This is a genomic window from Curtobacterium sp. MCLR17_043, assembly GCF_003224215.1.
In the GTDB taxonomy this organism is placed as follows: domain Bacteria; phylum Actinomycetota; class Actinomycetes; order Actinomycetales; family Microbacteriaceae; genus Curtobacterium; species Curtobacterium flaccumfaciens.
Map to the genome: position 1 here is coordinate 1 of NZ_QKLH01000009.1, position 115,343 is coordinate 115,343.

Consider the following 115,343-nt stretch of genomic DNA (forward strand, 5'->3'; position numbering starts at 1 on the left):
ACCAGGTACGCCCGGAACGACCAGGTACCCGAGGTCCGCCGTACGAGGTCGGGCGTACCGAGCGACACCGGGCATACCTGGCGAGACCGGGCGTACCTGGCGAGATCGGGCGTACCTGGTCGGAGCAACACACCAGGAACGCCCGGAACCACCAGGTACCCGAGCTTCACCGTGCGACATCGGGCGTACCTGGCGAGTTCGGGCATACCTGGCGGGAACGGGCATACCGGGTCGGAAGATCACACCAGGTACGCCCGGAACAACCAGGTACCCGAGGTTCACCGTGCGAGATCAGGCATACCTGGCGAGATCAGGCATACCTGGCGGGATCGGGCGTACCCGGTCGGAACGTGCAGCGCTCGAACGGGCCGCAGCGGCAGACCTCAGCCCGCGGCGAGGGCCGCGGCCGCGAAGTCGCGCACGGCGTCACGGGCCGCTGGCGGGTCGAGCACCACGGCACGACCGGGCAACCCGGCGACGAGCCGGACCACGCCGTCGAACCCGTGCGACGCCGCGAGCCGGATGCGCACACGACCGTCACCGTCGGGCGCGTCGGCGGTGTCGGACAGGAAGTCGGCGACCAGGGGCAGCGACGTCGAGTCGAGTTCCACCGTGACGATGACGTCGTCGGCGGCCTGCTGGAACAGCGTGTCCGGGATGACGACCTGATCGATGGTCTTCTCGGCCGCGCGGTCGTCGACCCGGGCCTCGGACATGCGATCGAGCCGGAACGTCCGGAGCGCCTGCCGATCGAGGTCCCACGCGCGCAGGTACCAGTCGGTGTCGATGGACTCGACCCGGAGCGGGTCGACCCGTCGGGTGCCGCCTTGGGTGCGCGGTCCGGCGTACTCGAAGACCAGGCCGCGGCCGTCGGACATCGCCCGGCGGATGGTGGCGAGGGCGACGTCGTGCAGGTCCTGCCCGACGGCGACGGTCGACGCCGCTCCCCCGGCTCCGCGGGAGAGCTTGGCCATGAGCGCGCGGATGGCGTCACGGTCGGCGGCCTCGGGCAGCGCGGACAGGTACTGCAGGCCGGCGATGAGCGCCGACGCCTCACGAGCCGACAGCCGCGGTGAGTCGTCGATCGCCACCAGGTTGGTCAGCACGATCATGTCGTTCTGGTCGAAGTCGTCCCACGCGATGTCGAACAGGTCGCCGTGCTGGTACTGCATCGTCTCGCCGGGCACCCCGGACACCGCGATGAGTTCGACGGCGCGCCGGATGCGGGCCTCCGGTACACCGAAGTGCCGAGCGGCCTCGGCCACCGAGACCCGCTCGCGGTCGATCAGGTACGGCACCAGGGCGAGCAGGAACGCGAGCTTGTCCTGCGCCTGCAGGGGTTGGGCGTCAGCCACGAACGGGGTCCTCTCCGGGGGCTGCGGCACGGTCGTCGTCGGTGTGGTCGCGCACGAGTGCACGGAGGCGCTCCTCGACCCGTGCCCGCAGGTCGTCGGGTTCGAGCACCCGGACCTCGGGTCCGAACGCGGCGAGTTCCTCGGCGAGGATCTGCGGGTCCACGTGGTGCAGCACGAGCGCGCCGTCGGCGTCGGTCTCGGTGTCGCGGCGACGGGTCAGTCGGCGCTCGGCGTCGGAACCCGACGTCACGGCGATGCGCGCGGTGCGCTCGGCCCAGATCCGCTCGAGCTCGGCGAGGGTGCGCTCCCCCGCGCCGACGGGAGCGGTGTGCTGCCCGACCTCGTACTGGGTGACGGGTCCGACGATGCGGGCCAGCAGGTAGTTCTTGTCCGAGTCCGTCGCGAACTCGTGGGCGGCGAGCATCCACCGGCCGCCGTGCTGCACCAGGGCGAGTGGAGCCACTTCGCGCCGACGGGCGTCGTGCTGCCCCGGCGTGATGTAGTCGAAGCGCACGGCTGCACCGCGGTCGAGCGCGGAACGGAGCGGCTCGAAGGAGGCATCCCGGGCGCGGAGCCGCGGGGCGTACGCGTCGACCCCGAGCTGCAGGGCGCCGTCGTCGTCCTCGGCACCGGCCGAGCGGACCTTCAGCAGGCCGCGGCGGGAGTCGGCGGACAGCGCGCCTTCGCGCCAGGCCATGGCGGCCAGGGAGAGCAACGCGGATTCGTCCGGGGTGAAGCGGACGTCGACGGGCAGGTCGTACTCGCCCTTCGGGATCCGGTACCGGAGCGTCTGGTTGTTGCCCGCGGCACCCGGGGTCTCGATGGTCTCGAGGGGGATGCCGAGCTCGCGGACGTCGTCCTTGTCGCGTTCGAACTGGCGCTCGAGCGAGGCGTTGTCGCCACCGGTCGAGAACCGCTGCCGGTACCCCTGCACGTTGGCCAGGATCTCGGCCTTGGTCAGCCCGGACTCCGTCGAGAGCAGCGCGAGCACGAGGCTGAACAGCCGCTCCTCGGCGGGCACACGGGGCACACGGGTCGCTGGCACGAGCCGATCCTACGGCAGCGCGGGTGCACCGGAGTGCACCCGCGCCGCGGTCCGTGGACGGTCGGACCGGGTCAGTTCGAGATCGCCCCGAGGACGTCGATCACGTACGCGTACGCGGTCCCCTGCTGGTTGACGATGGCCAGGACCTGGTCGCCGACGTGGTGCCCGACGATCGCCGTCCGGACGCCCTCGTCGACCTGGCCCTTGGTGAGCGGGATGGCCTGCGCGCCGGAACCGTCGGTCCAGCTGGAGCCGGCGACGGACGGGTCGGCACCCCAGGTGACAGCGGTGTACTTGATGACCGCGGTGTCCTTCGCGGTGAGCTCGCGACCGTCGCCCTTGCGGAGCAGGTGCGTCTCGTTCGACTTCGGGGCGCTCCACGACGGGATCGTGATGCCGGGGGCGCCGGACGGCGCGAGCACCACGGCCGGCATCTTGTCGCCGGCGAGCTGCGGGGTGCCGGTGGCGCGGGCGTCGAACGCGCGCTTGACGTCGATGACGGCGATGACGGCGTCCTCGGTCTTCTTCGACGAGGAGCTGCCAGCGGTGCCGCCGGCGCTGCTCAGGGCGCTCTTCGGCAGGGCCACCGCCAGGCGGTCGCCGACCCGGGCGCACTGCAGCGAGGCGCCGAGGGCCCCGTAGTTGCTCGCCCCGGCGGTGATCGGTGCCGTCTGGCCCGAGTAGCCGCTCGTCTGGGCGACCTGGCCCGTGGAGCCGTCGACCAGGGTGTACTCGACCAGGACGGGGGTGCCGTCGTCGATCGTGCGACCGGAACCCTGCTGCAGCACGGACACCTGGGTGCCCTTGGTGGTCAGGCCCTTCGGCACGTTGACCTTCGGCTCCGAGCCGAACTTGCCGGTGGCGGTCACCGCTTCGGACGCGGCGCCGGGAGCGGCACAGCTCGAGGGCGTGGTGCCGGCACCGTTCGAGGCGCAGGCGGTGAGGGACACCGCGAGACCGATGGTGACCAGGAGTGCGGGGATGGTGCGCACGGACCCTCTTTCCGTTCGATGCAGGACGGGCACGCCGTCAGCCTACCGTTCGTCCTCGACGGCCCCGGACGGAGCCGCAGCGACATCCGACGAAGCCACAGCGCCCTCGGACGGAGCCACAGCACCATCCGCCGCCGACGACGCCTCGGCCGCCGCGACCTTGCGCGCCTGCGCCGCCGACTGCCGGGCGACCTTGCGGAGCTTCTTGTCGCTCGTCGCCCGCTCGCCCACGGCGCCGGGGGTCCAGGCCTCGATGTCCTCGTCCGAGAACTCCGCCTTGCCCGCGCGGCGCTTCAGGTTCGGCAGCACGGTGCCGTCGGCCAGGCGTCGTGCCGTGATGAGGAACCCGGTGTGCCCGACCATGCGGTGGTCCGGGCGGACGGCGAGGCCCTCGACGTGCCAGGTGCGCACCAGGGTCTCGCTCGGCATCGGGTCGGTGAAGCGTCCGGTGTCACGCAGGGCCTCGGCCGTGCGGGACAGCTGCGTGACGGTCGCGACGTAGCAGACGATGAGTCCGCCGGGCACGAGGGCGTCGGCTGCGGCGTCCACGCACTCCCACGGCGCGAGCATGTCGAGCACGACCCGGTCGACGCTCTGCGGCTCGGTTGCGTCGGGGAGCGACTCGACCAGGTCACCGACGGTGACGGACCAGTTGTCCGGGACGGCGCCGAGGAACGTGCCGACGTTGCCCTTCGCGATCGCCGCGAACTCCTCGCGGCGCTCGAACGACTGCAGCTGCCCGGTCGGGCCGATCGCGCGGAGCAGGAACAGCGACAGCGCCCCCGAGCCGACGCCGGCCTCGACCACGCGGGCCCCGGGGAAGACGTCCGCGAAGGCCACGATCTGCGCCGCGTCCTTCGGGTAGACGATCGCGGCACCACGCGGCATCGACATGACGTAGTCGTTGAGCAGCGGACGGAGCGCGAGGTACTCGTCACCGGTGCTCGCCCGGATGACGGAGCCGTCGGGCTGGCCGATGACGTCGTCGTGCCGGAGCACCCCGCGGTGCGTGTGGTACTCACCCGCGGTCTCGAGCGACAGCGTCGTGAGCTTGCCCTTCGGACCGGTCAGCTGCACGCGGTCGCCGGCCCGGAACGGGCCGCGCGGCGGCGTGTGCGGAGCGCCGCCCGCGGTGTGCGGGAGGGCTGCGGTCGGGTCCGTGGTCGGACTGGAGGCGCTGCTCGCGTCCGCGTCGTCGCGTGCGTCGTCGGTGTGGCTCATCGGGTGACCCCTTCGGTGTCCGCAGCGTGCGCCGGGTCCGGCACCGCGCCTCTCCCCACCGGCACGGCCGGCCCGCCGCTGGCGCGTCGGTCCGGAACCGGCGGCGTGGGCCCAACCCGTGCGGCCAGTGCCGGCGTCGTCAACTCGACCAGCCGGTCGACGTCGACGCCCGCCAGGGTGGGCAGGTGCACGTCGCCGCCGGCGATCTCGGACAGCGGGACGATGTGCTCGACGGCGACCGTGACGGCGCCGGAGGCGACGGCCGACGCGACGCCGGTGGCGGAGTCCTCGATCGCGACGCACGCGGTGGGCTCGACGCCGAGCTGCGCGGCGGCGGACAGGTACGCGTCCGGGAACGGCTTCGGGCGGTCGACGTCGTCGCCGGCCACGACGACGCGGAAGCCGCGCTCGCCCAGGGCCTCGGCGGCGACGAGCGCCATCTTGCGACGGGACATCGTGACCAGGGCGGTCGGGATGCCGCGGGCGTGGAGCTCCTCGACGAGCTCGCGGGCACCCGGACGCCAGGGCAGTTCACCGGCGCGCAGGTGCTCCATCACGTAGTCGGTCATCCACTGGATGATCTCCTCGACCTCCATGTCGACGCCCTTGGCGCGCAGGAGCTCACCGGAGCGCTCGAGGCCGGACCCGACCAGGGACAGGCCGTCCTCGTGGGTCCACTCGGCGCCGTAGCGGTTCGTCAGTTCGACCTGGGACCGCTGCCAGATCGGCTCGGTGTCGATGATCGTGCCGTCCATGTCCCACAGCACGGCTGCGGGCGGGACGAGGGCAGGAGGATGCGCGGTCACGGGCGACGAGTCTACCGGGGCCGTTCCGCTGGGCGCGGACGCGCGCGTGCGTCGACACCCCCTGGGCCTACAGTGGATGCCTGAATCGTGTCCGGCCGGGGGCATCGCTCCCGCCCCGCTCCGCTCCGCTCCACCACCAGGAGGTCCGCTCCGTGCCACAGCACTCCCCCTTCAGCGACGGTCGCTTGCTCGTCGTCGCCTTCGAGGGCTGGAACGACGCCGGCGAGGCCGCGAGCGGTCTGGCGCGTCGCATCGTCGAGTCGCTCGGCCTCGACGAGTTGCGTGAGCTCGACGGCGAGCGGTACGTCGACTACCAGTTCAACCGGCCCACCGTCGGCACCGACGACAACGGCGACCGCGGCGTGCAGTGGCCCCGGATCGTGCTGCACGGCCCCGGTGCCGAGGGGCGTCCGGTCATCGGCGCCACCGGCTCCCCCACCGACCGTGACGTCTTCGTGCTCGTCGGCCCGGAACCCTCGCGCACCTGGCGGGGCTTCTGCTCGGAGATCATCGACCTGGCGGACGTCTACTCGATCGACGCCGTCGTCTTCGTCGGTGCGATGCTCGCCGACGTCCCGCACACCCGGCCGATCTCGGTGTTCGTGTCGAGCGAGAACGCCGGTGTCCGCGCCGCCTTCGACGTCGACAAGTCCTCGTACGAGGGCCCGACCGGCATCCTCGGGGTCCTCGCCGACGCGATGGACAAGGCCGGGCTGACCACGCTGTCCCTGTGGGCCTCGGTGCCGCACTACGTGCACAACTCGCCCTCGCCGAAGGCGACGCTGTCGCTGCTCGACAAGATCGAGGAGCTCACGGACGTCACGGTGCCGCGCGGGTCGCTGCTCGACGACGCCACCGAGTGGGAAGAGGGCATCGACGCCCTCGCCGCCGACGACGAGGACATGGCGTCCTACATCGGGCAGCTCGAGCAGGCGCGCGACACGGTCGACTCCCCCGAGGCCTCGGGGGACGCCATCGCGCAGGAGTTCGAGCAGTACCTCCGTCGCCGTGAGCGCAAGGACGGCAAGGACGGCGGCACCGCCGGTGGCGAGGGGCCGTGGCGGCCCCAGCAGTAGCCGTCACCCGCTGACGGACAGGAGGCACGGTGCCGGCTGGCACCGTGCCTCCTGTCCGTGGTGGGCGTCCGGCGAGTGGTCACGAACTGTCGGCTGCGGCCCGCCCGGGCGACAGTTCCTGACCCCTCGGCAGCACGCACCCGACGTGTCGCGACCACTCCGCGGACTGGAGGCCCGTGGCAGGGCCGCCACGGGCCTCCCGTCCGGCGGACGCGAGCGGTCACGACGCCCCGCTCACGTCCGGCGAGTGGTCACGAACTGTCGGCTGCCGACCGCCCCGGCGACGGTTTCCGACCCCTCGGCGGCGCGCACGCGACGTGTCGCGACCACACGGCGGACGGGAGGCACGGGTCGGCCCCGCCACGGGCCTCCCGTCCGGCGGCCGCGAGCGGTCAGGACACGCCGCTCACCTCCGGCGAGTGGTCGCGAACCGTCGGCTGCGGCCCGCCCGGGCGACGGTTTCCGACCCCTCGGCGGCACGCACGCGACCGTGTCGCGGCCCGCGTCAGGCCAGGCGGATGCCGAGCAGCGCGTCGATCAGGTCGAGGAGCTCCGGCGTGCACGCCGTGCCACCGGCGATCGCCGTGTCGACCGCAGCGACGGCACCGGGGGTGTCCAGGTCGTCGGAGACCCGCGCGCGGATGCGTGCCGCGACGTCCGCCGCGTCGTCGGCGTGCCCGGCGGAGGCTCCCGAGGCCCAGGCGTCCCAGCCGGCGAGCCGCGTCTGGGCGCTCGTCAGCTCGGTGTCGAACCACTCCCAGTCGTCGGAGTACTTGTGCGACAGCAGCGCGAGCCGGATGGCACGGGGGTCGGCGCCGTCGTCGAGCAGCCCGCGCACGGTGACGAGGTTGCCGAGCGACTTCGAGATCTTCGTGCCCTGGTAGGCGATCATCCCGGTGTGCACGAACGCGTTCGCGAGGGGCTGGTGCGCGAGGGCAGCAGCGTGCCCGGCGCTCATCTCGTGGTGCGGGAAGACGAGGTCGCTCCCGCCGCCCTGCACGCTGATCGGCAGCCCGAGGCGGTCACCGGCGATGACGCTGCACTCGATGTGCCAGCCGGGGCGACCGGGGCCGATCTCGGTGTCCCAGGCCGGCTCGCCGTCACGCGCCGCGCGCCACAGCAGCGGGTCGAGCGGGTCACGCTTGCCCGGACGATCCGGGTCGCCGCCGCGTTCGGCCGCGAGGGCGAGCATCGTCTCGCGGTCCAGGCCGCTCTCGTCACCGAGGGTCCACGCGTCGGAGGGGCGGTTCACGTCGAAGTACAGGTCGTCGCCCTCGGCGCCGTCGGTCGGGACCTCGTACGCGTAGCCGGACTCCTGCAGGAACGAGACCGCCTCGGCGACGCGCTCGACCTCGTCGGTGACGGCCACGAAGTCGTCCGGCGGCAGGATCCGGAGCGACTCCATGTCGCGACGGAACAGGTCGACCTGGGACGCAGCGAGTTCACGCCAGTCGACGCCGTCGCGGGCGGCACGCTCGAGCAGCGGGTCGTCGACGTCGGTGACGTTCTGCGCGTACTCGACGTCGAGCCCCGCGTCACGCCAGGCGCGGCCGAGGGTGTCGAACGCCAGGTACGTCGCCGCGTGGCCGAGGTGCGTGGCGTCGTACGGCGTGATGCCGCAGACGTACAGCGCGGCACGGTCCTCGTCGCGGGCGGGGTCCACCGGCTTGCCCGTTGCGGTGTCGTGGACGACCGGTCGGGGCGCGGCGCCGGGGACGTCGGGGACGGATGGGGCCTGCCAGGCCCTCACGGCTGGATCACTCCGAGCGACAACAACACGATGAGCACGATACCGAGTGCGATCCGGTAAACGACGAAGGGCATGAAGCTGCGCTTGCTGATGTAGTTCATGAACGCCGCGATCACGACGAACCCGACCACGAAGGCGACGACGGTCGCGATGAGCGTGTCGGCGAGTCCGAACGGCGAGCCGTGGTCGCCGAGGCTCGTCGCGGCCTCGTAGAACCCGGACAGGAACACCGCCGGGATCGCCAGCAGGAACGCGAAGCGCGCGGCCGCGGGTCGGGTGTACCCGAGTGCGAGACCCATCGACACGGTCGCACCGGAACGGGACACTCCGGGCACCAGGGCGAGCATCTGCGCCAGGCCGATGAGCAGACCACCGCGGAACGTCATCTGCTCGATGCGCCGCTCCTTGCGGCCGACACGGTCGAGCACCCCGAGCACGACGCCGAACACGATGAGGACGATCGCGACGATCCAGAGCGACCGGAACGTGGTCTCGATCGAGTCCTTGAGCACGAGCCCGGCGACCCCGATCGGGATCGTGCCGAGGATCACCAGCCAGCCGAGGCGGACGTCGGGGTCGCCCTTCGGTACGTCACGCTTGACCACCGACCGGAACCACCGCCCGATGATCCGGGTGATGTCCTTCCAGAAGTAGATGAGCACCGCGGTCTCGGTGCCGAGCTGCGTCACGGCGGTGAAGGCCGCACCGGGGTCCTTCGCGTCGGGCAGGAAGAGCCCCACGATCCGCAGGTGCGCGCTGGAGGACACCGGCAGGAACTCGGTGAGCCCCTGGACGAAGCCGAGGAAGATCGCCTCGAGGATGTGCATCGCACGGGCCTTTCAGGGGGAGGTCGGTCAGGGCACCGCCACGACGGCGACCATGAACAATATCAGTACGTGGCGAGCAGGTCGCCCAGCACCCGCCGACCGAACGCCAGCGAGTCGAGCGGCACCCGCTCGTCCACGCCGTGGAACATCGCGGGGAAGTCGACACCGGCCGGCAGCTGCAGCGGCACGAACCCGTACCCCGCGATGCCGAGCGTCGAGAGCGCCTTGTTGTCGGTGCCGCCGGACAGCAGGTACGGCAGGACCGGTGCGCCCGGGTCGTGCCGGCCGAGGACGTCGCGGACGGCATCGACCAGCGGGCCGCCGAAGTCCTGCTCGAGGCCGATGTCGCGGAACGACATGACCACCTCGACGTCGGGTCCGGCGAGCTCCCGCACCCGCTCGAGCACGGACTCCTCGTCACCCGGCAGGCAGCGGATGTCCACCAGGGCCTCGGCGGTGTCCGGGATCACGTTGTGCTTGTAGCCGGCGGTCAGCACCGTCGGGTTCGACGTGGTGTGCAGCGCGGCGTGGATGAACCGCGACGCCGAGCCGGTGGCCAGGGCGACCTCGTCCGGGCCCGTGACCGTCGGGTCGACCCCGAGGAACCGCGCCACCTCGGCCACCATCGCGTCCGTCGTGGCCGAGAGCCGGACGGGCCACTCCTCGCTGCCGATCCGGGCGACCGCCGCCGCGAGCTTCGTGACGGCGTTGTCGCGGATCACGTGCGAGCCATGGGCAGCGGTGCCGCGCGCGATCAGCTTCACCCACATGAGCGCCTTCTCGCCGGTCTGCAGCAGGTAGGCGCGACGGTCACCGAGCGTGATCGAGTACCCGCCGACCTCGCTGATCGCCGCCGACGCCCCCGCGAAGACCTCCGGGTGCTGGTCGACCACGTGGTGGGAACCCAGGACTCCCCCGGCCTCTTCGTCGGCGAAGTACGCGATCACCAGGTCACGCTCCGGCGCACCGTGCTGTTCGATGACGTCCGCCAGCGACGTGAGCATCATCGCGTCCATGTTCTTCATGTCGACGGCGCCCCGACCCCACAGCGAACCGTCCTTGACCACACCGCCGAACGGGTCGACCGACCAGTTCGCCGGATCCGCCGGCACCACGTCGAGGTGCCCGTGCACCACGAGCGCCGGCTTGTCACGGTTCCGACCGGGCACCCGCGCCACGACGCTCACCCGGTCCGGCTCGGACTCGAACAACTGCGGCTCGAGACCCAGCGCGCGGAGCTTGTCCTCGACGTAGTGAGCCGCCTCCGTCTCCCCACGGGACTTCCCCTCGCCCCAGTTCGTCGTGTCGATGCGGATGAGGTCGCGGGCGATCGCCGCGGTGGCCTCGAGCTCGGGCACGGACTGCGGCTCGGAGGGCTCCGGGTTCGTCATGGCTCCACGGTATCGGTCGGCACCGACCCCGTCGCCGGGACAGCGCACGCAGGACTCGCCCGGGATGCGCGACCGTGTTCATCGCGCGTTCAGACCCGTGCTAGTGTCTTCTCTCGGCAGGAACGCCGGGTTCAACCCGGGAAACAGACACCAGACACCCTGTCCGGGTGGCGGAATTGGTAGACGCGCTAGCTTGAGGTGCTAGTGCCCGTATTAGGGCGTAGGGGTTCAAGTCCCCTCTCGGACACAGGAAATGCGTGCCCCCTGACCTTTCGGTCGGGGGGCATTTTCTGTTGTGTCTTCCCGGCGAGTGCCGCCATCGCTCCGCTCAGGGCGTCACCGCCTCTGGTGCCACTTCGCTGCGCTCAGGGCAATGCGCGCAGGCGTGTGCGCGCGGCGCCACTCCGTGCGAGGTTGCACACTCCGTGCGCCGGAACAAGGTCGCACCGAGTGGGCAACGCCGCACAGGCGGTGGACCCGGCACCGTGCGCACTGGAGGCGCGGGTCGGGGCCGCCACGTGCCTCCAGGCCGCACGGTGCACAATCCGACACCCCGTGCGCGGTTGCGCGCACCGTGCGGCGCTGCAGGCGCGCACCCAGCACGCAACGCCGCACCAGGTCCCGAAGGCGGCCCGGCGGCACGCGCGCTCAGCGCGAGCGGCGCACCCGCCGCACCACCAGCACGACGACGCCGAGGGCCGCCAGCCAGCCCCAGTTCGCGACCACCGGGTCGAGCACCTGGTGCCGCCAGTCCGACCGACTCGACGCCAGGCGCGACGCAACGGGGTGGTTCCCCCGCTCCGCCGCGACACCGGTCTCGCTGATCACCCGGTCCGGCCGACCCCGGAGCGCATCGGTCACCCGGTGCGTCGCGACGTCCAGGCGGTCCCCCACGACGAGCACCATCCAGTGCGCCAGGCGGCCCTCGCTGAACCGCCGGTAGGCGTACCGCCGGACGATCCCGGCGACGCCGTGCAGGGGCTGCGCGGTGCCGAACACCGGCGTCACGTGGGCGTGCTCGATCGAGCGCTCCCGGCCGTGCGCACCGTCCTGCTGCGGCGGGAGGTCCCAGTGGGCTCCGGTGGCCGAGCCGGCCTCGCGCGAGAGCTTCGGGACGGACGGCCGGTCCGCCGGGTCGAGGTCGCTCCCCCACCCCGGGATGCGGGCACGGAGTTCCTCGGCCGACGGCACCCGTCGGGGTGGATCGGCGATGTACGGGGTGTGGTCGGACATGTCGGGCCTCCTCACGGCACGACGACGGTCTTGATGCAACCGTCGAGCTTGGACGAGAACAGGTGGTAGCCCTCGGCGATGTGCTCGAGGGGGATGCGGTGCGTGATGATGTCGCTCGGCTTGAAGTGCCCGGCCTGGATGTGCTCGAGCAACCGGGGCCACTGGCGCTTCACGTGCGCCTGGTTCGTGTGGATCGTGACGCCCTTGTTCATCGCGTCCCCGAACTTCACCGCGCTCGGGATCGGCCCGTACGCGCCGATCGCCGAGACCGTGCCACCCTTGCGGACGCCGTCGATCGCCCAGTTGAGCGCCGTCGGGGACCCGCCCTGCAGCTTCAGCTTCGAGGCGGTGACCTGCTGGGTGAAGTTGCCGTCCGCCTCGGCTCCGACGGCGTCGATCACGCTGTCCGCACCCAGGAAGTCGGTCTGCTTCTTCATCTCGAGCACGACGTCGTCGACCTCGGCGAAGTTGATCGTCTCGGCGTGCGCGAAGCTCCGGGCCTTCTCGAGCCGGTACTCGAGCTGGTCGACGACGATGACCCGGCCGGCTCCCATGAACCACGCCGACGCCGCGGAGAACAGTCCGACCGGCCCGGCACCGAGCACCACGACGGTGTCGCCCTCGCGGATCGACGCCAGCTGCGCCCCGAAGTACCCGGTGCTCAGTGCGTCGGTCATCATCAGGGCGTCGTCGTCGTCGAGCCAGTCCGGGATCACCTGCGGTCCGACGTCGGCGAACGGCACCCGCACGCGCTCCGCCTGCCCGCCGTCGTACCCGCCGGTGGTGTGCGAGTACCCGTAGATCCCGCCGACCGCGGTCGCGTTCGGGTTCACGTTGTGGCAGTTCGCGAAGAGTCCGCGGGCACAGAACCAGCACGACCCGCAGAAGATGTTGAACGGGACCATCACGCGGTCCCCGACCGACAGGGTCTCGACGGACGAGCCGACCTGCTCGACCACCCCGATGAACTCGTGGCCGAACGTGTGCCCGACGCGGGTGTCGGGCATCATGCCGTGGTACAGGTGCAGGTCCGAGCCGCAGATCGCCGCCCGCTCGACGCGGACCACGGCGTCGTTCGGGTGTTCGATCCGCGGGTCCGGCTTCTCCTCGACGCGGACCCGGTAGGGGCCGCGGTACGTCATGGCGCGCATGGACGCTCCTCTCGTTCGTCGCGTCAACGCTGGCGCGCGCCACGTTGGAACGGACACAGGACCGCAGATGGCGGACAAGCGGTGGGCGTCCGCACCGACGGACGGGAGGCGCGGTGCCAGCTGACACCGCGCCTCCCGTCCGTCACCGGCGTGCGTCGACCGCTCGGCGCAGCCACGCGCGGGCTCCGGCGACGTCATCGAAGACGCCGTCGTCCTGCGCCGCCGCGGACGCCACGAGGAGTTCGCGGAACACCGGCCCCGGGGTGAGTCCCGCGTCGACGAGGTCGCGGCCGGACAGCAGCCGCACGGGTCGACGCGCGACCTGGTCCCGGAGCGCGACGTCGAACCACGACCACGCCGAGGACCGACTCGCCCCCGGACCACGCCCCTGCGAGTCGGCTTCGCACACCCGGGCCCACGACTCCATCGCGGGCAGGAAAGATCCGAGCCGTCGGAACAGCCGCCGAGCAGCGGGAACGGACGGTGGCGCGCCGTTGGACGAGTGCGGGACCATGTGCTCGCGAACGAGCGGGACGACCCGCTCGACGATGTGGCGTGGCGCGCCGAGGCGACCGAGCAGCGCTGCTGCTGCCGCAGCGCCGGACACCTCGTGGCCCAGGCTGCGGATGCGGACCGCACCTGCGTCGTCGGCGAGGACCTGTGTGCCGGAGCCGGCCTTCCCCAGGTCGTGCAGCACGGCGGCGAGCACGATGACGACCCGGTCGTCACCCCGGATCCCGTCCGCGGTACAGGCGCGGGCGGCAGCGTCCCCCGCCGCTCCGAGGTGGACGTGCACGGGACCCTCCGGGTGCCACCGGGGGTCCTGCGGCACGTCTCGGACCGCGGCGAGCTCGGGCAGGTGTCGCTCCCAGCCGCTGTCGTGCAGCGTTCGGAGGGCAGCCGACACGTGGTCGCCGAGTGCCAGCTTGCGGATCTCGGGCCAGACCCGTCCGGTCGCGATCGACTCGAACCGTGCCGCGAGCGACCGTGCCAGACCCAGCGTCGCGGGGTGCACGGCGAAGTCGAACCGGGCGACGAGCTGTACGGCACGCAAGACCCGGAGCGGGTCCTCGCTGCAGCGTTCGAAAGCGTGCCGCAGCACGCCGATGACGGCATCGTCGATCCCACCGACCGCGTCGAGGAACACGTTCGTGCGGGGGTCCCAGGCGACGGCGTTCACCGTGAAGTCCCGACCGAGGGCGGACACCGTGACCGGATCGAGCGCACCGGATTCCGCCGTCACTGCGACGTTGACGCGGGATCCGTCGAGCACCACCTTGAGGACCGGGAACCCCGCACCGGCCTCGACGACGATCGCGCCGGCCGCACGCAACGCTCCGACGACGACATCGGTCCTGGTGCCGTGCACCTCGACGTCGACGTCACCGGTGGTGGTCGGTCGGCGCCCGGCTTCCCGGAGCAGCACGTCGCGGACTGCTCCGCCGACCAGCAAGGGCTGCCCGATCCCGCCCAGGACCTCGAGCACCGTTCGGGCTCCGGCGTCGAGGCCGAAGGCGCGGAGCGGGTCGGCCGGACCGGGGCACCGGTGGACGGTGCTGTCGTGACGCTCGGCGCCGCATCGGAGGCACGATCGGACGGAGGAGGTGGTGGTGGTGGGGCGCACGTGTCGGTCGACTTCCGGGACCTCGTCGCCGTGGGCGCCGAGGGAGTCAGTATGCCGGAGATTGGCAGGTGGGTGCGAAACGCACGTGACGGACGGACGGGAGGCGCGGTGCCAGCTGGCACCGCGCCTCCCGTCCGATCCGTGGGTGCGTCTAGCTCTTCGACGCCTCGACGAAGTTGCGGCCTGATGCCGCGTTCCGTCTCCTAGCTCTTCGACGCCTCGACGAAATTGCGGCCTGATGCCGCGTTCCGTCTCCTAGCTCTTCGACGCCTCGACGAAGTTGCGTCGCGGGTCCGTCTCCTTGATCAGCGAGGTCGCGTCGCGACCCGAAACGGCACCGGTGATCCAGCCGATGATGATGCGGGCCTTCCGGTTCAGGGTCGGCATCGCGTACACGTGGTACGCGCGGTGCGCGAGCCACGCGAGCAGGTTGGTCATCTTGATGCCCTTGATGTTCGCGGCACCCTTGCCGACACCGTACGACGCGACGGTGCCGATGGAGGGGTGGCGGTACTCCTCGAGCGGCTTGCCGGTGATGGTCGCGACGATGTTGTCGGCGGCGACCACGGCCTGACGGACGGCGTTCTGCGCGTTCGGCGGGTAGAACGCCGGCTGCTTGTCGGCGGTCAGGTCGGGCACCTGCGCGACGTCACCCAGGCCCCAGACGCCCTCGACGACCTGGTGGGTGTCCTCGGCCTCGACCTGGAGCTTCGCGTTCGCGGCGAGGTGGCCCTTCGGCCCGCGCGGCAGGTCGGAGGCGTCGAGGAGCGGGTTCGGCTTGACGCCCGCGGTCCAGACGAGCAGGCCGGTGGCGAACTCGTCGCCGTCGGAGAACTTGACGACACCGCCCTCGGCGCTCGGCATGGTGGTCTTCAGGCGGACGTCGATGCCGCGGGCGCGGAGCGACTCGAGCGTCCACTTGGACAGCTCCGGGCCGACCTCGGGCGCGACGCGGTCGAGGGCGTCGATGAGCACCCAGCGGGGCTGCTCACCGGCGAGCGACGGGTAGGTCTTGATGGCGGCCTGCGACACGTCGAAGAGCTCACCGATCGCCTCGACGCCGGTGTAGCCACCGCCGACGAAGACGCTGGTCAGCAGACGGCGACGCTCGTCCTCGTCGCGGGTGGCAGCGGCCTTCGCGATGTTGTCGAGGAGCTTGGCGCGCACGTAGGCGGCCTCTTCGACGCTCTTGAAGCCGACGCCGTACTCCTCGAGCCCGGGGGTCGGGAAGGTGCGGGTGACGGAACCAAGGGCGACGACCAAGTGGTCGTAGCCGAGGGTGCGGTCGTCGCCGCCGGCGGTCGCGATCGAGACGGTCTTGTCCGCCGAGGAGATCGCGGTGACCTTGCCCTGGATCACCCGGGTCTTGCGCAGTGCACGGCGCAGCTCGACGGTGACGTCCTTCGGCGCGATGTGGCCACCGGCGACCTCGGGCAGGAACGGCAGGTACGTGTAGTAGGTGTTCTGGTCCACCAGGGTGATGCGCATGGGCACCGTGGCCGCGTGCTTCTGGAGCTGCTTGACCGTGGTGTAGCCAGCGGAGCCGCCGCCGAGGACGAGGACGTGAGGGATCGAGTCTGCCATTCCTCCGGTCTACCGGACTTTGGCTTGGCGCGTCATGAGTTCCGCGGCCTGTCGCGGAGCCGCCACCACGCGGTCTCGGCCAGTTCGGGCCCCGTGAACACCCCGTGCGGGGTGCGGCGGGACTCGGTGAGCGAGAAGCGGCGCAGTCGGTAGCCCCCGCCGAAGCGGTCGATGATCGCCTCGGGTGACGCCTCGGGGTCGCGCTTGACGTACCAGGTGCGGTCGTCGACCGGCTCGATCACGCCGCGGTCACCGTCGTCCGCCGATGCGGGAGCGCAGGATGTCGATGCGCTTCTGGATCTGCTCGATGCTCGCCTGCGCCACGGCCGGGCCACCGCTGATCCGTCGGAGTTCGGCGTGGATCGATCCGTGCGGTTCGTTCGAGTGGCGGGACCAGATCGACACGAGCCGGGCGAGCTCGGTGCGCTGCTCCTTGATCGTCATGTACATCGGTCGGTCGGGCTCGGGCGGCTTCGGCATGCCGTCCTTGGCCGTGCGGCCCTTGGAACGCTTCGCCTGCGTCGCCTGTCGCGCGCGCAGGAGGTCGCGCACCTGATCGGGTTCGAGGAGCCCGGGGATGCCGATGAAGTCGAGCTCTTCGAGGGAACCGACCTCGCCGCCGGTGCCGAACTCACCGCCGTCGTAGAGGACGCGGTCGAAGGACGCCTGCGAGTCGAGCGCCTCGAACGGCTGGACCTCGAGCAGGCTCTCGGACGCGCGGTCTTCCTTGTTGGCCTCGGCGACCATCGCGTCTTCGGGGTTGTACATGCCGTCGTCGGCGTCCTTCGGGCGGTCGAGGGCGTGGTCGCGCTCGAGCTCGAGGGTGGCGGCGAGGGCCATCAGGCCGGGGACGCTCGGCAGGAAGACGCTCGCGGTCTCACCGCGGCGACGGGCACGCACGAAGCGGCCGATCACCTGGGCGAAGAACAGCGGCGTGCTCGCGCTCGTGGCGTAGACGCCGACGCAGAGCCGTGGGACGTCGACACCTTCGGACACCATGCGGACGGCGACCATCCAGCGCGAGGTGTCGTCGGCGAACGCGCTGATGCGGCTCGACCCGGCGGCTTCGTCGGACAGCACCACGGTGGGACGCTCCCCCGTGATCTGCTGCAGGATCCGGGCGTAGGCGCGCGCTGTGGTGGTGTCGGTGGCGATGACCAGGCCGCCGGCGTCGGGCACACCACGACGGACCTCGGTCAGGCGCTTGTCGGCGGCGGAGAGCACGGCCGGCATCCACTCGCCCTCGGGCGACAGCGCGGTGCGCCAGGCCTGGGCCGTGATGTCCTTCGTGACCTGCTCGCCCAGGGACGCCGACATCTCGTCGCCCATCCGGGTCTTCCAGCGCATCTGTCCGGCGTAGGCCATGAACAGCACCGGGCGGACGACGCCGTCCTTCAGGGCTCGGCCGTAGCCGTAGTTGTAGTCGGAGATCGAGGTGCGGATGCCCTGCTCGTCGGGGGCGTACTGCACGAACGGGATCGGTGCGGTGTCGGACCGGAACGGGGTCCCCGACAGCGAGAGCCGGCGGGTGGCGCCGGAGAACGCTTCTCGGATGCCGTCGCCCCACGTCAGGGCGTCGCCACCGTGGTGCACCTCGTCGAGGACGACCAGGGTGCGGCCGCCCTCGGTGATGCGCTTGTGCACCTCGGGGTTCATGCCGACCTGGGCGTAGGTGATCGCGACGCCCTGGTAGTGCCGGCCGAACATGCCGTCGCCGTTCTTGAACATCGGGTCGATCCGGATGCCCACACGGTCGGCGGAGTCGGCCCACTGGCGCTTCAGGTGCTCGGTCGGGGCCACGACGACGATGCGGTCGACGGTGCCGCGGGCGAGGAGCTCGGTCGCCAGCCGCAGCGCGAAGGTGGTCTTGCCGGCGCCGGGGGTCGCGGCCGTGAGGAAGTCGCGGGGTTCCTTCTCGAAGTACTTCGTGAGCGCTTCGATCTGCCAGGCGCGGAGCTTCGAGGCCGTGCCCCAGGCGGCCCGGTCCGGGAACGCCGGCGACAGGTGCTGGACGGCGGAGTTGCCGGCCGCTTCGGCCAGGGCCGCGGCATCGGCTTCGGCACGGGCTGCGTCACCGTGCGCCTGGGTGCCGTCGTGCGCTTGGGTGCCGTCTTGCGTCGGCGACGATCCGCCTGCGCCGGACTGGTCGTCACCCGACTCCGCCCACAGCGTGGCGGGCTGCTGGTCTTCGTACTCCGCTGCGCTCACTGAACCCGATTCTACCGCCACCGTCAGTCCTGCCGAGCGTGCGGGACGCCGCCGTCAGGGATCCGGCGGACCAGGGATGCCGGTCGCAGCACGCCGGCACCGAAGCGTGCGGCGACGGCGTCGACCGTGGTCTCGGTCTCGCGCCACGGCGCGTCGTCGTCCCACAGGGCGTTGCTCGCGGCCGCAGGCACGAGGTTCTCGCCGCGCACCCCGATCAGCCGGATCTGGTTGCCCGGTCGGTGCAGCACGTCGTACAGCTCGACGGCTTCGCGGTGCAGGCGCTTCGCGACGTCGGTGGGCTCCGCCAGGGTGCGCGACCGGGTCAGGGTGGTGAAGTCGGTGTACCGGACCTTGAGCGCCACGGTCCGGGCCTGCACGTCGGCCTGGCGCAGGCGGACGGCGACCTTGTCGGCCAGGCGCAGGAGTTCACGGGCGACGTCGTCGCGCTCGGTCAGGTCGCGGCCGAACGTGACCTCGTGCCCGATCGACTTCTCGCCGACGCCGGTGTCGACCACGCGTGGATCGCGACCCCACGACAGGTCGTGCAGCCGCTGCCCACCGGCCGGGCCGAGTGCCGACACCAGTGACCCGAGCGGGGTGTTCGCCAGGTCGCCGACCGTGCGGATGCCCCGGCGTTCGAGCGTCTCCTGCGTCTTGCCGCCGACGCCCCAGAGCGCGGACACGGGCTGCGGGTGCAGGAACGCCACGGTGTCCGCGGCGGGAACCACGAGCAGACCGTCCGGCTTCGACCGGCTGGACGCGAGCTTCGCGACGAACTTCGTCGATGCCGCACCGACGGAGCAGTGCAGACCGGTCTCGGCGAGGACCGTGCGGCGGATCGCCTGGCCGATCTGCCACGGGGTGCCGTACAGGCGGAGGGCGCCGGCGACGTCGAGGAACGCCTCGTCGATGCCGAGGCGTTCGACCCGTGGGGTGAACCGGTCGAAGATCGCCATCACCGCGGCGGACTGCGCCCGGTACTTCTCGAAGTGCGGTTCGACGATGACGGCGTTCGGGCAGCGGCGCTTGGCGACGGCCATCGGCATCGCGGAGTTGACCCCGTAGCGACGGGCTTCGTAGGTGGCGGCGGTGACGACGGAGCGGTCGGAGTCGTGCCCGACGATGACCGGCAGCCCCACCAGGTCGGGGCGGTCGAGCAGTTCGACGGAGGCGAAGAAGGCGTCCATGTCGACGTGCAGCACGGTCGCCGAGACGTCGTCCACCGGTGCGTCGGAGACGAGGCGGTTCCGTCCGTCCTGCTTGCTCACACCGAGATGATGCCAGGCACCGCCGACATCGCCGTGCCCGGGCGTGCTCACGGCCGCTCGGTGCGAGGTTCGTCCCGTCGTGCGGGGTTGTTCGCCCGCCGTCGCACCGTGCGGCCTTCGCAACTCGGTGCCGGGTTGGTTGCACGGTGCGGCGCCACAGGGCAGCACCGAGCGACCAAGCTCGCACCGGCCGACGGACTCCGCACCGTGCGCCGCCACGCCAACCTCGCACCAGGCAGCCCCGCGCGCAGCGCTCAGCCGAGCGGGCCGAGCACCGACGCCGCGATCGTCCGCGCCGCGGAGTCCCGCGACGACGGGTGGTACTGCCCCGCCCGGACGTCCCGCGCCAGCCGCGCCAGCTCGTTCGACGACCGGAACGCCGAGCCACCGACGACGCGCATGGCCTCGTCCACGACGTGCTGCGCCGTGTCCACCGCGCGCGCTTTGGTGCCGACGAGCAGCGGGAACCAGCGGGCTCCGAGGTCGTCGAGCTCGTCGACCGACCGCGCCAGCGAGTCGACCTGCAGCGTGATCGCGTCGACCGAACCGCGCAGGTCGGCGATCGCCCGGCGCACGTCGGGGTCCTGCGACCGCGGGGTGCCGTCGGCCGCGGTGCGACCGGCCACGGCGGCCGCCGCGAGCGTGATCGCCCGCTCCGCGATCCCGGCGTACACCGAGGCGATGAGGAGCTCGAACGACGCGAAGATCCCGAACACGAGCGGGTCCTGGTTCGGTCCGACCGGCAGCGACCGGACGATGCGGTCGTCGGGGACGTGCACGCCGTGCAGCTTCGTCGTGCGGCTCTGCGTCGCGCGCATCCCGAGCGTGTCCCAGTCGTCCAGGTGCTCGACGTCGCCGTCCGACCGCAGGACGAACCCGTGCACGAGCCGTGGCTCCGGCCCCGAGGTGTCCTTGCCGAAGACGCTCATGACGTCCCACGCCGGCGCGAGGGACGTGAAGACCTTGGTCCCGGTGAACCGGTAGCCGCCGTCGCCGTCCGGCTCCGCCGTCGTCGACGAGTCGAACAGCACGGCGTCGTTGCCGGGTTCGCTCACCCCGAATGCGAGCAGGTGGTCGTCCGCAGCGTGGTCGGTGACGGCCTGGAGGAACGACTCGCCTCGCGTACGGACGGCGCGGGCCGCCTGCACCCACACCTGGTGCATGCCGAGGCCGAGTGCCGTCGCCGGTGCGGCCTGGGCGAGGGCGCGCTGCACCCGCGCGGTGGCGCGGAGGCCGAGGCCCGCCCCGCCCTGATCGACGGGGACGCCGATCCGCAGGTAGCCGGCGGCGCGGAGCTCGTCGAGGTCCTCTGTGCAGAACGCGTTCGCGGCGTCGTAGCCGGGGGCGCGCTCGGCGATGCGGCTGAGCAGCTCGTCCGGCACCGACCAGCCGACGGCGTCCGTGTTGGCCTTCGTCATGCCACGAGACTAGGGTCCGGGACGTGTCAGATCGTCATCCTTGGACCAGGTACGTCGCGATCGGTGACTCGTTCACCGAGGGCATCGGGGACCCCGACCCCACCGTCCCGGGCGGGAACCGCGGCTGGGCGGACCGCGTCGCCGAGGTGCTCGCACACCAGACCGACGACTTCGCCTACGCGAACCTCGCGATCCGCGGGCGGTTGCTGCAGCAGATCATCGACGAGCAGGCCGAGGCCGCCGTCGCCCTGCACCCGGACCTCGTCACGGTGTCCGCCGGCGGCAACGACATCATCCGCCCCGGCTCGGACCCGGACGAGCTCGCCGAGCGCGTGGACCGGCTCGTCGCCGACCTGCGACGCGACGGAGCCACCGTCGTCCTGTTCACCGGCCCGGACGTCGGGATGACCCCGGTGCTCGGCATGGTCCGTGGCAAGACGGCGATCTACAACGAGAACCTGCACGCCATCGCCCTGAAGCACGGCGCCCTGGTGGCGAACATGTGGGCGCTCCGGGTGCTCCGGGACCCGCGCATGTGGGCTCCGGACCGGCTGCACCACTCCCCGATGGGCCACTCGACGATCGCCGCGGCGGTGCTCGACACCCTCGGCGTGCCGCACGGGCTCGAACCGTTCAACCCGGACCCGCTCGAGGCACGCCCGTGGCGTGAGGCCCGCGCCGAGGACCTCGGGTGGGCCCGGGAGTACCTGGTGCCGTGGGTGGTCCGGCGCATCAAGCACACCTCGTCCGGCGACGGGGTGTCGGCGAAGCGACCCGAGCTGCAGATCGTCACCGAGCACCCCTCCGACACCCCGTAGCCAGACGCCCGTCCGAGTCCGCACGCCTCCTCGACCGCGCCCCACCACGGTCATCGCGCCCCGACTCCACAGGGCGCGATGACGACACGGGGGCGCGAACCGCGTCGTGCGCGCCGCGAGCGGGGTCGTGCGCGCGGTGTGGTCGGCGCAGGTCAGTCCGCCGGGCGACGGAGCGTCATCGGACCGTCGTGCAGCGGCTCGGTCTTCCACTTCGCCCCGACCGTGCCCTCGTCGAGGTCGACGCGCAGGTGCAGCAGGTGCGGGGTCTCCAGGAAGCGGACCGCGACGAGCGCGCTGCCCTCCGGCTCGGTGGCCGCGCTCGCCGCGAGGGCGCCCTCGACGGCCCACCGCCCTTCGCCGAGCGGCACGGACTCCGACCGGCCGTCGTCGGTGATCGTCAGGCGGATCCCGTCCGCACTTCGGGCGAACGTGACGGCATCGAGGATCCCGCGGGGACGCAACCGGAGCTCGACGTCGGCGAGGTGCTCCGGAAGGCGACCACCCTGGACCGGAGGCAGTCCCAGGGAGGTGAGCCGGGCCTCCAGGGCGGATGCCGACGCCGCGTCGGACGCGCGGTCGACGGCGGGCAGCAGGTGTTCCCAGACCGCGTCGAGGACGGCCTGCATGTCGAGGCTCTGACCGGTCATCGCGAGGACGACGTCGTGCTCCGGCAGGACGATGCAGAACTGGCCGTATGCGCCGTCGCCGCGGAAGCCGTGGCGGGCCATCCAGAACTGGAAGCCGTAACCCTGGGACCAGTCGGGGTTGGCCTCGTCCGGGTTGGCGACCTGCGTGCTGGTCGCCTGCTCGACCCAGTCGGCGTCGAGGATCCGCACGCCGTCCCAGACGCCGCCCTGCAGGTACAGCTGGCCGAGCTTGGCGACCGCGTCGGTCGGGGCGTAGCACCCGCTGTAGCCGAGCTCCGCGCCGGTGTCGTCGCGGCGCCAGGCGAGGTCGTCGATGCCGAGCGGGTCGAGCAGGTGCGGGCGGAGCCACGCGACGAGGGACCCGCCGGTCACCCGCCGGACGATCTCGGCGAGGGTGTACGTGCACGGCTGGTTGTAGGCGAAGACCGTGCCGGGCTCCGCGTCCGGCGGGAGCAGCAGGAACCCGCGCACCGTGTTCGTCGGATCGAGGGCCTGGGCGCGGTCGATCGTCTCCTCGCGGTGGCCGCTCGCCATCGCGAGCAGGTGCCGGACGCGGATGCGGCGGCTGCGTTCGTCGGTGACGTCGGCGTCGAGCTCCGGGAAGTACGACAGCACGGTCGCGTCGAGGTCGATCAGGCCCGCCCGCACGGCGATGCCGACCCCGGCGGCGGTGAAGCTCTTGCTCAGCGAGTAGAGCAGGTGCACGCGGTCCGCGGCGTAGGGCTGCCACCAGCCCTCGGCTGCGACCTGGCCGTGCCGCAGCAGCATGATGCTGTGCGGCTCCACGCCGGGCTTGGACTCGAGGGCGTCGAGCAGGGCGGTCACACCACCGGGATCGATGCCGAGGGCGGCGGGGGTGGTCCGGGGGAACGTCGTCATCGTCGTCACCCGACCGACTCTACGGTCGGCGGCCGACGGGCGTCACGCCCCCTGGAACGGGTTCGTCCAGCGCCACCAGACGCCGGGGTCGTCGATCGTGCGTTCGAGCACGAGCGGCACCGTGACCGGGTCGTGGTCGGAGATGCGGAACCGCACCTGCCCGACCCGCTCACCCTTCGTGCCGAAGGTCACCTGCTCGAGCTTCGCCTTCGCGGTGACGGTGGTCTTGCCCCACACGAGCACCTCGGCAGCCTTCGTCGTGACAGCGTCGGCCTCGTCCTGCCACGGGGTCGAGAAGGTGCCGAAGGTCTGCCCCTGGTGCGTGAGCGTCACCACCTGGAAGTTGTCCGCCACGGACCGCAACAACCGCTGCACGTCGACGTCGAGGGAGTCGTGGTCGACACCGCCGAGCATCACGCCGACGACGGTGACGTCCTTGCCACCGCGCTCGTACGTCGCCGCGAACAGCAGACAGGCGCCGGCTTCGTCGAGGGTGCCGGTCTTGATCCCCTCGATGCCGTCGAGCCCCAGGAGCTTGTTCGAGTTCTCGATCTCGCCGACCGTCGGGATCGTGACGTCCTTGGTGCCGACGATGTCCTTCACCACCGGGTTCGCCAGCGCGAGCTGCCCGAGCTCGACCAGGTCCGTGGCGGTCGAGGTGTTGTCCGGGTCGAGGCCGGTCGGCTCGTGGATCGTGGTGTCGTCCAGGCCGTGTTCGTCGAGCCAGTCGTTCGCCGCGTGCTCGTAGGCGGCGATCGACCCGAACGCCCAGATGGCGAGTGCGCCGGCGTAGTTGTTCGCCGACTTCATGAGCATCACCTGGAACGTCTGGTGCTCGGTGAGCTTCAGGCCGGCGGGCATCGGGGCGACCTCGCCGTTCTGCGCCGCGTACTTGGCGTACAGGCCCTCCATCTGCTTCGTGAAGCGGATGGACGGGCCGGACTCCCCCGCGGCCATCGGCTTCTCGTCGAGCACCACGAGCGCCGTGACGACCTTCGTGATGCTCGCGATCGACCGGGGCTTCGTGTCGCCGCTGGTGCGCAGGCTCTCCGGGAAGTCCGTGGCTTCGACCGCCGTCGCGCCGTACCCGGGGAAGCTCAGGGCCGGGACGGTCGTCTTCGGGGCCGAGTACGTCGTGGTGCTGGCGCTCGCCGGGCCGAACGGTACGACGGCCGCGGCCACGAGGTACCCGGCCACCAGGAGCAGGACGGCGACCACCGAGATCGTGACCGGCCTCCGGACGGCGGAGCGGGGGCGGCGGACGACTCGTGACACGGGACCCGAGCGTACCGGTCCGCTCCTAGGCCGAGGCTGCGACGGGCTGGTCGGGCTGGCGTTCCGGAGCGGCAGCCGGGGCCGCTGCGCCGCCGGCGTCGGTCGCGGCGACCGGGTCGGCCGAAGCGGCCGGGTCGGACGAGCCGGCCGAACCGGCCGAGCCCGTCGTCTCGGCCCGGGCGAAGGTCAGGCGGCGGGACAGGTAGGCGAACACCGGCCCGAGCGCGTTCATCAGCACGACCGACACCCAGGCGGCCCAGGCGTTCCCCGGGTCGAACCCGAAGCCGCCGAAGCAGGTCGCGAAGAACGAGGCGAACCCGAGGAACATGCCGGGGACGAGCCCGAACAGCTTCGTGCGACCGGTGTACATCAGGGCGCAGTTCACGACGAGGATGAGCAGCGCCAGGACGGTGTTCTGCGCAGCCTGCCCCTCGCCGAACAGCGTGCCGAACCGCTGGTCGAGCAGGACGATGACCAGGCCGAACGCCGAGCCGATCGGCATCGCGGCCCACAGGCGCGTGGCGTTCCGCAGCGTCGGCTTGCTGCCGAGCAGGAACATCCCCGCCCAGCTGATGAAGATCGCCCAGGTCGGCAGGTGCAGGGCGTTGCCCCCGATGAACGCCGTGGCACCGGCCAGGACGGAGGCGACGATCTCGTGCGGGATCCGTTCACGCATGGCTGAGTTCCTTCGATCGGTTCGTGGTGCGGCTGGTGGTGAGGCGGGTGGTCCGGGTGGTCTCGGCGACGACCCGGCCGCGCTTGACGACGAGGGCGCGGTCCGGCCGGTCGAGCAGGACGCCGTCCGGGTCGGTGGTGGAGAGCACCACGAGGTCGGCGGCGGCACCGGGCCGGATGCCGTGGGTGTCCGCGACGCCGACGACCTCGGCCGCCCCGGTCGTCGCCATGGCGAGCACCCGTCGCAGGTCGTCCGGGCCGGACAGGTGCCCGGTCTGCGCCAGGAGCAGCCCGACGTCGAGCAGGTCGGCGTTGCCGAACGGGGTGAAGGCGTTCCGGACGTTGTTCGACGCGTACGCGCTCGTGACCCCGGCGTCCCAGAGTTCGCGGACCGGCACGACCCCGCGCCGCACGTCGTGGTCGTCGGACCGTCCCCCGAGGTGCAGGTCGGTCGCGGGCAGCGGCACGACGGCGACCCCGGCGGCCGCCAGGCGATCGAACAGCACCCGGCGCTCGCCGCGGGGCAGGCTCGCGACCGAGGTCACGTGCCCGAGCACCACCCGCCCCTGCAGCCCGCGGGCGGTCACGCGGTCGGCGATGTGCCCGGCGAGGGCGTACCGCGGGTCGGAGGTGTCGTCGGCGAAGTCGGCGTGCAGGTCGGCCGGCACCCCGAACTCCTCGGCGAGGTCGAGGACGGTCTCGACGTGCTCGTGGCACGCGGCCAGGGTGTGCTCGTTGTACGTGCAGCCCCCGATGACGTCCGCCCCCGCGGCGAGCGCCTGACGGAGCAGCGCGAGGGTGCCCGGTGCCTTGGCGATGCCCTCCTGGGGGAACGCGACGATCTGCAGGTCGAGGGCGTCCCGGTACTCGTCGCGCAGGTCGAGCAGCACCTCGACCCCGGTGAGCCCGACGATCGGGTCGACGTCGGGGTGTGCGCGGACGAGCGTCGTGCCGTTCGTGATGGCCTGGTCGAGCAGGGTGCGGGCGCGGTCGCGGACGGTGGCGTGGGTGAAGCCGCGCTTGAGCTCCCCCGTGACGGCGATGGCGCCGGCGAGGGTGCCGTCGGGGTTCGGACGTTCCCGGTCGAGCAGGGCCTTGTCGACGTGCAGGTGCGCCTCGATGAGCCCGGGGATGAGCACACGCCCGGCGCAGTCGACCACGCTGGTGGGAGCAGCAACGGTGCCGGTGCCGATGCCCTGCGCCGAGCCGGGACCGGGCAGCGCGTCGGCCACGCTGACGATCACGCCGTCGGCGATGGTGACATCGACGGATCGGCCGTCGGTCAGCCGTGCGTTGGTGAGGACCAGGTCCACGTCGAACCCCTCTTCCGGTCGGTGCGGGTGGGACGTGCTCCACCATTCGCCCGCCGTGTTTCGGGTTCCGACGCCGCGTGTGACGGCCGTGTAAAAGATGGTCGTACCAATGAACCAAGCAGACCAACCGGCCCTACGGTCGAGGGCATGCACCGTGGACGGACCCTGAGCGCGGCGACCGCCGCCCACCTCGGCACGCTCGTGCTCGACGACCTGCAGCCCGGCGACAAGCTGCCGCCGGAACGCACCCTCGCCGAGGACCTCGCCGTGTCCCGCACGACCATCCGCGAGGCGCTGCAGGAACTCGAGCGCCGTCGCCTGGTCTCCCGGACCCCTGGTCGTGGCACCGTCGTGCTGCCGCGACCGGAGGAAGCGTCGGCCCTGCTCGACCACCACCGCGACGACCTGGACCACCGGGCCGAGCACGTCGCCGAGTTCCGGACCGTGGTGGAGCCGCAGGTCGCCGGACTCGCGGCGGCACGGGCGGGCGAGGCCGACCTGCTCACCCTGGAACGCATCCTCGCCGCCACCCACGCGGGGCTCAGCCCGGAGGAGTCGCTCGCCCAGGACGTCGCCTTCCACGTGCAGGTCGCCCGGACCTCGGGGAACCCCCTGCTCGTGTCCCTGTGCGAGCTCAGCAGCGGCTGGGTGCAGGACGTCCGTGCCCGCTCGCACAGCACCAGCGAGGGGCGCCGGTCGTCGTTCGAGTGGCACGAGCGGATCCTCGAGCGGATCCGGGAGCACGACGTCGCGGGCGCGACGCGGGCGATGGCCGACCACCTCGCCGACGTGGCCCACCTGGTCGAACGGAGGACGGAACGATGACCACCGCACACCGCACCACTGCACACGAGACCACCACCCCCGCGGTCCCGACCCTGCAGCCGGGTGCCGGACCCGTCCGCGGTGACCACTCCCTGCCCGTCGACCCGGAGACCGTCCTGTGGGGGCGCCTGCCGAGCGACGGTGACACCCCGGCCCTGACGATCGCCCCCGGGGAGTCGGTCACGATCGACACCGTCAGCCACGAGGGGATCCTCCCCGACCAGGGCAGCGACCCCGTCGGCTGGTTCGGCGACCACGGCGTCGCTCCGGAGCACGTCCTCGCCGACGCCGTCGCGATCGCCCGCTCCGGTCACCGCGACCCCGCGTCGGACGGACCGCACGTGGTGTCCGGGCCGATCGCGGTGCGCGGTGCCCGTCCCGGTGACGTGCTGACGATGACGGTCCTCGAGACCCTGCCCCGCATGCACTACGGCGTCGTGTCGAACCGGCACGGCCGCGGCGCCCTGCACGGTGAGTTCCCGGTCGACGGCACGACGGTGAGCGTCTTCGCCGACGTCGTCGACACCGACCAGGGCCGGCGGGGCCGCATCCCGCTCACCGCCGCCGGAGACCGCTTCGCGCACTTCCCCCTCGCCCCGTTCCTCGGGATCATGGGCGTCGCCACCCCCGGGGAGCGGCTGCACTCGGTCCCGCCCGGTCGCCACGGCGGCAACATCGACGTCAACCTGCTGCAGGCAGGGTCGCAGCTGCACCTGCCGGTGCTCGTCCCCGGCGCGCTCGCCCACGTCGGTGACCCGCACTTCGCCCAGGGCGACGGCGAGGTGGCACTCACCGCGATGGAGGCCTCGCTCCGCGCGACGATCCGCTTCGACCTGACCCCGGCCGCCGAGGCCGCCGCGCGCTTCGGGGACCTGGTCTGGCCCGTCGCCGAGACACAGGAGTTCCTCGTGCCCACCGGCATGGACCCCGACCTCGACGAGGCCGTCCGGCAGTGCGTCCGGCACGCCGTCGCGATCCTCGGCGCGCGCTGGGGCATGGAACGCCACCTGGCGTACGCGTACCTGTCCGCAGCGACCGACTTCAACATCTCGCAGGTGGTGGACCTGGTCACCGGTGTCCACGCCCGCATCCGCAAGGCCGACTTCGAGGAGCCCGCCCGATGACCGCGCCGCACACGTCGACGGCACCCGACGGACTGCTCGAGGCGCTCGACGCCTACGAGGCCGCCCTGCTGGCGAACGACCTCGACGCCCTCGACGCCGCGTTCGTCGACTCCCCCGGCACGATGCGCGGCGACGACCGCGGCCTGCTCGTCGGGCACGACGCGATCAGCGCGTTCCGCGGGGCACGGGGCGGGGTCGCGACCCGGTCGCTGACGCACGTCGAGATCCGCCCCCTGACCGCGGACCGCGCCCTCGTCGTGTCGGTGTCCCGGTTCGCCGCGGGAGGGCAGGGCCTCCAGACCCAGCTCTGGCGCCGCGACGGCGACACCGGCGCCGGCCCCCGCTGGCGCATCGAAGCAGCCCACGTCACCGGCCGCCCCAAGGCCGTCGACACCACCGTCTGGCGGGCCGTCGGCGACCCACTCGTCGCCCCCACCGCCTCCGGACCACTCGACGGCCTGACCGTCGCCGTCAAGGACCTCTACGCCGTCCCCGGCCAGCCGGTCGGCGCCGGCAACCCGACGTACCTGCGCGAGGCCCCCGTCGAGACCGCGCCCGCCGCAGCGGTCGCCGCGCTCCTCGCCGCCGGCGCCTCGATCCGCGGCATCGCACGCACCGACGAGTTCGCCTACAACCTGACGGGGCGGAACGCGCACCACGGCACGCCGCCGAACAGCGCGGCTCCCACCCGACTGCCTGGAGGCTCGTCCAGCGGATCCGCATCGGCCGTCGGCCTCGGGACGGCCGAGATCGGGATCGGCACGGACACCGCGGGATCGGTGCGGGTCCCCGCCTCGTACCAGGGACTCTGGGGCCTCCGGACGACCCACGGCACGGTGTCCCGCGACGGGCTGCTCCCGCTCGCGCCGTCGTTCGACACCGTCGGGTGGCTCACGCGGAGCCCCGGCGTGCTGCTCGCCGCCCTCGACGCCACCGTCCCGCCGCCCGCGACGGCAGGGGCACCCGACGCGACCGTGCTCGTCGTCCCCGAGGAACTCGTCGCACTCGTCGAACCGGCCGTCGCCCGGTCCTTCACCGCCTTCGTCGAGACACTCGACGAACCCGTCGCGACCGTCCGGCTGCGGGACCTCGGCATCCCGGACCCCGCAGCACTGCAGGAGCAGATGCGGCTCGTCCAGGCCGCCGAGGCACTCGCCGCCCACGGCCCCTGGATCGACGCGCACCCCGGCGCACTGAGCCCCGTCGTCGGTGACCGGTTCCGGGCGGCACGCGCGAACGACCCCGACGCGACCGCCGACGCCGTCGCACGCCTCGACGAGGTCCGTACGACGATCCGCCGTGCCCTCGCCGGTCGGACCCTGCTGTTCCCGACCGTGCCCGGACCCGCACCGCTGCTCGACGCGGACACCGCTGCGCTCGAGCGCACCCGGACCGCCACCACGGCGATGACCGCGCTCGCGAGCGTCGGTGGGCTGCCCGCGGTGAGTGCACCGGCGCTGACCGTGGACGGCGCGCCCGTCGGCGTCTGCCTGGTCGGTGAGCCGGCCACCGACCGTGCCCTGGTGATCCGTGCCGGGCGCATGCTGCCGGACCAGGCCGCCCCGGGCCTCCCGACCGTCTCGGTGGTGCGCTAGGAGGCGAGCCGCCGGGCGTGGGTGACCGCCCACAGACCGACGGCGCTCGCCGCGGCCACGTTCAGCGAGTCGACGCCGTGCGCCATCGGGATCCGGACGGTCGTGTCGGCCGAGGCGATCGCGGCCGGCGTCAGCCCCTGCCCCTCGGTGCCCATCACGAGCGCGACCTTCTCGGGCAGGTCCGCCACGAAGGCGTCGAGGTCGATCGACTCGTCGGTCAGCGCCATCGCGGCCAGGTGGAAGCCCTGCGCGCGGAGTTCCTCACCAGCCGCGGGCCAGTCGCCGATGCGTGTCCACGGCACCTGCAGGACCGTGCCCATGCTCACCCGGACGCTCCGGCGGTACAGCGGGTCGGCACACCGCGGGCTGACGAGCACCGCGTCGGCGCCGAGGCCGGCGACGCTGCGGAACACCGCGCCGACGTTCGTGTGGTCGACGATGTCCTCGAGCACGACGACGACCTTCGCGTCCCGCACCACGTCGGCGACACTCGGCAGCTCGGGACGCTGCATCGCGGCGATCGCACCGCGGTGCATCCGGAAGCCGGTGAGCTCCTCGAGCAGGGCGTCGGCGCCGACGAAGACTGGCCCGTCGTGCTCCGCGACCAGGGGCAGGACGCTGTCGAGCCACTTCTCCTGCACCAGGATGCTCCGCGGCACGTGCCCGGCGCGGACCGCGCGCTCGATGACCGTGTTCGACTCGGCGATGTACAGGCCGCCCTCGGGCTCCGAGACCCGGCGGAGTGCCACGTCGGTCAGACGGGCGAAGTCGTCGAGGCGGGGATCGTCGAGGGAGTCGATGCGGACGGGGTGCACGGGGCTCGTTTCGGTGTGGTGCGGAGGCGGCGCGGGGGTTCGGCGGGCCGGGGCCGACGGGCCTGGGCCGGCGCGGGTCCGACGGGCCTGGGCCGGCGCGGGTCCGGGCTGCCGACGGGCTGCTCCGGGCTGCCGCCGGGCGGGTCCGCCGAGGATGCGCTCCGCCTGGGAAGCGACCGGGACGGTCGGGTGTTGAGGGTACCGTGAACAGGGTGCTGGATGATGCTGCGTCGACGACCGGACCGACCACCGGGGCGGCCGCCGGGTCGGTGACCGCGGACGACCTGGACCGCGTCGTCGAGGTGCTCGGCGGCAAGCGGATCGCCGTGCTCTCCGGTGCCGGTCTGAGCACCGACTCCGGCATCCCCGACTACCGCGGTGCCGGACGGGTGGTGCGCAAGCCGATGACGTTCCAGGAGTTCCTGGCCGACCCCGCGAAGCGCCAGCGCTACTGGGCCGGATCGCACCTTGGCTGGCGGAGCTTCGCGGCCGCCGTGCCGAACGACGGACACCGGGCGCTCGCCGCACTCGAGGACGCCGGGATCGTCGCCGGGGTCATCACGCAGAACGTCGACGGCCTGCACCTGCGCGCCGGGTCCCGCCGCGTCGTCGAGATCCACGGCTCGATGGACCGCGCCGTGTGCCTGCGGTGCGGCCAGGTGTTCTCCCGCTCCGACCTCGCCGCCACCATCGACCGGGCGAACCCCTGGATCGACGAACCGGGGTCCGTGCAGCTGCAGCCGGACGGCGACGTCGAGATCACCGACGTCGAACGGTTCGTCGTGCCCGCGTGCACCGTGTGCGGCGGCGACCTGAAGCCCGACGTCGTCTTCTTCGGCGAGTTCGTGCCGGCCGAGAAGTTCCGCGAGGCCGTGTCGATCGTCGCCGACGCCGACGCGCTGCTCGTCGTCGGTTCGTCCCTCACGGTGAACTCGGGCGTGCGGCTGGTCGACCACGCTGCGCGCCGCAAGAACCCCGTGGTCATCGTGAACCGCGGCGAGACCCGCAGCGACCGGCGGGCGGCCGTGAAGCTCGACGCCGGCACCACCGAGACGCTCGTGCACCTGGCGGAGCGGCTCAGCGCGGCGGCGTCGACCGACTAGCGCGGTCGCGGTCGCCTGGGCCGACCTGCTGGTCGCGGCTTGCCTGGACCCGCGCGGGCGCTGCCGCCGGACGGGCCTGCGCGGTCGCGGTTCCCGGACGGGCCTGCCGTTCGCGTCTGCGAAGATCGACGGGTGACGACCCTCCTGTACCTCGTCCGGCACGGCGAGACCGACTGGAACGCGCAACGCCGCATCCAGGGCTCGACCGACATCCCGCTCAACGACACCGGACGACGGCAGGCCGCCGAGGCCGCCGAGCTCCTGAACCGCCGACCGTTCGACGCGGTCGTCGCCTCCCCGCTGTCCCGTGCGGCCGAGACGGGCACGATCATCGCCGACCGCCTGGGCCTCGACGCACCGACGACGTACCCGGGCCTGGCCGAGCGCTCCTACGGCGAAGCCGAGGGGCTGACCGACGACGAGGTGTCGGCACGGTACCCGCACGACGACATCCCCGGTCGCGAGTCCCGCTCCGCGCTGCTCGCCCGCGTCACCGAGACGCTCGGTGAGATCGCGGTCCGGTTCGATGCCGGCGTCGTCGTGGTCGCGACCCACGGCGCGGTGATCCGCAGTGTCGTGAACGCCGCAGCCCCCGGCACCGCCGACCGCCGCAACACCCCGATCCGCAACGGGTCCATCCACTCGTTCCGGTGGGACCCCGAGCGCTTCCACGCCGAACTCGTCCGGTTCGACGACCCGATCGACGACGTGTCCGACGCCACCGGAGGGTCCGCGTTCGAGTACCAGAACCCCTTGGAGCGCCGGGGCTGACCGGGGACTAGGCTCCGACGCACCCGCACACCGGGGTGAGGGGAGAGCCACATGTCCGACGACGGAACCAACCGACACGGTCAGCGTGCCCTCGACCAGCAGGACGACGACCTCGACCGGGTGTTCGGTCCCGAGACGGCGAGCGTCCCCACCCGCACCCGGGCCCGCACGTGGTTCATCATCGGCGGCAGCACCCTCGCGGTGGTCGCGGTCATCGCCGTGGTGCTCGGGTCGATCATCGGGAGCGTCCAGAACGGCATCGGCGGGGTCTTCCCACGGCCGGACGTGGCGCTCGACCGGTTCGACACGCGCGTGCGTGCGCTGCCCGGCGTCACCGACGTGCGGCACCATGCCCCGTCGAAGACGGCGTTCGCGAGCTACGACGCCATCGCCTCGGTCCGGGCGGACCCGGCGCTCGACCTCGCTGCCCGGCGTGACCTGGTCGCCGCCATCAGCCGCGCAGCCGACGAGTCCGGTGGCAACGGTGTCCGCGTCGTCGTGGTCGCCGACCTCGGCAACCTGGAGATCGGCGTCACCGGTGCCGGCGAGGTCGCGGCGAAGCGCCTGGCACTGGCGAACACGCTCGACCACATCGGCGGTGTGACGGAGGTCCGTTGCTCGTGGGAGCGCGGCGGGGACCCGTCCGACGCCGCACGCGACCAGTCGATCGTCGTGCGGACCCCGGGTCGGGGCGCCGCGGTGCCGCCGATCGTGTCGCGGGTCACCGAGGAGACACAGAAGGTGTTCCCCGGGGCGGACGTGCAGGTCATCGCGCCGGAGTGAGGGCGCTGTGGTCGCGGAGTCGTCGCGCGTCCGACGTGGAACGACACGGTCGACGTCGTACGACATCGACATCGACATCGACGTTCCGCATCGCCACGAACCGCAAGCGCCCGCGCCCCGCGCCTGCACCCGCCCTCAGCCCCGCCGGTCCCCCACCGCCCGCTCGACGGCCCGGACGACCTGCTCCGCCGAGTCCTGCCACCGGAACCGACCGGCACGCTCGATCGACTGCCGCGAGGCCTCGTCCCACCGTTCCTCGACCCGCCGGACGGCCGCGGCAAGGGCGGACGGCGACGCCGGGTCGAAGTACTCCGCAGCCGAGCCGCCGATCTCCCGGAAGATCGGGATGTCGCTGACGACGACCGGGGTCCCGACGCCCATCGCCTCGACGAGCGGGATGCCGAACCCCTCGTCGTACGACGCGGTCGCCAGCGCGGTGGCCGAACGGAGCACGGACAGGTACTCCTCGTCCGTGGCGCCGTCGTGGAACACGATCGTCCCCGTGGGAGCCAGCGCCTCGAGCCGTGCACGGTCGGCGTCGGACACCCGCGACATGCAGTGCAGCGTCCAGTCCGCCCCCAGGAGCGGCAGCGCCGCCGCCAGGGTCTCGACGTTCTTGTACGGCATGAACGAGCCCATGTAGACGAGCGAGCGTCCACGTGGCGCTCCGGCCACCCGCGGTGTCGCCGGGTCGGCCGCGTTGTAGGCGACCGTCACGGGTCGCTTCGTCAGCCGGTGCTCGGCGATCAGCCCGGCGGTCGTCTCGGACACCGTCACCACCCCGTCGGCGCCGTTCAGCAGGAACCGCTGCGGCGCCCAGGACAGGTGGAACGCCCGCCAGCCGAGCCGCAGCGGCCACGAGAACTCCCGCGGGGGCGTGCGGTTGCGGTAGTAGATCAGGTCGTGCAGCGTCAGGACGAGCGCGTACCGTCGACCCCGCGACCCCATCGTCTGCATGGGCGAGAACACCGCGTCGAGCCCGAGCCGGTTGACGCGCCGGGCGACGAGCGGCTCCCCCGCGTCCGTCGGCACGGGCAGCAGCTCCCACGGCAGGTCGGTCGGCAGCGACTCGAGCTGGCGCTCGTCGCTGACGAGCAGCACGTAGTCGTGCCGGTCCGGCAGGTGCGCGACGACCCCGGCGGTGAACCGGCTGATGCCGTCGTGCCGACCGATCCGCACGTACCGGCAGTCGATGCCGATGCGCAGGCGGGTCACGACGCGTCCGCCGTCCGGGAGGCCCGCCCCGCCGCCGACGGTCGGCTGTCCGTGGCTGCCGCGCCGCGTCCAGTGCGTCCCTGGCGTCCGGCACGTCGGGTCGTGTCCGCCATCCGGCGGAGCACCGCCGCCGCGGCCGGAGCCGGCGTCTCGTAGTGCACCAGGTGGCCGACCCCCGGGATCACGACGAGCTCGGCGTCACGCAGCCGCTCGGCGAGTGCGCGCTGTTCGGGGACGGCGGTGATGTCGTCGTGCTCGGCCGCGACGAGCAGCACGGGCACGTGGATGCGGTCGGCGTACTCGGAGACGTCGTGGGTGACCGAGGTGCGGAACGCCTCGAGCACGCTCGTGCGGTTCGCGAAGGCCGAGAAGTACCGGTCGTGCTGGTCGTGCACCCATCGGCGGACGGCGGGGTCGTGCGACTTCAGCATCGCGATGCTCATCGCCCGGACGATCGCGCCGTTCCGCAGGATCCCGAGCCCGATCGGCTTCGGCAGGACCGCGCCGGCGCGGTAGTACCCGATCGCGATCGCGGTCCCGACGGCACGCGGTCCCTGCAGTGCCGGGGCCGCGATGGGGTTGACGAGGACGAGCAGCCGGGTGTCGAGCCCGGCGGCGACGGTGGCCGACACCACGATCGACCCGAACGAGTGCCCGAGCACGACCGTGTCGCGGCCGAGCCCGAGCGCGGCGTGGAACCCCGTCAGCCAGGCCACGTAGGCGTCGATGTCCGACACCGGCAGCGGGTCGGACACGCCGAAGCCGGGCAGGTCCGGCACGATCACACGGACACCTTCGAGGTGCGCGGCGATGGTCTCGAGCCCGTGGTGGTCCCCGCGGAACCCGTGCACAGCGAGCACGGTGCGATCCGAGTCCTCGGGCCCGTAGACCCAGTAGTGCGTGGTCCGGCCGTCGACCTGGACGGCCCGGTGCACGACCGGGGTGGCGGCCATCAACGACTGGTACGGGGAGAGCACGGGCGGTTGCATCCGCGCCAGTCTAGGGAGCGAACCGCACGAAACCCCGGACACCCGCAGCATCTCGCGCCTATCGTGTCCGGGGCGGGCCGTCGACCGGTCCGTCGATGACGACGAGGAGCACGGTGACCTTCACAGCCCCGATCCAGCTGCCCGGCCTGACGCTCGACCCGCAGTGGTACAAGCGCTCGGTCTTCTACGAGTGCATGATCCGGTCGTTCGTCGACTCCAACGGAGACGGCATCGGCGACATCCAGGGCGTGATCGGCAAGCTCGACTACCTGCAGTGGCTCGGCGTGGACGCCCTGTGGCTGCCGCCGTTCTTCCAGTCGCCGATGCGCGACGGCGGGTACGACATCGCCGACTATCGGGCGATCCTGCCGGAGTTCGGCACGCTCGACGACTTCCGCGAGCTCGTGACGAAGTCGCACGAGCGGAACATGCGCATCGTGATCGACATGGTGATCAACCACACCAGCGACCAGCACGAGTGGTTCCAGCAGTCCCGCGAGGACCCGGACGGCCCCTACGGCGACTTCTACGTCTGGCGGGACACGGACGAGGACTACTCCAACATCCGCATCATCTTCGTCGACACCGAGGAGTCCAACTGGACCTTCGACCCGGTCCGACGCCAGTTCTTCTTCCACCGCTTCTTCTCGCACCAGCCCGACCTGAACTTCGAGAACCCCGCGGTCATCGAGGCGATCTACGACGTCGTCCGGCACTGGCTCGACATGGGCGTCGACGGGCTCCGGCTCGACGCGATCCCGTACCTGTTCGAGTCGGAGGAGGGCAACGGCGAGGGCGAGCCGGAGACCCACGAGTTCATCAAGAAGCTCCGCGCGATGGTCGACGACGAGTACCCCGGCCGTGTGCTTCTGGCCGAGGCCAACCAGTGGCCGCGCGAGACGGCGGCGTTCTTCGGCACCGACGAGGAGCCCGAGTGCCACATGGCGTTCGACTTCCCGGTGATGCCGCGCATCTTCTACTCGCTCCGGGCACAGCACGCCGCCGAGCTCAAGGCGATCCTGTCCGAGACGCTCGACGTGCCGGCCAGCGCGGCGTGGGGCGTCTTCCTCCGCAACCACGACGAGCTCACGCTCGAGATGGTGAGCGAGGAGTACCGGCAGGCGATGTACGGCTGGTACGGCTACGACCCGCGGATGCGCTCGAACATCGGTATCCGCCGACGCCTCGCTCCCCTGCTCGACAACTCCCGCGCCGAGCTCGAGCTCATCCACGCGCTGCTGTTCTCGCTGCCCGGTTCGCCGTTCCTGTACTACGGCGACGAGATCGGGATGGGCGACAACATCTGGCTGCCGGACCGCGACTCGTCGCGCACGCCGATGCAGTGGACGCCGGACCGCAACGCCGGCTTCTCCACCGCCGACCCGGGCAAGCTCTACCTGCCCGTCGTGCAGTCGCTCGTGTACAACTACGCGCAGGTGAACGTCGAGGCGCAGCTCGCCCAGTCGCGCTCGCTGCTGCACTGGGTCCGGAACGTCATCCACACGCGCAAGGCCCACCCGGTGTTCGGCCTCGGGTCCCTGCACGTGCAGGAGACCTCGAACGACTCGGTGCTCGCCTTCGTCCGCTCGTGGGAGGGCTCCGGCCAGCAGTTCGGCCCCTCCGCCGAGGACGTCCTGTGCGTGTTCTCGTTCGCGACGAACCCGACCTCGGTCACGATCTCCGCTCCGGAGTTCGCGGGGCGCCCGCTCTACGACCTGTTCGGCGGCAGCTCGTTCCCGTCGTTCGACGAGGACGGCACCGTCACGCTCACCATGGGCACGCAGTCGTTCTACTGGCTGCACGTCGGCGCGCCGACCCGGTAGTCGGGGGTGTCGGTGCGTCCCGTTAGCCTGACCGCGTGACGTTCCCCACAGCACAGCTCGACGCGCCCGCTCCGTCCCAGGACCTCACGGGTCGGCCCTGGTGGCACGCGCTGGGCGTCTTCGACCTCGAGACCACCGGGGTCGACGTCGAGACGGCCCGCATCGTCACCGCCCACGTCGGGCTCATCGACATGACCGGGGCCTCCATCGTCGAGGGTGCCTGGATCGCGGACCCCGGCGTCCCGATCCCGGAGGGCGCCGCCGCCGTGCACGGCTACACCACCGAGCGTGCCCAGGCCGAGGGACGCCCTGCGGCCGAGGTCGTCGCCGAGATCATCGCCGCGATCGAGGCCGTGTTCGCCCGGGGCATCCCCCTGGTGATCTACAACGCCCCGTACGACCTCACCGTCCTCGACCGCGAAGCGAAGCGGCACGGGTTCGCCTCCCCCGTCATCGGCAACGTCGTCGACCCGCTGGTGATCGACAAGGCGCTCGACACCTTCCGCAAGGGCAAGCGCACGCTCGAGGCCGCGTCCGAGCTCTACGGCGTCACGCTCGACGACGCCCACGACGCCGGAGCCGACGCGATCGCTGCCGGGCGTGTCGCCCAGGCCATCGCGGGCAAGTACCCGGACGAGCTCGGCATCTCCGCCGAGGAACTCCACCGCAAGCAGGTCGGCTGGTGCGCCGAGCAGGCCACCTCGTTCCAGGACTACATGCGCAAGAAGCGCGACCCGACGTTCACCGCCGACGGCCGCTGGCCCCACCGCAACAGCGCTTGACCTCGCCCTGCCCCTCGCAAAGCACCGGTGTCCGCGCGCCGAACACCCGCAGACCGCGGTGTGACGCGTGAACACCGGTGTCTTGTGTCCGAGTACAGCGCCGGCCGGAAACGCCGCACAACGCGAACGGGCGGCCCTCCCGGAGGAGGACCGCCCGTGAGCGTTGCGTGGGGGCTGCTTACTTGCTGAAGCCCTTGAAGCGCTGGTTGAACTTCTCGACGCGACCGGCCGAGTCGAGGATGCGCTGCTTGCCCGTGTAGAACGGGTGCGAAGCGGACGAGATCTCGACGTCGATGACCGGGTAGGTCGCACCGTCGAGCTCGATGGTCTTGTCGCTGTTCGCGGTCGAACGCGTCAGGAACGTCTCACCGGAGGCCAGGTCGCGGAAGACGATGGCGCGGTACTCGGGGTGGGTGTCGGTCTTCATGGAGATTCCTCGATAGCGGTGATGGGATTGCGCGAACTGCGCGGGAAGTCGTCGGCTTGCGCCAGCCGTCCACGATACCAGAGAGACGGCGGGATCGCAGCGCTACGCGGCGCGTGCCGTGTAGCGACCGGCGTCCTTGGTGACCGAGAGGTCGATGCCGAACGCCTCGGTCAGGGTCTGGTCCGTCAGGACCTCGTCGATGGGGCCTGCGGCCTGCACGTGGCCGTCGGCGAGGACGAGCGCGTGGGTGAACCCGGCGGGGATCTCCTCGACGTGGTGGGTCACGATGACGATGGCCGGCGAGTCCGCGCTCTGGGCGTAGCCGCCGAGAGTGCGGACGAGGCTCTCACGGGCACCGAGGTCGAGCGACGCGGCCGGTTCGTCGAGGAACAGGATCTCCGGGTCGGTCATCACGGCACGGGCGATCTGCACGCGCTTCTGCTCGCCGTCGCTCAGGTCGCCGAACGTGCGGTCGGTGAAGGACCCCAGGCCCCACTCCTCGAGCACGCGCTGCGCACGGCGGACGTCGAGCTCCTCGTACTCCTCGTTCCAGCGGCCCGTGACCGAGTACGCCGCGGTGAGCACGACGTCGATGACCTTCTCGGTCACCGGGATGCGACGGGCCAGCGCGGTCGACGCGAAGCCGATGCGCGGGCGGAGCTCGAACAGGTCGGCACCGCCGAGTTCGGTCCCGAGCACCTCGACGTCACCCGAGGTCGGGAACGTCTGGGCGCCGGCGACCTGCAGCAGCGTGGTCTTGCCGGCGCCGTTCGCGCCGAGCACGACCCAGCGTTCGTCGTCCTGCACCTCCCACGAGATCGCGTCGAGGATGGTGGCCCCGTTGCGGACCACGGAGACGTCTGACAAGCGCACGACCGAGGGCATGCGACCAGCCTACGGGTTCTGGCCGAGCACCCGGTCGTAGACCTGCCGTGTCCTGGTGGCGATCGCGTCCCAGGTGAACTCGGTCTCGACACGGAGCCGTCCGGCGCGTCCCATGAGCTTCGCCAGCCCCTCGTCGGCGAGCACCTCGGTGAGGGTCGCGGCGAGGTCGGCCACGAAGCGGTCGGGGTCGGTCGGGGTGCCGGTGCCGTCCTGCACCTGGTCGATCGGGACGATGCGACCGGTGAGCCCGTCGGCGACGACCTCGGGGATGCCCCCGGTGCCGGTGCCGACGACCGGGATGCCGCACGCCATGGCCTCGAGGTTCACGATGCCGAGCGGCTCGTAGACCGACGGGCACACGAACACGGTGCCCGAGGACAGCACGTTCACGATCTCCTCGTGCGCGAGCATCCGGTCGATCCAGACGACGCCTTCACGTTCCGCGCGGAGGCCCTCGACGAGCTCGGTGACCTCGGCCAGGATCTCGGGGGTGTCCGGCGCGCCGGCGCACAGCACGATCTGCACGCCCGACGGCAGCGACGCCACGGCGCGGAGCAGGTACGGCAGGCCCTTCTGGCGGGTGATGCGTCCGACGAACACGACGCTCGGGCGCGTCGGGTCGATGCCGAGGGCGCGCACGGCGTCCTCGTCGACGGTCGGCTTCCATGCGTCGATGTCGATGCCGTTGTAGACGACGTGGACCTTCGCGGGGTCGATCGACGGGTACGAACGCAGGATGTCCGCACGCATGGCCTTCGAGACCGCGATGACGCCGTCGGCGTGTTCGAACGCCTCGCGCTCCATCCAGCTGGACAGGCGGTAGCCGCCGCCGAGCTGCTCGGCCTTCCACGGGCGGAGGGGCTCGAGGCTGTGGGCGGTCACGATGTGGGGGATGCCGTAGGTCAGCTGCGCGATCCGGCCCGCGGAGTTCGCGTACCAGGTGTGCGAGTGCACGAGGTCGGCACCCTCGACGTCGGCCGCGATGGCCACGTCGGTGCCGAGGGCCTGCAGCGCGCCGTTCGCCTGGCCGAGGCCGTCCGGGGTCCGGTAGCCCCACACGTCGGGTTCGTCACGGAAGGCCCCGAAGGCCCGGACACGGACTTCCGTGTCCGTCCCCGACCGCAACGCGGCGGTGAGTTCGGACACGTGGACACCCGCTCCGCCGTAGACCTCCGGCGGATACTCCCTGGTCAGCAGATCGACTCGCACTGGTTCAACGTAACCGGTTCCCAGTGCTGACGCCTACTGTGAGCGGCATGGCACCAAAGAAGGTCTTCGGCATCGTGCTCGCCGGCGGCGAGGGCAAACGACTCATGCCGCTCACGGCCGATCGCGCGAAGCCCGCCGTCCCGTTCGGCGGCAACTTCCGTCTCATCGACTTCGCACTGTCGAACCTGGTCAACTCCGGTCTGCAGAAGATCGTCGTCCTGACCCAGTACAAGTCGCACAGTCTCGACCGGCACGTCGCGGAGACGTGGCGCATGGAGGGGCTGCTCGGCTCCTACGTCGCGTCCGTCCCCGCGCAGCAGCGGCTCGGCAAGCGCTGGTTCGCCGGCTCGGCCGACGCGATCCTGCAGTCACTCAACCTGCTGCGCGACGAACGCCCCGACATCGTGGTCGTCGTCGGTGCGGACCACGTGTACCGGATGGACTTCCACCAGATGGTCGAGGCGCACATCGCCTCCGGCCGCAGTGCCACGGTGGCGGCGATCCGTCAGCCGATCGGGCTCGCCGACCAGTTCGGCGTGATCCAGGTGGCCGACGACGACCCGACGAAGATCGAGGCGTTCCTCGAGAAGCCGAAGGACGCGATCGGTCTGGCCGACTCCCCCGGCGAGATCCTGGCCTCGATGGGCAACTACGTCTTCAACGCGGACGCCCTCGTCGACGCGGTCCTGCGCGACGGCCAGCTCGAGACGTCCGCGCACGACATGGGCGGCGACATCGTCCCCGACTTCGTCAACCGCGGTGACGCCGGGGTGTACGACCTGCAGCGCAACGAGGTCCCCGGGTCCACCGACCGCGACAAGTACTACTGGCGCGACGTGGGCACGATCGACTCGTTCTTCGACGCCCACATGGACCTCATCGCCCCGGTCCCGGTCTTCAACCTGTACAACCAGGACTGGCCGATCTTCAACCAGCAGACGAACCTGCCGCCGGCGAAGTTCGTCCGCGACGCGAACGGCAACACCGGGTCCACGGTGGACTCGCTCGTGTCGCTCGGCTGCCTGGTGTCGGGTGCGCAGGTCGAGCGCAGCATGATCGGGCCCTGGTGCTCGATCGACTCCGGCGCAAAGGTCCTCGACTCGATCGTGTTCGAGCGCGCCACCATCGGCGCCGGCGCGGTCGTCAACCGCGCCATCCTCGACAAGGACGTCGTCATCGCACCGGGCGCGCAGGTCGGCGTCGACCGCGAGGCCGACGAGGCACGCGGCTTCACCGTCACCGAGTCGGGGATCACCGTGGTCGGCAAGGGCGTCCGCGTCGACGCATAGGCACGCCGCGTAAGGAAGCAGACACCCGGGGCGCAGCCCCGGACGGACGGCCTGGAGGCACGGCTCGCGTCACGGACGCGGCCGTGCCTTTCGTCAGTCGGTACCGTTGGTGCGTGCCCCGCTTCCTCGTCGTCCTCGATGCCGATTCCACGCTCCTCGAGGACGAGGTGATCGAACTGCTCGCCGACAGCGCCGGGACCCGGCCACAGGTGGCGGCGATCACGGAGCGCGCCATGCGCGGGGAACTCGACTTCGCCGAGAGCCTCCGGGAGCGTGTCGCGACCCTTGCGGGCCTCCAGGCAGACGTCTTCGTCCGTGCACAGCAGTCGGTCCGTGTGACGCGGGGCGCCGACCAGCTCGTCCGTGGGGTGCACGCCGCAGGCGGCACCGTCGGCGTGGTGTCGGGCGGGTTCCACGAGGTGCTCGACCCGTTCGCCGAGCAGCTCGGCCTCGACCACTGCCGGGCGAACCGCCTCGAGGTCACCGACGGCGTGCTCACCGGCCGCGTGCTCGGCGACGTGGTCGACGCACACGCCAAGGCCGTCGCGCTCCGCGAGTGGGCGGACGCCGACGGGGTCGACCCGGCACGGACCATCGCGATCGGTGACGGCGCGAACGACCTCGAGATGATGCGCGTCGCCGCGCTCTCGGTGGCGTTCGACGCGAAGCCGCGCGTGCGGGAGCAGGCGGACGTCGCGGTCGTCGACCGTGACCTGTCCGCCGTGCTCGCGACGCTCGGTCTGCGCGGCTGATCGGTCCGGGGGCTAGTGGCCCATCCCGAGGCCGCCGTCGACCGGGATGATCGCACCGGAGACGTACCCGGCGCCGTCGCTCGCCAGGAACAGCGTGGCGTCGGCCACGTCGTCGACCGTGCCGTAGCGTGCCGCCGGGATCGCCTTCTTGAACTCGGCCTGCAGCTCGTCGGAGAGCGCGGCGGTCATGTCCGTCTGGATGAAGCCGGGCGCCACGACGTTGGCGGTGATGCCGCGCGAGCCGAGCTCACGCGTGATCGACCGGGCCATGCCGACCAGGGCGGCCTTCGAGGACGCGTAGTTGACCTGGCCGATCTGGCCGTAGGCGCCCACGACGCTCGACATGAGCACGATGCGGCCGAACTTGGCCTTCATCATGCCCTTCGTGACGCGCTTGACGACGCGGAAGGTGCCCGTGAGGTTCGTGTCGACCACGCTGGTGAAGTCGTCCTCGGACATGCGGAGGAGCAGCTGGTCGTTCGTGATGCCGGCGTTCGCGACCAGGACCTCGATCGGACCGAGCTCGGCCTCGACCTGCGTGAACGCGGCGTCGACGGAGGCCGTGTCGGTGATGTCGGCCTGCACCGTCAGCGCGCCCTCGGGACCACCCTGACCGCTGCGCGACGTCACGGCGACCCGGTGGCCGGCTGCGACGAACCGCTCGGCCAGCGCGTGGCCGATGCCGCGGTTGCCGCCGGTGATGAGGACGGTACGGGGGGTGCTCATGGTCGCTCCGTTCGGTGGGATCTGCTCGGCACGCGGTGCCGGGGACCCGGCGGACACGCCCGGACGAGCGTACCGGAGCGGACCACCCCGCCGGTTCGCGCGCGGCGCACCCACGATCGGTCCGGCGGGATTAGGCTTGACCACGGGTAGACGGAGACCATCTGTATGAAGAGCACGCACACGAGCATCACGTCGCTGCCGGACACACCGGAGCAGGACCGGGCGCACCGCCTGTCCCGCTACGTCTGGCAGATGGCCATCCGAGTGGTCCTCTTCATCTCCGCCGTGCTCGTGTACTCGATCTGGCACTCGTGGCTCGCGGTCATCCCGATCGTCCTCGCCGCGGTGATCCCCTGGGTCGCCGTCGTCATCGCGAACGCCGGCAGCCGGACCGAGAGCGACATGATCTCCCCCGCCGGGTCCATCGAGCTCTACGACGCCGTCGACCCGCGTCTCCGCGAACAGCAGGAGGACGCCCGGGCCCAGGCCTACCGCGACGAGCAGGACCGCCTCCGCCAGCAGGCGCAGCACGCGCAGGACGAGTGGCAGCGCAACGGCGACCGATCGAAGATGTGGGGACCCCGCTGATGGGTGCGACGTTCGACCTGCAGACCGAACCCGGATCCACCCCGGTGTGCTCGCGTGCCGGCTGCGTGTCGACGGCCGGGTGGCGTGTGAACTGGCGCAATCCCCGGATCCACGCGATCGACCGCGTGAAGATCTGGGCCGCGTGCGAAGAACACCGCGACTTCCTGGCCGACTACCTGCGGTCCCGCTCCTTCCCGGTGCGCGTCACCGGCATGCACGAGGACGTCGACCACCTCGACGACGAGCGCGAGTCGACCGCGGCGCCGAAGAACGACGTCGGGGTGCGCTCCACCGGCACCTCGCGATGACCGACGGCTTCGACCCGCAGTCCCGGTACGGCCGCAAGCACGCCGCCAAGCTGCAGCGCGCCGCCGCGGAGTCCCGCTCGACCGACGACACCAGGTCGGCCTCGTCCGGTCGGGACCCCGACGAACCGTTCGTGGGCTGGCGCTTCGTCCGGAGCCGCCGCTGGCTCGGCTACTTCGCGATCGCGGTCGCCTTCGCCATCGTGTGCGCACTGTTCGGCATGTGGCAGTGGGACCGCCGCAACGAGGCCGTCCGGCAGAACGAGCAGGTCGCGCAGAACTACGACCACACCCCCGTCCCGCTCGACCGGGCGCTGCCGAAGGCCTCGAGCTGGCAGGACGAGCAGGAGTGGCTCCGGGTCGCCGTGACCGGCCGCTACGACGTCGACTCGCAGCTGCTCGTGCGCAACCGCGTGCACAACGGGCAGCCCGGGTTCGAGGTCCTGACGCCCCTGGTCACGCCCGAGGGCCGCGCCTTCATCGTCGACCGCGGGTGGGTGCCGACCGGCAACGCCCAGGACGCCCCCGACCACGTGCCGGCTCCCCCGTCCGGCGAGGTCACCGCGATCGTCCGCCTGCAGCAGAGCGAACCGCGCATCCCCGGCCGCTCCGACCCGAAGGACACCGACCAGGTGCAGTCGGTGACCCTGGCCGACGTGGCGAACAAGGTCGACGACCCGATCTGGACCGGTGCGTACGGGCAACTCGCCTCGGAGTCCCCCGCACCGACCGAGGCCCGCCCGCTCGGCTGGGAGCGTCCGAACGCCGACACCGGGCTGCACCTCAGCTACTTCATCCAGTGGTTCCTGTTCGCCGCCGGGGGCTTCGGGTTCCTGGCGTACGTGATGGTGCAGGAGTACCGGAACCTCAACCAGGACGACCCGGAGGAGCGCGAGCGCGCCCTCGAGCGCGAACGCCGCAAGAACGCGAAGCCGAAGACGGACGCCGAGATCGAGGACGAGCTCATCGCGTCACGTCGCTGACGCGCGGCTGAGGGCGCGCGTCAGCGCACCGTGCGCACCCCGCAACCCCGTGCGCGCTTCCGCGCACCGTGCAGCGCCACAAACGGCCACCCAGCACGCCACACCGCACCGGATGGCGAAACGGGCACCGTGCGGACGGGAGGCGCGACGCACGACCGGCACCGCGCCTCCAGACCGCACCGTGCGCACCCCGCAACCCCGTGCGCGATTCCACGCACCGTGCAGCACCACAAACGGGCACCCAGCACGCAACCCCGCACCGGATGGCGAACGCGGCACCGTGCGGACGGGAGGCGCGACGCACGACCGGCACCGCGCCTCCCGGCCGCACCGTGCGCACCCCGCAACCCCGTGCGCGCTTCCCCGCACCGTGCAGCACCACAAACGGCCACCCAGCACGCCACACCGCACCGGATTGCGAAACGGGCACCGTGCGGACGGGAGGCACGAGGCACGACCGGCACCGCGCCTCCAGACCGCACCGTGCGCACCCCGCAACCCCGTGCGCGCTTCCCCGCACCGTGCAGCACCACAAACGGCCACCCAGCACGCCACACCGCACCGGATGGCGAAACGGGCACCGTGCGGACGGGCCTCGCCCGACCACACGCGCGGCGGCTACGCGAGCTCGATGAGCTCCGCGTAGTCCTTGTTCCAGTGGTCCTCGGTGCCGTCCGGCAGCAGCAGGACGCGCTCGGGGTTGAGCGCCTCGACCGCGCCGGCGTCGTGGGACACCAGGACGACCGCCCCCTCGAAGCCGGCCAGGGCGTTGAGGATCTCCTCGCGCGAAGCCGGGTCCAGGTTGTTCGTCGGCTCGTCGAGCAGCAGGACGTTCGCGCCGGAGACCACGATCATCGCGAGCGACAGACGGGTCTTCTCGCCACCGGACAGGACGCCGGCCTTCTTGTAGCCGTCGTCGCCGGTGAACAGGAACGAGCCGAGCACCCGACGGGCCTCGGTCTCGTTGAGGTCAGTCGACGCCGACACCATGTTCTCGATCACGGTGCGGTTGATGTCGATGTTCTCGTGCTCCTGCGCGTAGTACCCGATGCGCAGACCGTGACCGGGCTGGATCTCGCCCGTGTCGGGCTGGTCGGCTCCCGCCAGGATGCGCAGCAGGGTCGTCTTGCCCGCACCGTTGAAGCCGAGGATGACCACGCGCGAACCGCGGTCGATCGCCAGGTCGACACCCGCGAAGATCTCGAGCGACCCGTAGGACTTCGACAGCCCCTCGGCCATCAGCGGAGTGCGGCCGCACGGGGCCGGGGTGGGGAAGCGGATCTTCGCGACCCGGTCGGCGACGCGCTCGTCCTCGAGGCCGGCGAGGAGCTTGTCGGCACGCGCGACCATCTGGTGGGCTGCTGCGGCCTTGGACGCCTTCGCACCGAAGCGGGCGGCCTGGTCCTTGAGCGTGGCGGCCTTCTTCTCGGCGCCCGCGCGCTCCTTGCGGCGGCGCTCCTCGTCGGCGACGCGCTGCCGCTGGTACAGCTTCCAGCCCATGTTGTAGATGTCGATGGTCTGGCGGTTGGCGTCCAGGTAGAAGACGCGGTTCACGACCTCGTCGACGAGCTCGACGTCGTGGGAGATGATGATGACGCCACCGGGGTAGGTCTTCAGGTGTTCGCGGAGCCACACGACGGAGTCGGCGTCGAGGTGGTTGGTCGGCTCGTCGAGGATCATCGTCTCGGCGTCCGAGAACAGGATCCGGGCGAGTTCGATGCGGCGGCGCTGACCACCGGAGAGCGTCTTGAGCTGCTGGTCGAGGATGCGGTCGGGCAGCTTCAGGTTCGAGGCGATCGACGCCGCCTCGGCCTCGGCCGCGTAGCCACCGAGCGCGTTGAACTGGTCGTCGAGGCGGCTGTAGCGCCGCATCGCCTTCTCGGCCACGGCCGCGTCGTCGCTCGCCATGTCGAGGGTCGCGAGGCGGATGCCCTCCACGAGCTCACCGAGCCCACGGGCGTCGAGGATGCGCTTCCGCGCGGTCTCCTCCGGGTCGCCGGAGCGGGGGTCCTGCGGCAGGTAGCCGATCTCCCCGCCGCGGTCGATCGTGCCGCCGTTGGGCTGCGTCTCGCCCGCGAGGGCCTTGGTCATCGTCGTCTTCCCCGCGCCGTTGCGGCCGACGAGTCCGATCTTGTCGCCCTTCTCGACACGGAAGGACACGTCTTCCATGAGGAGACGAGCTCCGACGCGGATCTCGAGTTCGTGCACGGCAAGCACAGTGGACGTCCAATCAGTTGGTGGGTTTGCACAACGGTGTGTGCGTGAGGTGCACCGCTACGCTGACGGGACCGACGGTTCCGAACGGAACCAGCAGTCCATTCTAGGAGAATCCATGACGAACGCCACCGGGTTCGCTCCCCGCGCAGTCCTCGCCGACCGTCTGCGCACGCACGGGCTGGCCACCGACGCCGCCCTCGTCGCCGGCGGAGCCCTGTTCACCGCCGCCATGGCGCAGCTCGAGGTCCCGATGTGGCCGGTCCCGATCACCGGGCAGACGCTGGCCGTCGTGCTCGTCGGCGCGACCCTCGGCGCACGCCGCGGCATGCTCTCGCTGCTCGTCTACGCCGTCGCCGGTCTCGCGGGTGCCCCGTTCTTCGCCGACATGCAGGGCGGCCTGCAGGCCCTGGCCCTGCCGAGCTTCGGGTACGTCATCGGCTTCATCCCCGCCGCCGGGCTCGTCGGCTGGCTCGCCCGTCGCAACTGGGACCGCAACGTCGGCCGCGCCGCCGTCGCGATGCTGCTCGCGAGTGCCATCCCGTTCGTGACCGGCCTGCCGTACTTGGCCGTGGCGCTCGGCCAGCTCGGCGCCCCGAACGACGTCCAGTCGGTGCTCGCCGCCGGCCTGTACCCGTTCATCGTCGGTGGCATCGCCAAGGCCCTCATCGCCGCCGGCATCCTGCCGCTCGTCTGGAAGGCCGTCGGTCGCCGCTGACCCGTCGCACGAGAACGGCCCCGCACCGATCGGTGCGGGGCCGTTCTGCGTGCAGCGCAGGTGACCGGCCCGGCGGTCGGTCACGACTCCCCGCCGTCCAGACGCCGAGTGGTCGCATTCCGTCGCCTGGAGCACTGTCAGCCGACAGAACGTGACCACTCGGCGAACCTGAGCGGGTGGTCGCGACCACTCGGCGGCGCGCCCCGCGCGTGGCGTGCGCACAGACGGACGGGAGGCGCGGTGCCAGCTGGCACCGCGCCTCCCGTCCGTGGTGGGTCGCGACTAGATCGCGAACCCGAGGGCGCGCATCATCTCGCGGCCGTCGTCGGTGATCCGTTCCGGACCCCACGGCGGCATCCAGACCCAGTTGATCCGGAAGGCGTCCACGATGCCGTCGAGGGCGTTCGCGGTGTCACCCTCGATGACGTCGGTCAGGGGGCAGCCGGCGCTCGTGAGCGTCATGCTGATGACGAGCGCGTTGGCGTCGTCGTCCCAGGCGAGGTCGTAGATCAGGCCGAGGTCGACGATGTTCACGCCGAGCTCCGGGTCCTGGACCTCCTTCAGGCCCTCGACGACCTCGTCGAACTTGTCGGGAGCGAGTGCGGCGATCATCAGGCCTGCGCCTCGGCGGCGGCCTGCACGTAGCGGTCGTAGCCCTCGTTCTCGAGGCGGTCGGCGAGCTCGGGGCCGCCCTGCTCCGCGATCTTGCCGGCGACGAACACGTGCACGAAGTCCGGCTTGATGTAGCGGAGGATGCGCGTGTAGTGCGTGATGAGCAGCACGCCGAGGCCGGTCGCGGCCTTGGCGCGGTTGACGCCCTCGGAGACGATCTTCAGCGCATCGACGTCGAGGCCGGAGTCGGTCTCGTCGAGGACGGCGAACTTCGGCTTGAGGAGCTCGAGCTGCATGATCTCGTGGCGCTTCTTCTCGCCACCGGAGAAGCCCTCGTTGACGTTGCGCTCGGCGAACGACGAGTCCATCTTCAGGTCGGCCATCGACTGGCGGAGTTCCTTGATCCAGCCACGGAGCGCCGGAGCCTCACCGTCGATCGCCGTCTTGGCGGTGCGGAGGAAGTTCGACACCGTGACGCCGGGGATCTCGACCGGGTACTGCATCGCCAGGAACATGCCGGCACGGGCACGCTCGTCGACGCTCATCGCGAGGACGTCCTCGCCGTCGAGGGTGATCGTGCCACCGACGACGTTGTACCGCGGGTGGCCGGCGATCGTGTACGCCAGGGTGGACTTGCCGGAGCCGTTCGGCCCCATGATCGCGTGGATCTCGCCCTCGTTGATGGTGAGGTCGACACCCTTCAGGATCTCCTTGGTGCCCTGATCGGTGTCGATCGAGACCTTGAGGTCACGGATTTCCAGAGTGGACATTGCGTTCCTTCGGTTGCAGCTGTGTGCGGCGTCAGCCGCGGGAAGTGTTGGGGATGCTCAGTCGACCGGGACGACGTCCTGCACGTCGACGTAGACGTCGCCGTCGCGGACCTCGACCCGGAAGACCGGGACGGGCTCGTAGGCCGGGAAGTTCTGCGGCTTGCCGGTGGTCAGCGAGAAGCGGGACCCGTGGGCCCAGCACTCCAGCGAGTCACCCTCGACGAAGCCTTCGGCCAGCGAGATGTCGCCGTGCGTGCAGGTGTCACCGATGGCGTGGACCGTGCCGGACGAGTCCTTCACGATCGCGACCGCCGTGCCGTCGACGACCACCCGCATCGGGCTGTCCACCGCGATGTCGGCTTCGGCGCAGACCTTCTCGGCCATCAGGCGGTGGCCTGCGGAGCGGAAGCCTGCGCGGTGGCGGCCTGTGCGTCGCCCGCCTCGGCCGGTGCGGCGATGACCGAACGGCCCTCGGCCAGCTCCTGCTCGACCGCGGCGATGAGGCGTTCCTCGAGCTCGGGCGCACCGATCTTCTGGATGACCTCGACCAGGAAGCCGAGCACGACGAGGCGCCGCGCTTCTTCTTCCGGGACGCCGCGGGACTGCAGGTAGAACAGCTGCTCGTCGTCGAAGCGACCGGTCGCACTCGCGTGGCCGGCGCCCTCGATGTTGCCCGTCTCGATCTCGAGGTTCGGGATGCTGTCGGCGCGGGTGCCGTCCGTCAGCACGAGGTTGCGGTTCTGCTCGTACGAGTCGGTGCCGTCACCGGCGCGGCCGATCAGCACGTCGCCGATCCAGACGGTGTGCGCGCCCTGGCCCTGCAGCGCGCCCTTGTAGTTGACCCGACCGCGCGTGTTCGGCGCGTCGTGGTTCACGTAGACCTGCTGCTCGATGTACTGGCCGGCGTCGGCGAAGTACACGCCGTACATCTCCGTGTCGGCACCCTGCGCACCGAGGTGCGTCGAGGGGTTGACGCGGATGACGTCGCCGCCGAGCGAGACCACGACGTGCTTGAGGAAGGCGTCGCGGCCGACCTCGGCGAAGTGGGTCGAGACGTGCACCGCGTCGTCGTCCCAGTCCTGCAGGCTGACGACGGTCAGTCGTGCGTTCTGCTGCGCGACGATCTCGACGTTCTCGCTCAGCAGGGCGCTGCCGCGGTTGTCGAGCACGACGATGCCCTGGGAGTTCGGCTCGGCCGTGATCACCGTGTGCGCGGCGCGGGGCTGCGACCCGAAGTCGGAACGGGTCACGGTGATGAACTCGTGCGCCTCGGTGGCCTTGATCGTGATCGCCAGGACCGCGTCACGGGCGGTCCAGGCTGCGGCCGAGGCGCGGTCCTCGGGCAGGCCGGCGGAGCCGACGCGGGCGTCGTCGCTGCGACCCCACTCGACGTCGGCACCGTCGGACTGTCGGGCGAGGTACGGGTAGGCGGATCCGTCGAGCGCGCCGTCCAGCAGCGGCTGGAGCTTGGTGAGCGGCGCGAACTTCCAGTTGACCTCTCGGCCGGTGACCTTCGGGAACGCCTCGACGTCGCCGGACTGGAACCGCTCGGAGCGGGTCTGGACCGGCACCTTCTTGTCGGGGGCGTCCCAGCCGCCGTCGGAGTGGGCTCCGGCGCCGTGCTGGGTGCCGCCCTGCGCTGCGGCAGCGGGCTCGATCGGCTGGTCGATGTGGGGAGGGGTGGTGCTGGACATCTAGCCGACGGATCCTTCCATGCTCATCTCGATGAGCTTGTTGAGTTCGAGTGCGTACTCCATCGGGAGCTCGCGGGCGATCGGCTCGATGAAGCCACGGACGATCATCGCCATCGCCTCGTCCTCGGCCATGCCGCGGGACATGAGGTAGAAGAGCTGCTCCTCGCTGACACGCGAGACCGTGGCCTCGTGTCCCAGCTGCACGTCGTCGACACGGATGTCGATCGCCGGGTAGGTGTCGCTCCGGCTGATCGTGTCGACCAGCAGGGCGTCGCAGCGCACGGTGTTGGCGGCGTGGTGCGCGGCCGGGTCGACCCGGACCTCACCGCGGTAACCCGCACGACCGCCACCACGGGCGATCGACTTCGAGACGATCGACGACGTCGTGTACGGCGCCATGTGGATCATCTTCGCGCCGGCGTCCTGGTGCTGACCGGGGCCCGCGAAGGCGACGGAGAGCGTCTCGCCCTTGGCGTGCTCGCCGGCGAGGTAGATCGACGGGTACTTCATCGTGACCTTGGACCCGATGTTGCCGTCGATCCACTCCATCGTCGCGCCCTCGTGTGCGATCGCACGCTTGGTGACGAGGTTGTAGACGTTGTTCGACCAGTTCTGGATCGTCGTGTACCGAACGCGGGCGTTCTTCTTCACGATGATCTCGACGACGGCCGAGTGCAGCGAGTCGGACTTGTAGATCGGGGCGGTGCAGCCCTCGATGTAGTGGACGTACGAGTCCTCGTCCGCGATGATCAGCGTCCGCTCGAACTGGCCCATGTTCTCGGTGTTGATCCGGAAGTAAGCCTGCAGCGGGATCTCGACGTGGACGCCCTTCGGGACGTAGACGAACGAGCCACCGGACCAGACGGCCGTGTTCAGCGCGGCGAACTTGTTGTCGCCGGCCGGGATCACGGTGCCGAAGTACTCCTCGAACAGCTCCGGGTGCTCACGGAGCGCCGTGTCGGTGTCCATGAAGATGACCCCCTGCTGCTCCAGGTCCTCGCGGATCTGGTGGTAGACGACCTCGGACTCGTACTGCGCGGCGACGCCGGCGACGAGGCGCTGACGCTCGGCCTCGGGGATGCCGAGCTTCTCGTAGGTCGCACGGATGTCCTCGGGGAGGTCCTCCCACGACTGCGCCTGCTTCTCCGTGGAGCGCACGAAGTACTTGATGTTGTCGAAGTCGATGCCCGTCAGGTCGGCACCCCACGTCGGCATCGGCTTGCGGCCGAAGAGCGACAGCCCCTTGAGGCGGTTCTTCAGCATCCACACGGGCTCGTCCTTGAGGTTCGAGATGTCGGTGACGACCTCTTCCGAGATCCCACGACGGGCGGAGGACCCTGCCGAGTCGGAGTCGGACCAGCCGAACTCGTATTGGCCGAGCCCTTCGAGCTCGGGACGGTCGATGAGCACGTCGGACATGGTCTCCTCGTTTCCTTCTCGCGGGACAGCGTTACAGGTGTGAACCCGTGGCGTCTGGACGCCATTCCACCGCGGACCGCTGACATGCGGACCGGGTGCTGCTCCCTCGCAACGACAATGGTTCCACGCAGTCCGTGGGTTGATCGGCGATCTCGGCCCATTCGGAGCCGGCGCCTGCCTAGACTTGACTGCTGCTGAACCCTCGAATCCTACAGGTTCACTGCACGGAACAACAGGAAGGCACCACCCTCGTGACACGCGTCGGATCCCCCGTCGAGCAGGATCTCCGGACCGGACGGTGGTGGTCGCTCCCCCGCGTGGTCGACCGTCGTGTGGTCGCACTGGCCTGGGCGTCCTTCGTGGTCGAGGTCGTGCTGATCGGTACCGGAGGCCTCGTGCGCCTCACCGCGTCGGGCCTCGGATGCCCCACCTGGCCCAAGTGCACGGCAGATTCGCTGGTCTCCACGCCGGAGATGGGCATCCACGGCATCATCGAGTTCGGCAACCGTCTGCTCACCTTCGTGCTCGTGATCGTGGCCGTCGCGATGTTCCTCGCGGTCGTCCGGATGCTCCGCACGCGCCCCGAACTCTTCTGGCTCGCGTTCGCTCAGGGCGTCGCGATCCCGGTCCAGGCCGTCATCGGAGGCATGAGCGTCTGGACGAACCTGAATCCCTTCGTGGTCGGGCTGCACTTCGTCGTCTCCGCCGCCCTCACCTCGGTGACCGCTGCGCTGGTCTACCGCACGACGCACGGCCCGCGGACCGCCCAGCGGCTCGTCCCGCGCTGGTACACGGGTGTCGTCCGCGGCACCGTCGCCGCGGTCGTCGTGACCGTGCTCGTCGGCATCCTGACCACCGGCAGCGGCCCGCACGCCGGGGCCGACGCCGCGGTTGACGGTGGACGTCTGCACCGCACCGGGTTCGACCCCGCGGTGATGGAGCACGTGCACGCCTGGCCCGCGTACGCCCTCTTCGCGCTGACCCTGGTGCTCGTGATCGGAGCCGTCCGTCTGGGTCGCCCGAGCAAGTGGCCGCTGCTGCTGCTCGTCGTCGAGTTCCTGCAGATCGCGGTCGGACTCACGCAGGCGCGCACGGGTCTGCCCGTCGGGCTCGTCGGCACGCACATGGTGCTCGCCGGACTGCTCGTCGGTGCGGTGACCGCCGTGGTGCTGTCGACGCGGGCCTCGGCCGGCCGAGACGCCGTCCGGGAACCCATCGACGCCTGACGTCCGGGCGCGTCGTGCGCTCGACACCCGTTCTCCGACACCCCACGAGTCGTTCGACTCGTGGGGTGTCGCGTTTGTGGCGGACGTGGACGGGCGGGCGCTGACGACGCGGAACGACACTGCGGACGTCGTACGACATCGACTTCGTAGGTCGACATCCGCACCACGCGCGGTCCGCAGCGCCTCGCGTCCGCCCCGCGGCCGACGGCCGTCACGCCGGACGGGAGGCCCGTGGCGGGCCCGCACCGCGCCTCCAGGCCGCCTCGTGGCCGACGCAGGACGCCGGTGTCCTGCCGCTACGCCGCCGAACGCACGAGACGCCGCCGGGTTCGGCGGCGTCTCGGCGTGGTGGCGGCGTCGTGCCGACACGACGGCGTCAACAGGACACGACGGTGTCAACCGGACATGACGGCGTCAGCAGGACACGACGGCGTCGAATCGACACGACGGCGTCGTGCGGACCGAGCGCGCGCGCGCCCGCTCGACCGCCTAGAAGGTGAAGACCTGCGGCAGCAGCGGGTCGATGCCCACGGCGATGAAGAGCAGCGTCAGGTACGTGATCGAGCTGTGGAAGACCCGCATCGGCTGCACGTGCTCGACGTGCTGGATGGCCCGCGAGTACAGGCGGTGCGACTCGACGACGAACCAGATGCCGCCCGCCAGCGCGACCACCGTGTAGAGCGGCCCCATGTGTCCGACCGGGATGAGCAGGAGCGAGCAGACGAGCGTCGCCCACGCGTAGAGCACGACCTGCAGGCCGACGACGGTGCGGCCACGGACCACGGCGAGCATGGGCACGTCGGCCGCGTCGTAGTCGTCGCGGTACTTCATCGACAGCGGCCAGTAGTGCGGCGGCGTCCACAGGAAGATCACCATGAACAGGATGACCGGGGTCCAGGTCAGCGACCCGGTGACGCCCGCCCAGCCGATGAGCACGGGCATGCAGCCGGCCGAGCCGCCCCACACGATGTTCTGCGGGGTGCGGCGCTTGAGCCACAGCGTGTAGACGAACACGTAGATGAGGATGGCGATGACGCTCAGCGCGGCGGCGAGCCAGTTCACCAGGAACCCGAGCACCGCGGTCGACAGGATGCCGAGCACCCACGAGAACACGAGGGCCTCGCGGTCGGACAGCTCGCCGGTGACGAGCGGGCGGGTGCTGGTCCGCTTCATCAGGCGGTCGATGTCGCGGTCGATGTAGCAGTTGAAGGCCGACGCCGAACCGGCCGACATCGCTCCGCCGAGCATCGTCCAGAAGACGAGCCACAGGTCGGGGACGCCGCGTTCGGCGAGGAACATCGTCGGCGCCGTGGTGACGAGCAGCAGCTCCATCACGCGCGGCTTCGTCAACGAGACGTACGCACGGACCTTGCGGGACAGCGGCGATCGGGGTCGATCGGTGTCGGGCCGGGTCACGGTGGCAGTCGGCAAGAGAACCTCAGTCTGTTCGCATCAGCTCGCACACTCGGTGGACGACTGCGACGGCGTCCGGGCATGCGCTGACCCGGAATGTCCACGGGTCCCGATCAGTTTACGGGATGGAAGCGCCGCGACGGTGCCCCGCTCCGACATCCCGGCGTGATCCGGACGCGCTCGACACGCCCGGATCGACCGTCGACGGCCACCCCGGTGTGAACATCGGGGGTCACCTGAACCCCTTCTGAGTACCGGGTCACTATGCTGGACACGCCCTCCCGCAGTGCGCGCCCCGATGACGTCGGCCGCGATGAGCCGGTCGGCCGCCGCTAGACGGCGACACGACTCGGCCCCGGGATGGCCACATGTCCGTGCGATGGCACGAGCCCTCGCACATGTCGCATCAAGAAGGGTCAACATCCAAGTGGCTGAATTCACCTGGGACGCCATCGACCGGAAGGCCGTCGACACGGCCCGCGTTCTCGCCGCCGACTCGGTCGAGGCCGCCGGCAACGGTCACCCCGGCACCGCGATGAGCCTCGCTCCGCTCGCCCACCTGCTCTTCCAGAAGGTGATGCGTCGCGACCCGAGCGACTCCACCTGGATCGGCCGCGACCGCTTCATCCTCTCCGCCGGTCACGCCTCGATCCTCCAGTACGTGCAGTTCTACCTGCACGGCTACGGGCTCGAGATCGACGACCTGCAGCACCTGCGCAAGTGGGGCTCGAAGACCCCGGGTCACCCGGAGTACGGCCACACCGACGGTGTCGAGATCACCACGGGCCCGCTCGGCCAGGGTCTCGCGTCCTCGGTCGGCTTCGCCTACGCCCAGCGCTTCGAGCGCGGCCTGTTCGACCCGGAGACCCCGGCCGGCCAGTCGCCGTTCGACCACTACACCTACGTGATCGCCGGCGACGGTGACATGCAGGAAGGCGTGACGAACGAGTCCGGCTCGCTCGCCGGCCGTCAGCAGCTCGGCAACCTCATCGCGTTCTACGACTCGAACCAGATCTCGATCGAGGACAACACTGACATCGCGTTCTCGGAGAGCGTCGCCGACCGCTACGAGGCGCTCGGCTGGCACGTCCAGATCGTCGACTGGAAGAAGACCGGCGAGTACTCCGAGGACGTCGAGGAGCTCCACGCCGCGATCGAGGCCGCCAAGCAGGTCACCGACAAGCCGTCGCTCATCGTCCTCAAGACGATCATCGGCTGGCCGTCGCCGACCAAGCAGAACTCGGGCAAGATCCACGGTTCGGCGCTCGGCGCCGACGAGATCAAGGGTCTCAAGGAGATCCTCGGCTTCGACACCGACAAGACCTTCGAGGTCGCCCCCGAGGTCCTCGAGTACACCCGCGGCGCCGTCGCCAAGGGCCAGGCCGAGCACGCCGAGTGGCAGAAGTCCTTCGACGCGTGGGCCGCTGCCAACGCCGACAAGAAGGCGCTGTTCGACCGTGTCCAGGCGAAGGAGCTCCCGGAGGGCCTCGAAGCAGCGCTCCCGGTCTTCCCGACCGACAAGGCCGTCTCGACCCGTGCCGCTTCCGGCAAGGTGATCAACGCCATCGCGCCGCTGATGCCCGAGTTCTGGGGCGGTTCCGCCGACCTCGCCGAGTCGAACCTCACCACGATCGAGGGCGCCAAGTCCTTCGGTCCGGCCGAGGCCTCGACCTCGACGTGGAGCACCGACCCGTACGGCCGCGTGCTGCACTTCGGCATCCGCGAGCACGCCATGGGCTCGATCCTGAACGGCATCGTCCTGCACGGGAACACCCGCCCCTTCGGTGGCACGTTCCTCATCTTCAGCGACTACATGCGTCCGGCGGTCCGTCTCGCCGCGCTCATGCAGGCGCCGGCGATCTACGTCTGGACCCACGACTCCATCGCCCTCGGCGAGGACGGCCCGACGCACCAGCCGATCGAGCAGGTCTCGTCGCTCCGTGCGATCCCCGGTCTCGACGTCGTCCGCCCGGCCGACGCCAACGAGGTCGCGTACGCGTGGCTCGAGATGCTCAAGCACACCGACCGCCCGGCCGGCATCGCGCTGAGCCGTCAGAACCTCCCCGTGTTCGAGCGTGGCGAGGGTGACGCCTCCGGTGAGGTCTTCGCTTCGGCGAAGAACGTCGCCAAGGGTGCGTACATCCTGGCCGAGGCGCCCAACGGCACCCCGGACGTCATCCTCATCGCGACCGGTTCCGAGGTCCAGATCGCGGTCGATGCTCGCGAGCAGCTCAAGGCCGAGGGCATCAACGCCCGCGTCGTGAGCGCGCCGTCGATCGAGTGGTTCCGCGCCCAGTCCGAGAACTACCAGGACCAGGTGCTCCCGAAGGACGTCACCGCTCGCGTGTCGGTTGAGGCCGGCATCGCCATGAGCTGGCGCGACATCGTCGGCGACAAGGGCCGCAGCGTCTCGATCGAGCACTTCGGTGCCTCGGCCGACTACCAGACGCTCTTCAAGGAGTTCGGCTTCACGACGGAGCACGTCGTGGCCGCCGCGAAGGAATCGATCGCAGCTTCCTGACCTGCAAGGGCCGGGTCCGGTTTCCGGATCCGGCCCTTCTTCCGGGAGGCCCGGCTCGGTTCCGCCACGGGCCTCCCGTCCCCGAAACCCCGACTCACGGTCCTCACGGACCCGTCGATGAAAGAAGAAGAGAAACACATGGCTGAGAACACCCCCACCGCCGCCCTCTCCGCGGTCGGCGTGAGCATCTGGCTCGACGACCTCTCCCGCGAGCTCCTCGAAACCGGCAAGCTCACCGAGCTCATCGAGCAGAAGAACGTCGTCGGCGTGACGACGAACCCGACGATCTTCGCGTCCGCCCTCGCCAAGGGCGAGCGCTACGACTCGCAGGTCAAGGAGCTCGCCGCTGCGGGCACCGACGTCACCGACGCGATCTTCGCGATCACCACGCAGGACGTCGCGAACGCCTCCGACGTCATCAAGCCGATCTACGACGAGACCAAGGGCTTCGACGGCCGCGTCTCGATCGAGGTCGAGCCGGGCCTCGCGCACGACACCGCCAAGACCATCGAGCAGGCCAAGTTCCTGTTCGAGAAGGTCGGCAAGGAGAACGTCCTCATCAAGATCCCGGCGACGCTCGAGGGTCTCGAGGCGATCACCGAGGTCATCGGCGCCGGCATCTCCGTCAACGTCACCCTGATCTTCTCGCTCGAGCGCTACCGCGCCGTCATCGACGCGTACCTCGGTGGGCTCGAGAAGGCCAAGGCCGCCGGCCACGACCTCTCCAAGATCCACTCGGTCGCGTCCTTCTTCGTGTCGCGCGTCGACTCCGAGATCGACAAGCGCCTGGACGCCGTCGGCACCGACGAGGCCAAGGCCCTCAAGTCGAAGGCCGGCATCGCCAACGCGCAGCTCGCCTACCAGGTCTGGACCGAGGCGTTCGCCTCCGAGCGTGCCCTCGGCCTGCTCGAGTCCGGCGCCAACACGCAGCGTCCGCTCTGGGCCTCGACCGGTGTCAAGGACCCGTCGCTCCCCGACACGCTCTACGTGACCGAGCTCGCCGCCCCGAACACCGTCAACACGATGCCGGGCAAGACGCTCGACGCCACGTTCGACCACGGTGAGATCCACGGCGACGCCATCGCCGGCACGTTCGACCAGGCGCAGCAGGTCCTCGACCAGCTCGCCGCACAGGGCGTCGACTACGACGAGGTCGTCGCACTGCTCGAGAAGGAGGGCGTGGACAAGTTCAACGTCTCCTGGGGCGAGCTCGTCGACACCGTCAAGGCAGCGCTCGAGGGCGCCAAGTAGTGACGGTTTCCATCGCAGCCAGCGGCGACGCCGCGCGGGCCATCGAACAGGTGGTCCCGCGGCTCGTCGCTGACCTGGTGGCCTCGGGCATCACCGCCCAGGACGCCGATCTGTGGGGAACCACCGCCGAGGCCGAGGCGTCGAAGCGCCTCGGCTGGGTGGAGGCCGTCTCGGTCTCCCGCCCGCTCGTCGCCGAGGTGACCGCGCTGCGCGAGTCGCTCCGTGCCGAAGGGGTCGACCACGTCGTCCTCGCCGGCATGGGCGGCTCGTCCCTCGCACCCGAGGTCATCACGCGCACCGCCGGCGTGCCCCTCACGGTCCTCGATTCGACCGACCCCGCACAGGTCCGCGCGGCCGTGACGACCGACCTCGAGCGCACCGTGCTCGTGGTCTCGTCGAAGTCCGGCTCGACGCTCGAGACCGATTCGCAGCGCCGTGTCTACGAGCAGGCCTTCCGCGACGCCGGCATCGACCCGGCGCGCCGCATCGTCGTCGTCACCGACCCGGGCTCCGCCCTCGAGGCCGCTGCGACCGACGCCGGCTACCGCGTCTTCACCGCCGACTCCACGGTCGGTGGCCGCTACTCCGCGCTCACCGCCTTCGGCCTCGTGCCGTCCGGGCTCGCGGGAGCGGACATCGCCGAGCTCCTCGACGAGGCCGACGCGATCTCCGCGCTGCTCTCGGTCGACCTGGACGAGAACCCCGGGCTCGTGCTCGGTGCGGTCCTCGCGGGCACCGAGCCGCTGCGCGACAAGATCGCCATCGTGCCCGACGGCACGCACATCGTCGGTTTCGGCGACTGGGTCGAACAGCTGATCGCGGAGTCGACCGGCAAGGACGGCCGCGGCCTGCTGCCCGTCGTGCTGCACGCGGACTCCCCCGAGGTCACCGCCGGCCTGCCCGACGTCCAGGTCATCCGCCTGGTCGGTTCGCGCGAGGACGAGCGTCACGTGGCCGAGGGCGAGGTCGAGATCACCGGCACGCTCGGTGGCCAGATCCTCGTCTGGGAGTACGCCGTCGCGGTCGCCGGTCGCCTGCTCGGCATCAACCCGTTCGACCAGCCCGACGTCGAGGCCGCCAAGGTCGCGACCCGCGCGCTGCTCGACGACCGCCCCGTTCCTGCCGAGCCGGCGTTCTCCGAGAACGGCATCGCCGTCCACGCGACGCCCGGACTCGCGGTCGGTGCGACGCTCTCGGAAGCCGTGTCGGGCCTCCTGTCCGCACTCGACCCGACCGGCTACGTGTCGGTGCAGGCGTACGTCGACCGCACCACCAACAGCGGTCTCGAGTCGCTGCGCGACGCGATCGCGGCGCGCACGGAGCGCCCCGTCACCTTCGGGTACGGCCCCCGGTTCCTGCACTCGACCGGCCAGTACCACAAGGGCGGCCCCGCCACGGGAGTGTTCCTGCAGATCGTGGCCGACGAAGCGGAGGACCTGGCGATCCCGGGTCGGCCGTTCACGTTCGGGCAGCTCCTCCGGGCCCAGGCAGCCGGCGACGCGAGCGTCCTCGCCGAGCACGGCCGGCCGGTCCTCACCCTCACGACGTCGGACGTCCACGCCGCCACCGCGGCGATCGCGTCCGCCGTCTCCCACTGACTCGTAAGGAGTTCACCGACTCATGTCACCGGTGGCAATCACCCCGGAGCACAACCCGCTCCGGCTGCCGACGGATCGTCGACTGAACCGGATCGCGGGACCGAGCACGCTCATCATCTTCGGCGTGACGGGCGACCTGTCACGCAAGAAGCTGATGCCCGCGGTCTACGACCTGGCCAACCGGGGGCTCCTGCCCCCGGGGTTCGCGCTCGTCGGGTTCGCTCGTCGCGACTGGGAGGACCAAGACTTCTCCCAGCTCGTCCACGACGCCGTCAAGGAGCACTCGCGCACCCCGTTCGACGAGGACGTCTGGCGTCAGCTCGAACAGGGCATCCGCTTCGTCCAGGGCTCGTTCGACGACCCCGAGGCGTTCCGCGAGCTCAAGCGCACCGTCGACGACCTCGACGCCGAGCGCGGGACGCTGGGCAACCACGCGTTCTACCTGTCCATCCCGCCGAAGATGTTCCCGGTCGTCACCGAGCAGCTGAAGCTGTCCGGGCTGACCGAGAAGCGCGAGGGCTCCTGGAGCCGCGTGGTCGTCGAGAAGCCGTTCGGTTCCGACCTTCGCACCGCGCGCGAGCTCAACGCGATCGTCGAGAGCGTCTTCGCGCCCGACGACGTGTTCCGCATCGACCACTACCTCGGCAAGGAGACCGTCCAGAACCTCCTGACGCTCCGGTTTGCGAACCAGATGTACGAACCCATCTGGAACTCGAACTACGTCGACCACGTGCAGATCACGATGGCCGAGGACATCGGCGTCGCCGGGCGAGCCGCGTACTACGACGGCATCGGTGCGGCGCGCGACGTCATCCAGAACCACCTGCTGCAGCTCCTCGCGCTCACCGCGATGGAGGAACCCGTCTCGTTCAAGGCCGCAGACCTGCGTGCCGAGAAGGAGAAGGTGCTCTCCGCCGTCCGTCTGCCCGAGGACCTGTCGACCGCCACTGCCCGCGGGCAGTACGACGGCGGCTGGCAGGGCGGCGAGAAGGTTCTCGGCTTCCTCGAAGAGGCCGGGATGAACCCGGAGTCCGGTACCGAGACCTACGCGGCGATCAAGCTCGACATCGCCACGCGTCGCTGGCAGGGCGTCCCGTTCTACCTGCGCGCCGGCAAGCGTCTGGGTCGTCGTGTGACCGAGATCGCGATCGTGTTCAAGCGCGTCCCCGAGGACGTCTACGGCAACACGCAGTCCCCGCTCGGTCAGAACGCGCTCGTCATCCGTGTCCAGCCGGACGAGGGCGTCACGCTCCGCTTCGGCTCGAAGGTCCCCGGCGTCGGCACCCAGGTGCGCGACGTGACGATGGACTTCGGCTACGGCCACGCGTTCACCGAAGCATCCCCCGAGGCGTACGAGCGACTCATCCTCGACGTGCTCCTCGGTGACCCGCCGCTGTTCCCGCGGCACCAGGAGGTCGAGCTGTCCTGGAAGATCCTCGACCCCATCGAGGAGTTCTGGGCCACGCAGGGCCAGCCCGAGCAGTACCGTCCCGGCACGTGGGGTCCGGCATCCGCCGACGCCCTGCTCGCCCGCGACGGTCGGACCTGGAGGCGTCCGTGAAGATCGACATGCCCGACACCACGGTGTCGAAGATCCAGAAGAAGCTCGTTCGCATCCGCGAGGAGGGCGGCGCCGTCGCTCTCGGCCGCGTGCTGACCCTCATCATCTCGACGGCCCTCGGCCACGAGGAAGAGGCGATCGAGGCGGCCAACGAGGCGTCCCGCGAGCACCCGATGCGCGTCATCATCGTCTCGAAGAACAGCGGTGACACGAAGTCCCCCGGTCGCCTCGACGCGCAGATCCGCGTCGGCAGCGACGCGGGTGCGAGCGAGGTCATCGTCCTCCGGGCGTACGGCGAGACCGCGACCGACGAGGAGAGCCTGGTCACCGGCCTCCTGCTGCCGGACGCACCCGTCGTGGCCTGGTGGCCGCAGACCGCTCCCGAGCAGCCCGCGGCGTCGGCCCTCGGCCGCATCGCGCAGCGACGGATCACCGATGCGGCCGCGCAGAAGGACCCCAACGGCGCGATCGAGGCGCTCGGTGCATCCTACGTGCCGGGCGACACCGACTTCGCGTGGACCCGTCTGACCCTGTGGCGGAACCAGCTCGCCGCGGCGCTCGACCAGCCGCCGTACGAGCCGATCACCGCCGTCGAGGTCTCCGGAGCGTCCGACAGCCCGTCGACGATCCTCCTCGCCGCCTGGCTGCAGCTGCAGCTCCAGGTTCCGGTGTCCGTCGTCACGTCGCCGCGCGCGACGGGGTCGAGCGGCATCCACGGTGTGAAGCTCGTCCGCGAGTCCGGCACCATCGAGCTCGAGCGTTCCCTGGTGGACGTCGCGACGCTCTCGATGCCCGGGCAGCCGACGCACGACCTGTCGCTGCCACGCCGGAACCTGCGCGACTGCCTGGCCGAGGAACTCCGTAGACTCGACCCGGACGTCCTCTTCGGAGACGTCGTCAAGCACGGGGTGCCCCAGCTGCGCGAGACCATCGCCCGCTGATCAACACCCCACACGGTCGGGCCGCCTGTCTGGTGCAGGCGGCCCGACCGGACCGAAGGCGGTCGGACGACCGGTCGGCCGCCACGAACACGGGAGTCACGTGACCAACGAACGGCGGGTGCTCGTGCACCCGGACAAGCAGGCCCTCGGCGCTTCGGTCGCCGCACGCTTCATCACCAAGATCATCGACGTGCTCGACGAGCAGGAGCGCGCCGACATCGCGATCAGCGGTGGCTCGGTGTCCTCCCTCGTCCTCGCCGCGATCGGCCAGTCGCCGGCGCGCGAGAGCGTCGACTGGTCGAAGGTGCACGTCTGGTGGGTCGACGAGCGCTGGGTCCCGTCGGACGACGCCGACCGCAACACGATCGGCACGCAGACCGACTTCTTCGACCACGTCGACATCCCCGCGTCGAACATCCACCCGATGCCGGCGTCGGACGGGGGGCTCGACATCGAGGCCGCAGCGACCCAGTACGAGCGCGAGCTGCAGGACGCCGCGCCCGAAGGCGCCGTGGCTCCGCGCTTCGACATCACGCTGCTCGGTGTCGGCCCCGACGGGCACACCGCCTCGCTCTTCCCGGAGTTCCCACAGCTCACCGTCACCGACCGTGCCGTCGTGTCGGTCGACGACTCCCCCAAGCCGCCGCCGCAGCGTCTGACCGTCACCTTCCCGGTGATCAACGCCTCGCAGCGCGTCTGGGTGATCCTCTCCGGTGCCGAGAAGGCATCGGTCCTCGGGCTGGCCCTCGCCGGTGCGTCGATCGAGGACGTCCCCGTCGGTGGCGTGCAGGGTCGCAAGCGCACCGTCTTCTTCGTGGACCAGGACGCCGCACGCGACGTCCCCGAGAACCTGATCGCGTCGACGTACTAGACGCGCGTTCCTGACGGACGGGAGGCCCGGTGCCAGCTGGCACCGGGCCTCCCGTCCGTCTGTGGTCGCGCCCACTGCGCGCCGTGCCCGAGCGCCCGAGTCGAGGGGGCACGAACTGTCGGCCGCGGGCGCCCCAGGCGACGGTTCGTGCCACCACCGCGCTCCGCACGCGGCGTGTCCTGACCACTCGGCGAACCGCCGCTCCGCGCGGCACCTCGGCGCCGAGCGACGCCGAGCGGTCGTGACACCCCGCCGAAACGACGCCGAGTGGGCACGAACTGTCGCTTGCGGGCGCCGCAGGCGACGGTTCCCGCCACCTCGGCGTACCGCGCGCGGCGTGTCCTGACCGATCGGCGAGCCCGCCCTCCGCCCGGCACCCGGACGCGGCACCCCGGCGCCGAGCGGTCGCGACACCCCGCCGGCACGACGCCGAGTGGTCACGAACTGTTGGTCGCAGGCGCCGCAGGCGACAGAACCCGCCACCTCGGCGCACCGCACGCGGCGTGTCGTGACCCCTCGGCGAACCGTCGCTCGGCGCGCGCGGCCGGGCACCGACCTGCCGCGACTCCCCGACGGCACGACGCCGAGTGGGCACGAACTGTCGGTTGCGGCGCCTGCAACCGACGGTTCGCGCCACCACCGCGCACCGCACGCGGCGTGTCGTGACCACTCGGCGAGCGAGCCACCCGTGCCCCGGACGCACGAAGGCCCCCGCACCATCGGTGCAGAGGCCTCCGTCAGCGTGTGTGCGCTAGCTCTTCTTCGCCGCGGTGCCGCGACGCTCGCGGAGCTGCTGGAGCGCGTCCTCGAGGAGCTGCGCTGCCTCTTCCTCGGTGCGGCGTTCCTTCACGTACGCGAGGTGGGTCTTGTAGGGCTCCGTCTTGGAGACCACGGGAGGGTTCTCCTTGTCGCGCCCGGCCGGCAGACCACTCGACGGCGAGTCCACCGTCTCGGGGATCTCCTCGTCGGGCAGGTTCGCGGCGAAGTACCGCACGACCTCGTTACCCAGGGCGTCCCAGTACGAGATCGCCACGCGCTCTGCCTGGACCCCGCGGTCCTGTTCGCCCATCGGTCCCGCGCCGACGCGAGACCCTCGGATTGCACTGCCTCCGCTTGCCATGGATCAGACCCCCGCCGTGAACTTGTTGATGAGACCGAGCACGATGATGGAGACGATCCAGACCAGACCGAGGATCACCGTGATGCGGTTGAGGTTGCGCTCGGCCACGCCGGACGCACCGAGGTTGCTCGTGACCCCACCGCCGAACATGTCGGAGAGGCCACCACCGCGGCCCTTGTGCAGCAGGATGAGGAGCGTGAGCAGGAGGCTCGTGATTGCGAGCAGGACCTGCAGCACGACGGAGAGTATCGCCACGACGTACCTTTCGTGTCAGTCAGCCGTACCAGTGTACCGGCCGCGCGGAGCACGGCCGGTACCTGGACGGGAGTGGTGCGGACGACTGCCCGCGACGACGCCTGTGGACTACAGCCCGACGTGCTGACGGAACCGGGCGATGGCCGCGAACTCCTGCACGTCGAGCGAAGCGCCACCGACGAGCGCGCCGTCGATGTCGGGCTCGCGGAGGAACCCCGCGATGTTGCCCGACTTGACCGAGCCGCCGTAGAGCACTCGGGTGTCTGCAGCAGCCTGGTCACCCCAGGCTGCGGCGATGCCACGACGGATCGCCGCGCACTCGTCCTGCGCCTGCTCGGCCGTGGCGGCCTGGCCGGAGCCGATGGCCCAGACGGGCTCGTACGCCACGACGATGTCGGCGGGCTTGACCGCGTCGAGCACGACGCGGAGCTGCTCGACCGGCACGACACCGGCGCCGCGCTCCTCGCGCTGCTCGCCGGTCTCGCCGACGCACACCACGGGGACGAGGCCGTGCTTGACGGCCGCCGCGGTCTTCGCCGCGACGACCTCGTCGGTCTCACCGTGCAGCGTGCGCCGCTCGGAGTGGCCGACGATGACGTACTGGGCGTCGAGCGCTGCGAGGAACGCACCGGAGACGTCACCGGTGTAGGCACCGGAGTCGAACTGCGACAGGTCCTGCGCACCGAAGTGGATCGGCAGCTTGTCAGCCGAGATCAGCGTCTGCACGCTCCGCAGGTCGGTGAACGGCGGGAACACCGCGACCTCGACGTCGTCGAAGTCGTGCCGGGCGTCCTTGAGCGTCCATGCGAGCTTCTGCACGGTCGCGATGGCCTGGAGGTGGTCCAGGTTCATCTTCCAGTTCCCGGCGATCAAGGGGACGCGGTTCATGCTGCGTCTCCCAACGCGCGGAGGCCGATCAGTGGCGTGCGGGTCATGCGGTCCACCCCAGTGCTTCGAGACCGGGCAGCGACTTGCCCTCGAGGAACTCGAGGCTCGCACCGCCACCGGTCGAGATGTGGCCGAACTGGTCGTCTGAGAAGCCGAGCGACCGCACGGCGGCAGCGGAATCGCCACCACCGACGACGCCGAGGCCGTCGACCTCGGTCAGCGCCTGCGCGACGGTCTTCGTGCCGGCGGCGAAGGCCGGGAACTCGAACACACCCATCGGGCCGTTCCAGAACACGGTCTTCGAACCCGAGACGGCCGAGGCGAACCGCGCAGCGGTCTCCGGGCCGATGTCGAGGCCGATGCCGTCCGTACCGAACGACGAGGACTCGATGGCGTCGGCCGCCACGGTCTCGTGGTCGGCGTCGGCCGCGAAGCCGGAGGCCACCACGACGTCGGTCGGCAGGTCGATGGTGACACCGAGCTCCTTCGCCCGCGAGAGGTACTCGCGGACGACGTCGAGCTGGTCCGCCTCGAGCAGCGACTTCGCGACCCCGTGGCCCTGGGCCGCGAGGAACGTGAAGAGCATGCCGCCACCGATGCAGAGGGTGTCGACCTTCGGCAGGATGTGATCGATGACACCGAGCTTGTCGCTGACCTTCGACCCGCCGAGCACGACCGTGTACGGCCGCTCCGGGTCCTTGGTCAGGCGCTCGAGCACGCGCAGCTCGGTCTCGATCAACGAACCGGCCGCACTGGGCAGTGCGGACGCGAGCTCGTAGACCGAGGCCTGCTTGCGGTGCACGACACCGAAGCCGTCGGAGACGAAGGCGTCACCGAGGGCGGCGATGCGGTCCGCGAAGGCACCGCGCTCGGCGGCGTCCTTCGAGGTCTCCTCCGGGTTGAAGCGGAGGTTCTCGAGCAGCAGGACGTCGCCGTCCTCGAGGGCCTCGGCCGCGGCGGTCGCTTCGTCACCGACGGTCTCGCCGACGAACGTGACCTCTTTGCCGAGCAGCTCGGAGAGCCGCTGGGCCACCGGTGCGAGCGAGAACTCGGGCTTGGGCTCCCCGTCGGGGCGGCCCAGGTGCGAGATCACGATGACGCGTGCGCCGGCGTTGACGAGGGTGTTCAGCGTGGTGAGCGACGCGCGGACGCGGCCGTCGTCCGTGATGGTGCCGTCCTTGAGCGGGACGTTCAGGTCACAACGGACGACGACGCGCTTGCCGGCGAGGTCGCCGAGGTCCTCGAGGGTGCGGAGGGCCATGTGTTACAGACGCTCGCCGACGTACTCGGTGAGGTCGACGAGGCGGTTCGAGTAGCCCCACTCGTTGTCGTACCACGAGGTGATCTTCACGAGGCCGCCGATGACCTTGGTCAGGCCGGAGTCGTAGATCGAGGAGTGCGGGTCCGTGGTGATGTCGGTCGACACCAGCGGGTCCTCGCTGTAGAGCAGGATGCCCTTGAGGGGACCTTCTGCGGCCTCCTTGTAGGCGGCGTTGATCTCGTCGACGGTGACCTCGGACTTCGTCTCGAGGGTGAGGTCGGTGATCGAGCCGGTGGGGACCGGGACGCGCAGCGCGAAGCCGTCGAGCTTGCCGGCGAGCTCCGGCATGACCTGGCCGATGGCCTTGGCGGCACCGGTCGAGGTCGGGACGATGTTCAGCGCGGCGGCGCGGGCACGACGGGGGTCCTTGTGCGGGCCGTCCTGCAGGTTCTGGTCGGCGGTGTAGGCGTGCACCGTCGTCATGAGGCCACGCTCGATGCCGAACTTGTCGTGGAACACCTTGGCGAGCGGCGCGAGGCTGTTCGTGGTGCAGGACGCGTTCGAGATGATGTGGTGGTTCGCCGCGTCGTACTGGTCCTCGTTCACACCGAGCACGATGGTGACGTCGTCACCCGAGGCCGGGGCGGAGATGATGACCTTCTTGGCGCCGGCGTCGATGTGCTTCTGCGCATCGGCGGCCTTGGTGAAGAACCCGGTCGACTCGATGACGATGTCGACACCCAGCTCGCCCCAGGGGAGGTTGGCGGGGTCGCGCTCGGCGAGGACCTTGATGGCCTTGCCGTCGACGACGATGTTGTCGCCGTCGAGCTCGACGGAGACGCCGAGACGGCCCGTGATGGAGTCGAACTTCAGCAGGTTGGCGAGCGACGCGTTGTCGGTGAGGTCGTTCACCGCCACGATCTCGAGGTCGGAGCCCTTCGCGAGGGCGGCCCGGAAGAAGTTACGGCCGATGCGGCCGAAGCCGTTGATACCGATCTTGACGGTCAATGGATCTCCTGGTGAGTGTGGAGCGCCCAGGGGGCGCTGCTTTCGGGAGTCGCGCACCCTGGCGGGCCCGCGTGTGGTGGACGATACGCCCCGTAACGTCGCCGTAACGACCCTAGCAGTCGGACACTGCGTGCCCGAGCGGGATGACGGTCCGTCCGGACGGTCGCCGACCAGGCCGGGAACGGGTCCGAGAACGGGCCGGGAAACGGACGGGAGGCGCGGTGCCAGCTGGCACCGCGCCTCCCGTCCGCAGGGTCGACAGGCCCCTCTCAGGCCCCTTCGAGCTCCTCGGGAACGCTCGCTTCGGTGCCCGGGATGCCGAGGTCGGAGGCCCGCTTGTCGGCCATCGCCAGCAGGCGCCGGATGCGGCCGGCGATGGCGTCCTTGGTCATGGGCGGGTCCGCGTGCTGGCCGAGCTCGTCGAGCGACGCGTCGCGGTGCTGCAGGCGCAGCGTGCCGGCGTACTGCAGGTGGTCGGGGACCTCGTCGCCGAGGATCTCGAGCGCACGCTCGACCCGGGCGCAGGCGGCCACGGCGGCCTGCGCGGAACGGCGGAGGTTCGCGTCGTCGAAGTTGACCAGGCGGTTCGCGGTCGCGCGGACCTCGCGACGCTGGCGCATCTCCTCCCAGTCGGCGGTGGTGCGCGCTGCGCCCATGACGGTCAGCATCTGACCGATGGCCTCGCCGTCGCGGATGACGACGCGGTGCACCCCGCGGACCTCGCGGCCCTTCGCGGCGACCCCGAGACGCGACGCGGCACCGACGAGGGCCATCGCGGCCTCGTTGCCGGGGCAGGTGACCTCGAGCGCTGCGGCCCGACCCGGGTCGGTCAGGGTGCCGGAGGCGAGGAAGGCGCCGCGCCAGATGGCGGCGAGGTCCTCACGGTTGCCCGTGGTGAGGCGGTTCGGCAGCCCGCGGACGGGACGACGACGGGCGTCCATCAGGCCGGTCTGGCGGGCGAGGGTCTCCCCCGCCTCGAGCACGCGGACCAGGTAGCGGGTCCCGCGGCGGGCGGACGCGGACGAGCCCACCGACGCCTCGCTGCGCACGCCGTAGAGCTCGGCGAGGTCCTTGCGGACCCGGTGCACGATGATCCGGGTGTCGAGCTCGACCTCGACCGCGATGCGGCCCGAGATGACGTGCAGACCACCAGCGAACCGGAGGATCGTGGCCAGTTCGGCGGCGCGGACCGTGTTGCGGTTCACGGCGACCCTGGCCAGTTCGTCCTTGACCTCGGCAGTCAACGGCACAGCATCATTCCTAACGTTCGTTCAGTGGTTCCCGCAGATCCGGCGGCACGGGCGTGGGAGCGGCCGGAGGGACGGTCACTCCCGGCCGAGATCTCGGTTCTTCACACGCACGGCGACGCCAGGCATCCCGCGGAGGAGGTTCGCCAACTCGGCGACGATGGCGACCGAGCGGTGCTTCCCGCCGGTACAGCCGATGGCGATCGTAGCGTGTCTTTTGTTCTCGCGCTGGTACCCCTCGAACACCGGCTCGAGGACGGAGGCGTAGCGATCGACGAACGGACGGGCTCCGGCCTGGGCCAGCACGTAGTCCGAGACCGGCTGGTCCAGCCCGGTGTGGGGCCGCAGTTCCGGGACCCAGTAGGGGTTCGGGAGGAACCGCACGTCGGCCACCATGTCGGCGTCGGCGGGCAGACCGTACTTGAACCCGAAGCTCATCAGCGTGACCTGTACACCCACGAAGTGCTCGTCGGCGAAGTGCTCGATCACGGTGTTCGCGAGCTGGTGGATGTTGAGGTCGGAGGTGTCGATCACCACGTCGGACGCCTCGCGGAGGCCGGCGAGACGAGCCCGTTCGCGAGCGATCCCGTCGAGCAGGGTGTCCTCGCCCTGGAGCGGGTGGGGTCGGCGGACCTGCTCGAAGCGCCGGACCAGCACGGCGTCGGTGGCTTCGAGGAACAACACCCGGACCCGCGCGGAGGTGCTCGAGCGGACCTGCTCGACCGCGTGCTCGGGGTCGGTGAAGAACCGCCCGCCGCGGACGTCGACCACCGTGGCGATCTTCGGGATCTTCTCCCCCGCGCGGTCGGCCAGTTCGGTCAGCGGGGCCAGCATCTGCGTGGGCAGGTTGTCGACGACGTACCAGCCCAGGTCTTCGAGGGCCTTGCCGACGGTGGACCGCCCGGCCCCGGACATGCCGGTGACGATGAGGATGTCGTGCTGCGACGCGTGCGTGGTCGCGGTGGCGCTGTCGGTCATCTGGGAGTGGGCTCCGTCGTGGCGGCCCGGGCGCGTCGCCCGGGGAGGTCTCGGCTGCCGGACCAGGCTACCGCCCGGTGGCGGCCGGGAGGCGCGGGGTTCGTCACGACGGTCGCTGCGGACCGTCTTCGGTCACCTCGGGGACCCGCACCGGGCCTCCGGGGTGGGTGGCGGTCTGCCGGGTGGCGGTCTGCTGGGTGGCGGTCTGCTGGGTGGCTGCGTTCTCGGTCACGGTGTCCGCGATCGCGTCGGCGTCCGGTTCGGGGGCGCTGGACGCGCTCGTCGCCGGCGCGCTCGTCGGCGTCTGGGCCAGCTTCGAGACCACCGCGGCAGCGGTCGCCGGGCCGATCCCGTTCACCTCGCCGATGTCCTCGGCCGTGGCTTCACGCAGCCGGGCGACCGAGCCGAAGTGCTTCAGCAGGGCGTTGACGCGACTCGGGCCGAGACCGGGGATCTCGGACAGCCGCGACCGGACGTCGCGCTTCCGCTTGCTGCGCTGGTGGGTGATCGCGAACCGGTGCGCCTCGTCGCGGATGCGCTGGATGAGGAAGAGCGCCTCGGAGTTGCGGGGCAGGATGACCGGGAAGTCGTCGTCGGGGAGCCAGAGCTCCTCGAGCCGCTTGGCGATGCCGACCAGGGCGATGTCGTGCACGCCGGCTTCGTCCATTGCGCGCTTCGCGGCCTGCACCTGGGGCTGGCCGCCGTCGACGATGAGCAGCTGCGGGCGGTACGCGAACCGCTTCGTCGGCTTCGACCCCTCGACGACCTCGTCGGTCGTGACGTCCGGGACGTCCGGCAGCTCGGCGTCCTCGTCCAGCCGCGCCAGGCGCCGCGAGAGCACCTGGTACATGCTGTCGGTGTCGTCGGTGGTCTCGGCGATCGAGTACCGGCGGTACTGGTCCTTGCGCGGCAGGCCGTCCTCGAACACCACCATCGACGCGACGACGTTCGTGCCCTGCAGGTGCGAGATGTCGTAGCACTCCATGCGGAGCGGCGCCTCGGTCATGCCGAGGGCGTCCTGGATGTCGGCCAGTGCCGCGGCCCGAGTGGTGTAGTCGGCCGAACGCTTGGTCTTGTAGAGCATGAGCGCCTGCCCGGCGTTCTGCGCGGCCGTCCGGGCGAGCCCGGCGCGATCGCCGCGCTGTGCCGTGCTGAGCTTCGTGCCGCGCCCGTTCCGGCGCTTGCTGAGCCACTCCTGGAGCGCGTCGGCGTCCTCCGGCAGTTCGGGGACGACGACCTCGCGCGGGGGCTCGTCGGTGACGTAGACGCCCTGCACGATCTGCTCGACGAGGTCGCCCGTGGCGATGTCGAGCTCCTTGTCGACCACCCAGCCGCGGACACCGCGGATGCGGCCACCACGGACGGAGAACAGCTGCACTGCCGCGGCGAGCTCGTCCTCCGCGATGCCGAACAGGTCGAGGTCGACCGAGTCGCGGAGCACCACGGCGGACTTCTCGAGCACGGCCTCGAGCGCCTCGACCTGGTCGCGGTACTTCGCGGCCTGCTCGTACTGCATCGCGTCGGCCGAGGCCCCCATGCGCTGCCGGAGCTCGGTGATGACCCGGCGGTCGTAGGAGTTCATGAAGCGCACGAACTCCTCGACGAGCGCGCGGTGCTCCTCGATCGTGACCTTCTGCGAGCACGGGCCACCGCACTTGCCGATCTGCCCCGGGAAGCACGGACGGCCCGTCTGCATCGCCTTCTTGTACGACGAGTCCGAACAGGTGCGGATCGGGAACACCTTGATCATCAGGTCGATGGTGTCGTGCACCGCCCAGATCTTCGGGTACGGACCGAAGTACTTCGCGCCCTTGATCTTGCGGTTGCGCGTCACCATCACCCGCGGCGCTTCGTCACCCAGGGTGACCGCCATGTACGGGTACGACTTGTCGTCGCGGAACTTGACGTTGAACGGCGGGTCGAACTCCTTGATCCAGGTGTACTCCAGCTGGAGCGCCTCGATCTCGGAGCCGACCGTCGTCCACTCGACGCTGCGTGCCGTCAGGACCATGCGCCGCGTGCGCTCGTGCAGCGTCGGCAGCGGCGCGAAGTAGTTGCTCAGCCGGGCGCGGAGGTTCTTCGCCTTGCCGACGTAGAGCACCCGACCGGCTTCGTCGCGCCAACGGTAGACGCCCGGGTCGGTCGGGATCTCCCCCGCCTTCGGACGCCACGGGACGGTGTCCGCCACCTACCGAGCACCCGCCTTCTGCTTGCTCGCCTGCTTGGTCGTGCCCTGCTTCTCGTCGCCCTGCTGCTTGCCGCCCTGCTGCTTCTGGGTGGCCTGGCGTGCGCCGACCGCCTGCTGCTTGCCGACCCGGGCGTCCTGCGCGTCGAAGATCTCGCGCAGGAAGACACCGGTGTGGCTCTCCGGCACGGTCGCCACGTGCTCCGGGGTACCCGTCGCCAGGACCGTGCCACCACCGGAACCGCCCTCGGGTCCCATGTCGATCAGCCAGTCGGCGGACTTGATGACGTCGAGGTTGTGCTCGATCGTGATGACGGTGTTGCCCTTGTCGACCAGGCTCTGCAGCACGAGGAGCAGCTTGCGGACGTCCTCGAAGTGCAGACCGGTCGTCGGCTCGTCGAGCACGTAGACCGTGCGGCCGTTCGAGCGACGCTGCAGCTCGGTGGCGAGCTTGACGCGCTGCGCCTCGCCGCCGGAGAGCGTGGTCGCGCTCTGGCCGAGGCGCACGTAGCCGAGGCCCACGTCGACCAGGGTCGCCATGTAGCGGTGGATCGCCGAGATCGGCTCGAAGAACTCGGCCGCCTCGCTGATCGGCATGTCGAGGACCTCGGAGATGTTCTTGCCCTTGTAGTGCACCTGGAGCGTCTCGCGGTTGTAGCGCGCACCACCGCAGACCTCGCACGCAACGTAGACGTCGGGCAGGAAGTTCATCTCGATCTTGATCGTGCCGTCGCCCGCGCAGTTCTCGCAGCGGCCGCCCTTGACGTTGAAGCTGAAGCGGCCCGGCTGGTAGCCGCGGGTCTTGGCCTCTTGCGTCTCGGCGAACAGCTGGCGGATGCGGTCGAACACGCCCGTGTAGGTCGCCGGGTTCGAGCGCGGCGTGCGGCCGATCGGTGCCTGGTCGACGTGCACGACCTTGTCGAGCTGGTCGAGGCCCTTCACCCGGGTGTGCTTGCCCGCGATGTGCCGGGCGCCGTTGAGCTGGTTGGCGAGCACCTTGTACAGGATGTCGTTCACCAGCGTCGACTTGCCGGAGCCGCTGACGCCCGTCACCGCAGTGAACACACCGAGCGGGAAGTCCGCGTCGATCGACTTGAGGTTGTTCGCCCGGGCGCCCTGCACGGTGATGGCCCGCTTCAGGTTGACCTTGCGACGCTCGGCCGGCACCTCGATCGCGCGTCGGCCGGCGAGGTAGTCACCGGTGATCGACTCGCGGTTCTCGATGATGCCCTCGTACGAACCGGAGTGCACGACGTTGCCGCCGTTCACACCGGCACCGGGGCCGATGTCGACGACCCAGTCGGCCGTGCGGATCGTGTCCTCGTCGTGTTCGACGACGATGAGCGTGTTGCCGAGGTCCTTGAGCTTGACCAGGGTGTCGATGAGTCGACGGTTGTCGCGCTGGTGCAGGCCGATGCTCGGCTCGTCGAGCACGTACAGCACGCCCGTCAGCCCGGAGCCGATCTGCGTCGCCAGGCGGATGCGCTGCGCCTCACCGCCGGAGAGACCGCCGGCACCACGTGCCAGCGTGAGGTAGTTCAGGCCGACCTCGAGCAGGAACTCGAGGCGTGCGCGGATCTCGCGGAGGACCGCGGCGGCGATGTGCGCTTCGCGGTCGGTCAGCGTCAGCTCGTCCATGAACGAGTACGCGTTGTCGAGCGACATGTCGGTGACGTCCGCGATGCTGCGGTCGTTGACCGTCACCGCGAGCACCTCGGGCTTGAGGCGGGTTCCCTCGCACACCGGGCACGGGACCTCGCGCAGGTACCCCTGGAATCGCTGCCGCTGCGAGTCCGATTCGGCCTCGGCGAACTTGCGCTCGATGTAGGGCATGACGCCTTCGAAGCCGCTCGTGTACCGCATCTCGCGGCCGAAACGGTTGCGCCAGGAGACCGACACCTGGAAGTCCTTGCCGGTCAGGATCGACGCCTGCACCGCGGGGTCGAGCTGGCTCCACGGGGTGTCGAGCGAGAAGCCGAGCTCCTTGCCGAGGCCGCCGAGCAGCTTCTCGAAGTAGGAGTACAGCCCGCTCGTCCCGGTCCAGGGCAGCAGGACGCCGTCGCGCAACGAGGCCTCGGGGTCGCCGAGCACCAGGTCGGGGTCGACCGACATGCGCGTGCCGAGGCCGGAGCACTCGGGGCAGGCACCGAACGGCGCGTTGAACGAGAACGTGCGCGGCTCGATCTCGGTGAGCGCGAGCGGGTGGTTGTTCGGGCACGAGAGGTTCTCGGAGTAGTTCCGGACCGCTCCGGGCCCCTCGTGGTCCACCAGGTCGATGCCGACGGTGCCGTCGGTCAGGCGCAGGGCGGTCTCGAGCGAGTCGGTGAGACGACCGAGGATGTCGTCGCTCGCCACCAGGCGGTCGACGATGACCGAGATGTCGTGCTTGACCTGCTTCTTGAGCTTGGGCGGGTCGCTGAGCTGGATGCGCTCCCCGTCCACGATCGCGCGGGCGTAGCCGGACGCCGCGAGCTCCTGGAAGAGGTCGACGAACTCGCCCTTCTTCTTCGAGATCACGGGTGCGAGGACCTGGAAGCGGGTGCCGGTCTCGAACTGCATCAGCTGGTCGGCGATCTGCTGCACGGTCTGCTTGCTGATCACCTCGCCACACGTCGGGCAGTGCGGGACCCCGATGCGCGCCCAGAGCAGGCGCATGTAGTCGTAGACCTCGGTGATCGTGCCGACCGTCGACCGCGGGTTGCGGTTGGTCGACTTCTGGTCGATCGACACCGCCGGCGAGAGCCCCTCGATGAAGTCGACGTCGGGGCGGTCGACCTGGCCGAGGAACTGCCGCGCGTAGGCGGACAGCGACTCGACGTACCGGCGCTGCCCCTCGGCGAAGATCGTGTCGAACGCCAGCGAGGACTTGCCCGAGCCCGACAGGCCGGTGAACACGACGAGCGAGTCGCGCGGGATCTCGAGGTCGACGTCACGGAGGTTGTGCACGCGCGCGCCGCGCACGCTGAGCGTGGAGGTGCTGTGCGGAGCGGTCCCGCCGGGGAGGTGGAGGTCAGCGGGCTCGCCGAAGGCGTTCCGGCCCGACGTCGAGGTACCGGGGTCAGAGGTGATGGTCATCGTCGTCGATTCTACGAAGCGGCACCGACATTCGGCCGGGATGGAGGGTCAGACGAGTGCGTCGAGAGCGAACGCGACGCCGGATGCACGCTCACTCGCGGCCCAGAGCTGTGCTGCGACCGTGCGGTCGTGCGCCCGAGGTTCGGCCGCGACCACCGTGGCCGGGCCCCGGAGCTGCATCCAGCCTGCCGGGCCCCAGTACTCCCCCGAGTGCACGTCAGGACCGACGGCCGCGTGCACGAGCGGCTGGGCGCCGACGTCCTTGCCCTGGGCGACGATGCGCTGCGCCGGGCGGATCCACTCGGGTTCGGCTCTCGTCGGGCTGACGTCGGGACGGCCCGGCGACAGGCGGTCGAGCGACAGGCCGGGGTGCGCGACGACGCTCGACACGGATGAGCCCGAGTCGGCCAGTCGTTGGGCGAGCTCGAAGCCGAACAGCATCACGGCGAGCTTGCTCCTGGCGTACTGGCGGTGGCTCGAGTACCGACCGACGCCGAGCGGATCGGTCGCGTCGAGCTGGGCGAACCGGTGGGCGATCGACCCGAGGTGCACGACCCGGCCGGCTCGTCGTTCGAGCAGGGGCAGGACCCGGGCGGTCCACGCGAAGTGCCCGAGGTGGTTCGTACCGACCTGCAGTTCGGTGCCCTGCGCCGTGCTCCCCCGCGTCGACGCCCCGACGACCCCGGCGTTGTTCACGACCGCGTCGACGCCGTCGGGTTCCAGCGCGGCGAGTTCGTCGGCAGCGGCACTGACCGAGTCGAGGTCGGCGAGGTCGAGGTGGACGTGGGCGAGCGAGGCCCCGTCGACGTGCCGACGGATGCTGCGCTCGGCGGCGTCCGCCCGGCCGCGGTCGCGCGTCGCCAGCACCACACGGTGCCCCGCCGAAGCGAGCTGCTCGACGGCGTGGTACCCGAGCCCGGCGCTCGCACCGGTGACGACGACCGTGCGGGCGCCGTCAGCTGACATGTCCGGCCGACTCCATCTGGCGCAGGGCCTTCTTCAGGTCCTGCACCTCGTCGCGCAGTCGCGCCGCGAGCTCGAACTTCAGCTCCGCCGCAGCCTGCAGCATCTGGTCGTTCAGGTCGGCGATGGTGGCACCGAGCTGCGTCGCACCCTCGCCCGCGATGCCGCCGCGCTTGAGGTTCGGCGTGGGCGACCGACGGCCGTCGGTGCCGGGGCGCCCCTGCAGGAGCGCCTTCGTGTCGTCGTTCTCGCGCTGCAGGACCTCGGTGATGTCCGCGATCTTCTTGCGCAGCGGCTGGGGGTCGATGCCGCGCTCCAGGTTGTAGGCGACCTGCTTCTCACGACGGCGATCGGTCTCATCGATCGCGGTCTTCATCGAGTCGGTCATCTTGTCGGCGTACATGAGCACCTGGCCCGACACGTTGCGGGCAGCGCGACCGATCGTCTGGATGAGCGACGTCGACGAACGGAGGAAGCCTTCCTTGTCGGCGTCGAGGATCGCGACGAGCGACACCTCGGGCAGGTCGAGGCCTTCGCGCAGCAGGTTGATGCCGACGAGCACGTCGTAGACGCCCTGCCGCAGCTCGGTCAGCAGCTCGACGCGCTTCAGGGTGTCGACGTCGGAGTGCAGGTAGCGGACGCGCACACCGGCGTTCCCGAGGAAGTCGGTGAGTTCCTCCGCCATGCGCTTGGTCAGCGTGGTGACGAGGACGCGTTCGTCCTTCTCGACCCGCTGCTTGATCTCCTCGAGCAGGTCGTCGATCTGGCCGTCGCTCGGCTTGACCACGATCTCGGGGTCGATCAGGCCGGTCGGGCGGATGATCTGCTCGACCACGCTGTCGGTGACCCCGAGCTCGTAGCGCCCGGGGGTGGCCGACAGGTAGACCTTCTGCCCGACGCGCTCGAGGAACTCCTCCCACTTCAGCGGGCGGTTGTCCATCGCGCTCGGCAGGCGGAACCCGTGCTCGACGAGGGTGCGCTTGCGCGAGGCGTCGCCCTCGTACATCGCGCCGATCTGCGGCACGGTGACGTGCGACTCGTCGATGACGATCAGGAAGTCGTCGGGGAAGTAGTCGATGAGGCAGTGCGGCGCCTCGCCCGGACCACGGCCGTCCATGTGCCGCGAGTAGTTCTCGATGCCCGAGCAGAACCCGATCTGCTCCATCATCTCGATGTCGAACGTGGTGCGCATCCGGAGGCGCTGGGCCTCGAGCAGCTTGCCCTGACCCTCGAGCTCGGCGAGCCGTTCCGCGAGTTCTTCCTTGATGGAGGCGATCGCGCGGTGCATCACGTCGGTGTCCGCGACGTAGTGCGAGGCCGGGAAGATCGACACGGCGGGCAGGTCGTCGATGACGTTGCCGGTGAGCGGGTGCAGCGAGGAGAGCGCCTCGATCTCGTCACCGAACATCTCGATGCGGATCGCGTGCTCTTCGTACATCGGGATGATCTCGATGGTGTCGCCGCGCACCCGGAACGTTCCCCGGGCGAAGTCGACGTCGTTGCGCTGGTACTGCATGGCGACGAACTTGCGGACGAGCTGGTCGCGGGAGATCGTCTGGCCCACGTGGAGCGCGACCGATGCGTTCATGTACTGCTCGGGGGTACCGAGACCGTAGATGCAGGAGACAGTGGACACCACCACGGTGTCGCGACGGCTGAGCAGCGAGTTCGTCGTGGAGTGCCGGAGTCGTTCGACCTCGGCGTTGACCGAGGAGTCCTTCTCGATGAAGGTGTCCGTCTGCGGGACGTACGCCTCGGGCTGGTAGTAGTCGTAGTACGAGACGAAGTACTCGACCGCGTTGTTCGGCATCAGGCTGCGGAACTCGTTGGCGAGCTGGGCCGCGAGCGTCTTGTTGTGCGCGAGCACGAGCGTCGGCCGCTGCACCTGCTCGATGAGCCACGCGGTCGTCGCCGACTTGCCGGTACCGGTCGCACCCAGCAGCACGACGTCGGTCTCACCGGCGTTGATCCGCCCGGCGAGTTCCGCGATGGCCGCGGGCTGGTCGCCACTCGGCGAGTACTCGCTGATGACCTCGAACGGACGCACCGCTCGGGTCGGTTCGATCGCAACACCCATGGGGACAACGGTAGTCGGCACCCCTGACACCGAGGACCGCTGCTCGCCCTCGGCGTACTGTCCGCTGCAAGCAGGCTCCAAGTCGACTGATGGTCAACGGGCATACCGTCCGATCCGTTCAGTCACCCGACTCCTTCCCACTCCCCCGAAGAGGCCTCATGACCACGGCGACCCCGGCCGCACCGATCAAGGGCACCCCGTTCCGCGGACGCATCCGCGGACGCGTGCTCGTCCTGCTCTGCTGCATGTACGCGATCTCGTACATCGACCGGACGAACATCTCGACGGCGCTGCCGCACATCACCGAGGAGTTCGGGTTCAACGAGGCGACCGCCGGTCTCATCGTCTCCGCGTTCTCGTTGCCGTACGCACTGCTGCAGGTGTTCGGCGGCACGATCAGCGAGAAGTTCGGCCCGCGCCGGGCGCTCTTCGTCATCACGGTGATCTGGGGCGTCGCGACGCTCTGGACCGGGTTCGCGGTCGGCTTCTGGACCCTCTTCGCCGCACGGGCCCTGCTCGGGCTGAGCGAGGCCGCCGCGTTCCCGACCGCCACGCAGGCGATGAGCCGGTGGGTCCCCCGCGACCGGAACGGCTTCGCCCAGGGCGTGGTGCACTCCGCGGCACGGCTCGGCAACGCGCTGGCCCCGCTCATCGTCGCGTGGGTGATCGGGGCGACGGGCAGCTGGCGCTGGGCGTTCTTCGCCACCGCGGTGCTGTCCCTGGCGTGGGCCGTCGTCTGGTTCGTCTGGTTCCGGGACAAGCCCGAGTCCGCGAAGGGCATCACGCAGGTCGAGCTCGCCGAGCTCCCGCCGGTCGAGACCCGCGCGACCCGTCCCCCGGTGCCGTGGCGGCAGATGGCGAAGCAGATCCTGCCGGTCACCTTCGTCGACTTCGGGTACGGCTGGACCCTCTGGGTGTTCCTCACGTGGCTCCCGACGTTCCTCAGCTCCACCTACGGCCTGGAGATCGGCGACTTCGCCCTGTTCACCACCCTCATCCTGCTGGCCGGTGTCGTCGGGGACACGGTCGGCGGGATGCTGAGCGACCGCATCATCCACCGCGGCGGGAACACCCGGAACGCCCGCCGGACCATCCTGGTGATCGGGCTCGGCGGCTCGCTCCTCTGCCTCATCCCGCTCGTGATCGGGCAGGGCCTGCTCGTCGCGACGATCTCGCTGGCCCTGTCGTTCTTCTTCCTCGAGCTCTGCAACGCCAACCTCTGGGCGATCCCGATGGACGTGGCGCCGCAGTGGTCCGGCACGGCCTCGGGCTTCATGAACACCGGGTTCGGCATCGCCGGTGTCGTCTCGCCCATCGTGTTCGGTCTGCTCATCGACGCCTCCGGCTGGCAGGTGCCCTTCGCGCTCTCCTGCGTCCTGCTCGGAGCCGCGGCCGTCGTCGCGTGGTTCATGAAGCCCCAGCGGCTGACCTCCACCGACGGCGTGCTCGAGATCGGCACCCCGAAGGCCGAGCAGCGCCCGGCCTGACAGCCGACATCCGGAACGTGCGCCGGCCCTGGTGGTGCGCACGCGACGGCCGGGAGGCACGGGTCGAGCCCGCCACGTGCCTCCTGGCCGACACGCCACGCGTCCACCGCTCCGCACGGCTTGTGCGAGGCGGCGCTCAGCGCGCCGCGCGCCGCCCGACGTCGTCGGTCTCGCCGACGAGGGCGTCGTCCGGCTCCACCGGCTCCGGCGACCGCTGCGGCACCCCCGCGCCCGCGGACCGACGCGCCCGCGCCGCTCGTGACGCCCGAGAGGACAACGACGGCCGCCCGGTCAACGGCACGCTGAGGGGCGTCCACCGGAACAGCTCGGTCACCGCGACGGACAGCACCAGCACGAGCACGTAGGTGACAAGGGTGAGCCACGGCCGTGGCACGACGGCCTCGAGCCAGCTGTCGCCGTAGAGCAGGATCCAGATGACGAACGGGTGGCTCAGGAAGATGCCGAACGAGCGATCGGAGGCGTAATCGACGAACCGGGCGGTCCGGCTCCCGGGGCGCCGTCGATCCGCCCAGGCCGCGCCGATCGCCAGGAACCCGACGAACACCGCGGTGCTCCAGACCACCTGGACCGGCTGCAGCGGCGTCCCCGCGGCGTAGAGGGACTGCCCGAGGCCGACCTGCAGCGCCCACACACCGAGGGTGAGCCCACCGACGCCGGCGAACGCCCACAGGACCGAACGGCGGTGGACCCGGATGAACCGCAGGAACGCGTCCGCGTGGTCGGCGGCGATCGCCCCCGAGACGATGAAGAAGACGTACGAGAAGAAGAACTGCTTCTGGTACCCCTGCATCCACGCGTCGCTCGCCGGGAAGTACTTGTACCCGGCGAACACCACCAGCTGGACCAGGAACGCCACGACCAGCACGGTCACGTGGTGCCCACGGGTCCGGCGCACCAGCCAGACGATCACCGGCAGGAGCAGGTACACCTGCATCGTCACGAGCAGGAAGTACAGGTGGTACCACGAGGTGCCGGTGACGATGCCCTCGGCCGCGGTGCGCACCAGGTCGGGGACGTCGCCACGGCGGGTGGGACTCAGCAGCCACGCCGCCGCGACGTAGACGAACGACCACGCCAGGTACGGCACGCCCACGAGCAGGAACCGCTTCGGCCAGAACTGTGCCATCGGCCTCGGGCGCAAGGTGTAGCTGTACACGAGCACGAACGCGGTCAGCGAGAAGAAGACCAGCCGGGTGAAGTGCAGCAGGGCGAGCAGCGCGTTCAGCCCGACGTCGTCGGTGGCGGCGGTGTGGCTCGTGGTGTGCACCCCGATCACGCACGCGAACGTGAGGATGCGGAGCACGTCGACCTCGTACAGGTGCCGGGGCTTGCCCTCGGCCGTACGCGTCGGCGTCTGCACCCCCGGCTCCTCACCGGTCGATGCCGGGGACACGCGTGATGGTCCGTTCACGATGGTCGGGCCATGGTCCGGACCTTCGCGCGCTGCACCTTGCCGGTGGGCGCGCGCGGCAGGTCGGGCACGACGATGACCTCGACCGGTCGGCGGAACCGGGTCAGGTGCGCCTCGGCCCGGGCCACGAGGTCAGCCACGAGGGCTGCGTGGTCGACGGGTTCGTCGGGCTGCGGGATCACGTAGGCAATCGGGACGGCACCGAGCACGTCGTCGGGGCGGCCGACGACGACCGCCTCGAGCACGCGTGGGTCGCCGAGCAGGACGTCCTCGACCTCGGACGGGTAGACCTTCTCGCCACCGCGGTTGATGACGTCGTCGGAGCGTCCGGCCAGTGACACCCAGCCGTCGGTGCTGACGGAGCCGACGTCACCGGTGTGGAGCCAGCCGTCGGCGTCGAACCGCTCGGACGCGCGACCACCCAGGTAGCCCCGCACGATCCCCTCGCCCCGCACCCACAGCGCACCGATCTCGCCGGCGGGCAGCACCGAGCCGTCCTCGCCGCGGACCTGTACCTCGGACCCGACCGGCACCCCGACGGTACCGGGCCGGGCCGGTTCGTCGAGCGGCGTCGCCGTGATCTGCGAGGCACCTTCGGTCATGCCCCAGCTCACGACGAGCGGCACGTCACCGAGGGCGGCGCGCACCGGGTCGGGCAACGGCGCCGACGCGCTGCGCACGAACCGCAGGCCCGGCGGGAACTCGAGCGGCCCGGTCTTCGCCAATACGGCCAGGACGGCCGGGACGGCGTTCAGCCAGGTGATCCGTCGTTCCGCGAGCAGGTCCCAGAACCCGGTACGACGGAAGCGCCGGTCGAGCACGAGGGTCGCGCCGGCGACGAGCGTCGCAAGCAGTCCGACCACCTCGGCGTTGACGTGGAACAGCGGCAAGGAGTTGAACCCGCGGTCGTCCGGCACCAGCCGGTTGTGCTGCGCGATGGCCCGGGCGACGAACAGCAGCTGCGTCTCGGGCAGCTCGACGCCCTTCGGCGTGCCGGTCGACCCGGAGGTGAACAGCACGACGGACCCCTGGCCCGGCGCGTGCGGGCTGTGGGCGGGCAGGTCGCCGTCACGGACGGCGGTCGGGAGGAACGTGACCGGGTCGATCCCGCTCGCCGGTGCCCCGGGGACGGTCGCGTCCACCGCGCGGTCCGACACGACGATGGACGCTCCGCCGATGAGGTCGGCGAGACGGCCGGGCTCGGTGGCCGGCTGGCCGGTGTCGACGGGGATCGCGCGGCGACCGGAGGCGACGGCGCTCAAGTGCACGACCGCGAACGCGAGCGGGTCACCCACGTCGACCAGGACGGCACCCGACGGGGCGACGCCGATCGCGTCGAAGGTCCGCGACCAGGCGGTCACCGCGTCGTCGAGCGCGCGGTAGGTGAGGACGCGCTCCGAGCGGGCGTCCTCGAGGAAGTGGCGCACGCCCCCGTCGGCCGCACGGGCCCGGATGAGCGAGCGCAGGTTGGGTTCATCACGAACGGGCTGCACGCAGGAAGGCTATTGCGCGACGCTATGAGCGGACGGAGGGAACAGCGGGATCTGTGGAGAACCGGTGCAGCATCCACTGCCACAGCGGGAGCATCCGGGGGACGCCGTCACGGGTGAGCGGCGTCGAGTCCTTGATGATCAGGGAGTGCGCCTTGCCCTCGCCGCCGAGGTCGGTGAGGATCGCGTGCGGGTCCGCTCCGGCGAGTGGCGGTGCGGTGTCCGTCTCGAACGGCCCGGACACACCGCTCAGCCCGAGGACGTCCCACGAACCGGTGATGCGGGGGCCGAACGTGTCACGGACGTCGTCGATGGCGTACATCCGGTCCACCGGTGTCCGGCCCGGGCGGTCCATCCACGCTGCGTGCGCCGGTCCGCGGGACTCCACGGGTGACGAGAACATCAGCGCGCCGTGGACACTGCGGATGTGGGCGATGTACGCCGCCTCTCCGCCGCCCTGCGAGTGCCCGGCCACGACGATGTCGTTCCAGACGATGCGGTCGTCGCCCTGGACGAACCGCCCCCAACCGCCGTCGGGGTCGTGGTCGTCGAGGTACGCGACGGCGTCCCGGAAGCGCGAGACGATCGACCCGGCCGGACTGACCGCACTGAACGCCGAGGGCCGCGTGCCGTCGAAGCGGTTCCGCTGCACCATGCCGTAGCAGCGTGCGTCGGCCTCACACGTGCCGGACAGGGTGCGGCCCAGGTTCCAGTAGTCGAGGCCGAGCACGTGGTACCCGTCAGCCAGGGCGGCTCCGAGGAACCGCTGGTACTCCGCGGGACGGGATCGGGTCGCGGGCAGGAACAGCAGGAGCGGACCGTCGGCCGAGGTGCGCGCGGCGAAGTCGTCCCGGTTCGGCGTGAGCCGCTCACCGTTCACCGTTCCGAGCCGGAACCGGTGGAACTCTCCCTCGGGCCCGTGTTCGTCACCCGACGGCCGCTCGTGCACCGCGACCCGGCCGTTGTCCGCCACTCGCTGGGCACCGAGGACGTTCGCGGCGACGAGCGACGCGCCCCCGATCGCCACGAGGACGATCGCGGCGAGGACGAGCAGCAGGCGGTGGTTCATGGAGTGATCCGCGCCCACACCTCGTCAGCGGAGCGGATCGTCTGCTCGAGCGTCCCGGTGGCGTCGACGACGTGGTCGGCGAGGGCGAGACGGTCGGCGTCGCTCGCCTGGGCGGCGACGCGACGCTCGGCCTCGTCACGGGGCATCCCGCGGTGCTCGACGAGCCGTTCGATGCGCTGCGCCGCGGGGGAGTCGACCACCACGACGGCGTCGAACCGGAGCGGACGCGAGCCGCGAGCCTCGGCGAGCAACGGCACGTCGTAGACCACCACGGCGTCGGGGTCGGCTGCCTCGGCGGCGTCGAACGCCTGCTGCGCGAGCCGCCAGACCTCGGGGTGCGTGATCGCTTCGAGGTCCTTCCGCGCCGCGGGGTCCGCGAACACGATCGACCCGAGCGCCGGCCGGTCGAGGGAACCGTCGACGGCGATCACCGACGGACCGAACCGCTCGGCGACCTGTGCCAGGCCCGGGCTGCCCGGTGCCACGGCGTCCCGAGCCAGTCGGTCGGCGTCGACGACGACGGCCCCGTGCTCGGCCCAGCGCCGGGAGACCGTCGACTTGCCCGCGGCGATGCCGCCCGTGAGTCCGATGATGTGCACGGCAACAGGGTAACGACCCCGATGCCCGGAAACGCCGGAAGCCCGGCACCCTGTCAGGGGTGCCGGGCTTCCGGTCGGGACGAACCGCTCGATCAGTTGTTGGTCGAGCTGAGCTTCTCGCGGAGTGCAGCGAGCGACGCGTCGTCGGCCAGGGGGCTCGCGCCACCCGTCTCGCCGGCGAACGACGAGGTCGACGACGACGAGGAAGCCGTGGCCGGGAGGTCGAAGCCACCCTGCGCCTCGTCGGCGATGGTCTTCGCGACCTGCGCCTTGTGGGCTTCCCAACGCCCCTGGGCGGCCGCGTACTGGCCCTCCCACTCGGTGCGCTGCGTGTCGTAGCCCTCGAGCCACTCGTTGGTCTCCGGGTCGAAGCCCTCGGGGTACTTGTAGTCACCCTTGTCGTCGTACTCGGTCGGCATGCCGTAGAGCGCCGGGTCGAACTCGTCGCTCTCCGGGTCGACGCCCTCGTTCGCCTGCTTGAGGCTGAGCGAGATGCGGCGACGGTCGAGGTCGATGTCGATGATCTTGACGAAGACCTCGTCGTTGACCGAGACGACCTGCTCGGCGAGCTCGACGTGCTTGTTCGAGAGCTCCGAGATGTGAACGAGGCCCTCGATGCCGTCGGCAACGCGGACGAAGGCACCGAACGGGACGAGCTTCGTGACCTTGCCCGGTGCGATCTGACCGATCGCGTGGGTGCGGGCGAAGACCTGCCACGGGTCCTCCTGCGTCGCCTTGAGCGAGAGCGACACGCGCTCGCGGTCCAGGTCGACCTCGAGGATCTCGACGGTGACTTCCTGACCGACCTCGACGACCTCGCTGGCGTGCTCGATGTGCTTCCAGCTGAGCTCGGAGACGTGGACGAGGCCGTCGACGCCGCCGAGGTCCACGAACGCACCGAAGTTGACGATCGAGGACACGATGCCCTTGCGGACCTGGCCCTTGTGGAGGTTGTTGAGGAACGTCGTCCGGGACTCGGACTGCGTCTGCTCGAGGAGCGCACGGCGCGACAGGACCACGTTGTTGCGGTTCTTGTCGAGCTCGAGGATCTTGGCCTCGATCTCCTGACCGAGGTACGGCGTGAGGTCGCGGACACGACGGAGCTCGATGAGCGAGGCGGGGAGGAAGCCACGGAGGCCGATGTCGACGATGAGACCGCCCTTGACGACCTCGATGACCGTCCCGGTCACGACGCCGTCGGACTCCTTGATCTTCTCGACGTCGCCCCACGCACGCTCGTACTGCGCGCGCTTCTTCGACAGGATGAGGCGGCCTTCCTTGTCCTCCTTCTGGAGAACCAGGGCCTCGACCTCGTCGCCGACCTCGACGACCTCGTTGGGGTCGACGTCGTGCTTGATCGAGAGCTCGCGCGAGGGGATGACGCCCTCGGTCTTGTAACCGACGTCGAGGAGGACCTCGTCGCGGTCGATCTTCACGACGGTGCCGGAGATGAGATCACCGTCGTTGAAGAACTTCAGGGTCTTCTCGACCTCGGCCAGGAAGTCATCAGCCGAACCGATGTCGTTGATGGCGACCTGCTTAGGAGCCTTGGTCGTAGTGGTTGTCATGTAGAGATTGCTCCGAACGGACATGAGTCGGGCCATGGCGTGCGGGGACTCGGCCCCCGTGGTGCACCGCCGTGGCGATTGATTGAGTGGCGCGGATTGCGCCGCACAAGTCTAACCGCACCGGCGGAGGCCCCACAACCGGGCGTGTCGACGGCGCGTCACCCGACCAGGGCGGTCCGCAGGGTGTCGAGGCCGATGCTGCCGAGGGAGAGCGCACGGTGGTGGAACGCCTTCAGGTCGAAGTCGGCTCCCTCGCGGGCGGCGACCTCGTCGCGGATGGACTCCCAGACGCGCTGACCCACCTTGTACGAGGGGGCCTGCCCCGGCCACCCGAAGTACCGGGCGACCTCGAACCGGACGAACGCGGGGTCCATGTTCACGTTCTGCCCCATGAAGTCGAGCGCGTACTCCCACGTCCAGCCGCCGCCGTCGGGGTTCGTCTTCTGCAGGTGCACGCCGATGTCGAGCACGACGCGCGCCGCCCGCATCCGCTGCCCGTCGAGCATGCCGAGCCGGTCGCCGTCGTCGTCGAGGAACCCGAGCTGCTCCATCAGCCGTTCGGCGTACAGCGCCCAGCCCTCGACGTGCCCGGAGGACCCGGACAGCTGCCGGCGCCACGTGTTCAGTTCGCCGCGGTTGTAGACGCCCTGGCTGATCTGCAGGTGGTGTCCGGGAACACCCTCGTGGTAGACCGTCGTCTTCTCGCGCCAGGTGCCGAACTCGGTGACGCCCTCGGGCACGGACCACCACATGCGGCCGGCACGGGAGAAGTCGTCGGAGGGACCGCTGTAGTAGATGCCGCCCTCCTGCGTGGGGGCGATCCGGCACTCCAAGCGACGGATCGGGTCAGGGATGTCGAAGTAGGTCCCGGCCATCGCGGCGATCGACGCGTCGCTCGTCTCCTGCATCCACCGCTGCAGGGCGTCGGTGCCGTGCAGGATCCGGGACGGGTCGGTGTCGAGCACCTCGATCGCCCGGGCGACGCTCGCACCGGACTCGATGCGGTCGGCGATGCGCTCCTGCTCGTCCCGCATGCGCGCGAGTTCCTCGAGGCCCCACTCGTACGTCTCGTCGAGGTCGACGACCGCGCCGAGGAACCGGCGCGAGTGCAGCTCGTAGGCCTCGCGACCGACGGCGTCGACGGGGGTGGCGAGCGGCAGCAGCTCGTGCTCCAGGAACTGGCCGAACGAGCGGTAGGCCGCCGCGGCGACCTCGGCACCGCGGTGCAGGTCTGCTCGGAGCGTCTCCGGCACGGGGCCGTCGCCCTCGAACGCCGCGGAGTCGGCCAGCTGACGGAACATCCCGCCCTCGGCGCCGGTTCGCGCCGCCTGCTCGGCGATGAGCGCGACCTGGCGCTTCGCCGGGGTGACGTCCTCGCGGGTGCCCTCGAGCAGGGTCTCACGGATGCCCTCGAGCGCGTCGGGCAGCGCGTGCAGTCGGCTCGCGATGTCCTGCCAGTCACCCTCGGTCGCGGTCGGCATCAGGTCGATGATCTCGCGGACCGACTGCGCCGGGCTCGCGATGACGTTGAGGTCACGGAGGTGCAGCTTGCGCTCGTACGACTCCTGCACCAGGTCCAGCTCGGCCCCGAGGTCGGCCTTCGTCACCTGGTCCACCGAGTCGACGGCGGGAGCGGCGTCGAGCGCACGCTTCGCACCGCGCGCGGCCTCGGCCATCGCGGCGGCGCCGGCGGGCGAGGTGTCGCCGTACTCCCCCGTGCGCCCCGGGACGCCGATGTACGTGGCGGTCGTCGGGTCGAGGTCGACGAGGGTGGTGACCCAGTCCTCGGCGACGCGGTCGACGGCGGACGGCTGGCGGACAGGACGCTCTTCGCTCATGCCCCGACCCTACCGACCCGCGGGTCGGCAGGACTCCCGAGCCACCCGGGTCAGTGGGCGGCGCTCTCCCAGTTCGGCCCCACACCGACCGAGACGTCGAGCGGGACGGTCAGCTCGGCTGCGCTGCCCATCCGGGTGCGGAGGATCTCCTCGACACGCTCCTGCTCCCCGGGCGCGACCTCGAGGATGAGCTCGTCGTGCACCTGGAGCAGCAGGTGCGACTGCAGCTCGCCTTCGCGCAGGTCGTCGGCGACCCCGAGCATCGCGATCTTGATGATGTCGGCGGCCGACCCCTGGATCGGGGCGTTCAGCGCGGCGCGTTCGGCGTTCTCGCGCAGGACCCGGTTCGGGCTCTTCAGGTCGGGGAACGGGCGACGGCGACCGAAGATCGTCTCGGTGTAGCCGTCCTCGCGCGCCTGCTCGACGACGTTGCGCAGGTAGTCGCGCACGGCACCGAAGCGGGCGAAGTACTCGGTCATCAGGGTGCGGGCCTCGGACTGCTCGATGCGCAGCTGCTTCGACAGACCGAAGGCGCTCAGCCCGTAGGCCAGGCCGTAGGACATCGCCTTGACCTTGGTGCGCATCTCGTTGGAGACCTCGGACGGGTCGACGCCGAACACCCGGGCGCCGACGAAGCGGTGCAGGTCCTCGCCCTCGTTGAAGGCCTGGATCAGCCCCGGGTCGCCGGAGAGGTGCGCCATGATGCGCATCTCGATCTGCGAGTAGTCGGCGGTGACGAGCGTCGTGTACGGCTCGGCGACCGCGAACGCCGACCGGATCCGGCGACCGACGGCCGTCTTCACCGGGATGTTCTGCAGGTTCGGGTCGGTCGACGAGACCCGGCCGGTGCTCGTACCGGTCTGCTCGTAGCGGGTGTGGATGCGCCCGTCGACCACGGCGGCGTCGAGCGTGTCGACGATCTGCCGGAGCTTCGTGGCGTCGCGGTGCTGCAGCAGGAGCCCGAGGAACGGGTGCGGGTGCTGATCCTGCAGGTCGGCCAGGCTCGCGGCGTCGGTCGAGAACCCGGTCTTGGTCTTGCGGGTCTTCGGCATCGCGAGCTCGGTGAACAGGACCTCCTGCAGCTGCTTCGGCGATCCGAGGTTGACCTCGTGCCCGATCTCGGCGAAGGCCTGCTGCGCGAGTTCGGCGGCGCGCTCCCCGAGTTCCTTCGACAGGCCGGTCAGCACCGGGCGGTCGATGCCGACGCCGATGGTCTCCATGCCCGCCAGCACCGACACGAGCGGCAGCTCGATGTCGTCGAGGACCTGCAGCGAGGACGCGTCGATCCGGGCGCGCAGGGCCGTGGTGACGCGGAGCACGAACCACGCGTGCACCCCGACGTTGACCGGGTCGGTCTCGGGGACCAGCTGGTTCGGGTCGGCCGTCGGCAGTTCTTCGCCGAGCTCCTGGTAGACGAGGTCGGACAGCGGCTGTCCCTGCTTGCCGGGCTGCGCGAGCCACCCCATGATCCGTGCGTCGCCGGCGATGCCGTTCACGACGAAGCCGGCGGTGCCGAGCGCCTTGATCGCGGCCTTGGCGTCGTGGAAGTGCTTCGGGGCGTCGGAGGCGAACCAGGCCGAGAGCTGCTCGTAGTCCTTCGCGCCGCTGCCGCCCGGCACCAGCACGGCGTCGTCGTGGGTCGCGATGCCGATGGCGCTGAGGCGCCCGTCGATGACCTCGACCGCGACGCCGTAGCCGTTCGCCGCCTCGGTCGCGTTGCGGCGCTCGAGCCAATAGCCGAGCTCTTCGTCGATCAGGGTCTTGACGGGCGGCGGGGTCGGCGCGCCGTCGGTGACGGTGCCCTCGGCCGCCGGCTCGGCCGGGTCGCCCGATCCGGCCACCTTGAAGACGCGGTCGAGCAGCGTGCGGAACTGCAGCTTGGCGAAGAGCTCGCGCACCGCGGTCTCGTCGACCGGGCGGAGCGCGACGTCGGCGGGACCGACGGGCAGCTCGACGTCGGTGACCAGGCGGTTGAGCCGGCGGTTCCGGATCGCCCGGTCCCGCTGCTCGCGCAGGTTGTTGCCGACGACGCCCTTGATCTCGTCGGCGTGCTCGAGGACGCCGTCGAGCGACCCGTACTGGGTCACCCACTTGACCGCGGTCTTCTCGCCGACCTTGTCGATGCCGATCAGGTTGTCGCTGGTCTCGCCGACCAGGGCCGCGATGTCCGGGTACTGGTGGGGCTCGATGCCGTAGCGCTCGTAGACCTTGTCGCGGTCGTAGCGGGTGAGCTCGGAGACACCGCGGACGGACGGGTAGAGCAGCGTGACGTCGTCGTTGACGAGCTGGATCGAGTCGCGGTCACCGGAGACCACGTAGACCGTGAAGCCCTGGTCGGCACCCTGCTTGGAGAGGGTCGCGAGGATGTCGTCGGCCTCGTAGTCCTCTTTCGTGACGGTGGTGATGCCCATCGCCTCGAGCGCCTGCTGCAGGAGCGGGATCTGGCCCTTGAACTCGGCCGGGGTCTCGGAGCGGGTGCCCTTGTACTCGGCGTACTCGCGGGTGCGGAACGAGAACCGGGAGATGTCGAACGCCACCGCCAGGTGGGTGGGCTTCTCGCGCTGCAGCAGCATCAGCAGCATCGAGATGAATCCGTGGATCGCGTTGGTGTGCTGCCCCTCGCGGTTCACGAAGCTGTCGACCGGCAGCGCGTAGAAGGCCCGGAAGGCGAGCGAGTGGCCGTCGATGACCATGAGGGTAGGCTTTGCGGAGTCCGACACCCGGACAGCCTACCGACGCCCGCTGACACGGAAGGTCGACGCAGACCGTGACCGACGACACCACATCGACCACGATCGATCCCCGCCTCGACGAACGCGGCATGGGCGAGCTGGCCGAGAAGATGGGCATGGTCATCACCGAGCTCTCGGCCGAGCGGGCGGTCGGTTCGATCCCCGTCGAGGGCAACCGCCAGCCGGTCGGCCTGCTGCACGGCGGTGCCTACGTCGTCCTCGCGGAGAGCCTCGGTTCGATGGCCGCGAACGTGCACGCCGGGCCCGGCCGCTACGCCGTCGGCATCGAGCTCAGCGCCTCGCACTCCCGGAGCGCCACGAGCGGCATCGTCACGGGCACGTGCACCGCCATCCACCTGGGCGGCACGCTCACAACCCACGAGATCGTCCTGACCGACGACCAGGGTCGCCGGTGCTCTACCGTCCGGATCACGAACATGATCCGCGAGCGTCGCTGACCGACTGACCGAGGACTCAGTCCTCGGGCGGCCGCTGCAGCAACAGGCGGGCGTCGCCGAACCCGAGCCTCCGGTAGAGCCGCTCGCCGTCCACGCTCGAGTGCACCGACGTCCGCTCCACGCCGAGTTCGTCGGCGAGCTCGAGCAGGGCCGTGACGAGCCGTCCGGCGACGCCGGAACCGCGCAGCTCCGGGTGCACGTATACCGTCTGCAGCTCGGCGGCGAACCGGTCACCGTCGACGTGCGGCGCCGGCGGTCGCGGGTTGACCGCCAACCACGCAATGCCGAGCACCACGCCGTCCCGCTCGGCGACCACGCACCGGTGCGACTCCCGGTGACGGGCGGCGAAGTCCGTCATCGCCCTGCGGTACTCCCCCGGCGTCTGCACCGGTGAGCGGCCGTCCTCGTCGACGCTCCACCGCCACCGCAGGTCCGCCACCGCCGGCATGTCGTCAGGCCGGGAGGCCCGGATCACCACGTCGTCCATGCCTCCAGCCTGCCAGGTGGTCGCGGCACACGCCCCGCTCCCGGACGCAGGAACGCCGCCGACCCCAGGGGGTCCGGCGGCGTTCCGTGAGCGACGGTGGTGCGCTGACTACTTCTTGGCGCTGAGCTGCTCGATGATCGCCTTCGCGACGTCGTGCATGGTCAGGCGGCGGTCCATCGAGGCCTTCTGGATCCAGCGGAACGCCTCGGGCTCGGTGAGGCCCATCTTCTCGTTCAGCAGGCCCTTGGCGCGGTCGACGAGCTTGCGGGTCTCGAAGCGCTCGACGAGGTCGGCGACCTCGGCCTCGAGCGTGATGATCTGCTGGTACCGCGAGAGGGCGATCTCGATCGCGGGGAGCAGGTCGTTCGGGGTGAAGGGCTTGACCACGTAGGCCAGCGCTCCGGCCTCGGTCGCACGCTCGACGAGGTCCTTCTGGCTGAACGCCGTCAGCAGGACGACGGGCGCGATGTGGTTCTTGGACAGCTTCTCGGCTGCGGAGATGCCGTCGAGCTGGGGCATCTTGACGTCCATCACGACGAGGTCGGGGCGGAGGTCGGTCGCGAGCTGGACGGCGGTCTCACCGTCACCGGCTTCACCGACCACGTCGAACCCGTTGTCGCGGAGGATCTCCACGATGTCGAGGCGGATGAGCGACTCGTCCTCGGCGACGACGACGCGACGGGGTGCTGGTGCTGTTGCTTCTGTGTCACTCACGGACGAAAGCCTACTAGACGACGGAAGTGCCGTATCCCAGACCCACCGGTTTGGTACGAGTGGCGGGACGCGGGTCCGAACTGCCCCGCACGCCGTGAGCAATTTCGTACGAGTGGCGGGACTTGAACCCGCACGCCGTGAGGCAGAGCATTTTGAGTGCCCCGTGTCTGCCGATTCCACCACACTCGCGAGGAGGCCAACACTACCAGCCCGACCCGCGCCTCCCGGCCCGTCGTCGACCGTCTCAGGAGCCCTCGAGCGCCTCGATCGCCGCCACGAGACCGGCCCGTCGGGGCGACCGCCGCGGCAGCACCGCGAGCAGCGCGCGCAGCACGAGCGCGTCGGTCGCACCGTCCGGGGTGCGCGCCCACGCGAGCAGGGCGTCGACGCCGCCGTCGGCGACGACCGACTCGCGGAACCGCAGCCGCACCAGGTCACGGACCGCGTCGACGCCGGGTGCGGCGGAGCCCGGCAGGACCGGTCCGGCGTACCGGTCGACGGCCTGGAGGCGCGCCCCGCGTTCGAGCGCGGACAGCACGCCGTCGACGTCGGTCCGGACCCCGGTCACCCGGTACGGACGCGACGTCACGGTCACGTCCGGCGCGTGCTGCGCGAGGACCCGACGCAGTCGGACGACCTCGGCGCGCAGGGTGACGACCGCGCCCGGGTCACCGTAGACGGCGGCGGCGAGGTCGGTCGCTGCGAGGCCGGCGGGGTGCGCGGCGAGCACGACGAGCAGTTCGGAGTGCCGGGCGGACAGCTCGACCCGGCGGTCGGCGATCCGGAGCACGGCGGTGTCGGTCCCGAGCACGGTCAGCTCGGCCGACGGTACGCGGGGTGTCCGTGCCCGGGGGCGGACCGCAGCCAGGGCGAGTTGGGCCTCGGCTGCGGCGACCGTGGCGGCGAGCAGCGACAGCGTGTGCCGCTCGACGGCGCGGTCGTCGCCCGTCAGGTCGAGCACCCCGAGGGTGGTACCGCTCGCGTCGTGCACCGGGACGGCCGTGCACGAGAACGGCTTGACGGCGTTCGCGTAGTGCTCGTCGGAGCGGATCTGCACCGGACGGTCGAGGCGCAGTGCCGTGCCGGGCGCGCTGGTGCCGACGCGGTCCTCCGACCAGTCGGCCCCGGGGACGAAGCCCATGTCCTCGGCGGCGCGACGCGTGGAGCGGGCGCCGTCGACCCAGACGAGACGACCCGCGGCGTCCGCGACGGCGACGACGCACCCGGCCGAGCGGGAGTCGTCGAGCAGCAGCCGGCGGACCACCGGCAGCAGGGTGGCGAGGGGGCCGTCGTGCCGGACGGCGTCGAGTTCGTCGTCGCCGAGGGCGAGGACCGGGGTGGCGTCGGGGTCGACCCGGGCGGACCGCTGCCACGATGCGGCGACGAGCGGGCGGAGCCGACCGGGTGCGCGCATGCGTCCTCCGATCGACCCCACCCGCCGCTCCGTCGCGACGCGTGCGGTCAGCCTACGTCCGGGCCACCCGCGGGACCAGGCCGAGATCGGCGAGCTCGGCGTCGTCGAACAGCCGCGACCGGGTGAGGAACCGTTTGCCCTCGGGGACCTCGACCGAGAACCCGCCGCCCCGACCGTCGACCACGTCGATCGTCAGGTGCGTGTACTTCCAGTACTCGAACTGCGACACCGACATGTAGACCTCGACCGGCTCGAGGCCGTCCACCTGCAACGCGCCGAGCAGGACGTCCCCCGGACCGGTCCGGAACATGCCGACGGGGTAGCACATCGGACTCGAGCCGTCGCAGCAGCCGCCGGACTGGTGGAACATCAGCGGGCCGTGCCGGGCGGTGAGGGTCCGCAGGAGCTCCCCCGCCGCCGGCGTCACCGCGACGCGTGCGGTGTCGGGCATCAGAAGAAGCCCATCGGTCCGTCGGCGTAGGAGACGAGCAGGTTCTTCGTCTGCTGGTAGTGGTCGAGCATCATCTTGTGGTTCTCACGCCCGATGCCGGACTGCTTGTAGCCGCCGAAGGCCGCACCCGCCGGGTACTGGTGGTACGTGTTCGACCACACGCGCCCGGCCTGGATGTCCCGGCCGGCGCGGTACAGGGTCGTGACGTCACGGCTCCACACCCCGGCGCCGAGCCCGTACAGGGTGTCGTTGGCCGTGGCGATCGCGTCGTCGTAGCCACTGAAGGACGTCAGCGCGAGCACGGGCCCGAAGATCTCCTCCTGGAAGATCCGCATCGAGTTGTCGCCCTCGAACACCGTCGGCGTGACGTAGTAGCCGCCGGAGAGTTCGCCGCCCAGATCGGCGCGCTCGCCCCCGGTCAAGAGCTTCGCGCCCTCCTGCTTGCCGATGTCGATGTAGCTGAGGATCTTCTCGAGCTGGTCGTTGGACGCCTGGGCGCCGATCATCGTCGACAGGTCGAGCGGATGGCCCTGCTTGACGGCACGGACGCGTTCCAGGCCGTCGGCGACGAACCCGTCGTAGATCTCCTTCGCCACGAGTGCCCGGGACGGACACGTGCAGACCTCGCCCTGGTTCAGGTTGAAGAACGTGAAGCCCTCGAGCGCCTTGTCGTAGAAGGAGTCCTTCTCGGCCGCCACGTCGGGGAAGAACACGTTCGGGCTCTTGCCGCCGAGCTCGAGCGTCACCGGGATGAGGCTCTGCGAGGCGTACTGCATGATCAGCCGCCCGGTGGTGGTCTCCCCCGTGAAGGCGATCTTCCGGATGTCCGGGTGCTGCGCGAGCGGTGCGCCGACCTCGATGCCGAAGCCGTTGACCACGTTGAGCACCCCGGCGGGCAGCAGGTCGCGGATGAGCTCGACGAGCACGTGGATGGACGCCGGGGTCTGCTCGGCGGGCTTCAGCACGACGCAGTTGCCGGCGGCGAGGGCCGGTGCGAGCTTCCACACCGCCATCAGGATCGGGAAGTTCCAGGGGATGATCTGCCCGACCACGCCGAGCGGCTCGTGGAAGTGGTAGGCCACGGTGTCGTGGTCGATCTCGCCGGCGGAGCCCTCCTGCGCGCGGATCGCCCCGGCGAAGTACCGGAAGTGGTCGATCGCGAGCGGGATGTCGGCGCCGAGGGTCTCGCGGATCGGCTTGCCGTTCTCCCACGTCTCGGCGACGGCGAGCATCTCGAGGTGCTCCTCCATGCGGTCCGCGATCTTGTTGAGGATGATCGCACGTTCGGCCGCGCTTGTCCGTCCCCAGGCCGGGAACGCCTTCCACCCGGCGGCGACGGCCCGGTCGACGTCCGAGGAGTCACCGCGGGCCACCTCGGTGAACACCTTGCCCGTGACGGGCGTCGGGTTCTCGAAGTACTGCCCGCTCGCGGACGGCACGTACTCCCCGCCGATGAAGTGGTCGTACCGGGATCGGTACTCGACCAGGGAGCCGGGCTCGCCGGGTGCGGCGTAGCTGGTGGGCGAGGGTGCGATGGTCATGGTGGTGCCCTTTCGACGACGCTGTCGGGGCGCACGAGTCGCGCGCCTGATCCGCACGGTACGACCGCGGGGGTTGCAGGTCGTTGCACGGCCCGCGGCTCCGACGGGTAGCGTGCTGGACACCAGCGCTGGCGATCAGGGAGGAGCGCTCGTGGATTCTCGTGCCGTCAGGACGTTCCGGGTGTTCGTCGTCGTCACCGCCGTCGTCGCCATCGCACTCGGCATCGTGGCCATCGTCTGGCCCCGCCCGTCGCTCGTGCTCGTGGCGCTGCTGTTCGGCGTGTACCTCGTCGTGGCCGGGGCACTGCGCGTCTTCGCCGCGGTGCGGGGGCACGGCACCCGTCCGGTGTGGCGGTGGACGTCCGGCATCGTCGGCGGCCTGGTCGCGGTCGCGGGGCTCGTGACCCTGCTCGACCCGGCGATCCCGCTCGTCGTCTACGCGGTGCTCGCCGGGGTCGGGTTCCTGATCGAGGGGGTCGCCGCGATCGTCGGCGGCTTCGTCGGCCACCCGGGGTCGTCACGCGTCCCGACCGTCGTCAGCGGCGTGCTGTCGATCATCGGGGGCATCGTCGTGCTCGTCGCGCCCGGACTCGCGCTGACCGTCTTCATGGTCTTCGCCGGCATCGCGCTCATCGTCGTCGGGGCCGCGGCCCTGCTGCTCCTGCCGCCGCGCGCCGCCGTCCGCCGCTAGCCGCTGCTCGCCGCCTTCCGCCGCTAGGCCGACCCGGTGCCGAAGAGCAGCCCGAGCGCGTAGGTGACGATCGCCGCACCGAACCCGATGGCGAGCTGCCGGAAGGCGCGCTTGCCCGGGGACGCTCCGCTCAGCACGCCGACGACCGCACCGGTGCCGAGCAGGGCGATGCCCACCAGCCCGCCGGCCACCGCGATCGCCGGCCACCCCTGCATGCCGAACAGGAACGGCAGCACCGGGATGATCGCGCCCGAGGCGAAGAAGCAGAAGCTCGACACCGCGGCGCTCAGCCCGGTACCGACCGCCTCGTGGTCGTCCGCGACCGCGGTCGAACCGGTCGCCGGCCGCCGCTCGCCGATGCCGGACAGCACCTGCGCGGCGTGCTCGGTCGCCTCGGCCTCGGACATCCCGCGCGCGCGGTAGACCAGGGCGAGCTCGTTCGCGTCGACGTCGAGGTCCGACACTGCCTTGCCTGCCTCGGGGTGCGGCGCGGACGCCTCGAGCAGTTCGCGCTGCGACCGGACGGAGACGTACTCCCCCGCCCCCATCGACAACGCGCCGGCGAGCAGGCCGGCGATGCCGCTCAGCAGCACGAAGTGCCGGTCGGCCCCAGAGGCACTGATGCCGATGATGAGCGCCAGGTTGGACACCAGGCCGTCGTTCGCGCCGAACACCGCCGCCCGGAACGTGCCGGACAGCCGCATCCGGCCCCGGTTCGCGAGCCCGCGCACGACCTCGCCGTGGATCCGCTCGTCGGCGGCCATCCGCGCGGTCGCGTCCGAGTCGTCGGCGTACGGCGAGCGGTCCTCGGCGCGCTGCATGAGCGCGAGGACGAAGACCGACCCGAACCGCTTGGCCAGCACGGCGAGCACCCGGGTGCGCAGGCTCCCCCGCTGCGGCCGTCCGACGTCGTCGCCGAGCAGGTCGAGCCAGTGGTCGGCGTGGCGGCCCTCGGCCTCGGCCAGCGCGGCGAGGATCTCGCGCTCCTCGCCGGAACGGCAGGCAGCGAGGTTGCGGTACACGGCCGCCTCGGCACGTTCGTCGGCCAGGTAGCGACGCCAGCGGCGGACGTCGGCGCGCGGCGCCGGGGTGTCGGATCGGAGGCTCACAGCGACCATCCTGCCGCCTGCGGCCGACGTCCGGTCACCACCAGGGCCGTGGAGACGCGGCAGGGCGCGGACCGGAAGCGGTCGGCGCTGCTCGCACCGGGCCTCCAGTCCGCGCCCTGGTGGCGACGGATCCTCGGATCAGTCCCGGACGTAGGCCGGGGCGGCCTCGGCGTGGGCGTCGCCCACCCGGTGCACCCGCAGGTCGTTCGTCGAGCCCTCGATGCCGGGAGGGGACCCGGCCGTCACGATGACGCGGTCGCCGGGGGCGGCCAGGCCGTTCTCGAGGAGGACGTCGTCCACCTGCGAGAAGAGCTCGTCGGTGTGGGTCTTCCGCTCCACCAGGAACGAACGGACACCCCAGGTGAGGGCCATCCGGCGGCGCGTGGCCTCGTTCGGGGTGAAGGCGATGATCGGCAGACCGTGGCGCAGGCGCGACATGCGGCGGGCCGAGTCACCGGACTCGGTGAAGACGCAGAGGTACGACGCCTCGGTGAACTCGGCGATCTCGACGGCGGCGAGGGTGATCGCACCGCCGAGGGTGCGCGGCTTGGTGCCGAGCGGGGCGATGCGCTCGAGACCGTGGTCCTCGGTGGACTCGACGATGCGGGCCATGGTGCGGACGGTCTGCACCGGGTACTCACCGACGCTCGTCTCACCGGACAGCATGACCGCGTCGGCACCGTCGAGGACGGCGTTCGCGACGTCGGACGTCTCGGCGCGGGTGGGGATCGGCGACGAGATCATCGACTCGAGCATCTGCGTCGCGACGATGACCGGCTTCGCCATGCGGCGGGACAGCTCGACGGCGCGCTTCTGCACGATCGGGACGGCCTCGAGCGGGAGCTCGACGCCGAGATCACCGCGGGCGACCATGATGCTGTCGAAGGCGTCGATGATCTCCTCGAGCGCGTCGACGGCCTGGGGCTTCTCGACCTTGGCGATGACCGGCAGGCGCTTGCCTTCTTCGTCCATGATCTCGTGGGCACGCACGACGTCGCTCGCGTTGCGCACGAACGACAGCGCGATGAGGTCGGCGCCCTGGCGGATCGCCCAGCGCAGGTCGGCCTCGTCCTTCTCGCTCAGCGCGGGGACGTTGACGGCGACACCGGGCAGGTTGATGCCCTTGTTGTTGGACACCGTGCCGGGGACGACGACCTCGGTGCGGACCCGCACGCCGTCGGTGTCGAGGACACGGAGGCGGACACGGCCGTCGTCGATGAGCAGCGGGTCACCGGGCTTGACGTCCTGCGGCAGGCCCTTGAACGTCGTACCGCAGATCTCCTTCGAGCCGGGGACGTCCTCGGTCGTGATGGTGAAGATGTCACCGACCGCCAGGTCGTGCGGACCGTCGGCGAAGCGTGCCAGACGGATCTTCGGACCCTGCAGGTCGACGAGGATCGCGACGGGCTTGCCGAGTTCTTCGGCGGCACGACGGACGTTGACGTAGTTGGCCTCGTGGACGCTGTAGTCACCGTGGCTGAGGTTGAGGCGGGCGACGTCGACGCCCGCTTCGATGATCTCCTTGACGGTCTCGTAGTCCGACGTTGCCGGTCCGAGCGTCGAAACGATCTTTGCGCGTCTCAATGGATTCCTTCGTGGTGGTGGATGGAGCTTGGGTTTCCGCGCTGTGGGGCCGCGCGGAACGAAGCGAGGCCACCAGCACCCTACCGAGTGCTGGTGGCCTCACGCTCACGGGAGCGTGAGCATCTGGTGGAGACGGTCCGCCGTCTGGCGGCGGCCCGACATCTGGTGGCCGTCCGACATTCCGTGATCGTCCGACATCAGACGGAGATCGCCCGGTCGGTCGCCTTGACCGGTGCCGGCAGGATCGTGGAGCCCTCGAGGTACTCGTCGACCTGGGCGGCCGCGGCACGGCCCTCGGCGATCGCCCACACGATGAGCGACTGCCCGCGACCCGCGTCGCCGGCGACGAACACACCGGCCTCGTTGGTCGCGTAGTCGGCACGGCGGTCAAGCGCCCCGGAACCCGTGGTCGGCAGACCGAGCTGCGGCTCGATCGTGTCCGCCTCGGGGCCGGTGAAGCCCATCGCGATGAGGACGAGGTCGGCCGGGATCTCCCGCTCGCTGCCCGCCTTCGGGACCCGCCGGCCGTCGAGGTACTCGGTCTCGGCGACCCGCAGTGCGCGGACCTCGCCTGCGTCGTTCGACAGGAACTCGACGGTGGAGGCGAGGAAGTGCCGCTCGCCGCCCTCTTCGTGCGCGCTCGTGATCTCGAACACGGTCGGGAACATCGGCCACGGCTGGTCGGACGGACGCTCGAGCGGCGGCTGCTTGCCGATCGCCAGGTTCGTCACGCTCAGCGCACCCTGGCGGTGGGCGGTGCCGATGCAGTCCGCACCGGTGTCGCCACCGCCGATGACGACGACGTGCTTGCCCTCGGCCGTGATCTGGTTGTCGACCGTCGTCCCCGCGTTCGCCTTGTTCTGCTGGACCAGGTAGTCCATGGCGAAGTGCACGCCCTCGAGGTCGCGCCCCGGGATCGGCAGGTCGCGCGGCACCGTTGCGCCGGTGGCGACCACGACCGCGTCGTAGCGCGACTTCAGGTCGTCCCAGGTGATGTCCTTGCCGATCTCGACCCCGGCACGGAACCGGGTGCCCTCGGCCTGCATCTGGGCGAGGCGCGCGTCGATCTGGCGCTTCTCCATCTTGAAGTCCGGGATGCCGTAGCGGAGCAGCCCGCCGATGCGGTCGTCCCGCTCGTAGACGGCGACCGTGTGGCCGGCACGCGTGAGCTGCTGCGCGGCGGCGAGCCCGGCGGGGCCGGAGCCCACGACGGCGACGGTCTTGCCCGTCAGGCGCTCCGGCGGGTGCGGGGTGACCCAGCCGTTCTGGAACGCCTGGTCGATGATCGAGACCTCGACCTGCTTGATCGTCACCGGGGGCTGGTTGATGCCGAGCACACACGACGACTCGCACGGGGCGGGGCAGAGCCGACCCGTGAACTCCGGGAAGTTGTTCGTCTCGTGCAGGCGCTCGATCGCCTGCCGGCCCTCACCGCGCCACGTCAGGTCGTTCCACTCCGGGATCAGGTTGCCGAGCGGGCAGCCCTGGTGGCAGAACGGCACGCCGCAGTCCATGCAGCGGCCGGCCTGGCGCTTCAGGACACCGGACTCCTGCTGCTCGTAGACCTCTTTCCAGTCCATGAGCCGCACGGGCACGGGTCGCCGGGGCGGGAGTTCGCGTTCCTGGACCTTCAGGAATCCCTTGGGGTCAGCCACCGGTCACCTCCGAGGTCGTGTCGGGCACTGCCTGTTCCGGACGTGCGTGACGCTCAGCCACCGGTCACCTCCATGATCCTGTTCCAAACGATGTCACCGTCGGGGTCGAGCCCCTCGTCGACGGCCTGTCTGCGCGTCTCGAGCACCGCCGCGTAGTCGCGCGGCAGCACCTTGACGAAGTCGCTCAGGTCTCCGGACGCCAGCAGGTCGGACGCGAGCGTCGACCCCGTCTCGTCGGCGTGCCGGGTGAGCAGGTCGGTGACGATCTCGACGTCGGCGCTGTCGAGCGCCTCGAGCCGGAGTTCGCCGGACGCCAGTGCGTCGGTGTTCACGTGTTCCTGGCGCAGGCCTCGGACGTACGCCGTCCCACCGGACATGCCGGCGCCGAGGTTCCGGCCGGTCTCGCCGAGGATGAGCGCGAGCCCGCCCGTCATGTACTCGAGCGCGTGGTCGCCCACGCCCTCGACGACGGCCGTGGCACCGGAGTTCCGCACCAGGAAGCGCTCGCCTACGATGCCGCGGATGAACATGCTGCCCTGGGTGGCGCCGTACCCGATGACGTTGCCGGCGATGACGTTCTCGGCCGGGTCGAAGCCCGAACCGGCGTCGGGACGGACGACGATCTGGCCGCCGGAGAGCCCCTTGCCGACGTAGTCGTTGCTGTCGCCGATGAGCCGCAGCGTGATGCCTGCCGGCAGGAACGCACCGAGCGACTGCCCGGCGGAACCGCGCAGCGTCACGTCGATCGATCCGTTCGGCAGGCCGTGCTCGCCGTGCCGCAGGGTCACCTGGTGGCCGAGCATGGTGCCGACGGCGCGCTCGGTGTTGCGGATGGGCAGGTCGAGCGCGATCGAACCGCCGTGGTCGAGCACGTCCGCGGTCTGCTGGATGAGCTGCACGTCGAAGTGCTGGTCCAGTTCGTGGTCCTGCTCGCGGTGGTGGCGGCGCGGTTCGGCGTCGTCGAAGTGCGGTCCCTTGAGCACCGGCGCGAGGTCGAGGCCCGACGCCTTCCAGTGCTCGACGGCACGGTCGACGTCGAGCGCGTCGGTCTGCCCGATGGCCTCGTCGAGGCTGCGGAAGCCGAGCTCGGCGAGGAGCTCGCGGACCTCTTGTGCGATGAACTCGAAGAAGTTCACGACGAACTCGGGCTTGCCGGAGAACCGCTTGCGGAGCTCGGGGTTCTGCGTGGCGACGCCGACCGGGCAGGTGTCCAGGTGGCAGACGCGCATCAGGATGCAGCCCTCGACCACGAGCGGGGCGGTCGCGAAGCCGTACTCCTCGGCCCCGAGCAACGCGGCCACGACGACGTCGCGTCCGGTCTTCATCTGCCCGTCCACCTGCACGACGACGCGGTCACGCATGCCGTTCAGCATGAGCGTCTGCTGGGTCTCGGCCAGGCCGATCTCCCACGGGGTGCCGGCGTGCTTGAGCGAGTTGAGCGGGCTCGCGCCGGTGCCGCCGTCGTGGCCGGACACGAGCACGACGTCGGCCAGGGCCTTCGTCACGCCGGCCGCGACCGCACCGATGCCGGACTGGCTCACGAGCTTCACGTGGACGCGGGCGGCCGGGTTGGCGCGCTTGACGTCGAAGATCAGCTGCTTGAGGTCCTCGATGGAATAGATGTCGTGGTGCGGCGGCGGCGAGATGAGGCCGACGCCCGCGGTGGCATGCCGGGTGCGGGCCACCCACGGGTAGACCTTCGCCGGGGGCAGCTGACCGCCCTCGCCGGGCTTCGCGCCCTGCGCCATCTTGAGCTGGATGTCGGTGGCGTGCGTGAGGTACATGCTCGTCACGCCGAACCGGCCGGAGGCGACCTGCTTGATCGCGCTGCGGCGCTCGGGGTCGAGCAGGCGGTCGACGTCCTCGCCGCCCTCACCCGTGTTCGAACGGCCACCAAGTCGGTTCATCGCGATGGCGAGCGTCTCGTGAGCTTCCTTCGAGATGGACCCGTAGGACATCGCACCGGTGTTGAACCGCTTGACGATCGACTCGATCGACTCGACCTCGTCGAGCGCGATGGGCTTCCGAGCGCCCTGCTTGAACCGGAACAGCCCGCGGAGCGTCATGAGCTGCTCGGACTGGTCGTCCACGGCGCTCGAGTACTCGCGGAAGATGTCGTAGCGGCGGGCACGGGTGGCGTGCTGCAGGCGGAACACCGTGTCCGGGTTGAACAGGTGCGGCGGGCCCTGACGGCGCCACTGGTACTCGCCACCGATCTGCAGTCGCTCGTGCGAGAGCACCGCGCCGTCCTGCGGGTACGCCTGGGCGTGCCGCTCGGCGTTCTCCTTGGCGATGACGTCGATGTCGACGCCACCCAGGATCGACGAGGTGCCCGTGAAGTACTTGTCGACGAACTCCTGGCTGAGCCCGACGGCCTCGAACGCCTGCGCACCGGCGTAGCTGGACACCGTGGAGATGCCCATCTTCGACATGATCTTCAGCACGCCCTTGCCGAGCGCCTTGATGACGTTCTTGACGGCCTGCTCCGGGGTGATCCCGGGGATCATGCCGGCGCGGACCAGGTTCTCGCAGGTCTCCATCGCCAGGTACGGGTTGATCGCCGAGGCGCCGTACCCGATGAGGGTCGCCACGTGGTGGACCTCGCGCACGTCGCCGGCTTCGACGATCAGCCCGACCTTCATGCGCTGCTCGGTGCGGATCAGGTGGTGGTGGACCGCGGCGAGGAGCAGGAGGCTCGGCACCGGTGCCTGCTCGGAGTTGCCGTCGCGGTCGGACAGCACGATGAACTGCTTGCCGGACTCGATCGCGGCGTCGACCTCGTCGCACACGGCGGCGATGCGCTTCTGCATCGCCTTCTTGCCGGCGTCGACGCGGTACAGGCCCTTGATCGTGACGGTCAGGTGGCGACCCGACTCGGTCTCGAAGTGCTGGACCTTGGCGAGCTGGTCGTTGTCGATCACCGGGAAGTCGAGCGTGATCTGCTTCGCGTGCTCGGGACCGGCGGAGAGCAGGTTGCGCTCCGGACCGAGTCCCATCCCCATCGAGGTGATGACCTGCTCGCGGATCGAGTCGAGCGGCGGGTTGGTCACCTGCGCGAACTGCTGCGTGAAGTAGTCGAAGAGCAGGCGTGGACGCTCCGACAGCACGGCGATCGGAGTGTCCGAGCCCATCGCGCCCAGGGGTTCGGCACCCGCTGCCGCCATCGGGCGCAGCAGGATCCGGACTTCTTCCTCGGTGTACCCGAACGCGCGCTGACGACGGGTGACCGACGCCGGGGTGTGCACGATGTGCTCGCGCTCCGGCAGGTCGTTGAGGTTGATGCGTCCGGCTTCGAGCCAGTCGCCCCACGGACCCGAGGCGGCGAGCTCGCGCTTGACCTCGTCGTCCTCGATGATGCGGCCGGCCTCGGTGTCCACCAGGAACATCCGGCCCGGACGCAGACGGCCCTTGCGCACGACCTTGGCGGCCGGCACGTCGATGACCCCGGTCTCGGAGCCCATCACGATGAGGCCGTCGTCGGTGACCAGGAAGCGTCCGGGGCGCAGGCCGTTGCGGTCGAGGGTGGCGCCGACGAGCGAGCCGTCGGTGAAGGTGATCGCGGCGGGGCCGTCCCACGGCTCCATGAGCATCGAGTGGTACTCGTGGAACGCGCGGAGGTCCGGGTCCATCCCGACCTGGTTCTCCCACGCCTCTGGAACCATCATCGACACGGCGTGCGGCAGGGTCCGGCCGGTCAGGGTCAGCAGCTCGAGGACCTCGTCGAACGAGGCCGAGTCGCTCGCCCCCGGGCTCACGATGGGCAGCAGCGGGGCCATGTCGCCGAGCAGTTCGCTCTCGAGCTGCGACTGGCGGGCGCGCATCCAGTTGCGGTTGCCGCGCACGGTGTTGATCTCACCGTTGTGGGCGATCGTCCGGAACGGCTGCGCGAGCGGCCACGACGGGAACGTGTTGGTGGAGTAGCGCGAGTGCACGATCGCGAGCTTCGACGCGAAGCGCTCGTCGCGGAGGTCCGGGTAGAACGGCTCGAGCTGGAGCGTCGTGACCATGCCCTTGTAGACCATGGTGCGGCTCGACAGCGACATGAAGTACAGGTCGTTGTCGTGCTCGGCCCGCTTGCGGAGGCGGAAGGCCTGACGGTCCAGCGCGATGCCGCTCCACGAGGCACCGTGCACGTCGTGCCGGATGGAGGCGACGAAGAGCTGCTCGAACGCCGGCATCGCGGCACGGGCCAGCGTGCCGAGGACCTCCGGACGCACCGGGACCTCGCGCCACCCGAGGACCTTCAGGCCCTCTTCGCGGGCGAGCCGCTCGACGGCGCCCTTCACCGCGTGGCGGGCGTCGTCGTCCAGGGGCAGGTAGGCGGTGCCGACGGCGTACTCCCCCGCTGCCGGCAGCTCGAACGGCACGACGGCCCGCAGGAACTCGTCGGGCACCTGGCACAGGATGCCCGCGCCGTCACCGGTGCCAGCGTCGGACCCCACGGCACCGCGGTGCTCGAGATTCCGGAGCGCACCGAGGGCCGCGTCGACGATGTCGTGCCCGGGCGTGCCGCGCAGGGTCGCGACCATCGCGAGACCGCAGGCGTCCTTCTCGTTCGCCGGGTCGTACATGCCCGTCGCGTCCGGGATCGCGGAGAAGCGGCGGTGCGGCGGCACGAGGCTCGTCGGTGCCGAGGGCTGGGTTGGCTGGAGCGCCATGGGGAACCGTCCTCACGAGGAAGTGGAACAGGGACAGCGGTGGCCCGGTGGTGCGTTCCGCCCGAGCGGGCGGGACTGGTGCCCGTGCCCGCCGTCAGTGAGTTGCCCTGCCGGCCGGCGAGGTTGCTGGGCCCCGCTTGTGGCGGGGACCGTCTGGTGCTGCTGCTGCTGGTGTGCTGCACGTGACCGGTGGTCGTCGGGAGCGGGTGCTCCCACCACGGGATCAGCGAGTGGTCGTGACCGGTTCGTCGCTCGTGACGCCGTCTGCTGCGTCGTCATCGTGCTCCGAGAAGGTGTCCTCGGAGTCTACAACGGAGGTCGGACGGGGCCCGCGACCCGGCAGGTACGGGCTCGGCTCCTTGCCGGTGTGGCGACGGCTCTGCACCACGAAGATCAGGATGCCTATCACGACCGCGGCGAGGGCCACCCACACGTTGGTGCGGACGCCGAAGAAGGTCTCGCTCGTGTCGACGCGGATGGACTCGAGCACCGAGCGCCCCGCGCCGTACCAGATCAGGTACAGGCCGAGGACCTTGCCCCACTGCAGCGTGAACTTGCGCGCCAGGAAGAGGATGACGACCACACCGAGGACGTTCCAGATGATCTCGTACAGGAAGGTCGGGTGGAACAGCGTGCCCTCGGGCAGGCCCTTCGGGAACGCAGCGTTGCTCGAGTCGATCTCGAGGCCCCAGGGCAGGCTCGTCGGCATGCCGAAGAGCTCCTGGTTGAAGTAGTTGCCCAGGCGACCGAAGGCCTGTGCGAGCAGGACGCCCGGCACGACCGCGTCGATGAACGACGTGAACCGCAGGCCCACCTGACGGCAGCCGATCCACGCACCGACCGACCCGAGGATGAGCGCCCCGAAGATGGCGAGCCCGCCCTCCCAGATGTACAGGAAGGACAGCGGGTCGATGCCGGGGCCGAAGTAGTCGGACACGTGGGTGAACACGTGGAAGAGACGACCGCCGATGATGCCGGCGGGCACGGCCCAGATCGCGATGTCGATGATGATCCAGCGCTCGACGCCACGGGCGTTGAGTCGTCGGTTCGCCAGGACGACCGCGGCGACGATCCCGATCAGGATGCAGATCGCGTACGCGTGGATGCGGAAGTCGAGGGGCAGCGACCAGCCGAACGCGTCGCGCAGCCAGGCGGTCAGGTCGAAGTACTGCCAGGCGGTGCTCGGGCTCGGGATGCTCAGGAGGGGCATGGAGGTGCTGTCGCCTTTCGGAACTGACGGGGCGCGGTCGACGTGGCGTCGGCCTCGCTCACTGTAGCGCGGCTCGCGGGCCGGACAGGAACTGGACTAGCGGCGGCGGGCGCCGGTGGCGAGGTCGGCGGCACGGTCGGCCACGCCCTGCACACCGAGGTCGGCCAGCGCACGGACGAACGCGGACCCGACGATGGCACCGTCGGCGTACTCGAGCACCTCGCCGACCTGCTCGGCCGTCGAGATCCCGAGACCCACGCAGGTGCGCTCGACCCCGGCGTCGCGCAGGCGCGACACCACCGTGCGTGCGGCGACGTCGACCCCGGCCCGTGCACCGGTCACACCCATCGTGGAGACGGCGTAGACGAACCCACGGCTGGCCTCGACCGCCTGGCGCATGCGCTCGTCCGACGAGGACGGTGCGGCGAGGAAGACCCGGTCGAGCCCGGTCCGTTCCGAGGCCTCGGTCCACGCGGAGGCCTCGTCGGGGATGAGGTCGGGCGTGATGAGGCCGGCGGCTCCGGCGGCGACGAGGTCGTCTGCGAAGCGGTCCACGCCGTAGCGCAGCACCGGGTTCCAGTACGTCATGACGAGCACCGGCACGTCGGCCCGCTCGGTGATCTGCTGCACGGCGTCGAAGACCTGTGCGACCCGGAAGCCGTTCGCCAGGCTCTCCTCGGCCGCCCGCTGGATCACGGGGCCGTCCATCACGGGGTCCGAGTACGGCAGGCCGAACTCGATGACGTCCACGCCGTTCTCGGCGAGGGCGACGGCGGCGTCGACGCTGGTCTGCAGGTTCGGGTACCCGGCGGGCAGGTAGCCGACGACGGCTCCGGCGCGCTCGGCGTTGGCGGTGTCGATCGTCGTGGCGACGGTCCGGTTCGTGGTCACAGCTGCACCGCGTTCTCGTCGAGGATGCCGAAGTAGCGACTGGCGGACGCGACGTCCTTGTCGCCCCGGCCGGACAGGTTCACGAGCACGACGCCCTCGGGGCCGAGCTCCTTGCCGAGCTTCATGGCACCGGCGAGGGCGTGGGACGACTCGATCGCCGGGATGATGCCCTCGGTCTGGCTCAGCAGGCGGAACGCCTCCATCGCCTCGGTGTCGGTGATCGGCTGGTACTTCGCGCGGCCGATCGACGCCAGGTACGCGTGCTCCGGTCCGACGCTCGGGTAGTCGAGTCCGGCGGAGATGCTGTGGCTCTCGATCGTCTGGCCGTCCTCGTCCTGCATCAGGTACGACTTCGCGCCCTGCAGCACGCCCTCGCGACCGAGCGTGATGCTCGCCGCGTGCCGACCGGTCTCGACGCCGTCGCCGCCGGCCTCGAAGCCGTGCAGCGCGACGGACTCGTCGTCGAGGAACGCCTCGAAGATGCCCATCGCGTTCGATCCGCCGCCGACGCACGCCGCGACGGCGTCCGGCAGGCGCCCGACGCGGTCGAGGACCTGCTGGCGCGCTTCCTCGCCGATGACCTTGTGGAACTCGCGCACCATCTCGGGGAACGGGTGCGGACCGGCGACCGTGCCGAGCAGGTAGTGCGTCGACTCGACGTTGGCGACCCAGTCGCGCAGGGCGTCGTTGATGGCGTCCTTCAGGGTGCGCGAACCGGTCTCGACGGGGATGACCTCGGCGCCGAGCAGGCGCATCCGGGCCACGTTGAGGGCCTGTCGCTCGGTGTCCACGGCGCCCATGTAGACGACGCACTCCATGCCGAACAGAGCAGCAGCGGTCGCGGTGGCGACGCCGTGCTGGCCGGCACCGGTCTCGGCGATCAGGCGGGTCTTGCCGAGCCGACGGGCGACGAGGGCCTGGCCGAGCACGTTGTTGATCTTGTGGGAACCGGTGTGGTTCAGGTCCTCGCGCTTCAGGATCACCCGGGCACCACCGGCGTGCTTCGCGAACCGCGGCACCTCGGTGATGATCGAGGGGCGCCCGGTGTAGTCGCGCTGCAGCTCGTCGAGCTCCGCACGGAACGCCGGGTCCGCCCAGGCCTGGCGGAAGGCGGCCTCGAGCTCGTCGAGCGCGAGGACGAGGGACTCGGGGACGAAGCGTCCGCCGAAGTCACCGAAGTAGGGGCCGTGCAGGTCGCGGAGTGAGGTCACGATGTGTCTCCCGGGACGAGTCCGACGCGGCTGGTCGGCCGCGTCGGACGGGTGGAACGTGCGGCCGCGGTCGGCGGCCTCGATACGTGGGCGGAGCCGGTCAGGCCCGGTCGGCGGCGTCGACGAACGACGCCAGGGTGGCGGCGGGGTCGTCACCCGTCACGAGCGCCTCGCCGACCAGCACGACGTCGGCGCCGGCTGCCCGGTAGTGGGCGACGTCCGCCGGACCGGAGACCGCGGACTCGGCGACCCGCACGACCCCGGTGGGGATGCGGTCGGCGAGCGACCCGAACAGGTCGCGGTCGAGCGAGAAGTCGGTGAGGTCGCGGGCGTTGACGCCGAGGATGCGAGCACCGGCGTCGAGGCCACGCGTGACCTCGTCACCGGAGTGCGCCTCGACCAGCACGCGCATGCCGAGTTCTTCGGCCAGGGTGTGCAGCTCGACCAGGCGGGCCTGCTCGAGCGCCGCCACGATGAGCAGCACGACGTCGGCTCCGGACGCCCGGGCCTCGATCACCTGGTACGGGTCCGCGATGAAGTCCTTGCGGAGCACGGGGACCCCGACGCGGGCCTTCACGGCCTCGAGGTCGGCGAGGCTGCCGAGGAACTTGCGACCCTCGGTCAGGACGCTGATCGTCGAGGCCCCGCCACGCTCGTAGTCGGCGGCCAGGGCGGCCGGGTCGGCGATCGCGGCCATCGACCCGCGGGACGGGCTGGCGCGCTTGACCTCGGCGATGATCTTCACCCGGTCGCCCGGGCTGAGGAACGCGAGGGCGTCGAGCGGCGACGCCACCCGGTCGAGGTCGCGTTCGACGTCCGAGTACGGACGGTCGACACGACGGGCGGCGGCGTCCTCGAGCGCGCCCGCGACGAGGGTCTCGAGCACGTTCGGCATCGGGAGACCCCTACTCGCCGTGGTGCTTGGGAACGAACTTCGGACCGTCGACGCCGTAGCCGGCCTTCTTCATCACGCCACCGACGATGAGGCCGATGAGGACGACGCCAGCGGAGGCCCAGACGCCCCACGGCTGGTCGAACCAGAAGAACAGCGTGCCTGCCGCGAATCCGATCAGCATGATCACGACGGCGGTCCAGGCGGCCGGCGAGTGGCCTTCGCCGAGTTCTGCGGGCTCAGTGTTGCTCACGGTGCTCCTCGTTCTGCTCCGGCGTCGTCGGTCGAGCGACGCCCTGTCGATCCTACCGTGTCGTCACTCGGCGCCCCCGCGCCCGCGCCGTCGGCGGTGGTCGGGTCCACGCCCGCGCTCAGGTCGTCCCAGTCGACGACCGCGTCGCGCTGGACGGGAGCTGCTGCACGTGCTGCTGCGGCGGCTCCGGCGGTGGCGGCAGCGTACTTCCGGCTCGGGCCGGGCCAGGCGCGCTGGACCACGATGACGACCACGCCGAGCAGCACGGCGAGCACGCCACCCGCGATCCCGACGGCGGGCCACGGGCTCACGGAGACGCTCGACACGACACCGCGGACGGCACCGAGGTCACTGACCCCGGCGACCTCGCCGACGGCACCGCGTGCAGCGGCGATCGGGTCGCCGAGGGCGGTGATGCCGCTGACGACCACGCCGAGGCCGAGCAGGATCTCGACGGCGGCGAGCACGATGCGCAGCACCCGCCCCGCGATGGTCATCGCCAGGAAGAGCGCGAGGCTCGCGATCGCCAGCGCGGTGTACTGCGGCACGACCGCCGCCCCGTCGGCCGCGACCGTCGAGGTGACGGCGGCGCCGGCGTGCAGGCGGACGGTGAACCAGGTCTGGGTCCAGGCGAGCATGATGACGCCGGCGACCAGGAGCCCGGCGACGACGACGATCGGACGCGAGCGCTTCACGAGCGGACCTCGCGCATCCGGTTGGCGGTGGCGACGGCACGCAGCGGGGCGGCGGCCTTGTTGACCGCCTCGACGTGCTCGGTCTCCGGATCGGAGTCCGCGACGAGTCCGGCACCGGCCTGCACGCGGGCCACGCCGTCCTTGATCAGGGCGGTCCGGATCGCGATCGCCAGGTCGGCGTCACCCGCGAAGTCGAAGTACCCGACGACACCGGCGTACGCACCGCGCTTCGCCGGCTCGAGCTCGTCGATGATCTCGAGCGCACGCGGCTTCGGCGCGCCCGAGAGCGTGCCGGCCGGGAACGTCGCCCGGAACACGTCGATCGCCGAGGCGTCGGGGCGCACCCGCCCCTCGACGCTCGACACCAGGTGCATGATGTGGCTGAACCGCTCGACGGTCATGAACTCGGTGACGCTGACGGTGCCCGGCTCGCACACCTTCTGCAGGTCGTTGCGTGCGAGGTCGACGAGCATCAGGTGCTCGGCGCGCTCCTTCGGGTCGCCGAGCAGGTCCTCGCCGAGGTGGACGTCCGCTTCCGGGGTCGCACCGCGCGGGCGGGACCCGGCGATCGGGTGCGTGATGGCGCGGTCGCCCTGCACCTTGACCAGCGCCTCTGGCGATGCGCCGACGATCCAGAACCGCTCGTCGGCGGTGTCCGCGAGGGCGAGGAAGTACATGTACGGACTGGGGTTCAGCGTTCGGAGCACCCGGTAGACGTCGAGCGGGTCGGCCGTGACCTCGTGGTCGAACCGCTGCGAGATGACGACCTGGAACACGTCACCGTCGCGGATGAAGCCCTTCGAGCGCTCGACGGCCGCCATGTAGTCGGCCGGACTCGTGCGGTGGGTGGGGGTCGGCTCGGCGATCTCGAAGGCCTCGGCCACGGTCGCGACGCTCGGCTGCACCAGGTCGCCCTGCATGCGGTCGAGGCGCTGCTGCGCGTCCGCCCAGAGCGTGTCCGCGTCGTCGGTGCCGTCGTTCAGCACGCTCGCGACGAGCAGCACGAGACCGGTGCGGTGGTCGAGCGCGGCGAGTTCGGAGACGAAGGACAGCGCCTGTCCGGGCACGTCGAAGTCGGCCGGCGGCACGTTCGGCAGGTGCTCGAGCTGGCGCACGGCCTCCCACCCGATGAAGCCGACGGTCCCGCCGACGAGCGGCGGCGAGCCGGGCACGCGGGGCGTCGCCCAGCGCTCGTGCAACCGTGCCAGGACCTCGAGGGGCGCGCCGTCGAGCGACCCGACGGCGCGCTCGGCGTCGATGCCGGTGTCGATCCAGGCCGCGCGGTCGCCGTCCTGGGTCAGGACGCCGAAGCTCCGCACGCCGACGAACGACCAGCGCGACCACAGGCCGCCCTGGCCGGCGGACTCGAGCAGGAAGGACCCGGGGCGGCCGTCGGCGAGCTTGCGGTAGACGCCGACCGGCGTCTCGCTGTCGCCGTACAGCGCGCGGACGACCGGCAGGACACGGTGGTCGCCGAGCAGGCCGTCGAACTCCGGTCGGGAGGTCGTGTGCGGGGTCTCGGAGATCGTCGCGGTGGTCATCGGGTCGGCTCCACGGCCGTGTCCGCCGGGGCGGACATGGTCACGGGCGCGAGCGGGTCGACGTCGAAGCACCGGTGCGCACCGGTGTGGCACGCAGCCCCGACCTGCTGCACCGTGACGAGGAGCGTGTCGTCGTCGCAGTCCAGCGCGGCACCGCGGACGTACTGGGCGTGTCCCGACGTGTCGCCCTTCCGCCAGTACTCGTTCCGCGACCGCGACCAGAAGGTCACACGGCCTTCGGTGAGGGTGCGGCGGAGGGCTTCCCGGTCCATGTAGCCGAGCATGAGGACGTCCTTCGACGATTCCTCCTGCACGATGGCGGGGAGCAGGCCGTCCGCACCGAAGTGTGCGCGGTCGAGGACCGCCTCGGTGTCGGTGCTGGTGCTGTCGGTCATGAGGCTCCTAGCCTACGGCGGCGGATCAGCGGACGGCGTGGCCGGTCGCGCGGAGCGCGGCCTTGACGTCCCCCACGGTCATCTCGCCACGGTGGAAGACGCTGGCGGCGAGGACTGCATCCGCACCCGCGTCGACGGCCGGGGCGAAGTGCTCGACGCGACCCGCGCCTCCCGAGGCGATCACCGGGACCGACGAGACGGCGCGCACCGCGGCCACGAGTTCGAGGTCGAACCCGTTCTTCGTGCCGTCGGCGTCGATGGAGTTGACGAGCAGCTCCCCCGCGCCGCGCTCGACGGCCTCGCGTGCCCACGCGATGGCGTCGAGGTCGGACTCGGTCCGCCCGCCGTGGGTGGTGACCACGAAGCCCGAGGGCATCCGGTCGGACCGCTTGACGTCGAGCGACAGCACGACGGCCTGGGCACCGAACCGGTCGGCGATCTCGCCGATGAGCTCGTGCCGGGCGATCGCTGCGCTGTTCACGCCGATCTTGTCCGCGCCGCACTGCTGCAGCCGCGAGACGTCGTCGACGCTGCGGACTCCGCCGCCGACGGTGAGCGGGATGAAGACCTGCTCGGCCGTCCGGGTCACGGTGTCGTACATCGTCGCCCGGTTCTCGACCGTGGCGCCGACGTCCAGGAAGGTCAGCTCGTCGGCACCCTGCTCGTAGTACCGAGCCGCGAGCTCGACGGGGTCACCGGCGTCCTGCAGGTCGAGGAAGTTGACGCCCTTGACGACGCGGCCGCCCTTGACGTCGAGGCACGGGATGACCCGGACCGACACGCCTCCGGGGGTCACAGGCGTGCGGCGTGGATCGGGCTGACGAGGATCGCCCGGGCGCCGAGGTCGTAGAGCGCGTCCATGATGAGGTTCGCGTCGTCGCGCGGGATCATCACGCGGACCGCGGCCCAGTCGCGGTCGTGCAGCGGTGAGACCGTGGGCGACTCGATGCCGGACGCCACCGCGGTCGCCTGCTCGAGCAGGGCCGTGGGGACGTCGTAGTCGAGCATCACGTAGCCACGGGCTACGAGGACGCCCTGCAGACGTCGGCGGAGCACGTCGATGCCCGGGATGGTCTCGTCGGTGGAGACGAGCACCGCGGTCGACTCGAGGATCACCGGGCCGAAGATCTCGAGGCCCGCCTGCCGGAGCGTGCTGCCCGTCGACACGACGTCGGCCACGGCGTCGGCGACCCCGAGCCGCACGGCGCTCTCGACGGCGCCGTCGAGCTTCACGAGCGTGGAGCTGACCCCGTGCTCGGCGAGGAACGCACCGACCAGTCCGGGGTAGCTCGTGGCCACACGCACGCCGTCGAGGTCCTGCAGCGAGGCGAACCGACCCGGGGTGCCGGCGAACCGGAAGGTGGAGTCGGCGAAGCCGAGCGCGTCGACCTCGTGCGCCTCGGACCCGGAGTCGAGCAGCAGGTCGCGGCCGGTGATGCCGACGTCGAGCGCGCCGGACCCCACGTACGTGGCGATGTCCCGCGGGCGGAGGAAGAAGAACTCGACGCCGTTGCGCTCGTCGAGCAGGTGCAGCGCCTTCGGGTCGCGGCGGCCGGCGTACCCGGCCTCCCGCAGCATGTCGGACGCGGTCTCGGACAGGGAGCCCTTGTTGGGCACGGCGATGCGGAGCATCAGTGGGTCTGCTTTCTGGTGGGGGTCGCGGCGGCTGATCAGCGGATCAGAGATGTCGCCAGACGTCCGCCGGGGTGAGCCCCTTGGCGACCATGAGGACCTGGAGGTGGTAGATCAGCTGCGAGATCTCCTCCGAGGTCCGCTCGTCGCCCTCGTACTCGGCCGCCATCCAGACCTCGGCGGCTTCTTCCACGATCTTCTTGCCGATCTGGTGCACGCCGGCGTCCAGTTCGGC

98 protein-coding genes and 2 tRNA genes (1 of these 100 running past the window's edge) are annotated in these 115,343 nt (G+C 70.8%); 27 read left to right on the plus strand and 73 right to left on the minus strand.

What is annotated here, in order from left to right:
- Positions 1–383: 383 nt before the first annotated feature.
- The 5 genes from DEJ03_RS10045 to DEJ03_RS10065 form a co-directional block, all read right to left on the minus strand.
- On the minus strand, positions 384–1,355 hold the full coding sequence (locus DEJ03_RS10045; RefSeq protein WP_071403786.1) for a YafY family protein: 972 nt from the start codon (positions 1,353–1,355) through the stop codon (positions 384–386).
- The gene (locus DEJ03_RS10050) at positions 1,348–2,400 is read right to left on the minus strand and encodes a YafY family protein (protein WP_110864510.1); all 1,053 of its coding nucleotides are present in this window, start codon (positions 2,398–2,400) and stop codon (positions 1,348–1,350) included. Before DEJ03_RS10050 ends, DEJ03_RS10045 begins: the two co-directional genes overlap by 8 nt.
- Positions 2,401–2,471: 71 nt before the next feature.
- Positions 2,472–3,392 carry an FKBP-type peptidyl-prolyl cis-trans isomerase gene (locus DEJ03_RS10055; RefSeq protein WP_110864511.1) on the minus strand — a complete coding sequence of 307 codons (921 nt, stop codon included), beginning with the start codon at positions 3,390–3,392 and terminating at the stop codon, positions 2,472–2,474.
- 42 nt (positions 3,393–3,434) lie between these two features.
- On the minus strand, positions 3,435–4,613 hold the full coding sequence (locus tag DEJ03_RS10060) for a tRNA (adenine-N1)-methyltransferase (protein WP_110864512.1): 1,179 nt from the start codon (positions 4,611–4,613) through the stop codon (positions 3,435–3,437).
- Entirely contained in the window at positions 4,610–5,419 is an 810-nt protein-coding gene (locus tag DEJ03_RS10065; RefSeq protein ID WP_258370724.1) for an HAD family phosphatase, read from the minus strand. Before DEJ03_RS10065 ends, DEJ03_RS10060 begins: the two co-directional genes overlap by 4 nt.
- A gap of 152 nt (positions 5,420–5,571) precedes the next feature.
- Here DEJ03_RS10065 and DEJ03_RS10070 point away from each other — a divergent pair, with 152 nt between their 5' ends.
- Positions 5,572–6,495: a proteasome assembly chaperone family protein gene (locus DEJ03_RS10070; RefSeq protein WP_027465645.1), complete on the plus strand. Its 924-nt coding sequence runs from the start codon at positions 5,572–5,574 to the stop codon at positions 6,493–6,495.
- A 505-nt stretch (positions 6,496–7,000) separates the two neighbouring features.
- Here DEJ03_RS10070 and mshC read toward each other — a convergent pair.
- The 3 genes from mshC to DEJ03_RS10085 all read right to left on the minus strand — a co-directional run bounded on the left by mshC (position 7,001) and on the right by DEJ03_RS10085 (position 10,463).
- Positions 7,001–8,245: a cysteine--1-D-myo-inosityl 2-amino-2-deoxy-alpha-D-glucopyranoside ligase gene (mshC, locus tag DEJ03_RS10075; RefSeq protein ID WP_110864514.1), complete on the minus strand. Its 1,245-nt coding sequence runs from the start codon at positions 8,243–8,245 to the stop codon at positions 7,001–7,003.
- A complete protein-coding gene (locus DEJ03_RS10080) occupies positions 8,242–9,072 on the minus strand; it encodes an undecaprenyl-diphosphate phosphatase (protein ID WP_110864515.1) in 831 nt (276 codons plus the stop codon). The genes mshC and DEJ03_RS10080 overlap by 4 nt, the downstream gene beginning before the upstream one ends.
- Positions 9,073–9,134: 62 nt before the next feature.
- Positions 9,135–10,463, minus strand: a complete 1,329-nt coding sequence (locus tag DEJ03_RS10085; RefSeq protein ID WP_110864516.1) for a M20/M25/M40 family metallo-hydrolase — start codon at positions 10,461–10,463, stop codon at positions 9,135–9,137.
- Between the two features lie 161 nt (positions 10,464–10,624).
- Here DEJ03_RS10085 and DEJ03_RS10090 point away from each other — a divergent pair.
- A tRNA-Leu gene (locus DEJ03_RS10090) sits at positions 10,625–10,710 on the plus strand.
- A gap of 401 nt (positions 10,711–11,111) precedes the next feature.
- Here DEJ03_RS10090 and DEJ03_RS10095 read toward each other — a convergent pair.
- The 8 genes from DEJ03_RS10095 to DEJ03_RS10130 form a co-directional block, all read right to left on the minus strand.
- Complete coding sequence (locus tag DEJ03_RS10095) at positions 11,112–11,696, minus strand: hypothetical protein (RefSeq protein WP_110864517.1); 585 nt, start codon at positions 11,694–11,696, stop codon at positions 11,112–11,114.
- An 11-nt stretch (positions 11,697–11,707) separates the two neighbouring features.
- Positions 11,708–12,847: a zinc-dependent alcohol dehydrogenase gene (locus tag DEJ03_RS10100; RefSeq protein ID WP_110864518.1), complete on the minus strand. Its 1,140-nt coding sequence runs from the start codon at positions 12,845–12,847 to the stop codon at positions 11,708–11,710.
- A 142-nt stretch (positions 12,848–12,989) separates the two neighbouring features.
- Positions 12,990–14,333, minus strand: a complete 1,344-nt coding sequence (locus tag DEJ03_RS10105; protein ID WP_146237701.1) for an HD domain-containing protein — start codon at positions 14,331–14,333, stop codon at positions 12,990–12,992.
- A 393-nt stretch (positions 14,334–14,726) separates the two neighbouring features.
- Complete coding sequence (locus tag DEJ03_RS10110; protein ID WP_027465651.1) at positions 14,727–16,055, minus strand: NAD(P)/FAD-dependent oxidoreductase; 1,329 nt, start codon at positions 16,053–16,055, stop codon at positions 14,727–14,729.
- Positions 16,056–16,087: 32 nt separating this feature from the next.
- Positions 16,088–16,297, minus strand: a complete 210-nt coding sequence (locus DEJ03_RS10115; RefSeq protein WP_017887301.1) for a hypothetical protein — start codon at positions 16,295–16,297, stop codon at positions 16,088–16,090.
- 7 nt (positions 16,298–16,304) lie between these two features.
- Positions 16,305–18,095, minus strand: a complete 1,791-nt coding sequence (locus DEJ03_RS10120) for a DEAD/DEAH box helicase (RefSeq protein WP_071403990.1) — start codon at positions 18,093–18,095, stop codon at positions 16,305–16,307.
- Positions 18,096–18,286: 191 nt separating this feature from the next.
- The gene (gene dinB, locus DEJ03_RS10125; RefSeq protein ID WP_110864520.1) at positions 18,287–19,531 is read right to left on the minus strand and encodes a DNA polymerase IV; all 1,245 of its coding nucleotides are present in this window, start codon (positions 19,529–19,531) and stop codon (positions 18,287–18,289) included.
- Between the two features lie 254 nt (positions 19,532–19,785).
- The gene (locus tag DEJ03_RS10130) at positions 19,786–20,949 is read right to left on the minus strand and encodes an acyl-CoA dehydrogenase family protein (protein WP_110864521.1); all 1,164 of its coding nucleotides are present in this window, start codon (positions 20,947–20,949) and stop codon (positions 19,786–19,788) included.
- A gap of 23 nt (positions 20,950–20,972) precedes the next feature.
- On the opposite strand from DEJ03_RS10130, the gene DEJ03_RS10135 reads away from it, so the two are divergent.
- Positions 20,973–21,767, plus strand: a complete 795-nt coding sequence (locus DEJ03_RS10135) for an SGNH/GDSL hydrolase family protein (protein ID WP_110864522.1) — start codon at positions 20,973–20,975, stop codon at positions 21,765–21,767.
- Positions 21,768–21,919: 152 nt separating this feature from the next.
- Here DEJ03_RS10135 and DEJ03_RS10140 read toward each other — a convergent pair whose 3' ends face one another.
- From DEJ03_RS10140 to DEJ03_RS10155, 4 genes are read right to left on the minus strand one after another with little or no spacing between them, the layout of a single operon-like run.
- Positions 21,920–23,293 (minus strand): serine hydrolase, encoded by a 1,374-nt coding sequence (locus DEJ03_RS10140; protein WP_181422683.1) that lies wholly within the window; start codon positions 23,291–23,293, stop codon positions 21,920–21,922.
- Between the two features lie 42 nt (positions 23,294–23,335).
- Positions 23,336–24,568: a D-alanyl-D-alanine carboxypeptidase family protein gene (locus DEJ03_RS10145; RefSeq protein WP_146243475.1), complete on the minus strand. Its 1,233-nt coding sequence runs from the start codon at positions 24,566–24,568 to the stop codon at positions 23,336–23,338.
- 25 nt (positions 24,569–24,593) lie between these two features.
- Positions 24,594–25,244, minus strand: a complete 651-nt coding sequence (locus DEJ03_RS10150) for a DUF1097 domain-containing protein (protein ID WP_110864525.1) — start codon at positions 25,242–25,244, stop codon at positions 24,594–24,596.
- A complete protein-coding gene (locus DEJ03_RS10155) occupies positions 25,237–26,556 on the minus strand; it encodes an amidohydrolase family protein (RefSeq protein WP_110864526.1) in 1,320 nt (439 codons plus the stop codon). Before DEJ03_RS10155 ends, DEJ03_RS10150 begins: the two co-directional genes overlap by 8 nt.
- Before the next feature lie 147 nt (positions 26,557–26,703).
- Between DEJ03_RS10155 and DEJ03_RS10160 the strand changes: the two genes are divergently transcribed.
- Genes DEJ03_RS10160 through DEJ03_RS10170 form a run of 3 tightly spaced genes read left to right on the plus strand, consistent with a single transcriptional unit; the run spans position 26,704 to position 30,100 of the window.
- Positions 26,704–27,381, plus strand: coding sequence for a FadR/GntR family transcriptional regulator (locus DEJ03_RS10160; protein ID WP_110864527.1), 678 nt, complete (start codon positions 26,704–26,706; stop codon positions 27,379–27,381).
- A complete protein-coding gene (locus DEJ03_RS10165) occupies positions 27,378–28,505 on the plus strand; it encodes an acetamidase/formamidase family protein (protein ID WP_110864528.1) in 1,128 nt (375 codons plus the stop codon). The genes DEJ03_RS10160 and DEJ03_RS10165 overlap by 4 nt, the downstream gene beginning before the upstream one ends.
- The gene (locus DEJ03_RS10170; RefSeq protein WP_110864529.1) at positions 28,502–30,100 is read left to right on the plus strand and encodes an AtzH-like domain-containing protein; all 1,599 of its coding nucleotides are present in this window, start codon (positions 28,502–28,504) and stop codon (positions 30,098–30,100) included. Before DEJ03_RS10165 ends, DEJ03_RS10170 begins: the two co-directional genes overlap by 4 nt.
- On the opposite strand, the gene DEJ03_RS10175 is transcribed toward DEJ03_RS10170, so the two are convergent.
- Entirely contained in the window at positions 30,097–30,915 is an 819-nt protein-coding gene (locus DEJ03_RS10175) for an RNA methyltransferase (protein ID WP_110864530.1), read from the minus strand. The genes DEJ03_RS10170 and DEJ03_RS10175 overlap by 4 nt on opposite strands.
- 269 nt (positions 30,916–31,184) lie before the next feature.
- On the opposite strand from DEJ03_RS10175, the gene DEJ03_RS10180 reads away from it, so the two are divergent.
- The 3 genes from DEJ03_RS10180 (at position 31,185) to DEJ03_RS10190 (ending at position 33,572) form a co-directional block, all read left to right on the plus strand.
- Complete coding sequence (locus tag DEJ03_RS10180) at positions 31,185–32,018, plus strand: Sir2 family NAD-dependent protein deacetylase (protein ID WP_110864601.1); 834 nt, start codon at positions 31,185–31,187, stop codon at positions 32,016–32,018.
- A gap of 132 nt (positions 32,019–32,150) precedes the next feature.
- Entirely contained in the window at positions 32,151–32,789 is a 639-nt protein-coding gene (locus tag DEJ03_RS10185; protein ID WP_110864531.1) for a histidine phosphatase family protein, read from the plus strand.
- 51 nt (positions 32,790–32,840) lie between these two features.
- A complete protein-coding gene (locus DEJ03_RS10190) occupies positions 32,841–33,572 on the plus strand; it encodes a hypothetical protein (protein WP_110864532.1) in 732 nt (243 codons plus the stop codon).
- 135 nt (positions 33,573–33,707) lie between these two features.
- Here DEJ03_RS10190 and DEJ03_RS10195 read toward each other — a convergent pair whose 3' ends face one another.
- Together DEJ03_RS10195 and DEJ03_RS10200 are read right to left on the minus strand one after the other, a co-directional pair.
- Positions 33,708–34,778 (minus strand): glycosyltransferase family 1 protein, encoded by a 1,071-nt coding sequence (locus DEJ03_RS10195; RefSeq protein WP_110864602.1) that lies wholly within the window; start codon positions 34,776–34,778, stop codon positions 33,708–33,710.
- Between the two features lie 5 nt (positions 34,779–34,783).
- The gene (locus DEJ03_RS10200; protein ID WP_258370728.1) at positions 34,784–35,776 is read right to left on the minus strand and encodes an alpha/beta fold hydrolase; all 993 of its coding nucleotides are present in this window, start codon (positions 35,774–35,776) and stop codon (positions 34,784–34,786) included.
- A gap of 113 nt (positions 35,777–35,889) precedes the next feature.
- On the opposite strand from DEJ03_RS10200, the gene treS reads away from it, so the two are divergent.
- Positions 35,890–37,599, plus strand: a complete 1,710-nt coding sequence (gene treS, locus DEJ03_RS10205; protein WP_071403984.1) for a maltose alpha-D-glucosyltransferase — start codon at positions 35,890–35,892, stop codon at positions 37,597–37,599.
- A gap of 35 nt (positions 37,600–37,634) precedes the next feature.
- Positions 37,635–38,381, plus strand: coding sequence for a 3'-5' exonuclease (locus DEJ03_RS10210; RefSeq protein WP_220034131.1), 747 nt, complete (start codon positions 37,635–37,637; stop codon positions 38,379–38,381).
- A 178-nt stretch (positions 38,382–38,559) separates the two neighbouring features.
- On the opposite strand, the gene DEJ03_RS10215 is transcribed toward DEJ03_RS10210, so the two are convergent.
- The 3 genes from DEJ03_RS10215 to glgA all read right to left on the minus strand — a co-directional run bounded on the left by DEJ03_RS10215 (position 38,560) and on the right by glgA (position 40,902).
- On the minus strand, positions 38,560–38,808 hold the full coding sequence (locus DEJ03_RS10215) for a type B 50S ribosomal protein L31 (protein ID WP_017887280.1): 249 nt from the start codon (positions 38,806–38,808) through the stop codon (positions 38,560–38,562).
- Positions 38,809–38,910: 102 nt separating this feature from the next.
- On the minus strand, positions 38,911–39,693 hold the full coding sequence (locus DEJ03_RS10220; RefSeq protein ID WP_017887279.1) for an ABC transporter ATP-binding protein: 783 nt from the start codon (positions 39,691–39,693) through the stop codon (positions 38,911–38,913).
- 9 nt (positions 39,694–39,702) lie between these two features.
- Positions 39,703–40,902, minus strand: coding sequence for a glycogen synthase (glgA, locus tag DEJ03_RS10225; RefSeq protein WP_110864533.1), 1,200 nt, complete (start codon positions 40,900–40,902; stop codon positions 39,703–39,705).
- A gap of 47 nt (positions 40,903–40,949) precedes the next feature.
- On the opposite strand from glgA, the gene DEJ03_RS10230 reads away from it, so the two are divergent.
- Positions 40,950–42,191, plus strand: a complete 1,242-nt coding sequence (locus tag DEJ03_RS10230; protein ID WP_071403983.1) for a glucose-1-phosphate adenylyltransferase — start codon at positions 40,950–40,952, stop codon at positions 42,189–42,191.
- Positions 42,192–42,304: 113 nt separating this feature from the next.
- A complete protein-coding gene (serB, locus tag DEJ03_RS10235) occupies positions 42,305–42,943 on the plus strand; it encodes a phosphoserine phosphatase SerB (RefSeq protein ID WP_110864534.1) in 639 nt (212 codons plus the stop codon).
- Positions 42,944–42,955: 12 nt separating this feature from the next.
- On the opposite strand, the gene fabG is transcribed toward serB, so the two are convergent.
- Positions 42,956–43,669: a 3-oxoacyl-ACP reductase FabG gene (gene fabG / locus DEJ03_RS10240; protein ID WP_110864604.1), complete on the minus strand. Its 714-nt coding sequence runs from the start codon at positions 43,667–43,669 to the stop codon at positions 42,956–42,958.
- 165 nt (positions 43,670–43,834) lie between these two features.
- On the opposite strand from fabG, the gene DEJ03_RS10245 reads away from it, so the two are divergent.
- The 3 genes from DEJ03_RS10245 to DEJ03_RS10255 are packed head-to-tail and all read left to right on the plus strand — an operon-like array spanning position 43,835 to position 45,545.
- Positions 43,835–44,257 carry a DUF3099 domain-containing protein gene (locus DEJ03_RS10245; RefSeq protein ID WP_051596733.1) on the plus strand — a complete coding sequence of 141 codons (423 nt, stop codon included), beginning with the start codon at positions 43,835–43,837 and terminating at the stop codon, positions 44,255–44,257.
- Positions 44,257–44,565, plus strand: a complete 309-nt coding sequence (locus DEJ03_RS10250) for a hypothetical protein (RefSeq protein ID WP_371830589.1) — start codon at positions 44,257–44,259, stop codon at positions 44,563–44,565. Before DEJ03_RS10245 ends, DEJ03_RS10250 begins: the two co-directional genes overlap by 1 nt.
- Entirely contained in the window at positions 44,562–45,545 is a 984-nt protein-coding gene (locus DEJ03_RS10255) for an SURF1 family protein (RefSeq protein ID WP_110864535.1), read from the plus strand. The genes DEJ03_RS10250 and DEJ03_RS10255 overlap by 4 nt, the downstream gene beginning before the upstream one ends.
- A gap of 618 nt (positions 45,546–46,163) precedes the next feature.
- Here the strand turns inward: DEJ03_RS10255 and DEJ03_RS10260 are convergent.
- Entirely contained in the window at positions 46,164–47,762 is a 1,599-nt protein-coding gene (locus DEJ03_RS10260) for an ABC-F family ATP-binding cassette domain-containing protein (protein WP_071403762.1), read from the minus strand.
- A 115-nt stretch (positions 47,763–47,877) separates the two neighbouring features.
- Between DEJ03_RS10260 and DEJ03_RS10265 the strand changes: the two genes are divergently transcribed.
- Positions 47,878–48,477: a biotin transporter BioY gene (locus DEJ03_RS10265; protein ID WP_110864536.1), complete on the plus strand. Its 600-nt coding sequence runs from the start codon at positions 47,878–47,880 to the stop codon at positions 48,475–48,477.
- A 282-nt stretch (positions 48,478–48,759) separates the two neighbouring features.
- On the opposite strand, the gene DEJ03_RS10270 is transcribed toward DEJ03_RS10265, so the two are convergent.
- Genes DEJ03_RS10270 through sufB form a run of 5 tightly spaced genes read right to left on the minus strand, consistent with a single transcriptional unit; the run spans position 48,760 to position 52,972 of the window.
- Complete coding sequence (locus tag DEJ03_RS10270; RefSeq protein WP_017887270.1) at positions 48,760–49,089, minus strand: metal-sulfur cluster assembly factor; 330 nt, start codon at positions 49,087–49,089, stop codon at positions 48,760–48,762.
- Positions 49,089–49,859, minus strand: a complete 771-nt coding sequence (sufC, locus tag DEJ03_RS10275; protein ID WP_110864537.1) for a Fe-S cluster assembly ATPase SufC — start codon at positions 49,857–49,859, stop codon at positions 49,089–49,091. Before sufC ends, DEJ03_RS10270 begins: the two co-directional genes overlap by 1 nt.
- Positions 49,860–49,916: 57 nt before the next feature.
- Positions 49,917–50,243 carry a non-heme iron oxygenase ferredoxin subunit gene (locus DEJ03_RS10280; RefSeq protein WP_371830590.1) on the minus strand — a complete coding sequence of 109 codons (327 nt, stop codon included), beginning with the start codon at positions 50,241–50,243 and terminating at the stop codon, positions 49,917–49,919.
- Positions 50,243–51,553, minus strand: coding sequence for a Fe-S cluster assembly protein SufD (gene sufD / locus DEJ03_RS10285; RefSeq protein ID WP_110864539.1), 1,311 nt, complete (start codon positions 51,551–51,553; stop codon positions 50,243–50,245). The genes DEJ03_RS10280 and sufD overlap by 1 nt, the downstream gene beginning before the upstream one ends.
- The gene (sufB, locus tag DEJ03_RS10290) at positions 51,554–52,972 is read right to left on the minus strand and encodes a Fe-S cluster assembly protein SufB (RefSeq protein ID WP_110864540.1); all 1,419 of its coding nucleotides are present in this window, start codon (positions 52,970–52,972) and stop codon (positions 51,554–51,556) included.
- Positions 52,973–53,223: 251 nt separating this feature from the next.
- Between sufB and DEJ03_RS10295 the strand changes: the two genes are divergently transcribed.
- Complete coding sequence (locus tag DEJ03_RS10295) at positions 53,224–54,198, plus strand: heme A synthase (RefSeq protein WP_071403756.1); 975 nt, start codon at positions 53,224–53,226, stop codon at positions 54,196–54,198.
- Between the two features lie 489 nt (positions 54,199–54,687).
- On the opposite strand, the gene DEJ03_RS10300 is transcribed toward DEJ03_RS10295, so the two are convergent.
- Positions 54,688–55,614 (minus strand): heme o synthase, encoded by a 927-nt coding sequence (locus DEJ03_RS10300; protein WP_071403755.1) that lies wholly within the window; start codon positions 55,612–55,614, stop codon positions 54,688–54,690.
- 424 nt (positions 55,615–56,038) lie between these two features.
- On the opposite strand from DEJ03_RS10300, the gene tkt reads away from it, so the two are divergent.
- The 6 genes from tkt (at position 56,039) to pgl (ending at position 64,354) form a co-directional block, all read left to right on the plus strand.
- Entirely contained in the window at positions 56,039–58,132 is a 2,094-nt protein-coding gene (tkt, locus tag DEJ03_RS10305) for a transketolase (RefSeq protein WP_110864541.1), read from the plus strand.
- Between the two features lie 138 nt (positions 58,133–58,270).
- Entirely contained in the window at positions 58,271–59,383 is a 1,113-nt protein-coding gene (gene tal / locus DEJ03_RS10310; protein ID WP_110864542.1) for a transaldolase, read from the plus strand.
- A complete protein-coding gene (locus DEJ03_RS10315) occupies positions 59,383–60,981 on the plus strand; it encodes a glucose-6-phosphate isomerase (RefSeq protein ID WP_110864543.1) in 1,599 nt (532 codons plus the stop codon). Before tal ends, DEJ03_RS10315 begins: the two co-directional genes overlap by 1 nt.
- A gap of 22 nt (positions 60,982–61,003) precedes the next feature.
- The gene (zwf, locus tag DEJ03_RS10320; RefSeq protein WP_027465683.1) at positions 61,004–62,542 is read left to right on the plus strand and encodes a glucose-6-phosphate dehydrogenase; all 1,539 of its coding nucleotides are present in this window, start codon (positions 61,004–61,006) and stop codon (positions 62,540–62,542) included.
- The gene (locus tag DEJ03_RS10325) at positions 62,539–63,483 is read left to right on the plus strand and encodes a glucose-6-phosphate dehydrogenase assembly protein OpcA (protein WP_027465684.1); all 945 of its coding nucleotides are present in this window, start codon (positions 62,539–62,541) and stop codon (positions 63,481–63,483) included. The genes zwf and DEJ03_RS10325 overlap by 4 nt, the downstream gene beginning before the upstream one ends.
- A gap of 100 nt (positions 63,484–63,583) precedes the next feature.
- A complete protein-coding gene (gene pgl / locus DEJ03_RS10330; RefSeq protein WP_110864544.1) occupies positions 63,584–64,354 on the plus strand; it encodes a 6-phosphogluconolactonase in 771 nt (256 codons plus the stop codon).
- A 751-nt stretch (positions 64,355–65,105) separates the two neighbouring features.
- Here pgl and DEJ03_RS10335 read toward each other — a convergent pair.
- From DEJ03_RS10335 to uvrB, 11 genes are all read right to left on the minus strand, one after another.
- Positions 65,106–65,474: an RNA polymerase-binding protein RbpA gene (locus DEJ03_RS10335; RefSeq protein WP_110862753.1), complete on the minus strand. Its 369-nt coding sequence runs from the start codon at positions 65,472–65,474 to the stop codon at positions 65,106–65,108.
- 3 nt (positions 65,475–65,477) lie between these two features.
- Entirely contained in the window at positions 65,478–65,729 is a 252-nt protein-coding gene (gene secG, locus DEJ03_RS10340; RefSeq protein ID WP_017887256.1) for a preprotein translocase subunit SecG, read from the minus strand.
- Positions 65,730–65,837: 108 nt separating this feature from the next.
- Positions 65,838–66,617: a triose-phosphate isomerase gene (tpiA, locus tag DEJ03_RS10345; RefSeq protein ID WP_071244733.1), complete on the minus strand. Its 780-nt coding sequence runs from the start codon at positions 66,615–66,617 to the stop codon at positions 65,838–65,840.
- Between the two features lie 43 nt (positions 66,618–66,660).
- Complete coding sequence (locus DEJ03_RS10350) at positions 66,661–67,878, minus strand: phosphoglycerate kinase (protein WP_110864545.1); 1,218 nt, start codon at positions 67,876–67,878, stop codon at positions 66,661–66,663.
- A gap of 3 nt (positions 67,879–67,881) precedes the next feature.
- Positions 67,882–68,886 (minus strand): type I glyceraldehyde-3-phosphate dehydrogenase, encoded by a 1,005-nt coding sequence (gap, locus tag DEJ03_RS10355; RefSeq protein ID WP_017887253.1) that lies wholly within the window; start codon positions 68,884–68,886, stop codon positions 67,882–67,884.
- 269 nt (positions 68,887–69,155) lie between these two features.
- Entirely contained in the window at positions 69,156–70,136 is a 981-nt protein-coding gene (whiA, locus tag DEJ03_RS10360; RefSeq protein WP_027465690.1) for a DNA-binding protein WhiA, read from the minus strand.
- 75 nt (positions 70,137–70,211) lie between these two features.
- Entirely contained in the window at positions 70,212–71,111 is a 900-nt protein-coding gene (gene rapZ, locus DEJ03_RS10365) for an RNase adapter RapZ (protein WP_027465691.1), read from the minus strand.
- A gap of 103 nt (positions 71,112–71,214) precedes the next feature.
- Entirely contained in the window at positions 71,215–73,299 is a 2,085-nt protein-coding gene (uvrC, locus tag DEJ03_RS10370) for an excinuclease ABC subunit UvrC (RefSeq protein ID WP_110864546.1), read from the minus strand.
- Positions 73,300–76,371, minus strand: coding sequence for an excinuclease ABC subunit UvrA (gene uvrA, locus DEJ03_RS10375; protein ID WP_110864547.1), 3,072 nt, complete (start codon positions 76,369–76,371; stop codon positions 73,300–73,302).
- A 48-nt stretch (positions 76,372–76,419) separates the two neighbouring features.
- A complete protein-coding gene (locus DEJ03_RS10380; RefSeq protein WP_110864548.1) occupies positions 76,420–77,337 on the minus strand; it encodes an SDR family NAD(P)-dependent oxidoreductase in 918 nt (305 codons plus the stop codon).
- Positions 77,327–79,399, minus strand: coding sequence for an excinuclease ABC subunit UvrB (gene uvrB / locus DEJ03_RS10385; protein ID WP_110864605.1), 2,073 nt, complete (start codon positions 79,397–79,399; stop codon positions 77,327–77,329). Before uvrB ends, DEJ03_RS10380 begins: the two co-directional genes overlap by 11 nt.
- Before the next feature lie 170 nt (positions 79,400–79,569).
- On the opposite strand from uvrB, the gene DEJ03_RS10390 reads away from it, so the two are divergent.
- Positions 79,570–80,898 carry an MFS transporter gene (locus DEJ03_RS10390; RefSeq protein WP_110864549.1) on the plus strand — a complete coding sequence of 443 codons (1,329 nt, stop codon included), beginning with the start codon at positions 79,570–79,572 and terminating at the stop codon, positions 80,896–80,898.
- A 136-nt stretch (positions 80,899–81,034) separates the two neighbouring features.
- Here the strand turns inward: DEJ03_RS10390 and DEJ03_RS10395 are convergent, their stop codons facing one another.
- The 7 genes from DEJ03_RS10395 to polA all read right to left on the minus strand — a co-directional run bounded on the left by DEJ03_RS10395 (position 81,035) and on the right by polA (position 91,587).
- Entirely contained in the window at positions 81,035–82,279 is a 1,245-nt protein-coding gene (locus tag DEJ03_RS10395) for an acyltransferase (protein WP_181422680.1), read from the minus strand.
- Positions 82,280–82,326: 47 nt separating this feature from the next.
- The gene (locus tag DEJ03_RS10400; protein ID WP_110864551.1) at positions 82,327–83,823 is read right to left on the minus strand and encodes a class I adenylate-forming enzyme family protein; all 1,497 of its coding nucleotides are present in this window, start codon (positions 83,821–83,823) and stop codon (positions 82,327–82,329) included.
- Positions 83,824–83,845: 22 nt separating this feature from the next.
- A complete protein-coding gene (locus DEJ03_RS10405; protein ID WP_110864552.1) occupies positions 83,846–84,889 on the minus strand; it encodes a hypothetical protein in 1,044 nt (347 codons plus the stop codon).
- Positions 84,886–85,488 (minus strand): dephospho-CoA kinase, encoded by a 603-nt coding sequence (gene coaE, locus DEJ03_RS10410; protein WP_110864553.1) that lies wholly within the window; start codon positions 85,486–85,488, stop codon positions 84,886–84,888. Before coaE ends, DEJ03_RS10405 begins: the two co-directional genes overlap by 4 nt.
- A 92-nt stretch (positions 85,489–85,580) precedes the next feature.
- Positions 85,581–87,056: a 30S ribosomal protein S1 gene (gene rpsA, locus DEJ03_RS10415; RefSeq protein WP_071403741.1), complete on the minus strand. Its 1,476-nt coding sequence runs from the start codon at positions 87,054–87,056 to the stop codon at positions 85,581–85,583.
- A 158-nt stretch (positions 87,057–87,214) separates the two neighbouring features.
- The gene (locus DEJ03_RS10420; RefSeq protein ID WP_110864554.1) at positions 87,215–88,894 is read right to left on the minus strand and encodes a DUF885 domain-containing protein; all 1,680 of its coding nucleotides are present in this window, start codon (positions 88,892–88,894) and stop codon (positions 87,215–87,217) included.
- Positions 88,895–88,944: 50 nt separating this feature from the next.
- Positions 88,945–91,587 carry a DNA polymerase I gene (polA, locus tag DEJ03_RS10425; RefSeq protein ID WP_258370735.1) on the minus strand — a complete coding sequence of 881 codons (2,643 nt, stop codon included), beginning with the start codon at positions 91,585–91,587 and terminating at the stop codon, positions 88,945–88,947.
- A gap of 128 nt (positions 91,588–91,715) precedes the next feature.
- Between polA and DEJ03_RS10430 the strand changes: the two genes are divergently transcribed.
- Positions 91,716–92,084, plus strand: a complete 369-nt coding sequence (locus tag DEJ03_RS10430) for a PaaI family thioesterase (protein ID WP_051596794.1) — start codon at positions 91,716–91,718, stop codon at positions 92,082–92,084.
- Between the two features lie 16 nt (positions 92,085–92,100).
- Here DEJ03_RS10430 and DEJ03_RS10435 read toward each other — a convergent pair whose 3' ends face one another.
- The 6 genes from DEJ03_RS10435 to DEJ03_RS10460 all read right to left on the minus strand — a co-directional run bounded on the left by DEJ03_RS10435 (position 92,101) and on the right by DEJ03_RS10460 (position 96,691).
- Positions 92,101–92,571 (minus strand): GNAT family N-acetyltransferase, encoded by a 471-nt coding sequence (locus tag DEJ03_RS10435; protein ID WP_110864556.1) that lies wholly within the window; start codon positions 92,569–92,571, stop codon positions 92,101–92,103.
- Positions 92,572–92,679: 108 nt separating this feature from the next.
- Positions 92,680–93,285, minus strand: coding sequence for an ANTAR domain-containing response regulator (locus DEJ03_RS10440; protein ID WP_017887240.1), 606 nt, complete (start codon positions 93,283–93,285; stop codon positions 92,680–92,682).
- A gap of 107 nt (positions 93,286–93,392) precedes the next feature.
- A tRNA-Leu gene (locus DEJ03_RS10445) sits at positions 93,393–93,474 on the minus strand.
- Between the two features lie 55 nt (positions 93,475–93,529).
- Complete coding sequence (locus tag DEJ03_RS10450; RefSeq protein ID WP_110864557.1) at positions 93,530–94,699, minus strand: helix-turn-helix domain-containing protein; 1,170 nt, start codon at positions 94,697–94,699, stop codon at positions 93,530–93,532.
- A gap of 52 nt (positions 94,700–94,751) precedes the next feature.
- Entirely contained in the window at positions 94,752–95,150 is a 399-nt protein-coding gene (locus DEJ03_RS10455) for a DUF779 domain-containing protein (protein WP_110864558.1), read from the minus strand.
- Positions 95,150–96,691, minus strand: coding sequence for an aldehyde dehydrogenase family protein (locus DEJ03_RS10460; protein WP_110864559.1), 1,542 nt, complete (start codon positions 96,689–96,691; stop codon positions 95,150–95,152). The genes DEJ03_RS10455 and DEJ03_RS10460 overlap by 1 nt, the downstream gene beginning before the upstream one ends.
- Positions 96,692–96,842: 151 nt before the next feature.
- On the opposite strand from DEJ03_RS10460, the gene DEJ03_RS10465 reads away from it, so the two are divergent.
- A complete protein-coding gene (locus DEJ03_RS10465) occupies positions 96,843–97,382 on the plus strand; it encodes an HdeD family acid-resistance protein (protein ID WP_173033968.1) in 540 nt (179 codons plus the stop codon).
- A gap of 23 nt (positions 97,383–97,405) precedes the next feature.
- Here DEJ03_RS10465 and DEJ03_RS10470 read toward each other — a convergent pair whose 3' ends face one another.
- The 15 genes from DEJ03_RS10470 to DEJ03_RS10540 all read right to left on the minus strand — a co-directional run.
- On the minus strand, positions 97,406–98,500 hold the full coding sequence (locus DEJ03_RS10470) for a VIT1/CCC1 transporter family protein (RefSeq protein WP_110864560.1): 1,095 nt from the start codon (positions 98,498–98,500) through the stop codon (positions 97,406–97,408).
- A gap of 129 nt (positions 98,501–98,629) precedes the next feature.
- Positions 98,630–100,075, minus strand: coding sequence for a pyruvate kinase (gene pyk / locus DEJ03_RS10475; RefSeq protein WP_017887208.1), 1,446 nt, complete (start codon positions 100,073–100,075; stop codon positions 98,630–98,632).
- A 197-nt stretch (positions 100,076–100,272) separates the two neighbouring features.
- Entirely contained in the window at positions 100,273–101,730 is a 1,458-nt protein-coding gene (locus tag DEJ03_RS10480) for a glutamate synthase subunit beta (protein ID WP_110864561.1), read from the minus strand.
- Between the two features lie 53 nt (positions 101,731–101,783).
- Positions 101,784–106,388 (minus strand): glutamate synthase large subunit, encoded by a 4,605-nt coding sequence (gene gltB, locus DEJ03_RS10485; protein ID WP_375342292.1) that lies wholly within the window; start codon positions 106,386–106,388, stop codon positions 101,784–101,786.
- A 223-nt stretch (positions 106,389–106,611) separates the two neighbouring features.
- Positions 106,612–107,598 (minus strand): prolipoprotein diacylglyceryl transferase, encoded by a 987-nt coding sequence (lgt, locus tag DEJ03_RS10490; protein WP_071244753.1) that lies wholly within the window; start codon positions 107,596–107,598, stop codon positions 106,612–106,614.
- Positions 107,599–107,694: 96 nt separating this feature from the next.
- Complete coding sequence (trpA, locus tag DEJ03_RS10495) at positions 107,695–108,489, minus strand: tryptophan synthase subunit alpha (protein ID WP_027465720.1); 795 nt, start codon at positions 108,487–108,489, stop codon at positions 107,695–107,697.
- Positions 108,486–109,700, minus strand: a complete 1,215-nt coding sequence (gene trpB, locus DEJ03_RS10500) for a tryptophan synthase subunit beta (protein WP_071244754.1) — start codon at positions 109,698–109,700, stop codon at positions 108,486–108,488. The genes trpA and trpB overlap by 4 nt, the downstream gene beginning before the upstream one ends.
- Positions 109,701–109,800: 100 nt before the next feature.
- On the minus strand, positions 109,801–110,586 hold the full coding sequence (gene trpC, locus DEJ03_RS10505; RefSeq protein WP_071403979.1) for an indole-3-glycerol phosphate synthase TrpC: 786 nt from the start codon (positions 110,584–110,586) through the stop codon (positions 109,801–109,803).
- A gap of 19 nt (positions 110,587–110,605) precedes the next feature.
- Positions 110,606–110,845: an HGxxPAAW family protein gene (locus DEJ03_RS17960; RefSeq protein WP_017887200.1), complete on the minus strand. Its 240-nt coding sequence runs from the start codon at positions 110,843–110,845 to the stop codon at positions 110,606–110,608.
- Positions 110,842–111,540, minus strand: coding sequence for a Trp biosynthesis-associated membrane protein (locus DEJ03_RS10515; protein ID WP_110864562.1), 699 nt, complete (start codon positions 111,538–111,540; stop codon positions 110,842–110,844). Before DEJ03_RS10515 ends, DEJ03_RS17960 begins: the two co-directional genes overlap by 4 nt.
- A complete protein-coding gene (locus DEJ03_RS10520) occupies positions 111,537–113,081 on the minus strand; it encodes an anthranilate synthase component I (RefSeq protein WP_071403728.1) in 1,545 nt (514 codons plus the stop codon). The genes DEJ03_RS10515 and DEJ03_RS10520 overlap by 4 nt, the downstream gene beginning before the upstream one ends.
- Positions 113,078–113,476: a phosphoribosyl-AMP cyclohydrolase gene (gene hisI, locus DEJ03_RS10525; protein ID WP_110864563.1), complete on the minus strand. Its 399-nt coding sequence runs from the start codon at positions 113,474–113,476 to the stop codon at positions 113,078–113,080. Before hisI ends, DEJ03_RS10520 begins: the two co-directional genes overlap by 4 nt.
- A 25-nt stretch (positions 113,477–113,501) precedes the next feature.
- Positions 113,502–114,257, minus strand: coding sequence for an imidazole glycerol phosphate synthase subunit HisF (gene hisF, locus DEJ03_RS10530; RefSeq protein ID WP_232536485.1), 756 nt, complete (start codon positions 114,255–114,257; stop codon positions 113,502–113,504).
- Between the two features lie 11 nt (positions 114,258–114,268).
- A complete protein-coding gene (hisG, locus tag DEJ03_RS10535) occupies positions 114,269–115,108 on the minus strand; it encodes an ATP phosphoribosyltransferase (protein ID WP_027465727.1) in 840 nt (279 codons plus the stop codon).
- A gap of 46 nt (positions 115,109–115,154) precedes the next feature.
- Positions 115,155–115,343, minus strand: partial view of a phosphoribosyl-ATP diphosphatase gene (locus DEJ03_RS10540; RefSeq protein ID WP_027465728.1) — the 3' portion only. Its footprint extends 75 nt past the window's final position; 189 of the gene's 264 nt are visible here — the last part of the coding sequence; its start codon lies beyond the right edge, outside the window — the gene reads right to left on this strand; it ends in the stop codon at positions 115,155–115,157.

Excerpts from the sequence above, each read along its gene's own strand:
- DEJ03_RS10060 (WP_110864512.1), bottom strand. The coding sequence starts at position 4,613 with ATGAGCCACACCGACGACGCACGCGACGACGCGGACGCGAGCAGCGCC.
- DEJ03_RS10080 (WP_110864515.1), bottom strand. The coding sequence starts at position 9,072 with ATGCACATCCTCGAGGCGATCTTCCTCGGCTTCGTCCAGGGGCTCACC.
- DEJ03_RS10085 (WP_110864516.1), bottom strand. The coding sequence starts at position 10,463 with ATGACGAACCCGGAGCCCTCCGAGCCGCAGTCCGTGCCCGAGCTCGAG.
- DEJ03_RS10095 (WP_110864517.1), bottom strand. The coding sequence starts at position 11,696 with ATGTCCGACCACACCCCGTACATCGCCGATCCACCCCGACGGGTGCCG.
- DEJ03_RS10100 (WP_110864518.1), bottom strand. The coding sequence starts at position 12,847 with ATGCGCGCCATGACGTACCGCGGCCCCTACCGGGTCCGCGTCGAGGAG.
- DEJ03_RS10110 (WP_027465651.1), bottom strand. The coding sequence starts at position 16,055 with ATGGCAGACTCGATCCCTCACGTCCTCGTCCTCGGCGGCGGCTCCGCT.
- DEJ03_RS10130 (WP_110864521.1), bottom strand. The coding sequence starts at position 20,949 with ATGACGAAGGCCAACACGGACGCCGTCGGCTGGTCGGTGCCGGACGAG.
- DEJ03_RS10140 (WP_181422683.1), bottom strand. The coding sequence starts at position 23,293 with ATGACGACGTTCCCCCGGACCACCCCCGCCGCCCTCGGCATCGATCCC.
- DEJ03_RS10150 (WP_110864525.1), bottom strand. The coding sequence starts at position 25,244 with ATGCGTGAACGGATCCCGCACGAGATCGTCGCCTCCGTCCTGGCCGGT.
- DEJ03_RS10160 (WP_110864527.1), top strand. The coding sequence starts at position 26,704 with ATGCACCGTGGACGGACCCTGAGCGCGGCGACCGCCGCCCACCTCGGC.
- DEJ03_RS10165 (WP_110864528.1), top strand. The coding sequence starts at position 27,378 with ATGACCACCGCACACCGCACCACTGCACACGAGACCACCACCCCCGCG.
- DEJ03_RS10170 (WP_110864529.1), top strand. The coding sequence starts at position 28,502 with ATGACCGCGCCGCACACGTCGACGGCACCCGACGGACTGCTCGAGGCG.
- DEJ03_RS10190 (WP_110864532.1), top strand. The coding sequence starts at position 32,841 with ATGTCCGACGACGGAACCAACCGACACGGTCAGCGTGCCCTCGACCAG.
- DEJ03_RS10200 (WP_258370728.1), bottom strand. The coding sequence starts at position 35,776 with ATGCAACCGCCCGTGCTCTCCCCGTACCAGTCGTTGATGGCCGCCACC.
- DEJ03_RS10215 (WP_017887280.1), bottom strand. The coding sequence starts at position 38,808 with ATGAAGACCGACACCCACCCCGAGTACCGCGCCATCGTCTTCCGCGAC.
- DEJ03_RS10220 (WP_017887279.1), bottom strand. The coding sequence starts at position 39,693 with ATGCCCTCGGTCGTGCGCTTGTCAGACGTCTCCGTGGTCCGCAACGGG.
- DEJ03_RS10230 (WP_071403983.1), top strand. The coding sequence starts at position 40,950 with ATGGCACCAAAGAAGGTCTTCGGCATCGTGCTCGCCGGCGGCGAGGGC.
- fabG (WP_110864604.1), bottom strand. The coding sequence starts at position 43,669 with ATGAGCACCCCCCGTACCGTCCTCATCACCGGCGGCAACCGCGGCATC.
- DEJ03_RS10245 (WP_051596733.1), top strand. The coding sequence starts at position 43,835 with ATGAAGAGCACGCACACGAGCATCACGTCGCTGCCGGACACACCGGAG.
- DEJ03_RS10250 (WP_371830589.1), top strand. The coding sequence starts at position 44,257 with ATGGGTGCGACGTTCGACCTGCAGACCGAACCCGGATCCACCCCGGTG.
- DEJ03_RS10255 (WP_110864535.1), top strand. The coding sequence starts at position 44,562 with ATGACCGACGGCTTCGACCCGCAGTCCCGGTACGGCCGCAAGCACGCC.
- DEJ03_RS10265 (WP_110864536.1), top strand. The coding sequence starts at position 47,878 with ATGACGAACGCCACCGGGTTCGCTCCCCGCGCAGTCCTCGCCGACCGT.
- DEJ03_RS10270 (WP_017887270.1), bottom strand. The coding sequence starts at position 49,089 with ATGATCGCCGCACTCGCTCCCGACAAGTTCGACGAGGTCGTCGAGGGC.
- sufC (WP_110864537.1), bottom strand. The coding sequence starts at position 49,859 with ATGTCCACTCTGGAAATCCGTGACCTCAAGGTCTCGATCGACACCGAT.
- DEJ03_RS10280 (WP_371830590.1), bottom strand. The coding sequence starts at position 50,243 with ATGGCCGAGAAGGTCTGCGCCGAAGCCGACATCGCGGTGGACAGCCCG.
- sufD (WP_110864539.1), bottom strand. The coding sequence starts at position 51,553 with ATGTCCAGCACCACCCCTCCCCACATCGACCAGCCGATCGAGCCCGCT.
- sufB (WP_110864540.1), bottom strand. The coding sequence starts at position 52,972 with ATGTCCGACGTGCTCATCGACCGTCCCGAGCTCGAAGGGCTCGGCCAA.
- tal (WP_110864542.1), top strand. The coding sequence starts at position 58,271 with ATGGCTGAGAACACCCCCACCGCCGCCCTCTCCGCGGTCGGCGTGAGC.
- zwf (WP_027465683.1), top strand. The coding sequence starts at position 61,004 with ATGTCACCGGTGGCAATCACCCCGGAGCACAACCCGCTCCGGCTGCCG.
- DEJ03_RS10335 (WP_110862753.1), bottom strand. The coding sequence starts at position 65,474 with ATGGCAAGCGGAGGCAGTGCAATCCGAGGGTCTCGCGTCGGCGCGGGA.
- tpiA (WP_071244733.1), bottom strand. The coding sequence starts at position 66,617 with ATGAACCGCGTCCCCTTGATCGCCGGGAACTGGAAGATGAACCTGGAC.
- DEJ03_RS10350 (WP_110864545.1), bottom strand. The coding sequence starts at position 67,878 with ATGGCCCTCCGCACCCTCGAGGACCTCGGCGACCTCGCCGGCAAGCGC.
- rapZ (WP_027465691.1), bottom strand. The coding sequence starts at position 71,111 with ATGACCGACAGCGCCACCGCGACCACGCACGCGTCGCAGCACGACATC.
- uvrA (WP_110864547.1), bottom strand. The coding sequence starts at position 76,371 with ATGACCATCACCTCTGACCCCGGTACCTCGACGTCGGGCCGGAACGCC.
- DEJ03_RS10380 (WP_110864548.1), bottom strand. The coding sequence starts at position 77,337 with ATGTCAGCTGACGGCGCCCGCACGGTCGTCGTCACCGGTGCGAGCGCC.
- DEJ03_RS10390 (WP_110864549.1), top strand. The coding sequence starts at position 79,570 with ATGACCACGGCGACCCCGGCCGCACCGATCAAGGGCACCCCGTTCCGC.
- DEJ03_RS10405 (WP_110864552.1), bottom strand. The coding sequence starts at position 84,889 with ATGAACCACCGCCTGCTGCTCGTCCTCGCCGCGATCGTCCTCGTGGCG.
- rpsA (WP_071403741.1), bottom strand. The coding sequence starts at position 87,056 with ATGACAACCACTACGACCAAGGCTCCTAAGCAGGTCGCCATCAACGAC.
- DEJ03_RS10420 (WP_110864554.1), bottom strand. The coding sequence starts at position 88,894 with ATGAGCGAAGAGCGTCCTGTCCGCCAGCCGTCCGCCGTCGACCGCGTC.
- polA (WP_258370735.1), bottom strand. The coding sequence starts at position 91,587 with ATGGTCATCGACGGCCACTCGCTCGCCTTCCGGGCCTTCTACGCGCTG.
- DEJ03_RS10430 (WP_051596794.1), top strand. The coding sequence starts at position 91,716 with ATGGGCGAGCTGGCCGAGAAGATGGGCATGGTCATCACCGAGCTCTCG.
- DEJ03_RS10435 (WP_110864556.1), bottom strand. The coding sequence starts at position 92,571 with ATGGACGACGTGGTGATCCGGGCCTCCCGGCCTGACGACATGCCGGCG.
- DEJ03_RS10450 (WP_110864557.1), bottom strand. The coding sequence starts at position 94,699 with ATGCGCGCACCCGGTCGGCTCCGCCCGCTCGTCGCCGCATCGTGGCAG.
- DEJ03_RS10455 (WP_110864558.1), bottom strand. The coding sequence starts at position 95,150 with ATGCCCGACACCGCACGCGTCGCGGTGACGCCGGCGGCGGGGGAGCTC.
- DEJ03_RS10460 (WP_110864559.1), bottom strand. The coding sequence starts at position 96,691 with ATGACCATCGCACCCTCGCCCACCAGCTACGCCGCACCCGGCGAGCCC.
- DEJ03_RS10470 (WP_110864560.1), bottom strand. The coding sequence starts at position 98,500 with ATGGTCGCTGTGAGCCTCCGATCCGACACCCCGGCGCCGCGCGCCGAC.
- gltB (WP_375342292.1), bottom strand. The coding sequence starts at position 106,388 with ATGGCGCTCCAGCCAACCCAGCCCTCGGCACCGACGAGCCTCGTGCCG.
- lgt (WP_071244753.1), bottom strand. The coding sequence starts at position 107,598 with ATGCCCCTCCTGAGCATCCCGAGCCCGAGCACCGCCTGGCAGTACTTC.
- DEJ03_RS10520 (WP_071403728.1), bottom strand. The coding sequence starts at position 113,081 with ATGACCACCGCGACGATCTCCGAGACCCCGCACACGACCTCCCGACCG.
- hisI (WP_110864563.1), bottom strand. The coding sequence starts at position 113,476 with ATGACCGACAGCACCAGCACCGACACCGAGGCGGTCCTCGACCGCGCA.
- hisG (WP_027465727.1), bottom strand. The coding sequence starts at position 115,108 with ATGCTCCGCATCGCCGTGCCCAACAAGGGCTCCCTGTCCGAGACCGCG.